We start from the raw sequence: 98205 nt of genomic DNA on the forward strand, positions 1-98205 counted from the left end.
ACGCCCTGCGCCTGATGGCCAAGGATCAGTTCAACAAGTCGAGCCTGCTGCGGGAAGTGGACGAGATCTATTTCATTCCGGAAGGGACGCCCCTCAACGTGCAGCTGGCCAAGTTCCAGCGCAACAAGGAGCGGATCGGCCTCATCGTCGATGAATATGGCGATATCCAGGGTCTGATCACCCTGGACGACATCCTGGAAGAGATTGTGGGTGACTTCACCACCTCCATGACCCCGGCCCCCAGCGACGAGATCCACCCCCAGCCGGATGGCACCTTCCTGGTGGAGGGCTCGGCCAACGTGCGCGAGCTGAACAAGGAGATGAACTGGCAGCTGCCCATTGACGGTCCGCGGACCCTCAACGGCCTGATCCTCGAATACCTGGAGGAGATCCCTCAGCCCAACATCGGCATCCGGCTGGCGGGCTATCCCATCGAGATCCTGGAAGTGGAGAACAACATGGTGAAGATGGCGCGGATCATGCCGGCATCCTATCGTCCGGATACCCACGACGAAGATTGAAAAAGGGCTGCCTCTGGCAGCCCTTTTTAGTGCTTATTCACCCTCTTCCTCGGGCTCCAGCACCAGGGTCGGGATCAGCTCCCCGAACACCTTCTGCAACTCGTCACGGTTGGCCAGCAGATCCAGCAGCGTGTAGCTGTCCATCACCGCCAGGAAGGCATCCATCGCCTCCTTCAGGGCACTCTTCAACAGGCAGACCGATACGATGTGGCAGGCTGGCGAGTTGCAGTCGATACCGTCGAGATTTCCCTCCAGCGCCCGGATCACCTGGCCAATGTTGACGGTCGCAGGATCACAGGCCATGCGAATGCCACCGTTCTTGCCGCGCTGGGATTGCAGATACCCCAGCTTCACCAGCTGGTTGACCACCTTCACCATGTGGTTGCGTGACACGCCGTACAAGGCCGATACCTTGGCAACACTTGAGAGCTCTCCCTCCGGCAGGGTGGCCAGATAAAGCAGGGCTCTCAATCCAAAATCTGTATAACTGGTTAGTCTCATAAAGCCTGATTAGCGCAATGCGAAAAGTGAAGTGTTGATCCAAATCAAATAAACATCTAGGATGCCATTTATTAAATGATATTTTATATGTTCAATTAGAAAGAGGTTCCCTATGCTAGACCAAACGACCGTTGCCGTCATCAAAAGCACCATCCCTTTGCTCGAATCGGCAGGTCCGGCGCTGACTCAACACTTCTATCAGCGCATGTTCAGTCATAACCCGGAATTGAAAGATATCTTCAATCTGGCCCATCAGCGCAGTGGCGGCCAACCGCTGGCACTGTTCAATGCCGTGGCCGCGTATGCGAAGAATATCGACAATCTGGGTGCCCTGGCCGGTGCGGTCGAGCGCATCGCTCATAAGCACACTGGGTTCCTGATCCAGCCCGAACAATATCACATTGTGGGTAGTCATCTCTTGGCCACGCTCAAAGAATTGGGCGGAAGTGCGATCACTGACGAGGTTCTGGATGCCTGGGGCAAGGCCTACGGGGTACTGGCCGACATCTTCATCGGCCGGGAGCGGGAGATCTATCAGGAGAAGGCGGCCCAGGCCGGTGGCTGGCAGGGAACCCGCCCCTTCATTATCAAGGAGAAGCGGGCCGAGAGCGCGCTCATCACCTCCTTCGTGCTGGCTCCGGCGGATGGTCAACCCGTGCTGAACTTCAAACCGGGGCAATACCTCAGCATCAAGCTGGCTCACCCCCAGCTCGAGTATCAGGAGATCCGCCAGTACTCCCTCTCCGATGCCTCCAACGGCCGGGAGTACCGCATCAGCGTCAAGCGCGAGCCCGAGGGGCAAGTCTCCAACCTGCTGCACGACCATCTGCACGTCGGTGACAGTATCGACGTCATGCCACCGGCCGGCGACTTCTTCCTGCAGGCTGACAAGGCGACCCCGGTGGTGCTGATCTCCGGCGGAGTGGGCCTCACTCCCATGCTGAGCATGCTCAACCATCTGCTGGCCAGAGACCATGGCGCCAGCATCAGCTGGCTGCACGCCTGCGAACGAGGGGATCTGCACGCCTTCAGGGAAGATATCCGGCACAAGTGCGCGCAGCATGACAGGCTGCAGAGCCGGGTCTGGTACCGGGAGCCGATGGCTCAGGATCAGCAGGGGAAAGATTATGACTTCCGGGGAACCATGGATCTGGCTCAGGTGGCAGAGCTGCTCGCGCCCGATGCCCACTACTACTTCTGCGGGCCGCTTGGCTTCATGCAATCCATCAAGGATCAGCTGCTCGCGGCGGGCATTCCTGCCGGGCAGCTGCACTACGAAGTGTTTGGTCCCCATCAGGAACTGTAAGGCGGGTTAAACACTTTTCTCCTGACGAGGAGCCAGCCAATCCGGCACGATACAACGGCCGACACCTCTCGACCCACGGATGCAGATCCGTGGGTCATTTTTTCAGTGCATGGCCTTGGCCCGAGCCACCACGTTGGCGGGCATACGGTTGCCAAGCTGCTTCAGCAGGCTCGCCGCCTTCTGGTGCAATGCCTTGTCACCTATCACGGAGCCGTGCAACCAACGGTAGGCATCCTCGTAGTCAAGCGGACTGCCCATTCCCTGCAGCAGCATCTCGACCCACTCGATCCTGGCCCGCAGAAAACCCTGGCTGGCCGCCTCGCGCATCAGGGTTTCGGCACGCACCAGATCCTTTTGCACCAGCGTCCCCTTCCAGTAGTAGCGACCCAACTGTTCCAGCGCAGGCGCCAGTCCCTGATTGGCTGCCTCCCACATATATTGCACCCCGAGCTCGGCATTGGACTTGGTGCAAACTCCCCAGGCCAGCATATCGCCCCACAGGAACTGATAGGCCGGGATCTTCATCACCGAGGCCCGCGCCTCGATATCCTGGGTCAACTGACAGCGGTCCTGTTTGACCTGTTTGAGATGGCGCCCCTGTTCAATCCAGTTGAGCAGCTCGTCCTGGCGATAGAGGGGCACCGCTTGCAACTCGCCGACCGACAGCGGCGTCACGACAGGAGCCGGTGTTGCCTGTGGCAAGGGGGCGGCCGCTGAAGTAGGTGCAGCACTGCTTGTTGGCGCAGGCGACAGGGGTTCTGCCGGCAACAACACGGGAGCACTCGGGGTCGCGGCAGAGGGGACAGGCGCAGCTGCACTCGCAGCAGGGGCCACGACAGCAACAGCGGGCGTCTCGCTTGGCGCAGCAGCTGACACCGCCTCGGCGCCGTACAAGGGCGAGGTAAATAGAATGCTCAGAACAAGAAGCGTAAGGGGTTTCATCATAGGGATCTCCTGCTGCTCTCTGTTATCGGCCAAAATCCCGCTCCCCTTAGCCTGTCACCTTGCCCAATAAAACAAAAGGGAGCCGAAGCTCCCTTTGCGCGAGGATGAACCCCTTATTTGACGAAGTCGACACCCAGCTGGATATCGGCTTTCAGAGTAGCCAGCATGCCTTCCATCGCTTCCTGCTCGAAGGCACTCAGCTTGCCGTAGTCCAGCACAGTCTCGACACCGTTCTTGCCGAGCAGCACCGGCTGGGCGAAGAAGGTAGCGTGCTCGCCATTGCCTTCCACATAGGCGCACTCGATGACGTTGGCTTCGCCCTTCAGACCCTTGATGAGCGACAGACCGAAACGGCAGGCAGCCTGACCCATGGAGAGGGTTGCGGAGCCGCCACCCGCCTTGGCTTCTACCACTTCGGTACCGGCATTCTGGATACGCTTGGTCATGGCAGCCACTTCCTCGGCAGTGAAGGAGGCCCCTTCAACCTGGGAGAGCAGCGGCAGAATGGTCACACCACTGTGGCCACCGATCACGTTGACACGCACGTTGTCGACATTCAGGTCCTTGGCGGCGGCCACGAAGGTCTCGGCACGGATCACGTCCAGAGTGGTGACACCGAACAGGCGACGCTTGTCATAGACACCGGCTTTTTTCAGCACTTCGGCGGCGATGGCGACGGTAGTGTTGACCGGGTTAGTGATGATGCCGATCAGGGCTTTCGGGCAGGTCGCCGCACACTTCTCTACCAGGTTCTTGACGATACCGGCGTTGATGTTGAACAGATCGGAGCGATCCATCCCCGGCTTGCGCGCCACACCGGCAGAGATCAGCACCACGTCGGCACCGGCCAGGGCGGGAGTCGGGTCTTCACCGCAGAAGCCCTTGATGGCCACGTCGGTGGGGATGTGGCTCAGATCAACGGCAACACCCGGGGTCACGGGAGCAATGTCATACAGGCTCAGTTCGGAACCGGCAGGCAGACGATTTTTCAACAGCAGAGCGAGGGCTTGACCGATGCCACCAGCGGCACCCAGAACGGCAACTTTCATGATCAACTCCATGTTTAAGCGTAGGTTTAAGGTTGTTTGTTGTTGTGCGCCCAACCTTAATGGATCCCCCCATAAAAAACAATCTGATAACAGTTGCAATAACGGGTTATGTGAACCAGAAGACAGGCGGCGAATAAAAATGGGGAAAAATGCGAAAAATTGGAGGGGAAGCACAGATTTCCTGCATCACCCCTCACCACAAAGAGGTAGATTGACTGGTTTCAGCTCTGGAAGGCGAGGGCTCGCCGTTCACACCAGCGAAAACCAATTGTTAACAATCCGTTCATGGTCAGGTAGAGGGCACCCGCGACGCCGAACACCGCCAGGGTGTCATAGGTCTGGGCGTTGAGACGCTGGGCCAGCCCCATGATGTCCATGATGGTGATGGTACTGGCCAGCGAACTGCCCTTGAGCACCAGGATCACCTCGTTGGAGTAGGCGGGCACCAGTCGCCGCGCCGCATGACGCACCTTCATCCACAGGGTCTGCCCCGCCGAAAACCCCAGCGCGCGGCACGCCTCCACCTCACCAGACGGAATGGCGTCGAGCGCCCCCTTGAACAAACGGGTCGAATAGGCAGCCGTGTTCAGGCCGAGTGCCAGCACGGCACAAAACCAGGGCTGCTTGAGCAGTGGCCAGAGCGGGCTCTGTTTAAGCCACTCGAACTGGCCGGGCCCGTAGTAGATGAGGAAGATCTGGATGAGCAGCGGCGTGCCGGTGAAGATCAGCACCCACAGCTGCACCAGCTGGGTCGCCAGCGGGATGCGCCGCTCCAGCACCCAGGTCATCAGCAGCGCCAGCGTGATACCGAGCAACAGACTGAACAGGGTCAGCTCTAGGGTGGTCAGCAGACCCCCCAGCAGGGTGACGAGATACTCTTGCATCGATTAGCCTCCGTAGCGGCGGGTGTAACGGGCCGCGAGGCCAAGGCCGTATTCGCTCACCAGGCTGATGGCCAGGTAGATGAGCGCGGCGGCAGCATACCAGGTGAAGGGTTGATAGGTGCTGGCCGACGCCATCTGGGCTTGGCGCATCATCTCGTTCACCCCGATGAGGGAAACCAAGGCCGTGTCTTTCAGCAGCACCAGCCACTGGTTGCCCAGCCCCGGCAGGGCGTGGCGCCAGGCCTGGGGCAGCACGATGCAAAAGAAGATGTGGCCCTTGCCAAGGCCCAGCGCCAGCGCCGCCAGCCGCTGCCCGGCGGGCACCGCATTGAGTGCCGCCCGCAGGGTCTGGGTGGCGTAGCTGGCGAACAGCAGAGAGAGCGCCAGCACGCCACAGGCGAACGGGCTGAACTCCACATACTCACCTGTGATGAGAAACAGCACCTGGGTCGAGCCAAAGTAGATAAACAGCACTACCAGCAGCTCGGGCAGACCGCGTATCAGGGTGGTGAGCGTGGCCACCGGCCACACCAGCCAACGGCGCTTGCTGAGCTCGGCGGCGCTAAACGCCAGCGCCAGCACCATACCCCCGACCAGTGATGCCAAGGCCAGCCCGAGGGTCATCCAGGCTGCGTCCAACAACAGGCTCAACATGGCTTACTGGGCAAAGTACTTGTCGAAGATCTTCTGATAGGTGCCGTTGGCCTTGATCTCGGCCAGCCCCTTGTTCAGCTTGGTCAGCAACTCCTGGTTGCCCTTGGCCACCGCGATGCCAAAGCCGGTACCGAAGTACTTGGCATCGGTCACAGGCTCACCGACCACGCCGTACTCCTTGTGCTGCTTGAGCCAGTCGGCAGCGACTGCGGTATCGGCAAAGACCCCGTCGGTGCGGCCATTCATCATGTCGAGGAAGGCACTCTGATAGCTGGCGTAAGGCACGGTGAGCAACCCCTTGCCGACCCAGTTGTCCACCAGATAAGACTGGTGGGAGGTGCCGTTCTGCACGCCGATCGTCTTGTCCACCATCTCTTCCGGCTGCTTGAAGGCATCCTTCTTGGCCACGAATACCGCCGAGTTCTCGTAATAGATGTCGGAGAAGTCGACCTGAGCGGCCCGCTCCGGGGTCACGTCCATGGCGGCGATGGCGGCGTCGTAGCGGCGGAACTTGAGGCTGGGGATCAGGCTGTCGAAGGCCTGGTTGTGGAAGCTGCACTCCAGCTTGGCCTGGGCACAGATGGCGCGGGCCAGATCGATGTCAAACCCCTGGAACTCGTTCTTCTCATCCAGATATTCGAACGGCGCATAGGTCGCCTCGGTGGCGAACTTGATCTCTTTCGCCAGCACCTGGGTGCTCAGCAGCCCCATGGCGGCAACCAGCAACAGACTCTTTTTCATGACAGCTTCCTTATCGACTCAATATCAATGCATCAAGAATTCGGCAAACCGGCTGGTTTGCGGAGATTGGAAAATGGCAGCGCTACCTGATTCTATGATGCGCCCCTTCTCCAGATAGATCACCTGGCTGGCCACCTTGCGGGCAAATTCCACCTCGTGGGTCACCACCACCTGGGTAATGCCGGTCTGGCTCAGGTTGCGAATGATCTCGGCCACCTCCTTGGTGATCTCGGGATCGAGCGCCGCCGTCGGTTCGTCAAACAGCAAGACTTCCGGATCCATCATCAGGGTGCGGGCTATGGCCACCCGCTGCTGCTGACCGCCAGAGAGACGGGCTGGCCAGGCATCGCGCTTGTCGGCCAGTTGCAGCTGGGCCAGCAGATAGGCTCCCTTCTCGATGGCCGCCGCCTTGCTCATGCCGAGCACCTTGACCGGCGCCTCAATGAGATTCTCCATGACCGTGAGGTGGGGCCACAGATTGTACTGCTGGAATACCATGCCCACCTTGCGCCGCAGCAGTTGTGACTGGCGATTGAAGTCGGCGGCAGACAGAGTGCTCGGGAAAGAAAATTCACTCTCGCCAATGCGCAGCACACCGGCATCCGGCGTATCCAGCAGATTCATCATACGCAACAGGGAACTCTTGCCCGCGCCGCTCGGCCCCAGTAATACCAAGGTCTCGCCGGGTGCGGTCCGGAAACTGACCTGCTGCAGCACCGGCACCTTGTGCCAGGATTTTTCGATACCGACTAATTCAATACCCATACAACCAAATTGAATAAATTTGCAAAATTTCGTCCTGATTCTACCCCTTATCAAGGCTCACGCAAGCCATTTTTGAATCAATATGCAGAACAAGCGCCGCTTCCTTGCAAAAATCGGCATATGAATGCAAAATGGCCGCGCTGTTCGTATCTGCCGCCTGCCCTCTCGCTGGCCGCTACACCTCCTCATTCGTGAGACCAAGATGAAACACAACGACAAGCAAGAAAAACTGGCCAAGGCCTTTAAAGCCTTGCTGAAAGAAGAGCGATTCGGCTCCCAGGCAGAAATCGTTACCGCCCTGCAAGAGCTGGGCTTCGAGAACATCAACCAGTCCAAGGTATCGCGCATGCTGAGCCGCTTCGGCGCCGTTCGCACCCGCAATGCCAAGATGGAGATGGTCTACTGCCTGCCGGTGGAACTGGGCGTGCCCACCACCTCCAGCCCGCTCAAGAACCTGGTGCTGGACGTCGACCACAACGGCGCTCTGGTGGTGATCCACACAAGTCCGGGTGCGGCCCAGCTGATCGCTCGTCTGCTCGACTCCCTCGGCAAGGCGGAAGGGATCCTCGGCACCATCGCCGGTGATGACACCATCTTCATCACCCCCACCAGCGATACCGACATCGAAGAGCTCTATCTCTCCGCCCTTGAGCTGTTCGAACAAACCCCTTAATCAGGCCTGACGACCCGACCTGAACGAAAAATCCCGGCCTTGGCCGGGATTTTTGTTATCTGCACTCTCTGCTGATTCGGGCTTGTTGCCAGTTCGGACTTAACGGCCCCGGGCCAGCAAAAAGTCGACCGATGGCGCGAAGAAGGCCGCCCCTGTCACCGCCCTGGTGAAGCGCAGCAGATGGTCGAAGTGGCTGCCCTCCCCCTTGTACATGCTGGCCAGCATGGCGTTGAAGTGCAGCGGTGTGCGGCAACAGGAGATGAAGTAGAGCCCCTGCTCGGTCATGGTGCCCCAAGGCATGCTCTGGCGCAGGATCTCCATGGACTCCCCCTTCGGAGTCTTGAGGTTGACCCGCTTGATGTGGGAGGTCAGCGGCTTGTCGGCCGACTCGTATTCGATGTTGTCGGCCTTGGTGCGACCGATGATGTCTTCCTGATCCTTCAGGGCCAGCTTCTCCCAGTCGCTCATGGCGTGTACCCAGCGCTGGACGTGAACGTAGGAGCCACCGGCAAATTCGCCACCGTCGATCAGCGCCACTTCGGCCCTGTGGTCATCCTGCGGGTTCTCGGTGCCGTCGACGAAACCGGTCAGATCGCGACAATCCAGGTTACGGAAACCGCGCACCTCTTCGGCAAGCTCCACCAACCCGGCCAGCAGCGCCATCACACGCTGACCGGCGTGATGCAGCACATCGACCCGATCGGCACGCAGCTGGACGAACAAGTCAAACGGGGTATTGGGCGCCTCCTGACCATTGGCGGACTGGGCCATGAAGCCGCGGAACTGGGGAGGACGGGCAGCGGGATAGAGGTCATCCCAGGCATCGGCGCCGACGGCGACCAGACCGCTGAAACCGGCATCGGAAAAATCGGCGGCGACGGCCTCCCACAGGGCAGGCATCCTGGCCAGACGGGCAACCAGCTCGGCTGCATCACCGGTACGATTGAACATCAGATAGAGGGCATGCAGATTCGGCTCTGCACAGATCCCGGCTTGGGCTTTCATGTATCTCTCCCCTGTATGGGCAATGGGCATGGCGCGATTATAAACCGCTATCGGGTCAGTTCCTTGATTTCACAACGATATCAGGTCTGTCACGGCAATGGATCAAACAGCACCAGCGCATGGGGGGCAACGTTGACCCGCGCCCGCTCACCGGCGAGGGGTTCGCCTATGCTCGCCTCCAGCCGCTGCCCCTGGATGTCCAATATCACCCGGCAGTGGTGGCCGAGGAATTGCTGTTCCAGCACTTTCAGCTCGCCACCGACCGCAGCCTCCAGCGACAGTTGCTGGGGCCTGAGCATCAGCTGCACCCGCTCGCCCACCGCCCGACCGTGGGGTTCGGTGCCGCACACCACGCCGAGTGCAGTCTGCACGCAGTGGCTGTCCACCACTTCGGCGGCCAGATAGTTGACCCCACCGAGAAACTCCGCCACGAAGCGGTTCTGCGGGCGGCGGTAGAGCTGCTCCGGCTGGCCCACCTGCTCGATATGACCGGCCCGGAACAGCGCCAGTCGATCGGCGAAGGCGAACGCCTCCTCCTTGCTGTGACTGACGAAGATGGCGCCGATCCCCTGCTGCTTGAGCAGGGCGCGGATCTCGAGGATCAGCTTCATCCTCACCTGGGTGTCGATGTTGGAGAAGGGTTCATCCAGCAGCATCAGCCTGGGTTTGCACACCAGGGCGCGGGCGATGGCGACCCGCTGCTGTTGGCCACCGGAGAGCTGGTGCGGATAGCGATCCCCCAGCCCCTGCAGGTTGACCAGCGCCAGCGCCTCTTCCACCTGCTGCTGGCGAGCCGAACGATCGAGCCGGGTCAGCCCGAAGCCGACGTTGTCCGCCACCGTCAGATGGGGGAAGAGGGCGTAATCCTGGAAGATCATGCCGATGTTGCGCGCCTCGGGCGGCACACTCGCATCCGGCCCGTCCAGCAGGGTGTCGCCCAGGCGGATCGCCCCCTCGGCCAGTGGCATCAGACCGGCGATGGCCTTGAGCAAGGTGGTCTTGCCGCAACCGCTCGCCCCCAACAGGCAGACGATCTCGTTGTCGGCCACCGTCAGGGACAGCTGTTCCAGCACATTGCGACCGTTGTAACGGCAGCTGACATTCTCAACCTGCAGGCAAGACACGACTTACATCCTCATATGCTTTTGATTCAAACCGGCCGTGGCCGGTCGACCATCCGCGCCAGTGCGGGGTGGCGCTGTTTATAACATGTTTTCGGGGTCAGTGGCCCGGGCCATCCAGGCTGCGGTTGACCCAGATGAGCGGCAACAGGCCCACCAGCACGATGACGATGGCGCCAAGCGCCCCCCGTTCCAGCATCTCGTCCGACACGAACTGGTAGACATGGGTCGCCAGGGTATCGAAGTTGAACGGCCGCAGCAGCAGGGCGGCGGGCAGCTCCTTCATGGATTCGATGAACACCAGCATGGCACCGGCAAACAGGCCGCGGCGCACCAGCGGCAGATGCACCCGCCGCAGCATGCCGCCATCCCCCTGTCCCAGGGAGCGGGCCGCCATGTCGAGGCTGGGGGAGATCTTGCCCATGCTGCTCTCCACCGAGCCGATGGCGATGGCCACGAAGCGCACCAGATAACCGAACACGATGGCGGTGAGGGTACCCGTCAGCAGCAGGCCCGGGCCCTGACGGCCGAGCCACTCGGCCAGATCGTTGATACCAAAATCGAGGGCCGTCAGCGGCACCAGCACCCCGATGGCGAGCACTGTGCCCGGCATGGCGTAGCCCATGGCCGCGATGCGAAGGGGCAGCAGGCTTTTGACTCCACCGTCGAGGCGGCGGAAGAAGCCGAGCAACAGGGCGATCCCCATGGCAAGCAGGGCAGTCAGCGCCGAGATAAGCAGGCTGTTGCCGGCGAAGCGGACAAACTCCGGCGTCCACGACAACTCGAAATAACGCACCCCATAATCCAGCAGGATGACGAATGGCAGGCCGAAGCCGGCCAGCACCAGCCCCCAGCACCAGATCGCAGCCAGCCAGCGCCGCATCCCCTTGAGCGGGTAGCGCAACGGCTGTTCGTGACCCATCGACTTCTGGAACACCTGCTGGCGCTGGCGGGAGCGACGCTCCATCGCGATCAGCAGCACTACCGCCAGCAGCATCAGGCAGGAGAGCTTGGCGGCGGTGGCCAAACTGCCGTAGCCGAGCCAGGTGTCGTAGACCGCCGTGGTCAGGGTGTTGATGGCAAAGAAGTGGACTGTGGCAAAATCGGCCAGGGTCTCCATCGCCACCAGCGATACGGCCACCATGATGGCCGGGCGCGCCAGCGGCAGGCTGAGGCGGCGAAAACTCTGCCAGGGGGTGCAGCCCAGCAGACGGCTGGAGTGAATGAGGCTGACTGACTGCTCCAGAAAGGAGGCGCGGGTCAGTAGATAAACGTAGGGAAACAGCACCAGCGCCAGCACCCAGGCGGCGCCGCCGAGGGAGCGGATGGCCGGAAACCAGTAATCGGCGGGGGATTGCCAGTCAAACAGGGTGCGCAGCCCCGCCTGCAACGGGCCCGAGTAGTCGAGCAGATCCGTGTAGACATAAGCCACTATGTAGGAGGGCATGGCCATGGGCAGCATCAAGGCCCACTGCAGGGCACGGCGCCCCGGCACCTGACACATGGCCACCAGCCAGGCGGTGGGCACGCCGAATAGCAGACTGAGCAGCACCACCCCGATAACCAGCCCCAGGGTATTGCCAAGATAAGCGGGAAGCACCGTATCGGCGAGATGGCGAAACAGATCTCCGTCAGCCGAGAAGGCGGAGAAGACGAGGGCAAGCACCGGCAAAGCCAGCAGCAGGGCGGTGGCCCAGCTGCCGGTAATCCATCCAAAATTTTTCATGTGTCCACAGATGTTGATGGGGCCGTTGGCCCCATCTGATTACAAGTCGAATTTCACTTCATCCAGCAGTTGCAAGGCGTCCTTGCGGTGCTTGGCGTAATCGCTGACCGGCATAGGGTCAGACTTGAAACTACCCCAGGACTTGACCATGGCGGAAGGCTCGACCCCGGCCTTGACCGGATACTCGGCATTCACGTCAGCATACATGTGCTGGGCGGTATCGCTGGCCAGGAACTCCATCAGCTTCTGGGCAGCCTCTTTGTTCTTGGCATACTTGGTCATGGCCACGCCGCTCACGTTGACGTGGGCACCACGATCCCCCTGGTTAGGGAAGTTGATATAGACGGCATCGGCCCAGGACTTCTGCGCCGGATCCTTCAGCATGGCGCCCAGGTAGTAGCTGTTGCCCAGGGAGACATCACAGATGCCATCCTTGATCGCCTTGACCTGATCCCGGTCGTTGCCCTGCGGCTTGCGAGCCAGGTTGCCCTTGACCCCTTCCAGCCAGGTTTTTGCATCCGCCATGCCGTGATGGGCGATCATGGAGGAGACCAGGGCCACATTGTACTCATGCTTGCCGCTGCGAGTACAAATTTTCCCTTTGAATTCAGGTTTTGCCAGATCTTCGTAGCTGATGGTGTCCAGCTTGCCGAGGCGCTCCTTGCTGGAATAGATGGCGCGCACGCGAGTGGTGAGGGCGAACCAGCGGTTCTCCGGATCACGATAGATGGAGGGGATGTTCTCCTGCAGGATCTTGCTGTCTACCGGCTGCACCAGGCCCTTGTCCACCAGATCGGTCAGCCGGCTGATGTCGACGGTCAGCATCAGATCCGCCGGGGAGAGCTTGCCTTCCCGCTCCAGACGCTCGTTCAGACCCTCTTTGGCGAACACCACATTGACCTTGATGCCCGACTCTTTCTCGAATTGCTGGATGATGGGCTTGATCAGCTCATCCTGGCGGTTGGAGTAGACATTCACTTCCCCTGCTGCAAAAGCCGATTGAGCCGCCAACGCAGAAAAAGCCAGTGCCAACATCTTCATTTTCATCATCCATTCCTTGAGGTAGTTAGAGTGAGAACTATTGCCGTTTGCATTCTGCATATTACCCACCCTGGAATCAAGGCCGACCAGATGTGTGGAGTCACATATTTAAATCAGGATGAATAATGCGGACGAAGCACTCTGCGGCGAACAAGCCTCCGTCCACAGGAGGCTTTCCAGCAACAAATCAGGAGAGAGGAAGAGGCGGCACACTCGCGCCCCCAGTGCCGCAACCTGGTGGTCGCGGTTGGGATGCGGGGGTCGATGCCCCCCTTGAGGCTCAATGGCCGTTGACCTCTATGGTTACATGCACCAGCTCTTCGTGGATGGCGAGCCGCTCACGGATCTGTCCAGCTGGCAGAGGCGCCGCCATCAGCAGGGAGAGTACACAGGCATACTGCGCCTGCCCCACCCGCCACACGTGGAGATCGCGGATCTCGGTATCGGGCAGCTCTGCGATCACTTCGCGGATCTCCGCCACCACGGGGTCGTCCATCTCGGCGTCCAGCAGCACCCGCCCGGTCTGGCGCAGCAGCCCGACCGCCCAACCCCCCACCAGACCGGCCCCGACTATGCCCATCACGGGATCCAGCCAGTCGGCTCCCCACAACATGCCCCCCACCAGGGCCAGAATGGCCAGCACCGAGGTGGCGGCGTCCGCCAGCACGTGGATATAGGCGGCGCGCAGGTTCAGATCACTATGACCGTGATGCTCATGGTGATCGTGGTCATGATGGGCGTGACCGTGGTGATCATGGCCGTGATGGTGATGGCCGTGGTCGTCCTTGAGCAGCCAGGCGCAGGCCAGGTTGACCAGCAGGCCCAGCAGGGCGATGGCGATCGCTTGCTGGTAGTGGATCTCGCTCGGGTGGAGCAGCCGCTCCCCCGACTCCACCAACATCAGCAGGGCCACCCCCACCAGCATCAGGGCGCTGGTGAAGCCCCCCAGCACCTCAATTTTCCAGGTGCCGAAGCAGAAGCGGTGATCCCGCGCGAAGTGACGCGCCGCCCGATAGGCCAACACCGACAGCCCCAGTGCCAGGGCATGGGAGCTCATGTGCCAGCCGTCGGCCAGCAGTGCCATGGAGTTGTAGAACCAGCCGCCCCCGATTTCGGCCACCATCATGATGACAGTGAGCAGCACGGCCCAACGGGTCTTGCGTTCGGCGAGCGGATTCCCCTCGTGAATGACGGGTTGATGGCAGTGAGACGAGGCGAGGGATGACATGGATTTCTCCTGATGCGGGACATGTCATATACTATACCCCAGTATAGTTTTATTGATCGAGAGGATCCTGATGTCACACACCATTCACGGCAAGAAGAAGCTGCTGACGCGGGTTCGCCGCATCAAGGGCCAGGCCAGCGCACTGGAGCATGCCCTGGAGCAGGAGAGCGACTGCGCCGCCATCCTGCAGCAGATCGCGGCCATTCGCGGCGCCGTCAACGGCCTGATGCTGGAGGTGCTGGAGGGTCATATGCGCGAGCATCTTGGCGCCGCAGAAGCCACTCCGGCCGAGCGCATGGAAGATCTCGACCAGGTGGTCAGCGTCCTGCGATCCTACCTGAAATAATCGGGAAGCCCCCGGCCCGCAAATGATCGCCTGAAGCCGCCATCCCCACGTGCGCCGGGCTTGAGCCCTCGCCCGCTTTACGCCATGATGACCGCCGATCATTGATCGCCATCATCTGGATTTTATTTCGCAAGGACCCCCCATGTTTGAACACGTCGACGCCTACGCTGGCGACCCCATCCTGACCCTGGTCGAGACCTTTCACAAAGACCCCCGTGAGCAGAAGGTGAACCTCGGGATCGGTCTCTATTACGACGAGCAGGGTCGTATCCCGCTGCTGCCGTCGGTGCAGCAGGCCGAGGCCCAGCGCGCCGCTGCACCGGCGCCGCGTCCCTACCAGCCGATGGAGGGTGCCGCCAACTACCGCACCGCGGTGCAGCACCTGCTGTTTGGCGCCGACCACGAGGCGGTCAAGGCCAGCCGCATCGCCACCATCCAGACCATTGGTGGCTCCGGTGCTCTCAAGATCGGCGCCGATCTGCTCAAGCGCTACTTCCCGACCTCCGAGGTGTGGGTGAGCGATCCCACCTGGGACAACCACAAGGCAATGTTCGAGGGGGCCGGCATCAAGGTGCACGACTACCCCTACTATGATGCGGCCACCGGCGGCGTCCGTTTCGACGCCATGATCGACTGTCTGAACCAGCTGCAGCCGCAAAGCATCGTGCTGCTGCACCCCTGCTGCCACAACCCGACCGGGGTGGATCTCTCCCGCGCCCAGTGGGATCGGGTCATCACCCTGGTGGTCGAGAAGAAGCTGATTCCCTTTATGGATATCGCCTATCAGGGCTTCGGCGACGGCCTGGAGGAGGACGCCTACGCCATTCGCGCCATGGTGGCCGCCGGCGTCAGCTTCTTCGTCAGCAACTCGTTTTCCAAGAACCTCTCCTTCTACGGCGAGCGCTGCGGCGGCCTGTCGGTCATCTGCCAGAGCGCCGAAGAGGCAAGCCGGGTGCTGGGCCAGATGAAGGCTACCGTGCGCCGCAACTACTCCAGCCCCCCCACCCACGGCGGCCAAATCACCGCGGCCGTGATGAGCCAGAACGAGCTGCACGCCATGTGGGTGGATGAGGTGACCGAGATGCGCACCCGCATCAAGGGGATGCGCCAGAAGCTCTACGAAGTGCTGAGCGCCAAGGTGCCAGGCCGCGATTTCAGCTATTTCATCAACCAGCGCGGCATGTTCAGCTACACCGGCTTCACGCCGGAGCAGGTCGACCACCTGCGCGAGGAGTTCGCCGTCTACCTGGTGCGCTCCGGTCGCATGTGCGTGGCCGGCCTCAACAGCCGCAACGTCGACTACGTGGCCGATGCCATGGCCGCCGTGCTCAAGGGCTAATCCCGTCAGCCCCGCTTTGGCGGGGCTTTTTCTTGTCCCCTGCCCGCTTTATGCAACTTCAGAAGTCATCAGATACCTGATTGCACTCTCCCGCCCAAACATGAGTACGCCATCCAGTCACCCCGAATTGACTTCCCAACCTTGGCGCTCGCCAGTACCGTAGGCAGCTGGTCGATTCTTTTCGCTTTCATCCTCTTTCAGGAGCCTTTATGGATCTGATTGCCCTGTCCCGATTGGGAGGACGCCATCTGGTCACCCTGCACCTGCTGCTCGACTGCCAGAGCGTCACCCGCTGCGCCGAGCGACTCTGCACCACCCCTTCCACCGTCAGCAAGACCCTCAACCAGTTGCGGGAACTGCTCGGTGACCAGCTGCTCTACCGCCAGGGCAACCAGTTGCTGCTCACCCCCTTCGCCGAACGGCTGGCGCCTACCCTGCACCGGCTACTGAGCGAGCTGAGTGGCCTGACCCAGCAAAACGCCTTCGACCCTCTGCAGTGGCAGGGTACCCTGCGCCTGGGGATGCGGGAGAGCATGATGACCTGGCCGGTCGGCCCCATTCTGGGCCAGCTGATGCAGGAGGTGCCCGGGCTGGTTCCCGAGATCTGGAACAAGGATGAACAGGGGCTGGAGGCGCTGGTCGCGGGCAAGCTCGATTTTGTGATCCTGCCCCATGATCAGAGCCAGCCTCCGCCCCGCCAATCCGGGCTGGTATGGGAAACCCTGCGGGAAGAGAAACTCGTCTGCCTGCTGCGCCGAAATCACCCGGCCCTGGCGCGACACTGGGATCTCGACGCCTACCTGAGCTGGCGCCATATCGCCATTCGCGACAGCGAACTGGCCAATCCCTTCTTTGAGCAGAGCCTGGCCCAGCAGCAGGTAAGGCGCCAAATTGGCGCCACCATGCCGGATTTTTCCAGCGCGGCAGCCCTGCTGCCCGGGACGGATCTGATCCTCACCGCCGTCGGCGGCTGGGCCGCCCACATGGCAAAGCAGGCGGATCTGGCGCTGCGTCCCGCCCCGTTCGATTACGGCAAGGTGAGCCACAGCCTGGTGTGGTATGGCCCGACCGGAGAGAGTTCGGCACGCAACTGGTTCCGGCAACGGATCCTGGCGCTGGGGCGGGACCTCTCGCCGCCCTGAGCGGGCGGCAAGTCATATTCAGGCTCGGCGAAACATGACCCCGATATCAGGGACGCTTGGTATAAATGGGGCCGGGGAAGGGAGAGACGTTGTTGCCAAGCTCGGTGATGCGGGCAGCCCCCTGTTTTTGCACCTCATCGATGCGCAGCACCTGGTGCATGGGGATCAGGGTGTGGCGCACATCGGCAAATTCGCTCTTGAGCTTCTCGTGGCTGGGGTCGACGATGAGAGCCGAGTGGGTGTCCCAGACAAAATCCGCAATGTCGATAAAGCCGAACAGCTGCCCCTGATTGACCTCGCGCACATACACCTCATAGCGCTCGCTGTGGCAAATGAACTGAACCCGATATAACGCCTTGCTTTCACTCATGATTATCTGTCATTGAGGGAGAATGGCCGATATTCTAGCCGCCGTCCGGCTCCCCGACCAATAGACAGAAATCACAGTTGCAGCCTTTATCCTGCCCGGCAGAACCGGATAACTACTCACTCATCAGGGCTGGCAACGAGACTGGCCCCAAACCGATCCCGGTTAGCCGATTGGCCAGCAAGACCAGTTCGCTGCGGGATGCCTGCGGCCAGTTTCGTGCCTCGCCGCGCACCCCGTGGTGACGAAAACCGTTGAGGCGGATGGGCACAGATCCCAATCGCCGCAAGAAGGCGATCAGGTCAGGCGCCAGCTCCCCCTGCCCATCGAGAAAATCGCTGCGCCCCGGCACATGGAGCAGGCGCAGCTCGGCCAGCTTGCCCTCCTCCGCCAGCAGTTGCAGCGAGGCCAGCACCCGCTCGCGGCCATAGCCGGTCAAGGAGAGATGTACCGACTCTCGCCACCCCTTCAGATCGATCATGGCGCCATCGAGCACGGGCAACAGCCGCCGCCAGCCGGTTTCCGCCAGAGATCCATTGCTGTCTAGCAGGCAGGTTAGGTGCGCCAGATCCTGCGCCTGCTTGATGGCGGTGAACAGGGCGATCACGAAGGGGAGCTGGGTCGTCGCCTCGCCGCCGGAGACGGTAATGCCGGTAAGCAATGGGCCGTAGCGGCGCAGCAGGGACAGCACCTCGGCCACCGTCATGATGCTGGTCTTGGGGCTGGCGCTGCGGGGGCAGATATCCAGACAGGCATCGCAGTCGGTGCAAAGCGCCGCCTGCCAGCTCACCCTGCCCTCATCCATGGTCAGGGCCCCGCTTGGGCAACCTGGCACGCAGTCACCGCAGTGATCGCACAAGCCTATGGTGTGGGGGTTGTGGCAACTTGGGCAGTTGAAATTGCACCCCTGCAGAAACAGCACCAGGCGGTTGCCCGGCCCGTCGACACAGGAGAAGGGCAACATCCGGCTGACCCGGGCGCTGCACTGCCTGGCGCTATCTTTCATGTCGCCGCCATTCACAGTTCGCTGACGAGCGCCTCATGGGCGATGACCCGCGGCGCCCGCTGGCGGATGGCGGTCACCTCGCTCGCCTCGGCACCGAGACAGGTGGTCTGCAGCCGCGAGCCCTCTTCGGCAAAACGGGCCACATCGCTTTTGCGGATCATGTAGCCGGTCACCCGCACCAGATCGCTGTCCGCCACGTTGGCGGTGAACTCCCGCATACCGATGGCGAGTGCCCCCTTGCACAGCTGCAGCAACGCCTGCGGATTCTGGCGAATGGTGGGCTCCAGGGTGAGGATCTCGCTGATCCCCGAGTGGTAGAAGCCGTGATGGGGCGCCAGGGCCAGCACATGGCTGGCGGGATCCGGCTCCTGACCATAGGGAATGCGCACTCCCGGGGTCACGCCCACATCCACGCTGAGACCGCCCTGGGAGTGAAGCAGCGCATGACCCCGCCAGGCGTGGGGCTGAGGCGCCTCCTGCACGTAACGGGCGAGCTGGGCAGAGATGCGATAGCCGAGCTGGTTCGCCTCCTCCTCACGGCCGTAGCGATCCGGCAGATTCTCCTTGTCCATCAGGATATTGACCGCCTCCGCCATGCCATAGATGCCAAACATGGGGACGAAGCGCGCCTCTTCCAGCAGTCCCTCCTTGATCAGGAAGCTGTCGAAGAAGCCGGACTCACGGTGCAGAAACGCGGCGCGCGCCGTGATCAACTGGGAGGCTAGGCGACAGTAGTGGGGTAGCAGGCAACCGAGAAAATCGTCGATCCCCTGCGCCTGTTCGGCCACCCGCTTGAGGGAAATGCGCACCAGGGTGTTGGCGCCACCGGCCAGCGGCAGGGCGTTGTAGCAACTGACGATGCCAAAGCCGCGCTCGTCAAAGGTCGCGCTGTGGATCGGGTAGTTGGCGATGTGGGGCTTGCTGCAACTGGCGATATTCTTCACCCCCTGCAACAGCAGCGCATCCGGCGTCACGGCAGGATCGTGGAACAGGGTCAGATTCGGCGCCACCTGCTTGAGCTCGCCGTCGATGCGCAGGATCAGGCGGCAGAGACGGTTGCCATCAGGGCCAATGTTGACGTGCATGAAGGCATCCGGCAGCACCCGATCCAGGTAGATCCAGAATGCTTTCAGCTTGCGATAGAGCGCATCGTCATCCAGCCCGCCGACGAAAGGCAGCAGCAGGTGATCGAGCCGCCCCAGCCAGACCGGCATGCCGGTGACGGAGGGGACATGGTGATAAAGGATGCGCAGGGCATCAAGCGCCTCGTCGAAATCCTGCGGCGGTGCCAGTTCCAGCCAGGCGGAGCCCTGAAGGAGGAAACGTTCATAGTCGGGCAGCACATAGCGCGGTTTGTAGGGAGCATGCCCTTCGAACATGTCGCAGATAAACCCCTGCGCCATCGCCTCGCTTACCGCCTCGGGCAGGTCGGGATAGGGCAGGGCATTTTCGGCGGCCAGCGCCAGGGCGTGGCTCTTCTGGGCCGGTGACAGCAGGGGATCACGGACGATACGCTGGCAGGCTTGGGTGAAAGACATGGGGCGCTCCTATACAGATGACACCATATCCTTACCCTTTAAAGGCCTTTTTTGAAGTGACATTGGCAACATGGCGGATGTCAATAAATGACATCCGCCATGCGAGATCACGCCCCTTTCGCCATCAGGACAACAGCACTGCCACGCCCCCCAGCCAGCGCAGCAGGAAGAAGCCCCCCATGCCGACCACGACCACCACCAGGGTCGGCAGCCGCAACAGGGTCAGTACCGTCACCAGCAGGGTGGCGGCCAGATAGTCGGGATCCCAGGAGATCCCCTGCCCCGGCTCGTAGCTGAAGACGATGGGCAACCAGATGGCGGTCAGCACCGACTGGGCCGAGAAGCTGAGGAAGGCCCCCATCTCGGCACCGGGCTGATAGCGGGTCAGACGCGAGAAGAAGGCGAAGCGGTTGAAGAAGGTGATCAGGGCCAGCAGGCCTATCATCAGCCAGGTCATGCTTATCTCCTCATCCGGTGCAGCACGTATCCCACCACCATGCCGGAGAGAGCCGAAACGATGATGTACACCTCCGCCAACAGCGGCTTGGTGAGCAGCGTCATGGATCCGCTCACCAGGGTCGCCGCCACCATGGGCAGGTTCTTCATGGCGGGGATGGTCATGGCGATAAAGGTGGCCGCGATGGCGAAATCCAGTCCCATCTGCTCCAGCCCGTCGATGTACTGGCCGGCGGCGATGCCGAGCAGGGTCGCCAGATTCCAGAACAGATAGAAGACGAAGCCCGCGATCAGGGCATAGGCGGGGTCGAAGCGCCCGTTGTGCTCCCTATCCTTGAGCGCCACAGCAAACATCTCGTCGGTCAGAAAGAAGGCGAGACTCGCGCGCCAGCGCAGGGAGAGCGGCAGCACGTCGCGGCGAAAGGTAAAGCCGTACAGCAGATGCTGGGAGGTGATGACAACCGTCGACCCCATGATGGGCAGCAGCGGCGTGCCCGCCCCGAACAAAGTGGTGGCCGAAAGCTGGGCTGCGCCGGCATAGACCAGCAGCGACATGCATTGGGCCTGCAGCGGGCTCAACCCCACCTGCAGCGCCAGGGCGCCGCACAATATCCCCCAGGGGATGACCGAGATGGAGAGGGGCAAAATATCGAGTGTCGCCTGCCACCAGCGCACTTGGGACAGGCGAGAAGCACCGCCAGACAGCGCTGCAGGATTGACGTCCATATCTGTTTTCCACAACCGAACAAAACCAGCAAGCTACCATAGCCGCGCAGAAACGCTAACTTCTGTCGCAAGTGATGACTCTGTCAGTGCCAGCACGTCGTGCTTGCCCGGCGCCCCCCTGCCCATAACCGGTATGATTTCTGTCATGGAGGATGCAAAAAATATTTTCCACGCCCTTCAAGACGCGCCGCAGAAATAGATACTGATAACTCAGCTAACAACCATAAATGAGCAAAGCTTTATTCTGAAAAATATAAATAACACCACTTATTAAACTTTCTAATTAATCATCAGGCTCTATATTCAAATAATGACTAGCGTATATAAAAGGGGGATATTTGATATTCATCAAAATGTGAGACACACCAAAGCAGCCATGTAATGCATTGATACACAATGTCATTTAATTGCCTTGTTTTTATAAATAGTTAGCTGGTTAAGCTTGGGGACAGCTAGTGAATTCAAAAATGCCCCGCTGAAAATAACACCCTATGAGATAAATCCGACTTCACTTTCACCGTGAGAGCCCGCTATGCAATACGATACCAACCCGGAACTGGAACGCCGCTTGTTTAACAAGTTGCTGGATGTACTTATCAAGGCGGGACTGATCCTGGCCCTGGTTATCATCTGCTACGGGATCTTCTCTCCCTTCCTGACCCTGATGCTGTGGGCCCTGATCCTGGCCGTGACCCTCTATCCCGCTCACCAGCGTTTGGCGGCACGACTGGGCAATCGCCAGGGCCGGGCGGCGACCCTGCTGGTGCTGGGAGGCATAGCCCTGATCGTGGTGCCCACGGCGATATTGACCAGCTCGCTGGCCGACACCATCACAGGCCTCATCCACGACATGAGGAACAACACCCTGCAACTTCCCCTGCCCAAGGAGTCGGTGGCGGGCTGGCCTGTCATAGGTGACAAGCTCTATGCCGCCTGGCACATGGCGGCGACCGATCTGCCCGCCTTTATCCAGAGCATGCAGCCCAAGATTGGCAACATCGCCAAGACGGCGCTCGGCATGGTGGCCAGCATGGGGACCGGCATACTGCAGTTCATCCTCTCCTTCGCCATCGCCGGCATCATCATGGCTTACGGCATGCCGGGCCATCAGAGCGCCAAGGCCATCTCCACCCGCGTCATGGGCGATGCCCGGGGTGACGAATTCGCCACCCTCTGTACCGCGACCATCCGCGCCGTGGCCATGGGGGTGATCGGGGTCGCCTTCATCCAGGCCATCCTGCTGGGTCTCTCGGTCGCCATCGCCGGCATCCCGGCACCCGGCCTCATCGCCCTGGTTGCCCTGATCCTCGGTATCGCCCAGATCCCGGCCGCGGTGATCTTCATCCCCGCCGTCATCTACATCTGGAGCAGCGGCGACTACGCCACCGTGCCGGCCATCATCTACACCGTAATGCTGGTGGCTTCCGGCCTGGCTGACAACGTGCTCAAGCCCATCCTGCTGGGACGCGGTGTCGACGCCCCCATGCCGATCATTTTGCTGGGCGCCCTGGGCGGCATGGTATCGAGCGGCATCCTCGGCATGTTTGTCGGTGCCACCCTGCTCGCCATCGGCTATCAGGTCTTCATGTCCTGGGTGGCCGGACACCATCTCGCCCCCCAGGGCGGCGACAACCCAGCCGCAGAGCCGCAAGATGCCCCCTAAGCCAAGTCGTCACCTTCATCACAGGGCCCCCCTCGGGGTCGCCCTGTTCGGCAGCCTGCTGCTGAGCGCCTGTACCACCCTGGGGCCGGACTATGTCAAACCCAGGGGAGGCGCCGCCGACACCTGGCAGGGGGGCTCCCTCGGCCAGGTCAAGGGAAACTCGTTTACCGACACTAACGACCAGTGGTGGACCCAGTTCCAGGATCCCGTGCTCGACGCCCTGGTGCAGGAAGCGCTCAGCAAGAACCACAGCGTACGCGCCACCGGCCTGCGCATCCTGGAGGCCAGGGCCCAGCTCGGCATCGCCGATGCCAGCCGCTATCCCCAGCTACAGCAGGTCAGCGGCAGCGCCATGCCGGTCGGCCAGGTGCGGGATGGCCCCAACACCGATTTCGTGAGCTATAGCCTTGGGGCCAACCTCGGCTGGGAGATCGATTTCTGGGGCAAATTCCAGCGCAGCATTGAAGCGGCCGATGCCAGCTACTTTGCGACCCTGGCCCAGTACGACGACATCCAGGTCCTGATGGCCGCCCAGGTCGCCACTCTCTACGTCAACATCCGCACCCTGGAGGCGCGGCTGCAGATCTCCCGGGAGAACGCCCGCCTGCAACAGCGCAGTCTGGAGATCACCCAGAAGCAGTTTCGCAGCGGCAACAGCGACGAGCTGGACGTGCAGCAGGCCAAGACCCAGTACCTGAGCACCCTCTCCGGGATCCCGGCGCTGGAAGCCAGTCTGCGGCAGAGCCAGAATGCCCTGAGCACCCTGCTGGCTCGCGCCCCCGGCCCCCTGCCCGAGATGAGCGACAACACTGGCAAAATCCCGCACGCCAGCCTGCAGCTGGCCAGCGAGCTGCCGGCAGATCTGATCCGCCGTCGCCCCGATGTGCGCAGTGCCGAGCGACTGATGGCGGCCCAGTCGGCCCTGATCGGCGTCAGCGAAGCCGAGCTCTACCCCTCCCTGACCTTGCTGGGATCCCTCGGCCTCTCGGCCACCTCACTCTCCGGCAGCAGCAGCATCCTGGATTGGGGAATAGGACCAAGCTTCAAATGGAACGTGTTTGACCATGGCCTGCTCAGCAATGCCGTGCTGGTGCAGGATGCGCGCTTCCAGCAGCTCAAGGAGAGCTACCAGAACACCCTGCTGACCGCAGCCCGCGAGATCGACGACGCCGCCATCGGCTTTGCCAAAAACGAAGAGCAGATAGTACTGCTGGAGCAGACGGAGCAGGCCGCCCGCCGCTCCCTCGAGATAGCCAATATTCGCTACCGCGAGGGCATGGCCGACTTCCAGCGGGTGCTCGATTCCCAGCGCGCCCTGTTCAGTCAGCAGGAGCGACTGGTCAGCAGCCGCGGCAACGTGATGCTCAGCCTGATCTCCCTCTACAAGGCGATGGGAGGCGGTTGGCAGCAGGGACGCACTCGTCCCCTGCTCGACGAGCAGAGCCGCCAGGAGATGCAATCGCGCAGCGACTGGGGCCCCATGCTGACCGATCCCCTGCCCGCCGCCCGTGCCCCCTAATGTGATGACGAGAAGACCATGAGCCAAGATCCCCAGCCTTCCCAACCCACTCCGTCTGCTCCCCCAGCCCCTGCGGGCAAGGGGAGCCGCGTCGCGACCCAGCTGCTGCTCGCCCTCATCGGCCTGAGCCTGCTCTGGTATTTTGCCGCCGATCGCCTGACTCCCTACAGCTCACAGGCCAGAGTGCAAGCCTTCGTGGTCCCCATCGCCGCCCAGGTCTCCGGCCAGGTGCAGCAGGTGCTGGTGAAGAACAATGACGACGTGGCCCAGGGCCAGCCCCTGTTCGAGATTGATCCGAGCCAGTACCAGATTGCGCTGCAACGGGCCAGATCCGATTACGACTCGGTGCTGCGTTCGGTCAACGCCGCCTCGGCCGGTGTCACTGCCGCCGAAGCCTCGCTCCAGGCCGCCAAGGCCAACCGCCTCAAGGCCGAGCAGGATGCCAATCGCCAGGAGCGGCTCTATGCCGAGGATCCGGGCGCCATCTCGGTGCGCCGCCTCGAAGTGGCCCGCGCCACAAGGGTTCAGGCCCAGAGCCAGGTCAAGGCGGCCGAGGCCAGCCTGATCCAGGCCAAGGAGGCCGCCGGCAACAGCGGTGACAATAACTCCCAGCTGATGAGTGCCCGCTCCGCCATCGAAAAGGCCGAGCTGGATCTCGCCCACACCAAAGTACTCGCCCCCTCTCGCGGGCTGGTGACGGATCTGCGCACCGACGTCGGCCAGTTTGTCTCGGCGGGGGCTCCCGCCATGACGCTGATCGCCATCCACGACGTCTGGATCAGCGCTGACATGACGGAGAACAACCTGGGCAATCTGGCGCCGGGCGACGAGGTCGCCATCGTGCTGGATGTGATGCCGGGTCAGGTATTCAAGGGGCGGATCCGCAGCCTGGGCAACGGGGTCAGTGCCGGCAACCAGACGGCGGCGGGCAGCCTGCCCACAGTGCAGAACAACCGCGACTGGCTGCGCCAGGCCCAGCGCTTCCCGGTGGCCATCGAGTTCGACAAGGAAGAGCTGTCACGGTTGCAGGGGATCCGGGTCGGCGGCCAGGCCGAAGTACTGGTCTACAGTGGCGACAACTGGCTGATGAACGGCCTGGGAGCCCTCTTCATCAGGCTGATGAGCCTGCTCTCCTATCTCTATTGAGCGTGCCCGTCATGAACCAGCGAGGAAGAGGCTGATGCACAGGGCCGACAAGGCAATCCTCAGGCTGACCCTGGGCATGGGGCTGTGCATCCTCATCACCTATGGCCTGGCGCTGCCCCTGCCCCACCTCAGCAGCCTGGTGGTGATCATGCTGCTGTGCAAGCCGGGCCCGCCACTCTCCACCATGAAGGGGTTGATGATAGGGGGCGCACTCATGGTGCTGATGGGCACCGGCGTGCTGATGGTGCCCCTGCTCCAGCACTATGGCACCAGCGCCATGCTGCTGATCGCCCTGCTGCTGTTCGGCCTCTTCTATCTGGGGCTGAAAAACGGCAACCCGCTGCTGTTGCTGCTCGTAGCCACCCTCACCCTGATCCCGGTGGCAGGCACGGCAAGCCAGGCCCTCGCCTTCGTGGTGATCCAGGCGCTGGCGATCGGCATCATACTGGGCGCCTTCATCAGCTCGGTCTCCCACAACCTGTTTCCGGATGAGGGGGCCCCCCTCCCCAAACCCGAACACCTCAGTCCGGACAATGCTGGCTGGGTGGCGCTGCGCGCCGTCATCATAGTGCTGCCCGTGCTGGTGATGGCGCTGCAGGATCCGGCCCACTATCTGGCCGCCATCATGAAGACGGTGGCGCTGAGCCAGCAGGCCTGCACCACCCAGGCGCGCAACGCCGGCAAGGAGCTAGTGGGCTCGACCCTGATGGGCGCCCTGATCGCGGCTCTCGCCTGGTTCGGCCTGGCCCTGCTGCCCAGCCTCTGGATGCTGATGCTATGGGTCATGCTGATCTGCCTCTGGCTCGGCCGTCGATTGTTCAGGATAGTGCCGAGCCGTCTGCCCGCCTCCTTCTGGAGCAACGCCCTGATGACGGTGATCATCCTGCTGGGGCCGGCGATCCAGGACAGCGCCAACGGCAAGGACGTGATGCAGGCCTCCCTGTTCCGGCTCGCCCTGTTCATCCTGGTCTCCTGTTACGCCTGGGGCGCCATCTGGGTGCTGGAGCGCTGGCGGGCGGGGCGCAGAAACGGGATCGCGATGATCCCCGGGGGGCGTCACCCATGACGATGATGTCACTACTGGCGGGCCCGATACCCGGGACCGCCATCCCGTTTGATCCAACCAACCATGAGGGCCACCCATGATGCTGATGAACCTGCTGGTGGGATTGCCTACCATGCTGATCTGCCTTGTCCTGCAAGCCAGCCTGACCTTTCGGGCGGTGCGTTTTTATATCAACCAGGTCCACAACAACCCCACCCCGGGCTGGCTGGGCCGTGGCGTCGGCCCCCTGCTGGTGGTGATGGTCCTGCTGATGCTGGGGAATTTCATCCAGATCATGATCTGGGGCCTGCTGTTTCTCGGCCTCGGCCAGTTCGAGCAGATCTATGAGGCCGTCTACCACTCAGGGGTCAACTTCACCTCACTCGGCTATGGCGACATAGTGATGCAGCAACAGTGGAAGATGCTGGGACCGCTGGAGGCGGCCAATGGCGTGCTGATGTTCGGCATGACGGGGGCGGCCCTGATGGCCGTGCTGCAAGCGCTGATCAAGACCCAGCTCAACAACGGCAACCGGTTGAAGTAAGGCTGTTTTTCAATAAAAAATGGCAATAAAAAACGGCAGGCCCAGAGTCTGCCGTTTTTGTATTTTTATCTGTCTCTACCCGAATCAGGGCTCGATGACGATGGGGGTACCGGGTTCGATGGCATCCCAGATCTCATCCAGATCGTGGTTCAGCATGGCGATGCAGCCGTTGGTCCAGTTGGAGGGCTGTACTCTAACGTTGCCCACGTTGTTGCGCTGACCGTGGATCATGATCATGCCACCAGGATTGACCCCCAGCTCATTGGCACGCTGGATGTCCTGCAGGTTCGGGTAGTTGATATGAATGGCCTTGTAGAAGCCGGAGTTGGTCTTCTTGTAGTCCAGGGTGTAGCGCCCTTCCGGTGTGCGCTGATCCCCTTCCCGCTGCTTGTGTCCCATGGGAGCCGGCCCCAGGGCAATCCAGTAGCGTTTCACCTCCTTGCCATCCTTCATCAGGGTCAGGCTATAGGTGGATTTCTTCACCACCACCATGTCGGCAGACAGGGTGGCAAAACTCAATGCGGGCCAAAGCCCCAACAGACACAGCAATACGGCTCTCATTCCATCCCTCGGCAAGCCTCTGGTGCGGGCTTTTGCGTTTGATCTCATCATCTGAATCTCGCCAGCCAACTGGCAAGCGAGCGCCATGATATTGGATCGCCATCAATACTCAATATGTCAGATAAACATATCTTGCGTCCCCGCTGTGCCTTTCCTTGAGCTGCCTGTTTATTTTTTATTAATTAACAATTAAAACAACAAGATACGAGTGCAATTCCAGCTAGCCCCCATGCCGGTGATCGGCGAAGATAAGGATTCGACTCTTCGACAGGAACCTGCCATGCGCTCTTCGTGCCGTTTCATCCCCCTGCTGCTCTCTCCCCTGCTGTTCTGGCTGCCCGCCAGCTTCGCCGCCGAGGCACTCTGGCTACGCGAGCCCGCCCTCTCCCCCGATGGCAAACAACTCGCCTTCACCTGGCAGGGGCGCATCTTCGTCGGCAGCGCCGACGGGGGGCCTGCCACTGCGCTGACCGGCAGTGACTACCTGAGCCAGCGACCGATCTGGTCGCCGGATGGCAAGCTGATCGCCTTTGCCGCCAACCTCTACGGCAACGAAGACGTCTTTGTGGTGCCTGCCAGCGGCGGGGAGATGGTGCGCCTCACCCGTGACTCGCGCGCCGATCTGCCCCAGGCTTTCAGCCCGGATGGCAAGCGCCTGCTGCTGAGCAGCCAGCGCCCCTGGGATCCCAAGGCCGACCACTTCGTGGCCGAAGGGATGCAGGGCAGCGCCCTCTACTGGACGCAGGTGACTGGCGGCAAGCTGCAGGCCGATCTGCCGCTGCCGGCCACCCTGGCCCGCCCCAACGGGGAGCGACTGGCCTACCAGATGCCGACCATGGATCAGCCCTTTCGCAAGCACCAGCAATCCTTCGCCGTCTCCCGCCTCTGGCTGTTTGACGGCAAGCAACACCGGCAGCTAACCGAAGACAGGATCGCCGCCAGCGATCCTGTCTGGCGCGACGACGGGAACGCCCTTTTCTATCTCAGCGAGCGCAGCGGGGACTTCAACGTCTGGCAACGGGATCTCGTCAGCGGCAAGGAGCAGCAGCTCACCCACTACCAGGGCCATCCGGTGCGGGGGCTCAGCGCCTCCCGCAGTGGCGATCTGGTCTGGTCCTGGTTGGGAGAGCTCTACCGGCTCGACGCCGGCAGCACCCAGCCGCGCAAGCTGGCCATCGCGCCTCAGGTGGCGACGGCGCCGGATGAACAGAGCCAGTCCCTGACCCATGCCGACGAGGCGCTGGTCAACGAGGAGGGCAAGGAGCTGATCCTGGTGAGCGAAGGCAACCTGTTTGCCGTCGATCCGGAGCGGGAGCGGGTACGCCGGCTGACCCGGGATCCCGGCGAACAGTCGAGCCCCCTCTACGCCGAGAAGGAGCGCTCGCTTATCTATCTCTCCGAACAGCAGGGGCCCGCCGCCCTCTATCGTCTGCGCAAGGCGGATCCGGAACGCCTCTTCAGCGATCCGGGCAGCCTGCAAGAGAGCCTGCTGCTGGCCATTCCCGGCAAGGGGATCAGCCGGCCCGTACTCTCTCCCGATGGCAAGCAGCTCGCCTTCGTGGTGGACGGCCAGGCCATCCACCTGCTGGATCTGGCGAGCAACAAGCAGCGCGAACTGGTGCCCGCCAGCTTCAACCCCGCCCGCCACGAGGTGGATCTCGCCTTCGCCCCCGACTCCCGCCATCTGGCGCTCACCCTGCGCCCGGACTCGGCCCAGCAGGAGATCGCCGTCATCGACACCGGCAACGCCAAGGCCAAGCCGGTCAATGTGAGCCTGAGCGGCTATCAGGAGAGTGCCCCCGCCTGGAGCGAGGATGGCGGCATCCTCTACTGGCAATCGACCAAGTACGGCGCCCTGGGGGCCGATGGCGAGCCTCTTGGCAACAACCTGCTCGGCATCTACAGCAGTCGCGCCGCCAAGGCCGACTTCCTGGCCGAACAGGCACCGCCCAAGGAGGGCTATGGCTTCGAGACCGATCGCCTGGCCCATCGGGAGGCGCTGCAACTGCTGCCCGCCGGCACTTTGCTCGCCAGCCGTCTGGTCAATGATCAGCTGACCTATCTGGTGGAAGAGCCGGGTACCGGCGAACAGAGCGAGATCAAGGGCTACACCCTGGATCTGCGCAAGGGAGAGACTCGCCAGCTGTTTGCCGAACAGCCCGGTCCCACCCTGGCCAGCCTCAACAAGGAGGCCACCCTCGCCACCCTGGTACGGGAGGGAGAGGTCACCCAGGTAGCGCTCGAATCTGGCGAAGCCATCAGCGCCCCCTTTGCCCTGCCATCTGACAGCGGCTGGCAGGCCCGCATGAATGCCGCCTTCGACCAGATCACCCGGCTCACCCGGGAGGAGTTCTATCGCGACGACATGAACGGGGTGGACTGGGACGGCTATGTCGCCAGCTACCGTGCCCTGCTGCCCGGCATCAGCAATGGCCGCGACTTCGGCAATCTGCTGGCCGAGCTGGCCGGCGAGCTGAACGTCTCCCACACCTGGGGCTATGGCCCGGCCCCCTTCCCGCGTCTGGCGGATGACACCGCCAGCCTGGGGGGCTACTGGCAGGAGAGCAAACAGGGGGTGATGCTGACCAGCCTGCTGGCCGGCGGCCCGCTGGATCAGGAGAGCGATATCCGGGCCGGCGCGCACCTGCTCGCCATCAACGACACCCCCATCCCGGATCTGGCCGCCCTCGATCAGGCGCTCAACCATCAGGCCGGGACCCGGCTTGCCCTCACCTTCCAGCAGGCGGGCCAGAAGGAGCCTGACGAGGTGGAGGTGACCGCCATCGATCTGCAGCAGGAGTATGCCCTGCAACTCGATGCCTGGGTCGCCAAGCGGCGCGATCGGGTGGCGACCCTGAGCAAGGGGCGCGTCGGCTACGTCTATCTGCCGGAGATGAGCAACGCCGTCTACGAGGAGCTGGTGGCACAGGCGCTCGGGCGGCTACGCGGCAGCGAGGCCCTGATCGTCGACGTGCGTTTCAACAAGGGGGGTTATCTTGCCAATACCCTGGTGGAGTTTCTCACCGGCAACGGCCGCGCCAAGGGGATGGCGGTCAACTGGCCACGCCTTGGCAAGGGGGCGACGGATGCCGCCACCCGCCAGTGGACCAAACCCTCGGTGGTGCTGGCCAATGCCGGCAGCTACTCGGAAGGTTCCGCCTTTCCCGAGTATTACCGCGCCCTCAAGATTGGCCCCATCATAGGTGAGCCGGTTCCCGGCACCGGCACCACCGTCTATGCCCATGAATCCCGCCTGATCCCGGGGCTCGGTTACGGCATCCCGAGCCTGGGGCTGCGCAAACCCGACGGCAGTTTCTACGAAAATCAGGAGCTGATCCCGGATCGCCAGGTTCCCCTCACCCCGACCGACATGCTGGCGGGGCGCGACCCCCAGCTGGAGGCCGCGGTACAGGCTGCCCTCGAGCAGTTGTCAGCGAAAGCGAAATAGCTCGCGGTGCAGACGCCCGTCCGGCAGCAGCCGGGTCAGGGCGTCTGCCATCCCCTCGGGGCCGCAGAACCAGACCTGGCCGGGCGCCCCTTCGGCAACCCGCGCCAGATCCAGCCGTCCCGCCTCCTTGTCCAGATGCAGCTGATAACACACCCCGGTGCGCTGGCACAGCTCGGCGAGCCGCGCCCGATAGACGGCGCCGGCCTTGTCGGGTGCACACTGGATCAGGGTGATCCCCTCGCCGCGCTCACCGCGGGCCGCCATCGCCTCCAGCCAGGCGACGAAGGGGGTGATGCCGATCCCGGCTCCCAACCAGAGTGACCGGCCGCGGCCAAGAGGGGCGACGAAGGCGCCGTAAGGGCCGGTCACCCGTACCGGATCCCCGACCCGGGCCGCCGCCACCAGCTCGCGGGTATGATCCCCGAGCGCCCGCACCGCGATCACCAGTTCGCGCCGATCCGGCGAGACCCGCACCAGGGTGAAGGGATGCGGCCCCTCTTTGGCATCGAATTCGAAGAAGGCGAACTGGCCGGGGCGATAGTGGGCGAGTGGCGTCTCAAGGGCCATGGTCAGCTCGCTGGTCTGATCCGCCAGCTCCCGCACGGCCACCAAGCGGCCGGCATGTCGATCGCTGGCCCCCACCCGTCCCAGCAGGGAGTAAAACGCCCCCAGGGCCGCCACCCCGCCGGGCAGCCAGATGGCGATGCCGAGCGGGCTCAACCAGCCAATGTTGGGCAGCAGACAGAGCCCGTGGATCCAGCCCGCCAGATAGATGAGGGGCGCCAGCCGATGGATCAGGCGAAAGCGCCCGTAGCTCACCAGCGCCAGCAGGCTCACCACCACCAGGGCGATCAGCAGATAAAAACCCCACTCTCCCAGGTCATTGCCCAGCGCATGGAGGGAGGCCCCCCCACCGTTGCCACCACCCGCGCCACGGCGGGCTGGGCGCGTCAACCAGCCGACCGAGACTGCCCACTTGGGGGCCTCCACCAGCAACCAGTGGCCGGTCAGGGTCAGGGCCGCCGCAATGGCGCTGTGACGATGCAGTCGCAGCATCCGATCCAGCCCGCCACACCAGGCTTCCAGCTGCGACAGGCGCAGCGCCAGCACCAGCGAGATCGCCATGTATCCCATCCCCAGCAGGCCGGTCAGCAGCAACATCTCATGGCGCCAAGGCCAGAAATTGCCGGCATCCCCCCCATAACCAAGCCACCAGATGGCCACCGCCAGCAGTGGCCATCCCCACAGCATCTGTTTGCCCGTCATCACATGCTCCTTGGTTTGCATACCACAGGGCCTCGTCTCCCTGTCCATGGTTTCATTACAGACCTATCAGGTCACAAGACTTTGCCAGCAGGGGGAAAGTTTGTGGCAATGTGTGACAAGCGCAGACAACGAAGGGGCCCGCAGGCCCCTTCCCCCAGAGATCGAACTGCCCACGGGGCGGTTCGGTCTCCCGGTGTCAATCACCATGCCCGGGCCGGCAAGCCCGGGTAGGCCTTGTCAGGCTGGCAGCACCTCGGCCGGCTGGCGCAGCAGCGCCAACTGGTATCTGTGCTCGGCCAGCTCCACCTCGCGGCGGGCTTCCTCCACCTTGCCATCGGCACTCTTCACCGCCGCAATCAGCTGGTTGTAACGATCCCAACTGCCGTTGTACTCCTTCACCTCGTCGTTATAGCGCTGGCTGATCCCGTTGTACTGGCGGATCAGCTCGTTGCTCTCGCTGCGCAGCTGGTTGATCTGCGCCAGCAGGTCGTTCTGGATGGCGCGGATCTTCTGGTACTCGGCGAGGCTGTAACGGCCGTTGTAGCTGTTGTACTGCTGCACCAGCCGGTTGCTCTCCTTGATCGCCTTGTTGCTGCGCTGGTTGAGAGCCGCCTGCTCGCGCTGGTAACGCTCGAAGTTGGCCAGCAGCGTTTCCTGCCGCTCCTTCAGGGCGGTCTGGGCCGCCAACTGCTCACTGTAGTGAGTCCGTGCCGTCTCCAGTTCCTGGCGACGCTGCTCGAGGGTGCGCTCCAGCTCGCCCAGATCCGGCACCTCCTCCGTCACCATGGTGGGATAGAAGGCGGCGATCTGCGGCGTAGTGACCTTCAGGGCTCGCACCGCGTCGGCACCGTTGGCCGCATCGAGGTGATCCACGCCACAGGGCTGGCCCTTGCAGACCAGGTCGGGGCTGGAGAACTTGTACTCGTGGCTGAAGACCCCGAAGCTGGAGGGATAGGCCATCACGGTGACGAACGATCCTTTTACCCCGTGGCCCAGCGCATAGTGATAGGTGCCGCCCGTGCCATCCTGCAGACGGGAGTGGTTGAGCCCCATGTTGTGGCCCAGCTCGTGAGCCAGCACCACATCCCCGCAACCGGTGGCGGTGACATGGCTGAACATCTTGCCCGCTTCCTTGGAGAGATCCCCGTCGGCGTAGGCCTTGCGACCGTCGGCATAGGTCGCCGAACCGCCGACCCAGGCCAGACCGCAACTGCCGTGATTGCCGGTGTTGGGACGCAACAGCGCCACCATGTCGGCGCCATAGCGGGTGCGCAGGGTCGGCACCTCCTTGAACGCCTTGTGGGTCTGTTTGGTCACGGCATTGAGCGCCGCGTTGTCGGTGCCACCATCCGGATAGTCCACTTCGACGCTATGCACGGCGCGCACAGTCAGATCCAGGCCGCTGGCGGCGTAGATCTGGTTGGTGACGTTCACCATGTGCTGGATCCGGGTCTGGGCATCCCCCTGATAGCGGGCGGCCAGCCCGGGGGTGTGCAGCACCATCAGATCGATGGTATTGGCCACTGCCGGTGTAGCACCCAACAAGCCTGCGACCACGATTCCCAATGTGGTTCTTTGCATGTGATTTTCCTTTTTCTGTTGTTATTGATGTGTCGGGATCAGGCCGTCATTGTCACCATGACCCCGATCCAGTGGCGGGTTCTTGTAAACCCACCCTTTGCCCCCCAGGGTCTCGACGGAATAACTGCCTTGCGGCGTGCCGATAAACCCGAAGGTGGCCTGCTTGCCGACGGTGAAATTGACCGGATAGCCGCCACCGTCGATCTGCACTTCGCCCTGCCAGTTGCGCTCACCGCCCCGTTGCAACTGCACCTTGGTTACCCTGGCTTTCAGGGTGCTGCCATCGGGCAGCGGCAGAGTCACGCTGTCACCGATCTGGGCCCGTCCCAGCTCGTCACCCTGCAGGGCGATGGGTTGAAGCAGCTCAACCCCCTCGCCCGGCTCCGCCAACGGGAAGTCGGCATCTACCTCGGCGGCCTGCCAGGGCTCATCCAGTTCATAGCCCCCCTGCGCGCCGAGCCGACCGGGCTTCTCTGCCACCGGCATGGGTTTGATCTCCGGTACCGGCAAGGCAGCCGAAGCCACGGGTTCGGCCAATACCAGAGGCTCCATGGCGGTTTCTGCCTCCACACCGATGGCAACAGCGTCGTTTGTCTCTTTGGATTGCGGTCCCCTGACCCACCAGGCCAACCCCGCCAACAGAGCACACACAACCAGCACGCCAACCCATCTCTTTCGGTTTACACTGATATCCATGTCAAAAACAACCTTATAAAACAATGACTTAAAAAATTTAGAGCTGGAATACTAAACATGAACCACAAGGGATGGCAATAGTCTTTTGAAACCCTGCCTAGATGGAGTGTCGCCACAACACTGAGCGAGATGACAAAGAAACAGGGGCCAAGAGGAGCTTTTTAAAGGAAGGAGATCCCCTCGCGGCACTGACCAGGACAGGAGAGTAAGCGGGTTGCAATCGGGTGCCGGGAACATCCATCAGCGCCTCGCTCGCGACAATCTGCGTCGGCAGATCAGGCAAAGACGCTATCAGCCTCTGATGGCCCTCAGGTTTATCAAAGTGAATGCGTCGGGCGACAGACTGGCATTTTCTCTGGTCACACCCACGGGAGATCCCGGCACCGGCAACTTTTATGGATGGCTCTGTGCGGCCACCAGAAACGGCGGAGGGGCCCATGGCCCCTCTGTCACTTCTTCTTGCGCGCCTTGCGCTTTCTTACCAGCCTATACAAATACTTGTTGTACCTGGCCCAGGAGTGGATCAGCAGGAAGATACCTATCAACAGAGCCAGAAACAGCTGCCCTGCTTCCACCATATCGAGCGAACCGATGAAGTCTCCCCTTCCCCCCGTCTCCAGATAGTTGAACCAGGGCTGCAACACCAGAAACAGCCATCCTCCCCAGGTCACCAGCAGGATCAGCAGGTCACGCAGCCGATACTGCCAGCTGCGCCGCGAACCATTTTCGATGATCATCTTCTTGGCAAGCTTAGGTTCTGTCACGGAATGACTCTCCTCTGTCGGGGCTTTCCCAGACCGCCAGTCGACCACGGCGGCGCAGGATGGCCTTGGGGACGGCGACGACCACTGTCACCAGATTGAGCAGCCAGTAGATCAGGGGATACCAGACACACCATAGAAAGCTGCGGATCATGGTCTTGTCGTAGTGGCTGTCGATGAAGATGCTGACGGAGAATTGCAGCAGGCACATGACCGTCATCACCACGCCGGTCCACTCGAACAGGTGCCCGTTGGTCAGGCCGCTCAGATCCGGTTCAATAACCCAGATGAGCGACAGAAACAGCATGCTGTAGCACCAGAAGACACTGAACAGATAGTCCAGCAGCAGCACCCAGAAGCGATGATTGCGCCAGTGCAGTGCCTGCAGACCATAGCGCAGGAAGACCTCGACCCCGCCCTGGGCCCAGCGTAGCCGCTGTTTGTAGAGCCCGCCCAGGGTTTCGGGCATCAGCACCCAGCACAGCGCCTGGGGCTGGTAGTGGATGCGCCAGCCCGCCAGCTGCAACCGCCAGCTGATGTCGATATCCTCGGTCACCATGTCGGTGCTCCAGCCACCCACCTCCTCCACCGCTGATTTGCGAAACGCTGACACCACGCCGGAAACGGTAAAAACCCGACCGTAGATGCGCTGGGCCCGCTTGATGAGGCCTATGATGGCGCTGAATTCCCCGGTCTGGATCTTGCCAATGATGGTGGAGCGGGTGCGTACCCTGGGATTGCCCGTCACGGCGCCCACCCGGGGACTCTCGATAAAGTTTTTCACCATCCAGGCCACGGCGTCATAGTCGAGCACCGCATCGCCATCGATCCCCACCAGGATCTCCCCCTTGGCCAGCGCCAATCCGTTGTTGAGGGCCATGGCCTTGCCCTGGTTGGGCTGGTGCAGCACTGTGATCCTGCGGTCCTGCGCCGCCAGCCGATCCAGCCGCTCGCCGGTGTCATCCTTGCTGCCGTCATTGATGGCCAGCACCTCAAAATCGGGATAACGCTGACGAAGCAGGTGACTGATGGTCTCCTCCACGTTGTCCCCCTCGTTGTAACAGGGCACCATCAGGGTCACCTTGGGATAACGGGGCAGCACCAGACCAGCTTTGGCCTGCGCTATGTCCCGCCGCTCCCACTGGACGTAGTAGTAGAGGCCGCCGCAGATCCACACCATGGCCATCACGCTCGGATAGGCCAGGGTGAACATGGCGATGCCGTGAAGTAGTTCATTCATCCTTCACCTCCCGTCGATTGCCTGATACCGCAGGCTGGCCGGCGCTCTCTATGGACGCATCAGCGCCCCCCTTCGCCGCGGCAGATAACTGCGGCAAGAGCATTGGCCGGGGTCGGGTCTGCACCGAAAAGACCGGTCTGAGCACCGCCGGATCCGGCTGGTTGTTGTGAAAATCATCCGGGTAGTAGCCGAAATTGTTCACCCCCTTGCTTTGGATGATTTGCATCCAGCGCGCCAGTTCGGCGTCGGGTATGGGCTGCTCGGTGCGCCAGTTGCGGCTCTGCAGCTCAAATACCAGGCGCTCGGCCGGCACCCGGGCCAATGAATCCTCCGCCAGTCTGGCCAGCCACTCGTCCGGATTTTTCGCCTGCTCCATGTAGGGCATGGCCATCACGGCGGTGTAGTCGTAGGCCTTGGCAAACGCGGCCATGCTCTGGGCAAACCACTGCTGGGACTCAGGCTCGGTCACCAGGGTCGCGTAGATGTTGCGGGCGGTCTTGAGGCCATCCGCGCCCCCCTGACGGTAACGGGCGGCGGCATCACGCAGCTCCATGGTGAAATCGATCAGCAGGTCGGTCTTGCGCTCTCCCTGTGCCTGCAGTGCCTCTGGGGTGCGCTCCAGGGGGAAGGGGCCTTCGTAGTCGCTGAGGAAGGCGTCATCGTGGAACAGCAGGCCGTCGAACTTGGTGTAGAAACCGAGATCCTCGTAGATATCCAGCAGGATCCGGCGGCTGGCCGGATCCCAGGGTGAAAGGCGCAGATATTGCCCCTTGGCCGGCGCCCCGGTCCGACTGTCGGTCACATAGGCGTGGTTCGGCCCCATGTCGTAGGCCATCACTGGCATCCAGGCATACACCCTGACTCCGGTCCGGGTCTTGAGCTGCCAGGCCACCCGGTTGAACAGATCAGCCCTGACCGGCATATGGCGGTTGGGGAAGTAGAGCGCCTCCGCCACCCCATCCCCGTTGTCATCGGCATAGGCCTGCAGATAGACGGTAGTGATGCCGTAGCCCTTGATCCTGTCCAACAGCAAATCGATGTTGCTGCTCATCTGCCGGGGATCCGGGTCATAGACATAATCGAGATCCACGTGCACCAGCCGCTCAACCGGTGACTCCCAAGTATTGCCTCCCAGGATCTCGTCCAGGGTCTCGAGGCTGGTGTCCTCATCCAGCAGATAGCGGCGCACTGTATTGCCCGACTCATCCAGCCGGTTGATCCCCTCCGTCAGGGTAAAAGCAAAGGGCATCCCCGCCTCCCGGGCCAGCGCCAGCGCCGTTTCGTTGAAGGCGCCATAGGGCCAGACCATGATGCGCGGCGCCTGCCCCGTCTGCTGCTTCAACTGGCGAGCCGATGCGTCGAAGTCGGCCTTCACCCGCGCCCGGTAAGCGGCCATGGACTCGTAACCTGCCTGGCTCCAGCCCGTCGTGGCCAGGGCCGGTTGTACGTTGCCCTGGGGGTTGGCCAGCAAGCCGTAGTGCGAGGCAAAAGAGTGGGAGGCGATCTCCACCAGCCCGGAAGCCTGCATCTCGCGGATCTGCGGCCAGTTGACGAAATAGCTGCGGGGCAGTTTGTCGTTGCCGTAGGAGACCATCTCTCCCTCGTTCACCTCCAGCCAGCTGCCCACCAGCGCCAGCACGGCCGGATAGCGGTAGAGCTTGAGCAGGGGATAAACCAGCCGGTAGAAACTCTCGTAGCCATCATCGAAGCTGAGCAGGATCGCCTTGTCCGGCAGCGGCGCCTTGCCCGCCCTGGCGTCCAGCACCTGCTGGAAGCTGACCGGCTGATAGCCATGCAGCCGGATCCAGTTGAAGTGGCGGATCAGGGTGTCGCGCCGGATCGTCTGGGGGTAAAGCTTGAGGTTGGGGGTCAGTTTGAGGTCGACGATATCGTGATAGCAGAGCACCACGTAGTCGTCGGGTTGGCGAGCGGCACCTGCAAACGGCGACACCAGCCAGCAGAAGATAAGGATAAGGTGAGCAAGCTTGTGTCTCATCACATGAAGCTCCATTGCAGATGGGCGAAGACGAAATTGCCCGACTCGGGATGCCCGTCGTAAATGGCCATGCGCCGCCCCAGACCATAGCCAAGGCTCAGCGCAGGACTGAGCACCCAGTCATGGCGATAGCTGAGCTGCCAGCCCTGATCGCTGCCATAGCCCTCCTGCCAGTAGTGATTGCCGCTTATAGTCAGGCTTTGCAGCAGGGAGCGACGACCATCCAGCGGCAAGCGGTAGCGCACCGCCAGTTCCAGCTCCAGATTGCGATCGCTCAAGGGGTTGAAGTAGTCCGCGTCCACCTCCTCGTTGCGGGAGGTGGCGGCCCGCAGGGTGCCGTCAAACCACCAGCGATCCCGGCGCCAGAGATCCTGGCGCAGCCAGCCGGAGGCAGTGAGCCGCCGGTTGCCATCATCGATGTCCATGCGCTCGAGACGCAGGCCGCCCTCACGGGTTTCGTCCTGGCGCCAGCCAAGATCCAGCAGATATTGATCGGCATAGTGGCCCCGTGCCAGGGCCCGCAGCGGGGTGTCGGCGCTGTTGAGATTGACGGCGGCCCCCAGTTGCCACTGATCGTCCAGCCGCCAGTCGAGACGGCTCCACAGGTAGCCTTTGTGGTTAAGCTCGCTGCCCGTGCCCCCTTCCAGGGTCAGCAGCAGCGGATAGAAGGAGAGTTCGGCCCCGATCCCGCTGTAGGCGGCTCTCTCCCCTTGCTCCTCATAGTCGCCAAAACTGCCCTGATGGTGTGCAAACAAGCGATGACCTGCATCGCTGCGCCCGCTGTATACCCTGGCCTCGTAATACCACTCCCGGCTCGCCTGTACCGAGCCTCCTTCGTTACGACCGTGGGTCAGTTCGGTCGTGAGCATGGGGGCCTGCTCCAGAGCCAGCCGTTGTTGCAGCTCCCGGCGATCCCGGGTCAGGTTGCCAAGGGCTCGCACCGCTTGTGGCGTCTGCTGCCACTCCCCCCGGTCGAGCCGGGCATGGAGGCGTCCCGGCGCGGCCTGAACCTGCTGCGTCGGCGGCAACCAGCGTATAGCCTCCCTGTAGGCCTGCTCGGCTCCGTCAGGATGACCGCGCCAGCGCCTGATATCCCCCATCTGCAACCAGAGCCAGGGGTTGGCCGGCGCCGTAGCCAACAAGCGTGCCAGCCGCGCCTCCGCCTCTTCGGCCTGACCCCGCCAGGCCTGCAGTAGGGTTTGCAGTTGCAGCAACTTCTCGTAGTCATCGTTGGCCATGCGCTGGTTACCGGTGAAATCCCAGCGGGTCAGAGGCTCCTGCCAGCCGTCCAGCAACGCCTGGGCGGCATCGTAGTGCTCTGCATCCGTGTAGGTGTAGAAACGCTTCTCCAGCAACTCTCTGTCTTTCTCCCGCGCGGGAGTGGCAAGACGTTCATAGAGAGCCGAAGCCTCAGCCGTTCTCCCCAGCCCGGCCAGGGCATCGGCGCGCGCCTCCTGCACATAGTCGGGAAGCGGCCCTTCACCTTGCAGGATGGCGGACTCCCGCTCTGCCCGTTCAAACTCGCCGAGTGCAACCAGGGTCACCACCCGATCCCGCCGGGCGCTGATGTGGAGCACATGATCAGGGGGGGCGCGGACAACCAGCCCCTCCTGTAGTCGCAGGGCTTGCGTGAGGGATCGGCGGATCTGGGCAGGCTCCCCTCCCTGGGTTGAATGTCGCAGCAGGTTGGTTGCCTGGTAATAGTCGAGCCAGAGCCTGTCCACCGGCTTGAACAGGGCGGGATGACGCTCCATCAGATCGACCGCAGCCGGACCGGCGCCCAGACTGACCGCCACCCGATAGAGCGCCAGCACCTGATCGGGATTGCCGGGCTCCAGCTCGAGCCACTGCTGACGGGCCAGCAACTCTCCCATGGCGTCGTCCTGCTGGCGGGCCGCATAGATGCGGGCGTCGAGAATGGCGCGATCGCGACCAAAACGGGCTTCATATTGATCGGCCACCTGACGAGCCAACTCGTGATTGCCCTGATCGCTGGCGGTCAGAAGCAGCCCGAGCCAGCCGTCGGGATTGGCGGGATCGCGCCTTTGCAGGATGCTGTAGTAGCTGATGGCTTCAAAATGGCGCCCCTCGTCCCGGGCGGCGCGGGCCACCCCTTCCAGAGTGCTGTTGGCGATGGGCTTGAAATCACAGGGGGCACAGGCAGCCAGCGCCCCCTTGCGATCCCCGCGCCAGAGCTGCACGGCGATCAGATCATCGAGCACCTTGCGATCACCGGATTGGCGGTAGAGGGCATCGAGTCCCTTTGCTGCAGACTCGAGATTCCCAGCCCGGGCCTGGAGTACCCAGGCCTCCCGCTGGCGATCCACTTCATTGGCACAGGCCAGCAGAGGGCACAGGGCCAACAACCAGAAATAACTATTCATTCGACACACTCCCCCATGACAAACGAGGGCAGCATCGCTCTTGAGCGTTCAAGCAGATAGACAGATGTGACCGATACTGCCTGGTGAGCAGAGTGACTGACTCACCTCTGTAGTAACTTCGAGGGTAATCAGGGTGGCCATGACGCCGACACCTTTCCTTGTGCGGCCCAGCTATCTCGCAAACGGAGATCTGTGGCTTTCCGAACCCGACTCACATCGGGAGTGGCTATGAAATTCATTGTGCCAAAGCACAATTATTAATCAACAATAATGATAAATGTATCAACAAGCTATCTTTTGCCCTTACAGACATAATAAAAGACCACTAATTCTCGGCTATGCCGCACTTTATCTTGAGTGATTAATTCGAGTGATAATAAGCAGCGAAATGGGGCATGAAGAGGAAACAGCGTCGTCCCATTGCAAGGCGATATCTCGCCAATACCCCAAGGACGTTTTTAACCGGCAGTGGTTGCGGCCAGGCAACACAGGTCAGCAGCAAGGCGACAACAATAATTCAGTGAAAAGGCCTTGAACCCGCCATAGATGAATATCAAAAATGGCGGAGGGGCCCATGGCCCCTCTCGCTTACTTGTCCTGCTGTGCCGCCCGCTTTCGCATCAGGCGGTACAACAACTTGTTGTATTTGGCCCAGGAGTGGATCAGCAGGAAGATGCCGAACAGCAGCGCCAGAAACAGCTGCCCCACCTCCACCATATCGAGCGAGCCGATGAAGTTTCCCTCCGCCCCCGTTTCCAGGTAGCTGAACCAAGGCTGCAGCACCAGAAACAGCCAGCCACTCCAGGTCACCAGCAGGATCAACATATCCCGCATACGGTAACGCCAGCTACGCCGGGTGCCATTGCGGATGATCATCTCCTGCGCCAGCTTATGCTTTGTCACGGAACGACTCTCCTCTGTCGGGACTTTCCCAGACCGCCAACTGACCACGGCGGCGCAAAATGGCCTTGGGCACGGCGACGATCACAGTCACCAGATTGAGCAGCCAGTAGATCAGGGGATACCAGACACACCAGATGAAGCTGCGGGCCATGCTCTTGTCGTAGTGGCTGTCGATGAAGATGCTGACGGAGAACTGCAGCAGGCAGATGCCGGTCATCATCACACCTGTCCACTGGAACAGGTGTCCCCTTGCCAACCCCTCCAGCTCGGGGTTGAGCAGCCAGCTCACCGCCAGCATCAGCATGCTGTAACACCAGGCGACGCTGGAGAGATACTCCAGCAACAGCAGCCAGAAACGGCGATTGCGCCAACGCAGCGCCTGCAGGCCATAACGCAGAAACACCTCGGCTCCGCCCTGGGCCCAGCGCAACCGCTGCTTGTAGAGACCCCGCACCGTTTCGGGCATCAGCACCCAGCACAGCGCCTGGGGCTGGTAGTGGATGAGCCAGCCCGCGAGCTGCAGCTTCCAGCTGATGTCGATATCCTCGGTCACCATGTCGGTGCTCCAGCCGCCGACTGCCTCCACCGCCGACTTGCGAAACGCCACCACCACGCCGGAGACGGTGAAGACGGTGCCATAGATGCGCTGGGCCCGCTTGATGAGGCCTATGATGGAGCTGAACTCCCCGGTCTGGATCTTGCCGATGATGGTGGAGCGGGTACGTACCCTGGGGTTGCCGGTGACGGCGCCGACCTTGGGACTGTCGAGAAAATGCTTCACCATCCAGCGAGCGGCTTCATGGTCGAGTACCGCATCGCCATCGATGCCGATCAGTATTTCCCCTTTGGCCAGCGCCAATCCGTTGTTGAGGGCCATGGCCTTGCCCTGGTTGGGCTGATGCAGCACAGTGAGGCGATCATCTTGCCTGGCCAGCCGATCCAGCCGTTCGCCGGTGTCATCCTTGCTGCCGTCATTGATGGCCAGCACCTCGAAGTCGGGATAACGCTGGCGCAGCAGGTGACCTATGGTCTCCTCCACATTGGCCCCCTCGTTGTAGCAGGGCACCATCAGGGTCACCTTGGGATAACGGGGCAACTCGAGCCCCTCCCTGGCCAGGGCGATATCCCGCCGCTCCCACTGGAAGTAGTAGTAGAGACCGCCACAGATCCACACCAGCGCCATCACGCTCGGATAGGCCAGGGTGAACATGGCGATGCCCGTCAGCAGATCACTCACCGTGTCACCTCCGTGGTCGCTGCCCCCTGGCGGATTGAGCCGCCTTGTGCGCCCCCCTGCAATTCAGGTTGTGGCTGTGTCTGTACCGAAAAGACGGGCCTTAGCACGGCGGGATCCGGCTGGTTGTTGTGAAAATCATCCGGGTAGTAACCGAAGTTGTTCACTCCCTTGCTTTGGATGATCTGCATCCAGCGCGCCAGTTCGGCGTCGGGTATGGGCTGTTCGGTGCGCCAGTTGCGACTCTGCAGCTCGAATACCAGGCGCTCGGCCGGCACCTGGGCCAATGAATCCTCCGCCAGTCTGGCCAGCCACTCGTCCGGATTTTTCGCCTGCTCCATGTAGGGCATGGCCATCACGGCGGTATAGTCGTAGGCCTTGGCAAACGCGGCCATGCTCTGGGCAAACCACTGCTGGGACTCGGGCTCGGTCACCAGGGTCGCGTAGATGTTGCGGGCAGTCTTGAGGCCATCCGCGCCCCCCTGACGGTAACGGGCGGCGGCATCACGCAGCTCCATGGTGAAATCGATCAGCAGGTCGGTCTTGCGCTCTCCCTGTGCCTGCAGTGCCTCTGGGGTGCGCTCTAGGGGGAAGGGGCCTTCGTAGTCGCTGAGGAAGGCGTCATCGTGGAACAGCAGGCCATCGAACTTGGTGTAGAAACCGAGATCCTCGTAGATATCCAGCAGGATCCGACGGCTGGCCGGATCCCAGGGAGAGAGGCGCAGATACTGCCCCTGGGCGGGTTTACCGGTGCGGCTGTCGGCCACATAGGTATGGTTCGGCCCCATGTCGTAGGCCATCACCGGCATCCAGGCATACACCTTGACCCCGGCCCGGGTCTTGAGCTGCCAGGCCACCCGGTTGAACAGATCCGCCTTGACCGGCATATGGCGATTGGGGAAGTAGAGCGCCTCCGCCACCCCATCACCGTTGTCATCGGCATAGGCCTGCAGATAGACGGTGGTGATGCCGTAGCCCTTGATCCTGTCCAGCAACATGTCGATGTTCTTGTTCATCTGGCGGGGATCCGGGTCATAGACATAATCCAGATCCACGTGTACCAGCCGCTCCACCTGCCGCTCCCAGGTGTTGCCTCCCATGATCTCGTCCAGGGTCTCGAGGCTGGTGTCCTCATCCAGCAGATAGCGACGCACGGTGCTGCCCGTGTCGTTCACCTTGTTGAGTCCTTCGGCCAGGGTGAAGGTGTAGGGCATGCCCGCCTCCCGGGCCAGATCCAGCGTCGTCTCGTTGAAGGCGCCATAGGGCCAGACCATGATGCGCGGCGCCTGCCCCGTCTGCTGCTTCAACTGGCGAGCCGATGCGTCGAAGTCGGCCTTCACCCGCGCTCGGTAATCGGCCATGGACTCGTAACCGGCCTGGCTCCAGCCCGCAGTGGTCACCGCCGGTTGCACGTTGCCTTGCGGGTTGGCCAGCAGCCCGTAATGGGAAGCGAAGGTGTGGGAGGCGATCTCCACCAGCCCGGAGGCCTGCATCTCGCGGATCTGCGGCCAGTTGACGAAATAGCTGCGGGGCAGTTTGTCATTGCCATAAGAGACCATCTGGTCATCCGCCACCTCCAGCCAGCTGCCCACCAGCGCAAAAACGGCCGGATAGTTGTAAAGCTTGAGCAGGGGGTAAACCAGCCGGTAGAAGCTCTCATAGCCATCGTCGAAGCTGAGCAGGATCGCCTTGTCCGGCAGCGGCGCCTTGCCCGCCCTGGCATCCAGCACCTGCTGGAAGCTGACCGGATGGTAGCCCTGCTGCTTGATCCAGTTGAAGTGACGGATCAGGGTGTCGCGCCGGATCGTCTGGGGGTAGAGCTTGAGGTTGGGGGTCAGCTTGAGATCGACGATATCGTGATAGCAGAGCACCACGTAATCATCCGGTTTGCGGGCCGCCTGGGTGAGACCGGGCAGCAGGGTCAACAACAGAAAAAAAGGAGCAAGCCAGCGTCTCATCACATGAAACTCCATTGCAGATTGGCGAAGACAAAATTTCCATACTCGCGGTTGCCGTCGTAGACGGCCTGACGACGGCCCAGACCATAGCCAAGGCTCAGCGCAGGACTGAGCACCCAATCATGGCGATAGCTGAGCTGCCAGCCCTGATCGCTGCCATAGCGCTCCTGCCAGTAGTGATTGCCGCTCATGGTGAGGCTTTGCAGCAGGGAGCGACGACCATCCAGCGGCAAGCGGTAGCGCGCCGCCAGTTCCAGCTCCAGATTGCGATCGCTCAAGGGGTTGAAGTAGTCAGCGTCCACCTCCTCGTTGCGGGAGGTAGCAGCTCGCAGGGTGCCGTCAAACCACCAGCGATCCCGGCGCCAGAGATCCTGGCGCAGCCAGCCGGAGGCAGTGAGCCGCCGGTTGCCATCGTCGATGTCCATGCGTTCGAGACGCAGGCCGCCCTCACGGGTCTCGTCCTGGCGCCAGCCAAGATCCAGCAGGTATTGATCGGCGTAGTGGCCCCGCGCCAGGGCCCGCAGCGGGGTGTCGGCGCTGTTGAAATTGACGGCGGCACCCAGTTGCCACTGATCGTCCAGCCGCCAGTCGAGACGGCTCCACAGGTAGCCCTTGTGGTTAAGCTCACTGCCCGTGCCCCCTTCCAGGGTCAGCAGCAGCGGATAGAAGGAGAGTTCGGCCCCGATCCCGCTGTAGGCGGCTCTCTCCCCTTGCCCCTCATAGTCACCAAAACTGCCCTGACGACGAACAAACAGACGATCACCACCATCACTGCGGCCACTATAGAGACGGCTGTCATAACGCCAGTCGCGGCTGGCCTGCACCGAGCCTCCTTCGTTGCGGCCGTGGGTCAGCTCGGTCGTGAGCATGGGAGCCTGCTCCAGAGCCAGCCGTTGTTGCAGCTCCTGACGATCCCGGGTCAGGTTGCCAAGGGCTCGCACCGCTTGTGGCGTCTGCTGCCACTCCCCCCGATCGAGCCGAGCATTGAGGCGACCCGGCTCGGCCTGCACCGTGCGTCCGGCGGGCAACCAGCGCATCGCCTCCCTGTAGGCCTGTTCGGCCCCGTCAGGATGACCGCGCCAGCGCCGGATATCCCCCAGTTGCAGCCAGAGCCAGGGATTGGCCGGTGCGGTTTTCAGCCAGGATTCCAGTTGCGCCTCCGCCTCCCCAGCCTGACCACGCCAGGCCTGCAGCAGGGTTCGCAGTTGCAGCAGCTTCTCGTAGTCGTCGTTGGCCATGCGCTGGTTGCCGGTAAAATCCCAGCGGGTCGCCGGTTCCTGCCAACCGGCCAGCAGCGCCTGGGCGGTCTCGTAACGTTCCGCATCCGAATAGGCGTAGAAACGCTTCTCCAGCAATGTCTTGTCTCTGGCCCGTTCGGGAGTGGCCAGCCGGTCATAGAGCGCAGATGCCTCCGTCGCCCGCCCCAGCCCAGCCAGGGCATCGGCGCGCGCTTCGAGCAGATAATCCGGCAATGGCCCTTCTGCCTGCAAAGTGGCGGACGCCTTTTCTGCTTGGGCAAACTCGCCGAGGGCAACCAGGGTCACCACCCGATCCCGCCGGGTGCTGAGGTAGAGCACATGATCGCGGGGAGCGCGCGCCAGGATCTTGTCTTGCAGCGCCAGGACCTGGGTCAGAGAGGTACGAACCTGGGCGGGATCCTCGATCTTGGACGACATCCGCAGCAGATTGACGGCCTGATAGTAATCGAGCCAGAGCCTGTCCACCGGCTTGAACAGCGAGGGATAACGGGCCATCAATTCGCCGGCCGCAGGCCCGGCCCCCAGCCCGACCGCCACCCGATAGAGCGCCAGCACCTGCTCGGCATTATCCGGCTCGAGTTCAAGCCACTGCTGATGCACCAACAGTTCGCCCATGGCATCTTTCGCCTGGCGGGCGGCGTAGAGACGGGCATCAAGGATGGCGCGATCACGGCCGAAACGCTGTTCGTACTCGCTGGCCGCCTGACGGGCCAACCTCTGGTTGCCCTGATCGCTGGCGGTGAGAAACAGCCCGAGCCAGCCGTTGGGGTTGGCGGGAGCGCGCCCCTGCAGGACGCGGTAGTAGCTGATTGCTTCCGGATAACGCTTCTCGTCCCGGGCGGCGCGAGCCACCTCTTCCAGCGTCTTGTTCGAAATGGGACTGAACTCGCAAGGTGTGCAGGCAGCCAGCGCCCCCTTGCGATCGCCATGCCAAAGCCGCACCGCGATCAGATCGTCGAGCACCTTGTCATCACCTGTCTGTCGATAAAGGGCATCCAGCCCCGCTATGGCAGCCTCAAGCTCCCCCACCCTGGCCTTGATGACCCAGGCTTCGCGGGCGTTGTCCACCCCACCGGCCCATGCCAACGACGGCAGCAGCACCAGTAACCAAAAGATGCGATTCATTCGCAACATACCACCCATAACAAACGCGGGTCGTATCGTCCTTGAACTCCCACACGGATATACACACGCGTCCGCTCCTGCCCGATGGGCAAGATGGCTTCCTGACCTGTGTGCTGATTTGAGGGTGAAAGGTGGGCAGCAAGACCGGCACCTTTCCTATGTGCGGCCCAGCCATCTCCGGGAGGAGACCTGTAACTTTCCGAACCCGATTCACATCGGGAGTGGCGAGGACGACAATTTTGATTCTGTAGAGAATTTAGTCAATCCGGGGGTGTAACGAATTTATGCTCATCGACGAGTCGTGGAGACATGCAAAACCACAAAATTCAGGAGGGAAAATAGAATTGGATGAGGCAATTGATGTGCCAATTATAAGGGTTTTGGGGCTCATTCCCCTTTTATCATCACACTCACCAAATCGATCGTTTTCTCCGATGGCAGAAAGCGGGTCAAAATCAACACTGCGACACACTCTGTCGCAACTGACAATGCGCGTAATAATTATCCCTTGCCTCACTGGCCAACCTTCCATTTTCACCAGCAATATTGGCTGCCAAACAGGGCAGTAAACGCAGACACAAGCATCGTATGGTCGCCATGCCCCCCCCAGGTTCAAGAGATGAAATAACCTCTCCCGGCCATCGCTCATCTTTCCATGTGTCAGTGCCGCCGGGCGGCGCCCGCACCTCGCAGGCCGTCAGAGCCCAACCTGACAGACAGAGGCAGCGTCAACCACACGGCTTCTGTCTGTCAAAACGGCTCTCACCTCATCGCATATCGGACAGACCGGGCAGATAGCGCAGCGAGAAAAACCAGCGCAGGCTGCCACACCGGACGGGGGCAGCCCAGAGGGCTCTTTGTTGGGCCTCGTCAAGGGGCTCGGCACGGAAGGTGGCGCCGCCGGCTTGCTGCACGAACAGTTCATGGATCAGGCCAGACACCCGACCTGCACAAGGGGCCAGGGCGCTCAGATACAGTTCCCGTTCGGGCTGGCTCAAGACACCAGTGCCACTCCCATCCTGTACCACGAGGCTCACTCCCGCCCCTGCCAGACGGCTCAGGAACGCCTGATAGGCTTGAGGACTCATCTTGCCAGTGAAGAAGGTACTGGCATAGACGGGGACGGGGGCCAGTTCGCGCAAGGAGTTGACCGAACTGGCCAGATGGCTGGCCAGCAGCGCTTGCCGCTGCGGTTCACGCCAGTTGAGATCGTCCAGCTCGGCCGGCAGATACCAGCCTGCAATACTTCCCTCACCCAGGCGCTTGCGCCACTCTTTCGCCAGACGTAGGTTATGACGCTCCTGCTGGTCGAGATAGCGAGCGAGAGAACCGGCGCTTTGATCCTGACGTTGAAAAAACGCAGGATCGGCGTAGAGCCCCATAACTAGCCTCAGGCCAGCCGCCCGGGCTCGCTGGAGCCGGGCCGCCAGCCAATCGCTCTCCTCCGGTTTTGCAAAGACATCACCGTAGCGGGTCCACTGCACGACGAGCGTATCGAATCCCTCCCGTTTCACCTGTGCCACTATCTCGTCCCAGCGCGCTTCGCCGAGGGCGGCATCCCGCAACTGGGGCTGATAGAAGATCCCCTGACTAACCTGCCCCACCTGACCCCCATGGGCAGGCAGCACAATCCCCAACAGAATGAGGGCCAACCCCTTGATCCAATGTCTCATTACCATCTCACTCCCATGGTCATCATCAGGGTGCCCTTGTCGCCTTCCCGGTCGGGATCAATCTTCAACAGGCGCTGATATTCGACCCCCAGACTCAGTTTGTGGGGCCAGGCGTCGTAGCGGGTTTCGCCGAACCAGTGGTTCCAGCGTATCCCTACTCCTCCCATCAGCAGGCTGTAATCGTCGGAGCCGGCGTTGAAACCCACCACATTGCCTTCATCGTTGTAGTAATCACGGTCCGGACTCTTGTCGTTCCAGTACTGACGCCCCTGCACATGGGCATAGGGCTCCAGCGTGTCGCCCCGCCGGATCTTGTGGTGGTAGCTGAGCCGGTAATCCGTGACTAGGCTGGTCTGTTGTGAACGCAGGTAACGGGCCGCATCCAGATAGAGGTTCTGGGCCCACCAGCCACTCTCGCCGACCTGCCACTCATCGCTGTACTTGCCATCGTTCAGGAAGGAGGCGCTGGCCCGGATCAGGGTATCGTGCTCACCGCCCTGACTGCTGTTGAGTGGAAGCAGCTCTTCGGCTGCAAAGAAGATCGTCTGGCTTCTGAATGGTTTCCAGCGCAGCCCTACCCCCAGGGTGGGATCCCGAAAATCCAGAGGATTGCCATTGCTGTCAACTTCATAGGTGCCGTCTTCGGACAATCCTTCATCGGGGTGATAAATCCGCTTGCCCTGGCTGCTGCCATAGAGACGGCCATAGAGGGAGAGGGTCTTGCCATCGCGGATGGGCTCTTCTCCCAAACGGTACTCCACCTCGGCCTGGGCATAGCTCTGGGCAACCGAGTTGCCCCCGATGCCACTCACCGTGCCCTGGCCCGTCCCTGTCCAAGCATCGAAACTGTAGGTCCAGCGCCGCCCCAGATCTTCATGTAACCGTCGCAGGTCGTAACGCAACTGTGCCGGTTGCTCACCATCGATAGCCTTGGTGGCGTACTCACGCGCCTTCTGGTTGTGTACCAGAGACTGATTGATATAAACCAGCTGCTCGGCCAGCTCGGTATCCCCTGTCCGATAGATGGATTCCAGCCAGTCGCTGGCCGCCTGCTTCTCGCCATTGTTCAGCAGGGCATAACCGTAGGCGAGCTGGTATTCCCGATTATCCGGCTCAAGGCGGTTTGCTCTGTACAGGGCCTTGCTCGCCTGTGCCGTCTGTCCGAGCGCCTGATGATGCTGCGCCAACTGTGCATAGTCGGCTGCCTGCGGCGCCAGGGCAATGGCCCGCTCCAGGCTGGCAATGGCGGGTCCATCCTGCTGGGTTCTGGCCAGAGCACGCCAATATTCAGCATCCTGAGGCAACCCGGATTGTAGGTATTGCTCCAGCCACCGCCGAGCCTGAACCAGGTCTCCTGCATCCAGGGCAGAGCGTATCGCCGCCATCTGCTCTTGCTGCTCAGGGGCCAGCGTGACCTGCTGCCAGGCCTTGAGCGCCGCATCATAATGGCGGTTCTCATACGCCTGATAGGCAAACTGGCGCACATCGCCGGGCAGCCCGAAACTGGCGGCGCGGGAGAAGGCATATTCGGCCAGACCCGGCTTGTGCTGACGATAGCAGCTGCCAAGCGCCCGCCAGCTGTCGGCATCATAACGAGCCGAGAGATCCCCCAGCACGCGTATCACTCCCTCACACTGCCCCGACTGTGCCAGCAGATTGGCCTGCAGACTGCGCAGCCCAGATTCGGGGAGCGGCTCGGACAGGCGCTCGGGCAAGGCGCCTGCTCCGGTTTCCCCTTGCAGCAGGGTCAGACGCCGGATCAGAGTCTCGCGACCCGCCAGGCTTGCCCCCTGATAGGGCCAGTAATCGATGAGCAGATCACGACTCGCCGCTCGCAAGCCGGTCTGTTGCAGCCGGTAACTGACCAGTTCCAGCTGCACCATGGGCTGCCGGGAGCCTTGGATCAACCGGCGACCATCTCTGGCCAGCTTGTCCCATTGACGCTGATGCAGGGCAGATTCGAATGCCAGCTCGGCGTTGTTGTACGCGGGAGTGCTGGCCAACAGACGATCCAGCTGCGCCCAGCGCCCCTCCCGGCGCAACACGGGCACCATCAAGCCGGCATAGAAGCCCTGGTTTTCGGCAAATTGCAGTGCCTCGTCGCCCTTCAGGGTGCCGTTACTGGCTGCCAGTTGCAGCCACTCTCGTTCTTGGGCTGCCTTGGCAAAATGCGGGGCATGCGCCTGCTGATAACGCTTCAACGCCGCTCCCCCTTGCTCCTTGCCCAGCGCCAGTGCGATGGCCAGATCCAGCTCGCCATCCTGGCTCGGCAGACGGCGGCGCAGCGCAACCGCTTGTGCCACATCGCCTTGTGCCAGCGACATGTTCAGCCACTGCTTCAACTCCCCCCGGCTCAATTTGCCAGCCTTATCGAACCAGGCAAACTGCCCGGCCGCCAGCGTCCAGTTACGTTCACCCAGCGATCGTTGCAGCAAGTCATGACGCAGGCTCAATCCCTGGGGAGTAGCCGCCAGCTCGGGATCGTCCAGCGCGGTGGCCAACCCCTGCAGGTCCACATCCAGCAGATCACGCTCGGCCCGGGCAACCTTGCATTCAAGCAGGTTGCAGGCTGGATCCAGCGGATCCTTGCGCTGCAGCCCCTCGGAGAAAGCAAGCAGCCCGACATCAGCGGGCGTGATGGCCAACTGCTGGTTGACCAGCGCCGCAGCCTGCTTGTCCTGACCAAAATGTTCATAGGCACGCGCCAGATAGAGCGCGATGACGGGGTTTTCAGGTTGCAGCTTGCGGGCCTGCTCGAACTCGGCGATGGCACGATCACGATGCCCCCGTTCCATGGCCGAAAATCCCTTCTGCAGATGGGGATAGAGCACGAAGCGTTGGTAGCTGCTCACTCCGGGCCCCAATTCATAGTCGTGCTGGGCCGCCATGACTCCCTGACCGAATAGCAAACCGGACAGGAGCAATAATTCGGGACGCATCAGATCGCCTCCTCCTGCTGCCGTGCCAACCAGGTTCCATTCGCCCCGGCCTCCCGCAGCAAGTCATGCAGATTCAATTGATAAGTGCCTTGCAGCACCAGAGCCTGGGCCAGTACCTGTTCACTGATCACTTCCTGCTCAACCAGAAAGCTGGCGAGCGTCTTTTCACTTCGCTCGTGCCGCAACAGCAGGGAACGCAGGGCGGCTTCGTCTATGTGACCAAGGGTGACCAAGAGTTCGGGCAGCATCACCTGGCTGGCCAGATATTTGTTCCAGATAGAAGTAGATTGCGCTTCAGCAATCTGGCCATCGGTCAGTGCGCGTTGCAGCAATGCCCGGGGATCGCCCTCCTGGCCACGGGCGTACCAGTGGCGAAGCCCCACTGAGACCTCTCCCTTGCAGGCAATCACATAGGTGACGGGCGAACGGAGTTTGCGAGAAAGGGCGCCAAGAGAAACGGGGTCAAGGTAAGTTTCACATGCCAGCACCAACACTCCGTCTTCGATGCGCAGCGGCAGCACGCCATAATGCATGGCGACGTTGGGCGGCACTCTGTGCAGCGTCTCCCGCTCCAGGCCATAGGCATCGATATGCTCCCAGCTCACCCCGCTCTGCTCGGCCACGCCGGCAGCCAGCTGCTCCCTGGTGATCAGCCCCTGCTGTACCAGGTTGCTGCCCAGGCGCAGACCGGGCTGTCTGTCCAGCAACACCTGATCCAGCTGCTCTCTGGTCAACACCCCCTGATCTATCAATATCTGGCCAAGCGGTCGCCGGGCCCGGTTTTCTTCTCCCAGACTGGGAAAATCATGGGTCGTCTTGTCCCAGGCAACCCGGCGCGGATCCCCCTGGGCAATGATCTGCGAGAGCGCCCGCCAGTTGGCCATGAAGTTGATGATGTTGCCCCAGAACAGGCGCGGAATGGACATCAGCCCCTGCACCATGCCGTAGTAGCGGGTCACGAAGATCAGCCGTTGCAACATGCGATTAATCATCAGGAACAAATTGATCCAGAGCAGGGTGACCAGCCAGGCATCCCCCTCGAAGATGGAGAGAAAGTAATAGGGATCCGGAGCCAGCCACTGGTAGAGCACGAGTGCCAGCAGTTGCAGCAGAATTAGGCTGGCGGTGAAGCTGAGGAAGTTGGTCAGGGCCCCCTTGCGATCCCGCCACAGGAAGTAGTTCAGCTTCCAGTTGCTACTCCATTTGTGTGTCTTGAAGCCTTGATAGACGATGCCGATGATCCAGCGCGACTTCTGGCGAACCGCCGTCTGGAAGGTATCGGGAAAATACTCCCGCACGCAGATGACATTGGTATCCCGCTCATACATGCCAAACCGCCAACGTTGATTCGGAGTACTTCTGGCTTCACGGATAACGGGGAAGCGAACGAAGATCTCTTCCATTCCCTTCTCCTTGAGCCGGAAACCTATGTCGTAGTCTTCCGTCAGACTCTGCACATCGAAAGCGATACCGTCCCCGTCTTCCAGGAGCGCGATGACGGCGCGACGGCTGAAACAGGTGCCGACTCCGGCGCTCGGCACCTGGCCGGACACCGCCTCGCGCACCGGTACATCCTTGCTGTGCAGTTCGGCAAATTCGTCCAGATAGTGCAGGCTGGTGAAGTTGTACCAGCTGCGCTCGAAGGGATAGACGGGGATCTGGATCAGATCCTTGCGACCCACCAGATAGTTGAACAGCCTCAGCTCCATGTCCGAGATGACATCTTCGGCATCATGCAGGATGAAACCGGCAAAGGAGAGATTGGCCTTGCGCTCGAACTGGAAGATGGCATCCAGCACATTGTTGAGGCAATCCGCCTTGCTGGTCGGCCCGGGACGGGCACACACCACCTTGTGCACATTGGGAAAGCGGGCACAGACCTCGTCCACATCCTTCTGGGTATCGGGATCATTGGGATAGGTGCCGACGAAGATCTGATAGTTCTCATAATCGAAACGGGTCGCCGCCAGCTCGGCCATCTGGCCGATGACGCCCGTTTCGTGCCAGGCTGGCACCATGATGGCAAGAGGCTGCTCTTCCCGCTCGTACAATGCCTGATAATTCAGGCGATCATGCTGGCGATAAACGGTCAGGCGCCGCCAGGCATTTCGCAGCCAGTAGACGATATCGATGAAGAGATCATCGATCCCGCTCACCAGCATGGCGATCGCCACCACGATGGCGATCAGCTTCAGACCATAGAGATAGGTGGCAAAGCCATCCACCAACCAATATTCCGGCATCGTGATTACCTCAGCAAGGCATCAGCCATGATGGCGACGATGCGGGCACAGGCCTGACCATCCCCGAACGGATTGGCCATTACCCGCGGGGCGAAATCACCCACTTGCCACAACTCGCTGACCCGTTGGACGATGCGTTCCTCATCCGTCCCCATCAATTGGGCGTAACCGGACTCCACCGCCTCGGGCCGTTCTGTCTCCTCGCGCAGCACCAGCAGGGGAACACCATAGGTGGGTGCCTCTTCCTGCAGACCTCCCGAATCCGTCATCACCAGCCAGGCATCGGCGATGGCCTGCTGCATGGCCAGATAGTCGAGGGGCTCGGTCAGGGTGACATTGGGCAGGTGCCCAAGCAGCGGGTAGACAGCCTGCTTGATGACGGGGTTGAGATGCACCGGGAAAAGCACTCGCATATCGGGATTGGCCGTGGCAAGACGCGCGATGGCACGACAGATCCCCGCGACTTCATCACCCCAGTTTTCCCGCCTGTGCACCGTCACCAGCAGATGCCCCGGCTGCGCATCGCTGCGCTTGATGCCATGGTGCTCTCCAACCCACAGTTGGGCGTCGATAACGGTATTGCCAGTGACATGTACTTGCTCTGCCGGTACCTGCTCGGCCAGCAGACAGTCACGCGCACGCGCCGTCGGCGCCAGGTGCAATTGGGCGATGCGTCCAATCATCTGGCGCAGCCCCTCTTCCGGGAAAGGGCGATCGAGACGATAGGTTCGCAGTCCCGCCTCTACATGGGCAACAGGCACCTGATGATAGAAGCCGGTCAGCGCACCGAGGAAAGCACTCTCAGTATCACCCTGCACGACCACCATGTCCCAGGACTCTTGCTCCATCAGCCCTTCCAGCTGGGCCCGGCAGCCCTGGCTGAATTCAAAGAGGCTCGCTCCCTGACGTACCAAAGACCAGTCTGGCCGGATACTGAAACAGTCGAGCAACTGGGTCGCCATGCTGTCATGCTGCCCGGTATGCACCCACTTCACATCCGCCCAGGCTGAATGCCGCAGGGCATGATAGAGAGGGGCCAGTTTGATTATTTCCGGCCGGGTACCCGATACCATCATGATCTTCTTCATCACAACATGCTCCATTCAGGGAATCGATCTCCTAGCAAACGTTTTACGAGCCAACATAAAGAGGCGTACGCATGCTGCAGGAAAAATGCAATAGATAACAAATCACTGGAGAGAATAAGAAAGCAGAAGAAAGAACATCTCCTGCAGATCATCGCCGGCGAATATCCAGAGGCAACGACACATCCTGATGCGTATGCTGACTGCATCATCCGTGTTTGCGCGGCCCGGGATTAGATGCGTACCATCATGAACAGATGGTGAACATTCTCAGATATGGGACGATATGTCTGACCCTCGTCGCAGGCAATCCAGCCATCTCGCCAGGGAGATCTGTGATTTTCCGAGCCCGGCTCACACCGAGGGTGGCTTGTTCATAATCTGCCTGTTAGCCCAACTCGTCCACAATTAAAATGTAACAATTCAATAAAAAGTGTAAATTTCATTCGAATCCCGACCAGCTCCCCAATGACGGCCTGATGAGACGCTTCCCAATCTGCCTAGCTGTCCCCTTTTGAGGCTTCCTAAATATGCTGACAGCAGACACCTAACCACACCTTCCGGTGACGGATTGCATACCCAGGCCCATAAAAAGAGCCCCTTTCGGGGCTCGTGGCACTCGTTATGTCAGGTGACAACACCGGCTACACCAGCGATGGCTGACGCCCGGTTGCCAAACGGTGGATCCAGGCCTCGAAATCGGCCAGCATGCGGGCCTCTGACTCGCTGTTGTCGGCGATGAGCTCGGCGCCGTGTACCACCCGGATGTGAGCGTCTAGCGGCATTCCTTCCCCCGCCGGCGGACGTTGCTGTGCCGCATCCATACACTCCTGCGCCTGCTGCCACGCCTCGGCCACGCTCCGGTTGCACGCCTCGGCCAGCGGCGCCGCGCTAAAGCCCTCGCCGGTGAGGCTGCGCAGCGTCTCATCATGGCTCTTGCCGTTGCCCGGCCCCCAGTAGTGGGCAGCCAGATCCGGTCCGATGCGCGGGTTGTCGGTGAGGTAGCCGTCGCGCTTGAGGAAGTAGGCGCGGGTCTGCTCCACCGCCATCAGCGCCAGCAGGTAGCCGTGATAGGCACAAGCCGACTCCTGGTTCAGCAGGTGCGGAATGGCCAAGAGCGGGCGCGGGCTCTCGACCCCCAGGATCTGGCGCTCCCAGCGACGGGCCAGCGCCAGCACGGCGGCCGGGGTGCGTTCGCTCTCTGCCATGGCGTAGAGATCCCGCTCGAAGTAGGCCACCAGCGCGATCTGGCGCTCGTTGAAGGCGCGAAATGGCTGGCGCGCGGCGATCATGGCCTCGATGAGCGCATCGGGGATCGCCTCCCCCGCCGCATTTCTGGCATAGCGCTTGAGCCAGTCCGCGTCATCCAGCAGGCTGTCGCAGAACATGGACTGGGTCTCGGCATAGGCCATGGAGGTGGGCGGGAACTCCTGGGAGAAGCAGGGGGCATTGCCGGTGACATTGGCAAAGTGCGCCGCGTGGCCGCCCTCGTGGAACAGGGTGTTGAGCCCGCTCCAGCCGCTGCCCACCTGGGCCGGGTTGGCCAGGCTGGTGAAGTTCACCACCGCCGGTACCCACTCCCCATCCTGCCAGAAGCTCGGCACCGGGCCGTGGCAGAAGCCGTTCTCGTATTTCCCCTCCCGGGTCAGCAGATCCAGGGTCAGGGTGGCGCCGCGATACTGGATGCCGAGGCGGCGGAAGCTCTCCACCCAATCCTTCAGCGCCCGGGAGAAGGGTACATAGGGGTCGAGCTGGCGGGTCACGTCACCGCTCACGCTATAGCGCAGGTTGTGGGGCAGCAGGGCCTCCTCCCCCTTGGCCGCCTTCAGCTCGGCCAGGCTCTGGTGCAGCCGTTGTTCGGTGCGGGCGATAAAATCATCGAGGATGGCGAAGAGCTGCTCCGGGCTCATCTGTTCGTTCTTGTGCACCTTGTAGTCGAAGTAGTCGCGATACCCCATGGCGCAGGCGAAGCGGTTGCGCAGCGCGACTATCTCCAGATAGCCATTGTCGACCACCCAGTTTTCCAGGGTGTGGAACATGGCGAGCGCACTCTGGCGTACCGCGTCATCGGCACTGGCGGCCAGCGCCGTGCTGGCAGCGGGCAGGCTGCCTGCCACCTGGCGGCCCTGTTCGTCCAGCAAGGTCAGCTTCAACCCCTTGCGGCGGGCAAACAACGCGGCCTCGGCAGCCACCAGCTCATCCATCAGGGCCGCAGCCTGAGGATCTTCGATGACGTTGCACTCGAAAAAGGCGAGCCAGCCCTTGAGCCCCCGCTTGAGATCTTCTTCTTGTGCCAGTGCGAGCATCTCGCGCAACTCGGGCAACCGTGCCGGATTGGCACAAAAGCCCTTGTAAGCCTGCTCGGCGGCGGTGAAGCCGGCCTGATCGTCGCTGGTGCCCATGTAGGTGGACCAGAAGAGATCCTCCTTGCGCCTGTGCACCTGCAGGTAGTCGGCGTTGAGCTGGTTGAAGTAATTCCTGGCAATGGAACTCATAAACTCCCTCTTTTTAATGGGGTCACCCGCACGGGGCCCACTCCTTATTGGTGAAATGCCATCTCATTCATATGTGTTGGCAAATAATGCGCCGGGATGCGCATAAACAAGCTACCAAAAAGTGGGGAGAGCTGTCTGCTGACTATACTGTTGTTGAAATACTCAATTAGCTCTCGCTAGCGGCAAGCTTTTGAAAGTTAATTAAATGTTAACTGCAAAATAATCTGGAGCACGGGAGTGGCTGGACACAGCCAGACCCATAAGGAAATCAGGGAGATACCATGTTCAAGCTCGGTGATATCGCCGTGAGCCGCAAATTGATGCTGCTGCTCACCTTGGCGCTGGCCGGTTTTATCGCACTGCTGCTGATCTCGGCCAGTGCCCTGCATCGCAACCTGATGAGTGAACGGGAGGCGCGGCTGCAGGCGGTGCTGGATCTCGCCATGAGCCGGATCCAGGCCCTCGCCACCAGCCTGCCTGCCGACCAGGCACAAGCCGAGGCCAGGGCCATGCTCAACAGCATGCGTTTCGATGGCGACAACTACCTGTTCGTGATCGATGAGACCCGCCACATCATCGTCCACCCTGCCAAGCCGGAACTGGTCGGCCAGCAGATGGGGGAACAGCGCGCAGCACATACGGAGGACCACTGGCAGCGCATGGTGGATCTCGGCAAGGGGGGGCATCAGGGTCGGCTGGAATATCTCTGGGCATCCCCTTCCGGCGAGTCCGCCCGCAAGATGTCGCTGGTCGCCGGCTACCAGCCCTGGGGCTGGATCCTAGGCTCCGGCATCCTGTTGCAAGACATAGAAGCGACCATCTGGTCCCAGTATGAGTTGATGGGGGGCGCGACCCTGCTGGCTACCCTGCTGATGGGCCTGCTGGGATTTGCCATCAGCCGCTCCATCGTCAATCCCCTCACCCGGATCAATCACGCCATGCAGCGGGTCGCCAAGGGGGATCTGGTGGTCAGCATCCCGGTTGAGGGCAAGGATGAGCTGGGGATGGTAGCACACTGTACCAACCAGGGTCTGGATGCCATCCGCCACGCCCTGCTCGAGGCGAGCCTGGGGGCCCGCAACGTGGCGGATGCCGCCCTGCGCATCGCGGCCTCCGCCGAGCAGACCAACCAGGCAGTGACCAGCCAGCGGGATCAACTGGCCCAGCTTGCCACTGCCATGAACGAAATGAGCGCCACCATCTCGGATGTGGCGGGTCACGCCGAAAATACCGCCCGCGATACCCAGGATGCCACCAGCGAAGCCGGCCTCGGCAATCAGGACGTACACGCCAGCGTGCACGGCATCCAGGCGCTGGCGACCGAGGTGGAGCAGGCCACCCTGCAGGTCAATCAGCTCAAGGAGGGGGTGATGCAGATAGGCGAGGTGACCGCCGTCATCAGCGCCATCTCGGAGCAGACCAATCTGCTGGCCCTCAACGCCGCCATCGAGGCTGCCCGGGCCGGCGAACAGGGGCGCGGGTTTGCCGTGGTCGCCGACGAGGTGCGCCAGCTGGCGAGCCGTACCCGCCAGTCCACCGAAGAGATCCAGAGCACCATTGCCCAGTTGCAACAGCGGGCGGTGAGTGCGGCCGACGCCATGGACACCAGCCGCAAGCTGGCAGAGAGCAGCGTCAACCAGTCCGAGAAGGCAGGCCAGGATCTCTCCCTCATCGTCAACCACATCCAGCACGTGAGCGACATGGCGACCCAGATCGCCACCGCCGCCGAACAGCAGAGCATGGTGGCCGAAGACATGAACCGCAACGTCAGCGGCATCAACGACTCGGCGCTGGAGATGTCGCAGTCTGCCTCCCAGCTGGCTCAGGAGAGCGAGCTGCTGGCCGGTCTCTCCCGCAGCCTGGACGAACGACTCGCCGTATTCAAACTCGGCCACACCAGCGAACAGAGTCCGTTGCCCATGCAGATGCCGTCACCGCGCCAGAACGAATCCCCCCGGGTTCGCCACTGATCCGTCTTGCACTGTCGCACCTCATCCCCTGACCACGAAGGTGGCAGGGGATTTTTTTATTGATGAAAAATGCCAAATTTTCGCATCTTATCGACAGGATTGGCGATCTTAAGAAGACCAGGATGATTATTTATACATTTAAAAACATATAGTTGAGTGAAAAACCAACACCAGAAAGGTCAAGCTGTAAAGATTTACACTTAATAATTTAATCAAAATTAGTCATGATAATTTTGTCGCCAAACGCGACACCATGACCCTTTCTGTAGTCATTTGGCAAACTGGCTGAAAAGTCAGGACGCAAAACTTCCGGTCTAAAGACGTTCGTCCAGGATAGCGGGGTTGCCACACCCAGGTGTGCCCGGGGATTCCCCTGCCAACGTGACTGCCCACATCGACCGATCAGAGGAATGTATGGCAGCAACCATCCGATTCAACCACCTCGCCGCCGCCCTGACGCTGCTCGCCAGCGGCAGCGTGCTGGCCCACGGCTACATCAGCCAGCCGGAATCGCGCAACGCCCTGTGCAAGACCGGCGGCAACAGCCAGTGCGGCGCCGTGCAGTGGGAACCACAGAGCCTGGAGGCCTCCTCCGGCTTCCCGGACGGCGGCCCGGCAGATGGGCAGATTGCTGCCGCCGGCCATCCGCAGTTTGGCGAACTCAACGCCCAGACCAGCGATCGCTGGACCCGCCGCGACGTACAGGCCGGCCCCTTCGCCATCAGCTGGACCTTCACCGCCAACCATGTGACCCGCAACTGGCGTTACTACCTGACCAAACAGGAGTGGAACCCGAACCAACCGCTGACTCGCGACGCCTTCGAGCTCACCCCCTTCTGCGTCATCGACGGCAACATGGTGCAACCGCCCAAGCAGGTCACCCACCAGTGCATCCTGCCGGAGCGCACCGGTTACCAGATCATTCTCGGGGTGTGGGAAGTGGGTGATACCGCCAACAGCTTCTACAACCTGATCGATGCCAACTTCAAGGGCGGTACCCAGCCACCGCTGGCGTGGAACCAGGGCGGCACCATCTACCCCTCCATCGATCTGGCGGCCGGCGACAAGGCCAGAACCCGGGTGTTCGATGCCAACGGCGAGCGCACCGATCTGCAGACCGAGCTGACCATCGCCAGCGCGGAACAAGGCCAGAAGAACAATTGGGCCCACGCCCTGGCCGGCAAGATCAACGCCGAGCAGAGCCTGATCCGTGCCGGCCAGCAGGGCTCTGACGGCCAATTCAACCCTGTCTACGGCCAGAACCCCGTCTACCTCAAGGCGGGCGGCGCTCTGGAGCGGGTCGAGATCCAGCTCGAGCAGTTGCAGCCGCCGGTTGGCAACGACATCAGCGTCAGCGGTCTGGCGAGCGAATACCAGCTCGACAACGGCAAGGCGATCCTCGACTTCACTATCACCGCCCAGGGCGATCTGACCGTCACCAATACCCTGTATGACCATGGTGGCGTCGCCAAAGGCCAGTCCAGCGCCGACATCAAAGACAGCAGCCAGGGTTTCACCATGACTCTGGAAGGGCTGAGTGCCGGTCACCACCAACTGGTGATCAAGGGTACCCCGAAAAATGGCGGTACCCCGCTCCAGCAGACTCTGGATCTGATGTTCAAGGATCCCGCTGCCGGCGGCGCTCATGACTTCACCTTTCCGGAGGGGCTCAAGTCCTACACCGACGGCACCAGGGTGCTGCAACCCAAGAACGGCAAGGTCTACCAGTGCAAACCCTTCCCCTACAGTGGCTGGTGTAGCCAGTGGGCTGCCAACGCGACCCAGTATGAGCCGGGCACCGGTTCCCACTGGCAGGATGCCTGGATTGAGTTGAACTAATCGTTTCACTACGACATGAAAACGGGGAGCCAGTGGCTCCCCGTTTGGTCTGGTGACAGGCTCAGATCTGGTAATCGATCTGGGGCTCGCCGCCCATGGCACGGGCCTGGATGTCGGCCAGCGCCAGCTCGGGGTTGCAGAGCTGGATGAATTGCCAGGCGAAATTGTGCTGGAACTGCCCCTGCTTGAGGCCAATCCAGGCGGTGTGCGGCGCAAACAGATGGCTGCCGTCGAGTTGCGCCAAGGTGTGATCGCGCTGGGCATCGAACGCCATGTCCGCCAATATGCCGACCCCCATCTCCAACTCGACATAAGTCTTGATGACATCCGAATCCTGGGCGGTCAGCAGGATCTGTGGCGTGATCCCCGCCTCGGCGAACGCTTCGTCCACTCGCACCCGCCCGGTCAGCCCCGCCTGATAGGTGATGATGGGCCAGTCGGCCAGCGCCGCCAGGGTCAGTTCGGACTCTTGCGAGAGGGGATGGCGCTCCGGCACCACTATGTTGTGATGCCAGCGATAGTAGGGAAAGGCCACCACCCCTTCGCTCCTGTCGAGCTGCTCGCTGCTGATGCCGATGTCCACCTCGCCGGTCTGCACCAGGCGCACTATCTCTTCCGGCCCTCCCTGACGCAGCTCCAGCTGTACCAGCGGAAACTGTTCGCGAAACGCCTTCACCACCCGGGGCAGGGCGTAACGGGCCTGGGTATGGGTGGTCGCCACCAGCAGGCGTCCGGAATCGCGGTTGGCAAAGGTACTGGCCAGTTTGCGGATGTTCTCGGCATCCCCGAGGATGCGCTCGGCGATCACCAGCAGCTCCTTGCCCGGCTCCGTCATGCCGAGCAGCCGCTTGCCGTAGCGGATAAAGAGTTCCACCCCCAGCTCCTCCTCCAGCTCGCGAATATGGCGGCTGACTCCGGACTGGGAGGTGAACAGGGCATTGGCCACTTCGGTCAGGTTGTAATCCCGCCGGGCCGCCTCTCGGATAATGCGTAACTGCTGAAAGTTCACTCATCGCCTCCTGCGTCGAGTCGCGGCGGTGTTCACCGCCATGCGTTGTGGGTGATGCGGACAGGCCGATGACTCGCACCCAGCCTGGATAGCCCCTCAAATCTGGTAATCGGGGTAGAAGTGCGCCTGTCTGGCTACCAGCCGTACCTCCTGGCCCGGCGTAAAATGGCTGGCCGCCTCCTTGCCAAGTTCTACCTCGTAGTGGACGCCCCGACTCTCTCCCTCGCCACGCAGCTCCACCCGGATGCGCGGCCCCATAGGCAGCAGCCGGGTGATGGTGGCGCTGATACCGCCGCTGGCCTGTGCCGGCAGAATCTCCAGCTCGTGGGGACGCACATAGGCGATGGCGGCACTGCCCGGTGCCAGATGGGCGGTCGAGGGGCCGCCGAGCAACTGCTCGCCGATGCCGAACCCCTGTTCGGCCACCCGACCGCGGAACTGGTTCACGCTGCCGAGAAAGCTGTGGACGAAGGCGCTGGCGGGATGGTCATAGACCTCGGCCGGGGTGCCGATCTGCTCGACCCGGCCGGCGTTCATCAGCACCACCCGATCCGCCACCTCCAGCGCCTCCTCCTGATCGTGGGTGACGAACAGGCTGGTGACGTGCAACTCGTCGTGCAACTCCCGCAACCAGCGGCGCAGCTCCTTGCGCACCTGGGCGTCGAGGGCGCCGAAGGGCTCATCCAGCAACAGCACCCTGGGCTGCACCGCCAGGGCACGGGCCAGGGCGACCCGCTGACGCTGGCCGCCGGAAAGCTGGGTCGGGTAGCGCTCGGCCACGTGGCCAAGCTGAACCAGATCCAGCAGCTCCCTGACCCGGGCACGGATGGCCACCTCGCCCGGGCGTTCGTTGCGCGGCCTGACCCGCAGGCCGAATGCCACGTTCTCGAACACCGTCATGTGGCGAAACAGGGCGTAGTGCTGGAACACGAAGCCGACGTTGCGCTCGCGCACATTCAGCGCCGAGGCATCCTCGCCACGGATAATGATCCGGCCAGCGTCGGCCTGCTCCAGCCCGGCGATGATCCGCAGCAAGGTGGTTTTGCCGCAGCCGGAGGGGCCCAGCAGGGCCACCAGCTCACCATCGTGAAAATCGAGGTTGATGTCGGCCAGTGCCGCGTGCTGGCTGAAATGCTTGTTGAGTCCTTGCACCTGAATGCTCATGGCTGCCTCCTTGAAACTGTGATCAGTGAGAGTGGGTGGGTTGGCCACGCAGCCGGGCCAGCAGGGTTTCCCCCAGCAGGGTGAAGATCCCGAACAGCGCCAGCAGGCTTGCCACCGCCAAGGCGGCGCCGGTCTGGTACTCGTTGTAGAGGATCTCGATATGCAGCGGCAGGGTGTTGGTCTGGCCGCGAATATGGCCGGAGACCACGGAGACGGCACCAAACTCCCCCACTGCCCGGGCGGTACAGAGCAGCACACCGTACATCAGGCTCCAGCGAATCCCGGGCAGGGTGACCCGCCAGAACATCTGCAATCCGTTCGCTCCCAGCATGATGGCGGCCTCCTCCTCTTCCGGGCCGCGCGTCTCCATCTGGGGCAGCAGCTCGCGCACCACGAAGGGCACAGTGATGAAGGTGGTGGCCAGAATGATGCCCGGGGTGGCGAAGATGATCTTGATGTCGTGCTCACTGAGCCAGTCGCCAAACCAGCCGTGGCTGCCAAACAGCAGCACCAGCATCAGACCCGCAATCACCGGCGAGACCGAAAACGGTAGATCGATGAGGGTGACGAGCAGCTGCCGGCCCGGGAAACGGAAACGGGCGATGGCCCAGGCAGCCGCGAGGCCGAACAGCAGGTTGAGCGGCACGGCGAACAGGGTCACCAGGGCAGTCAGCCCAAGGGCGCTCAGGGCATCCGGCTCGCTGATGGCCCGCCAGAAAAATGCCAGACCAGGGCTCAGCGCCTGGATAAAAACGGTCACCAGCGGCAGCAGCAACAGGGCGGCAAACCAGCCCAACCCCAGGGTGATGAGCAGCAACTTGACCCACTGCGGCTCGCGGATCACCGGCGGCGCCTTGCGCTGGGCTTCTGCCACCACGGGGGCGATATCCATGGCGATGGTCGATGCATTCATATCCGGCTCCCTCCGATGCGGGCCCAGCTCAAGGCCTGCAACTTGTTGATAAGCAGCAATAAAACAAAAGAGATCAGCAGCATGACCACGGCGATGGCGGAGGCGCCGGCGTAGTCGTACTCCTCCAGGTGGCTCATGATCATCAGGGGCGCGATTTCAGAGACCATGGGCAGGTTGCCGGCGATAAAGATGACGGAGCCGTACTCCCCCACGCCACGGGCAAACGCCAGCGCAAAGCCGGTGAGCAGGGCCGGCACCAGGGTCGGCCACAGCACATGCAGGAAGGTCTGCCAGCGATCGGCCCCCAGGCTGGCGGCCGCCTCTTCCTGTTCTGCTTCGGCCTCCCGCAGCACGGGTTGCAGGGTGCGCACCACGAACGGCAGACCGATAAAGGTGAGGGCGATGACCACCCCGATGGGGTTGTAGGCAAGCTCAATGCCGAGCGGGGCAACCCACTGACCGATCCAGCCATTGGGGGCGAAGATGGCGCACAGGGCGATGCCGGATACCGCGGTGGGCATGGCGAATGGCAGGTCGATCAGCGCATCCACCAGACGGCGGCCGGGGAAGGTGTAACGCACCAGCACCCAGGCCAGGATCAGGCCGAACAGGCTGTTGAGCAGCGCCGCGACAAACGCCGCCCCGAAACTCAGGCGAAAGGAGGCCAGCACCCGGGGCGACCCTATCACCTGCCAGAACTCGGCAGCGGTCAAGTTATTCAGCGCAAACAGCACCAGTGCCGAGAGGGGCAGCAGTACCAGCAACCCCAGATAGAGCAGACTGAAGCCGAGGGTCTGGCCAAAGCCAGGCAGAACAGAATAAGAACCAAATCGCATAACAAATCCATGTGTTATAAATTAATTTCGACATAGTGATTCTGCTGGCTCTCATTTCCCGTCACAAACACCAATAACACCTTTGCTAATCACTTTTTTGTCTAACAGCGTGAAAACAGGGAGTTGCGGGCAACCCAGATAAAAAAGGTCTTTCATATCAACAAAAGACCTGAAAAATGGAGCCTTGTGCAATTGAACCAGTGAACAAAATCAGACAGTTATCATCTCGATCTCCATCCCTCCCCGTTGTCATCCAACCATCAGCGAAACCCCAGTGCCGGACACCCTTTCCACGCCACCGGAGCCGGTTCGATCACCATCTCGGCCCGACGGTGGAGGTTGCCGAGCAGATGTAGTCCCTGATGCCACTCCCCGTGGCCGGACTGGGCATTGATATGACCCGCCTCACCGGCATCAAACAGCGGCACCTGCCACTGCTGGCTCCAGTGTTCGGCCCGCTCGAAACTCATCCAGGGATCGTTGCGGCTGGCCACCATCTGGGCCGACACCAGCAGGGGGCCGGCCAGTCGCTCGTCTGCAATGCCGAAACGGGTCGGATCGGCCGGCGCCACCAGCAGGATGGAGGCGATCTTGTGGGGTTGCAGCCGGGCGGCGGCAATGGCGGTCAGGGCGCCGAAGGAGTGGGCCACCAGGTGCACCCGGCCGCGACGGCTTTTGAGCTTGCTCGCCAGCTTGGCGCTCCAGACCGTCAGGTTCGGCTTGTCCCACGGCAACCCCCTCATGCGCTGCCAGTGGGGAAAGTGCAGGTGCCAGCGGCTTTGCCAGTGATCCGGCCCGCTATCGTGCAAACCGGGAACCAGGAGGATCTTGTCCATCTTGTTACTCCTATCCGTTGGCGCTTGCCAGTGAGTGATGGGGAACGTGCCGCTCAGCGGCCCGGCTGGTAAATCTGGTCGAACAGGCCCCCCTGGGCGAAGTGCTTCTGCTGGGCCTTGTTCCAATCCCCTTCCAGCTCCTTGACGGTAAACAGGGTCAGTTTCGGGAACTGGGCGACCGTCTCCTTGAGGATCGCCGGATTGCTGGGGCGATAGTGATACTTGGCGATGATCCGCTGCCCCTCGTCGGAGTAGAGGTGCTTCAGGTAGCCCTTGGCCACCGCCTCCGTGCCGTGCTTGCTGGCCACCTTGTCCACCACCGCCACCGGCGGCTCGGCCAGGATGGAGACCGACGGCACCACCAGCTCGAACTTGTCGCGGTTGCCGGCCTGGCCAAGCACCAGCAGGGCTTCGTTCTCCCACGCCAGCAACACGTCGCCAAGGCCCCGCTCGATAAAGCTGGTGGTAGCGCCACGGGCGCCGGAGTCCAGCACCTTCACATTTTTGAAGAGATTGCCGACGAACTGCCTGGCCCCCTCTTCACTGCCGCTCTGCTTCAGGGCATAGCCCCAGGCGGCCAGATAGTTCCAGCGCGCCCCGCCGGAAGTCTTGGGATTGGGGGTGACGATGGCCACATCCTTGCGCACCAGATCCCCCCAATCCTTGATCTGCTTGGGATTGCCCTTGCGCACCAGGAAGACGATGGTGGAGGTGTAGGGGGCGGCGTTGTTGGCCAGGCGGCTCTGCCAGTCAGCGGCGATCAGCCCCGTCTTGGCAATGGCATCGACGTCATAGGCCAGTGCCAGCGAGACGACGTCCGCTTCCAGTCCGTCCACCACGGCGCGGGCCTGCTTGCCGGAACCACCGTGGGACTGGCTCACCACCAGGTCGTCACCGGTTTTCGCCTTCCACTCTTTGGCGAAGGCGGCGTTGTACTCCTGAAACAGTTCGCGGGTCGGATCGTAGGAGACGTTGAGCAGGCGGATCTCGGCGGCCCCCGCCTGGAAGGCCAGCAGAGAGAAGATTGTCAGGGCGGTCGTTCGCAGTGTCATGGTGATGCTCCTTATCGTTGGGTTAAGGACAGCATGCCGCGAAGCAGTTATGCCAAGAAGAAAGAAATAACGCTTTGCTTATCTCTTTTACTCATATAAATCCCCCAAAGGGCGTCATTCGTACACTCTGTGAGCCAGACCCCTCTGCCCGTCAGCCGGCTGTGCCATCATGGGAGCAAGGCAGACACAGGGCGAAAAGGAGGTCGTTATGTGGATCAACGCAGAACCGGTCAATGGCGCCCTGGTGTCGCTGGCCATCGGTCTTATCATCGGGCTGGAGCGCGGCTGGCAGGTGCGCCAGCTGGGGGACAACCAGCGCATCGCAGGGATGCGGACCTACGGCCTCATCGGCCTGCTCGGCGGGGTCTGTGCCCTGCTGCTGCCGACCCTTGGCCCCTGGCTGCCGCTGCTTGGCCTGCTGGCGGTAGTGATTGGCTGCGGTCTCTCGGTCTGGCTGGCCCAGCGCTGGCAGGGGGAGTTCGGCCTCACCAGCTCGGCAGCCATGCTGCTCACCTATCTGCTGGGCCTGATGTCGGTGCTGCTGAGCCCGAGCGAGGCGGTGGCCTGCGCCGTACTGGCGGCCCTGCTGATGGGGCTCAAGGGCAAGATCCAGCAGGGCATGCTGTTTTTGAGCGAGACCGAATTTCACGCCACCCTGCGCTTTTTGCTCATCTCCCTGGTACTGCTGCCGGTGCTGCCCAACGAGGAGATAGGGCCCCTCGATGCCTTCAACCCCTTCAAGATCTGGCTGATGGTGGTGATCATCGCGGGCATCTCGTTTTGCGGCCACTTCGCGGTGCGCCTGCTCGGTACCCGAGCCGGGCTGGTGCTCACCAGCATGCTGGCAGGGCTCGCCTCCTCCACCGCCCTCACCCTGCAGTTTGCCCGCCTCAACAAGGAGCAGGGCGGGCTGGAGCGGCTGCTGGCTACCGGCATACTGCTGGCGGGGGCCACCATGTGGCTGCGGTTGCTGGTGCTGGTGCTGCTGATCCACAACGAGCTGGCGCTGCGCCTCGCCGCCCCTCTGCTGCTGCTGGCGGTCACCGTCTACGGCTTCGCGTTCTGGTTCTGGCGCCAGCGCGAGGAGCTGACCGACGGCCCGGTGCAGCCACAGACCAGCAACCCGCTGGATCTCGCCACCGCCATCAAGTTCGGCCTGCTGCTGGCGCTCATCGGCTTCATGGCTACTTTCCTGCAAAGCAAGGTGGGCAACTCCGGGGTCTATCTGCTGGCACTGGTCTCGGGGATCACCGACGTGGACGCCATCACCCTCTCCCTCTCCCAGCTCTCCCACAAGGAGCTGGCGCTGGAGGTGGCAGCCCGCGGCATCCTGCTCGCCGGGCTGGTCAACTCGCTGGTGAAGGGGCTGTTGGCACTTGGCATCGGCGGTCGCAGGCTGGGGCTGCGGGTGCTGCTCCCCTACTTCATCTCGGCCCTGCTGATCCTGCCGCTCATCTGGCCCGGCACCTGATCTTGCAGCAAGTGACAGCCTGACGCCCCAGCGCCGGTCACGTATACTGGCCTCTCTTGCATATTGTGGAGGTAAACATGGCAAGCGACTGGGACAAGGTTCTGGCGGGGGGCGCCCTCGACAGCCAGAGCCAGGAGATAGCGAACGACCGGATCCGTGGTCAGGCGCTGCTGGCCGAGCTCAACGCCTCTTCGGCCGGCGACGAGGCCCTGCGACAGCGATTGTGCCGCGAGCTGTTCGGTCACTGCCCCGACTCCTGCTGGATCAGCACTCCCTTCACCTGTGAATTCGGCCGCAATATCCACATCGGCGAGAAGACCTTCTTCAACTTCAACGTCACCATACTCGACGTGGGTGAAGTGCATATCGGCAGCCATGTGCTGCTGGCCCCCAACGTGCAGATCTACACCGCCACCCACACCATGAACTACCTGGAGCGGCGCAACTGGGCCGCCTACAACAAACCGGTACACATTGGCGATGACTGCTGGATCGGTGGCGGTGCCATCATCTGCCCCGGCGTCACCATAGGACCCCGCTCCATCATAGGGGCCGGCGCCGTGGTGACCCGCGACATTCCGGCCGACTCGGTGGCCGTGGGCAATCCGGCCCGGGTGATCCGCACCCTCGAGCAGGACGAAGAGCGCTGCTGGGAGCTGGCCCAATGATGGCGCTGGCCCTGCTGCCGCTCGGCTCGGCCCTGTGGCTCGGTCTCGACGGCCAACAGTGGTGGCCGCTGGCGGTGCTGCTGGTAATGAGTATGCTGACCGTGGCCGCCTACGCCTGGGACAAGCGCCAGGCGGTGCGCGGCGAGTGGCGCATTCCCGAATCCCGCCTCCACCTGCTGGAGCTGTGCGGTGGCTGGCCCGGTGCCCTGGTGGCCCGCCAGTGGCTGCGTCACAAGACCCAAAAGCGCAGCTACCGGCTGGTGTTCTGGTTTATCGTGCTGCTGCACATCACCCTGTGGGGGCTCTGGATCGGCAGGCCACTCTGGCAATAAGGCATCTATTGCTACCGCCATCACAAAGGGAGTCTGCGCCCCGTTGCGACGGACTGGTGACTGTGAGAAAACGGGGTGATCCCATTCAGTGATCGCCGTTAATGACGACAAGGAGTCGTGACATGACCATGTGGACAGGCATAGTCCTGATCGTGTTTATCAGCGTGCTGTTTGGCTATCTCGGCAAGCGGGCCCGCTACCAGATGGGGGATGCCCGCATCACGGATCGCCTCGGCAAGCAGGATCAGGTCATCAGGGAGCTGCAGGAGCGGGTGGCCAACCTGGAGGCCATCGTCATCGAAGATGAGAAGCGCCGCCCGTTCAAGGAGCTGTGAAACACTCTCCCCATCCGTCTCCCAAACACAGAGGGCTGCACCATGCAGCCCTCTGTCGTGTTAGTCCGTTCAGACTGCCAGCGGCAACAGCTCGGCGTAATCCCGGATCGCCGGGAAAGCGGTGATCTGCTGTTCGGGCTGGCGGCTGTCCGGATTCTGGATGGCGAGCTGAAAACCGATACCGTAGTCGGCGGCGGCGCGCAGGATCCGCTCGCTGTCATCGACAAACAAGGTGCGGGCCGGATCGAACGCCAGCCGCTGCGCCAGCGCCTGCCAGCAGTGCTGACTCTCCTTCGACCAGCCCAGCTCATGGGTGCTCACCAGTTGATCCAGATGTTCCCCCAATCCGAGCCGCGCATCCTTGACCGACAGGCTGGCCGGATGGGCGTTGGTAAACAGCACCAGTTTTTTGCCTGCCGCCCGCAGCTCGGCCAGAAAGGGGATGGAGTGGGGCCGCCACTGGATCTTCTCCAGGATCTCCTGCTTGAGGGCGCGAATATCCAGCCCCAGGGTCTGGCTCCAGTAATCGACACAGTACCAATTGAGAGTGCCGTTGACGGCGTGGTAGTGCGCGTCTATCCGCTCCCTGGCCTCGGCCAGCGGCAAGCCGTGCTGCTCGGCGTAGCGCTCGGGGACCAGCTGCTGCCACAGGTGGTTGTCGAAATGCAGATCGATCAGGGTACCATCCATATCGAGCAGAACGGTATCTATCTGGTGCCAGGGCAGTCGGGTCGGCATGGGGTCTCCTGAAGCAAGCGTCATGAAAAAAACCGGGGGGCAGTATAACGATTTTTCCATCCCCTTTCGCGCCCTTGTCCCGTGGTGTTCGGGGTGGGAGTCGTTTACTCTTGAAGCACGATTTTTTAACGAGCAGCCCGCGGTCGATGAGCAACCACCACAAGAACAAACCCGAACACATCCGTGTCGAGATCCTGGACCACGACAAACCCAAGCCGGAGATCCTCAAGGCCGAGCTGGTGGCCGAGAGTCGCCTGTTCAAAGTGGAGTCCCTGCACCTGAAATTCACCAATGGCGAGGAGCGGGTCTACGAGCGGATGCGCGGCGGCAACCGGGGTGCCGTCATGGTGGTGCCCTTGTTCGATGCCCACACCCTGCTGCTGGTGCGCGAATACGCGGCGGGCACTCACTCTTACGAGCTCGGCTTTCCCAAGGGGTTGATCGACCCGGGCGAAGACGCCCTGGAGGCGGGCAACCGCGAATTGATGGAGGAGGCTGGCTTTGGTGCCCGCACCCTGATCCCCCTCAAACAGGTGTCGCTGGCACCGGGCTACTTCTCCAGCCGGATGGAGATACTGCTGGCCCGGGATCTCTTCCCCGAGCAGAGGATCGGTGATGAGCCCGAGCCTCTCGAGGTGATCCCCTGGCCGCTGAACCGGATCGACGATTTGCTGGCGCGCCCCGACTTTACCGAGTCGCGCAGCATCTGCGCCCTGCTGCTGGCCCGCAAGTGGCTGGCAGAGCAGGAAAACTAGCCCGCTCGCGGGCATCGGCAATAAAGACAGAGGATAACGAAATGCAGGAGTTGTTGGCCTGGGTGCCAGGGGTCAAGGAGATCGCCCGCGAAGCGGGGCGGATCCTTCACGAAATCTATCACGGCGGTCAGTTCGAGCGTCAGCTGAAGGAGGATGCGACCCCGGTCACCAGTGCCGACCTTGCTGCCGATGCCTACCTCAAACAGGCGCTGTCGGCGCTCACTCCCCATGTGCCTGTGCTGACCGAGGAGGCCGCCGACATCCCCTTCAGCCTGAGATCAAACTGGCGGCAATACTGGCTGGTGGATCCCCTCGACGGCACCGGCGAGTTCATCGCCGGTAGCGGCGACTTCGCCACCCTGATCGCCCTGGTACGGGATAATGTGCCCGTGCTCGGCGTCATCTATGCCCCCGAGTCCGACGTGCTCTACTGGGCGATACGCGGCCATGGCGCCTTCAAGGAGGTTAATGGCGAGGTGTACCCCATCAGCGCCATGCACCACGAGCACGATCAGCCCGACTCGCTGGTGGTGGCCATCAGCCGTCGCCAGAAACTGGAAAACCTGACCCGTCGCCTCAACCCGGCCATCAACTACGAGTTGATCCCGCTCGGCTCCAGCTCCCTCAAATCCTGCCTGGTGGCGGAGGGGGCGGCCGATTGCTACGTGCGGCTCGGACCCACCGGCGAGTGGGATACTGCTGCTGCCCAGTGCATCGTCGAGGCGGCCGGTGGCCGCATCCTCAGCCTGACGCTGCAACCGCTCAGTTACAACGAGACGGAGTCGCTGGAGAACCCTGACTTCATCGTGATGGGGGATCCGGATCTCGCCTGGAACAAGATCCTGGTTCAGCAGCCTGGTTGATATGTCATCGGATAGCGCAAAGAGGCGGCCACCAAGCCGCCTCTTTGCTTGGTGTGATCCGCTGGCTATATCGACAATGGGTAGGGATATCCTCTGGCAAACGGCGAGAATGATAGTGAATCATCACAACCGAATCCGGAGTAGTGGCATGATTTTCATGTAATTCTGAAAACACTCAGTTAGCCGAGACAAAAAATTAATTATGAATGAGAATTCGGATTTATATACCGATATTTTTTACATTTCCAGTTTTACTCAATTTCGCGAACCCGATTCTATTCCCAATTTCACTGGCTTTCGCCCATTATGGTAGTGATATGTTTCACCCCTGCTTTTTGAGAATTAAATCCCAATAAACCACAATAAGCTCAGATTAAAACACTAACAAAAAGTGAATTATCAATGAGTTTATCTGCAGAGGCATCCCGGGAGCTCTCCGGTTCCCACTCAACTCCTGTCACCGTCGGCAGCTGGCGCCGCCACGATACCCACTGGGTCATCAGCCTGTTTGGTACCGCCGTCGGTGCCGGCATCCTGTTTCTGCCCATCAACCTGGGTCTGGGCGGGATCTGGCCCCTGATCATAGTCGCCGTGCTGGCCGGTCCCATGACCTTCCTGGCCCACCGCGGGCTGGCGCGCTTCGTGCTGTCCTCTTCCCGCCCCCACGCCGATTTCACCGATGTGGCCGAGGAGCACTTCGGCAAGATGGCCGGCCGCCTCATCTCGACGCTCTATTTCCTCTCCATCTTCCCGATCCTGCTCATTTACGGCGTGGGACTGACCAACACGGTGGAGAGCTTTATGGTCAACCAACTCGGCATGGCTTCCCCGGATCGGGTGATGCTCTCCGGCATGCTGGTGTTTGCCATGATCGCCGTGATGCTGGCGGGGGAGAAGGCGATGCTGCGGGCCTTTGCCTTCATGGTCTATCCGCTGGCGGCCATACTGGCGGCCCTCTCCTGCTACCTGATCCCCCAGTGGCAGTGGCCACAGATGAGCGCATTTGAGGGCGGCAACTTCCTCAACACCGTCTGGCTGGCGCTGCCGGTGACCGTGTTCGCCTTCAGCCACGCCGCCGCCATCTCGGGCTTTGCCAATGTGCAGCGTCGGGAATATGGCGAGCAGGCCGAGGCCAAGAGCGGTCAGATCCTGCGCAACACCACCGTCATGCTGGTGGGCTTCGTACTCTTCTTCGTCTTCTCCTGCGTGCTGAGCCTCACCCCGGCCCAGCTGGCGCAGGCCAAGGCCCAGAATGTCTCCGTGCTCTCCTATCTCGCCAACATCACCGACAACCCGGTGATCGTGACCCTGGGGCCGCTCATCGCCTTCATCGCCATCAGCTCCTCCTTCCTCGGCCACTTCCTGGGAGCGCGAGAGAGCCTCAAGACCCTGATCGCCAAGCCCACCGGCCTGTCGCTGGCCAGGGCCGACAAGCTGGGCATCGCCCTGATGTTCTTCTCCATCTGGGGTGCGGCCGTGGTCAACCCGGGTATCCTCGGCCTGATGGAGACCCTCTCCGGCCCCGTCATCGCCATGATCCTGTTCATCATGCCGGTAGTGGCCATCTACAAGGTGAAGTCGCTGGCGCGCTTCCGTCACCCTTGGACCAACGGCTTCATCCTGCTGACCGGTTCCCTTGCGGTTTCTGCACTGCTCTTCAGCCTGCTGAAGTAACAGGATGCAGAGAGAAAGAGGCGACCCTGTGGTCGCCTCTTTTGTCTCTGTGTCGCACCGGTTTACCCCAGCCTGGCACCGTTTTCCACCGCCTGCTCCGGGATGGCCATCACCACGGCGCCATCCGCCCGGTAGAAACCGGTCAGCAGAAATTCGGACTGGAAGGGGCCAATCTGTTTGGTCGGGAAGTTCACCACGGCGATGATCTGACGGCCAACCAGCTCCTCTGGCTGGTAGAGATCCGTTATCTGGGCACTGCTCTTGCGCACGCCGAGCTCGGGACCAAAATCCGCCCACACCTTGTAGGCGGGCTTGCGCGCCTCGGGAAAGGGTTCGACCCGCACCAGGGTGCCCACCCGCAACTCCACCATCTCGAAATCCTGCCAGCTTATGGTCTGCATTCCGACTCCTCGTCCCGCCAATGTCTCATGAGACTCAGCATGCCCCGAAACACCAGCCCTTGTCTTCGGCAAACGGCCGCTTCGTGACGGCTGTCGGTCACCGGGCAACACAAGAGAGGAGAGCGCCGGTCAGGCGACAACAAGAGTGGCGGCGAGAGCCAATGTGCGCTGGTAGCGGCGAAGGCGGCAATGGGGGATGGCAGATAGCAATGGCGCGGCCATCAGCCGCGTCATTGAAAGGAGTTATTCCTTGTCGAAATCTTCGATTTCCTTGCCCAGCGCCTCCATGATGGCACGCGCTTCGGCAGGCACGCTGTCCGGATGATCCTTGCGAAGATCGTCGTCGCAGGGCAGCGGCTGACCGGTGAAGGCATGCAGGAAAGCTTCACAGAGCAGCTCGCTGTTGGTCGCATGACGCAGGTTGTTCACCTGACGGCGGGTGCGTTCATCGGTCAGTACTTTCAGCACCTTGAGCGGGATCGAGACGGTAATCTTCTTGACCTGTTCGCTCTTCTTACCGTGTTCCGCGTAGGGGCTGACGTAGTCGCCGTTCCACTCTGTTCCCATGACTCACCTGTTCTCATTTGGCCGTGAGGGCGGATTTTAACCCTTAAGGAAATCAATGGCAATCCAACGGCAAAGCCATTTAGACGTCTAGAGCTATTGACGGCTTTTTCTTGCTCGCGTAGTGTGAATCACCATAGGCCAGCAATGGCGGGATAACGCGTGACAGCAAGATGCCTGCGTTCGAAGAGACATCAAGGAGAGTGACATGACCCACAAGGCCACCCTGGCGGTACGCACCGGGATTGAGACAGACCAGCAGCACGGTGCCGTGGTGCCACCCATCTACCTCTCCAGCAACTACACCTTTGCCGACTTCGGCGAGCCTCGTCAATACGATTATGCCCGCTCCGGCAACCCGACCCGCACCAATCTGGCGGATGCGCTGGCGGCGCTGGAAGGGGGCGCCGGCGCCGTGGTCACCGGCACCGGCATGGGTGCCGTCCACCTGGTCACCACAGCCCTGCTCAAGGCAGGAGATCTGCTGATCGCCCCCCACGATTGTTACGGCGGTACCTGGCGCCTGTTCGAGTACCTGGCGGCCAAGGGTCACTACAAGGTGCTGTTCGTCGACCAGGGGGACGAGACGGCGCTGACCGAGGCTCTTTCGCAAAAACCGGCGCTGGTATGGATAGAGACCCCCTCCAACCCGCTGTTGCGGGTAGTGGACATCGCCGCCATCGCCAAGGCTTCCCACGAAGCGGGCGCCAAGGTAGTGGTGGACAACACCTTCCTCTCCCCCCTGCTGCAACAGCCGCTGGCGCTGGGAGCGGATCTGGTAGTCCACTCCACCACCAAATACATCAACGGCCACTCGGACGTGGTGGGCGGCGTGGCGATTGCCAAGGAACAGGCCGTTGCCGAGTCGCTGGTGTGGTGGGCCAACTGTCTGGGTCTCACCTCAGGGGCGTTCGATTCCTACCTCACCCTGCGCGGCTTGCGCACCCTGGCTCCTCGCCTGCGCACCCACCAGGAGAACACGGATCGCATCCTCGCCTTCCTGCAGCAGCAACCCCTGGTCAAACGCATCTACCACCCCAGCCTGCCGAGCCATCCGGGCCACGAGATTGCGCGCCGTCAACAGTCGGGCTTTGGCGCCATGCTAAGTTTTGAACTCGATTGCAACGAGGCGGGCATTCGCGCCTTCCTCGCGGCCCTCACCCTCTTCTCGGTGGCGGAGTCACTCGGCGGGGTGGAGAGTCTGGTGGCCCATCCGGCCAGCATGACCCACAGGGCCATGACCCCGGCGGCGCAGCAAGCGGCAGGCATCAGCGCCCAACTGCTGCGCCTGTCGGTCGGTATTGAACACGGTGAAGACCTGGTGGCCGATCTGGCCCAGGCATTTGCACAGGCAGAACAGGCGGCGAAGTAATGGAACAGCAACAACAGCAAGGAGAGATCGCGGTGGCAACAGAAGCAGGATTGAAGCGGCGCCATGTGCACAAGTTTGGTGGCAGCAGCCTGGCAGATCCGGTCTGTTATCGCCGGGTCGCCAGCATTCTCGAACAACAAGCCGAGCAGCAGGGGGGCGGGAGAGAGCTCGTCGTGGTCTCCGCCGCCGGCAAGACCACCAACCGGCTGATCCAGCTGGTGGAGCTGGCCGAGGCAGGCGACGAAGCCGCCGGTGAAGCCATCTCCGCCCTGCAGGCCTACCAACAGAGCCTGATCGATGGCCTGCTGGAGGGGGAACTGCAGCTCGAGCTGAGCAAACAGTTGGCCGACGATATGCAGCTGATCGCCAAGACCCTGGAAGGGCAGTTTGACCGCTTCGAGCGCAACGGCCTGCTCGCCTTTGGCGAGGTGTGGTCGGCGCGCCTGCTGGCTGCCCTGCTCACCAGCCGCGGCGACAAGGCCATCTGGCTCGATGCCCGCAGCTTCCTGCGTGCCGAGGATGGCGCCCTGGTCAAGGTGGATGCCTTGCTCTCCAGCGAACTGCTCAAGGCGCGGCTGGCCGAGCACACCGGCCGCATCGTGGTGACCGGCTTTATCGCCGCCGACCTGGAGGGGCGTTCCCTGCTGCTCGGCCGCAACGGCTCCGATTACAGCGCGAGCCTGCTGGCCCAGCTGGCAGATGGTGAATCCACCACCATCTGGAGCGACGTGGCCGGGGTCTACAGCGCCGATCCGCGCCGGGTGAAGGAGGCGCGCCTGCTGGAGCGTCTGAGCCTGGCCGAGGCGAACGAGCTGGCCCGCCTCGGCTCCTCAGTGCTGCACTCGCGCACCCTGCAACCGGTGGCCGACAGCCGTCAGCGCCTCACCCTGCGCTGCAGCTACAACCCGGACGAGGGCTGCACCCATATCCTGCGCCGCGCCCCGCGCTCCGGTGGCGCCCGCATCGTCTCCTCGGTGGATCAGATCGCCCTCATCGAGCTCAAGGTGATGCCGCAGACCGACTTTGATCAGACAGTGGCAACCATCGAAGCCTACCTGGCCCGTCATCGCCTCAACCCGCTCACCCTGCAGCGCCAGCCGGATCGCCGGATCCTGCGTCTCGCCTACACCCTGGAGGTGGCGCAAGGGGCCTTCGAGCTGCTGCGCGACTTCCAGCTGCAAGGCAGCTTCACCGGTCTTATCCAGAAAGAGGGTTACAGCCTGGTGGCCTTGGTGGGCGCCGGTGTCACCGACAACGCCGAACAGTGTCACCGCTTCTACCAGCTGCTGGCGGATCAACCGCTGGAGTTCGTGCAGGTGGCCAGGGACGGTCTGAGCCTGGTGGCTGTGCTGCGCCAGGTGGTGCTGGAGCCGCTGCTCATCGCCCTGCACAGCGCCCTGTTCAGCCGCCCGACCCGGGTCGGACTGGTGGTGTTCGGCAAGGGCAATATCGGCGGGCACTGGCTTGGCCTCTACGCCCGCGAGAAAGCGCGTCTCGAACACGAGCTCAACCTGGCGCTGACCCTCTATGGAGTATTCGATTCCAAGGGAGGCCTGCTGGATGATGAGGGCCTGGATCCGCTCAAGGTACAGGACAAGTTCGACCCCAAACCGCTGATCTGGCCCGAGCTGCTCGGCCAGCTGGAGCAGCACGGCTTCGATGCCCTGATCGCGCTGGATATGACCGCCAGCGAGACGGTGAGCCGCTACTACCCGGACTTCGCCCAGCTCGGCATCCACATCATCGCCGCCAACAAGTTCGCCGGCGCGGCCGAGAGCGAGTTCTACCAGCGCATCAAGCAGACCTGCCGCGACCATCAAGTGCAGTGGCGCTACAACGCTACCGTGGGCGCCGGCCTGCCGATCCAGTCCAGCATCCAGATGCTGCGCCAAAGCGGCGATCGCATCCAGGGGGTCTCCGGTATCTTCTCCGGCACCCTCTCCTGGCTGTTCCAGCAGTATGATGGCAGCCGCCCCTTCTCCGAGCTGGTGGACGAGGCATGGCAGCACGGTCTGACCGAGCCGGATCCCCGCGAGGATCTCTCCGGTCAGGATGTGCGCAGAAAGCTTTTAATCCTGGCGCGGGAGGCGGGTTTCGAGCTCGACTCCGCCGACATCGAGCTGGAGAACCTGGTACCCGTCGCCCTGCGCAAGGTCGATACGGATCAGTTCATGGACCGGCTCACGGAGCTGGACGGCCCGATCCAGACCGCCTTCGAGGGAGCCAAGCGCCTTGGCAAGGTGCTGCGCTACGTGGCCCGCTTCGAGCATGACGGCAAGGCGCGAGTTGGCCTCGAGAGCCTCGAACCCCATCATCCGTTTGCCAACCTGTTGCCCTGCGACAACGTGTTCGCCATCGAGAGCGACAGTTACCGCACCAACCCGCTGGTGATCCAGGGGCCGGGGGCTGGGCGTGAAGTGACGGCCGCCGCCATCCAGTACGATCTGTGGCAGATCTGCGCGGCGCTCTGAACCGCTAGATGCAAGCCAGCCATGGCGCAATAAAAAAGCCCGAGTCGATGACTCGGGCTTTTTGCTGGCAGTCTCCTCTCTTAAGAGAAGAAGGCCTGCAGCACGTAGAAGATGGCGATGGCCAGGATGGCACCTGCCGGCAGGGTGATGACCCATGAGACCACGATGTTGCGCAGTACGCCCAGGTTCAGCGCCGCGATACCGCGCGCCAGACCCACACCCATGACGGCACCCACCAGAGTCTGGGTGGTAGAGATGGGCAGACCGGTACCGGAGGCGATTACCACGGTCGCGGCGGTCGCCAGCTGGGCGGCGAAACCACGGCTCGGGGTCAGGTGAGTGATGCCGGTACCGACAGTCGCCATCACCTTCTCGCCCATGGTCGCCAGACCGATCACGATACCGATGCCACCCAGTGGCAGGATCCACCAGGCGATGGAAGCCTGGCTGGCGATCTCGCCACCGGAAGCTACGATGGAAGCCACCGCAGACAAGGGACCGATGGCGTTGGCCACGTCGTTGGAGCCGTGGGCAAAGGCCATGGCACAGGCGGTGATCACCATCAGGATGCCGAATACCTTCTCCACGTTGGCGAAGTGCATCTTGCTGTCATCCTGCGGGTTGTATTTCTGGCCACGAATGTAGACCCAGCCCGCGATCGCTACCGCAATGGAGATGACCACTGAGAGCAGGACACCTTCCCCATTGGTCAGGTGCAGACCGACGTGGGTCAAGCCCTTCTTGATGGTCACCAGGCAGATCACCAGGGAGGTCAGGAACATGTAAAACGGCACATAGCGCTTGGCGTTGTTCAGGGGATCATCGGTGTTGAAGATAAGCTTCTGCACGCTGATGAACATGAAGTAGGCGATGACGCCGGAAAGGGCCGGGGTCACGACCCAGGAGCCGACAATGCCACCAAACTTGCTCCACTGTACCGCCTCCGGGCCAATGCTCACCACGGCGAAGCCGACGATGGCACCGATGATGGAGTGGGTGGTGGAGACGGGCCAGCCGAAGTAGGAGGCCAGGATCAGCCAGGCGCCTGCCGCCAGCAGGGAGGCGATCATGCCAAGCACCAGCAGATCCGGGCTATCGGCAAAGGCATTGCTGTCAATGATGCCGTTACGGATGGTGGCGGTCACTTCACCACCAGCCAGATAGGCACCGGCAAATTCGAAGATCATGGCGATGATAATCGCCTGACGAATGGTCAGGGATTTGGTACCAACCGATGTCCCCATGGCATTGGCCACGTCGTTCGCACCAATACCCCAGGCCATCAAGAAGCCGAACAAGGCCGCCACGAGCACCAGAGTGGTGCCGTAATTCGCGATAATGTCCATTAGTTGTGTTTACTCAGTCAGTGGATTACGAACGAGCCAGCATCAATTCCAGACGGGCGCCTACACGCTCGGCCTGATCTGCCAGGTCACCTACCCATTCGAGGATCTTGTAAAGGAACATCACATCGATCGGATTGTAGTTCTGCTCAACCGCTTGCAGCTGTTGGCGCAGACCGATCTGCATGGTGTCGGTGTCGTCCTCGATCAGATCCAGCTGATGGATCATCTCGGCAACCATTTCAACTTCCCGTCCCTTGAAGCCGGTCTCGAGCAGCTCGTCGAGCTCCCCGATCGCTTTCTCGGCCTGAGCGGTCGCATCAATACAACGTTTGAGATAGGCCATGAAATCCGTCCGCATTTCGGCCGGGAATTCCATGCGACGACCAAGCATGCGGCCGGAGATGTCCTTGGCACGGTTGGCAATCTTGTCTTGCTGAGTCAACAGTTCCAGCAGGTCGGTACGTGCAACCGGCAGGAACAGGCCGCGCGGCAGTTTCAGACGGATTTCACGCTTGAGGATATCCGCCTCTTTTTCCAGCTGGGAGATCTGCTGCCGGATCTTCTCGGCATCTTCCCAACGGTCTTCGGCTACGGCGTCAAAGAAGGGAATGAGCTGCTCGCAGCACACGTGAACCTTGACGATATGCTTCTGCAGCGGCTTGATGGGGGACTTGGCAAAAAGCCCCAAAATAGTATTTACTGGCATGGCCAAACCTGTGTCGGTGAAAAAACACTCGATACGATTTTATGAGGCGCGCATGTTAACCGAACTGCGCCCTCAATAAAACCGCGAATTAATCTAGTTGTCTCGCGGGCATTATATCCTCGCGACCCGATTCCTGCCCCCCAAAGTTGCCTCCCAGCCTGGAATGACTATGCAAACTGAGATCGAGATAAAGTTTTTCGTCGCCAATGACGTCGCGACAACCTTATCCAACCTTATGAATTCATTGGATATTAAAGAGGCATCACAGCAGCGCCTTGGCAACGTCTATTTCGATACCCCCGATCTGGCCCTGCGCCGCCTCGAGATGGGATTGCGGATCCGCCGCTGCGATGAATTTGCCGAACAAACCATCAAGTGCCGCGGTCAGGTCGTGGGCGGACTGCACGCCAGACCCGAATACAACGCTCCCATCGACGGCGATCTGCCCACCCTCAGCGCCTTTCCCGACGACATCTGGCCCACCCTGGCCGAGCGTGACCGTATCCAGCAGCAGCTGATTGCCCAATTCCGTACCGATTTCCTGCGCCGCCACTGGCTGATCACCTTCGACGGGGCCGAGATCGAGCTGGCCTGGGATCAGGGGGAAATCGTCGGCAGCCAGGGTAGCAGCCGGATCGACGAGCTGGAGCTGGAATTGAAATCCGGCGACACGGCCGCGCTGTTTGCCCTGGCCGGGCGCCTTGCTCGACTTGGCGGCGTGCGCCTTGGCGCCCAGTCCAAGGCGCAGCGTGGCTATCAGCTGGCGGGACTTGGCAAGCCGCTGGCACAGCAAACTCTGGTATACGACAAAGCCATGAGTGACACTGCCGCCATCGGCGAAGGGCTGCGCCACTGGCAACATCACGAGCAGCTCTGGCTGGAAAACCGGGAAGATGACGCTGTGCAGCGGCAAGCCTTCACCGCCTTGTGTGAAGGCGTGGCCCTCATTGACCGCCACGCCACCGGCATGACGGCATCATGGCAACCCCAACTCATAAGCCTTCAGGCACACCTTGCCAGAGGCGATCAGCAAAACGACCACTGGCCCGCCGACTTGTCAGCCCTCTTCCTTCATCCGGATTATGTGGCGCTGCAACTGGCCATTGCGGCCTGGTTGCACCAGGCGGCCAGCTGACTCTCTCTTGAGGCCCTGTAAACAAAACAGACGGGTGAGCCAAGGCTCACCCGTTTTGTTCTGACTGTTTGCGATAACTTACAGCAGGTTCAGCTGCTGCATGGCACTGCGAATGCGCTCACGAGTGGCCTCAGAGAGCGGCATCACCGGCAGGCGGCACTCTTCGCTGCAAAAACCGAGCAGGGAAGCGGCGTACTTGGCACCGGCGGGGCTAGGCTCGGCGAACATGGCCTGATGAAGCGGGATCAGCCTGTCCTGCAGCTCGCGCGCCTCCTGCCACTTGCCGGCCAGCGCCAGATTCTGCACCTCGGCCACCAGCTTGGGCGCCACGTTGGCAGTTACCGAGATACAGCCCTGACCGCCACCTATGTTGTAGGCCACCGCGGTAGCATCTTCACCGGAGAGCCAGGCAAAGGGCTTTTTGATCAGCTGACGCTCGACCCAGGGGCGGGCCAGATCGCCGGTGGCATCCTTCACCCCGGCGATGCGCGGCAGTTCGGCCAGGCGAGCCAGAGTCGCCGGTTGCACATCGACGATGGCGCGGGGCGGGATGTTATAGACGATGATGGGCTTGGCGGTGGCATCATGCACTGCCTTGAAGTGATGGTAGAGTCCCTCCTGATTGGGACGGTTGTAATAGCCGGCCACATGCAGGGTCGCATCGGCCCCGACCCGCTCGGCATGGAGGGTATATTCGATCGCTTCGACCGGGTTGTTGGAGCCGGCTCCGGCGATCACCGGAATGCGCCCCGCCACCTGCTTGACCACCAGCTCCACTACCCGGCAGTGCTCGTCGTGAGTCAGGGTCGGACTCTCGCCTGTGGTACCGACCGGCACTATGCCATGGGTCCCCTGCTCGACATGCCACTCCACCAGACGCAGCAGCGCCTCTTCATCCAGCTTGCCCTGTCGAAACGGGGTAATCAGGGCAACGATTGAACCTTGAAACATGGGATCTCCTTCTCCTAAATGGCACGCATATGGCAATAAAAAACCCCGGTACGATGTGCGCAACCGGGGTTTGAATATTCTCAGGGATGAGAGGTTACGCGCGAACGTCGGCAGGCCCGGATTTCAGGCTTTTTTTAAGCTTTCGTTTCAACTCGTTGAACCGCATTTCATCATCTCTGGTCAAAAAATAGTGTCTGGGCATATTTCGGGAACACGGCAAAAATGTCAAGGCGAAACCGGCTATGTATAATGGCTGCCCAAAATTGCGTGGAGAGAACCGATGAGCAGCCCTGCTGGAGCCATCAGCCATAAAAATAGTGCCGTCAGCCAGATGCTGGAACGAAACCAAGCCCTCTTTGTCGGCAAGCGGCTGCTGGTGTGCGGCGCCCTGGAGGATGACTATCCCCGCCAGCTGGCCACTCTGGCCGACTCCCTGACCGTCTTCACCACGGATTACTGCTACTACCGCAGCCAGCAAAGCGCGCTCAAGGATGCCATCCTGTTCGACCACCAGCTGGGCGGAGCTCTCCGCTTCGATGCCCTGCTGCTGCTGATGCCCAAGGCCAAGGCCGAGGCCCAGTATCTGCTGGCCATGATGACACCGCTATTGGAAGCCGGTGCCGACCTGTTTCTCGCCGGCGAGAACCGCGGCGGCATCAATGGGGCCGACAAACTGCTGGCCCCCTATGGCGAGAAGCCGATCAAGCGCGATTCGGCCCGTCGCTGTTCCCTCTATCACGGAGAGCTCAGCAAGCCGGTTGCCCCGTTCGAGCTGGATGCCTGGTTCAGCCGCTATGAGTGCAAGGCGGGTGACACCGAATTGACTGTGATGGCGCTGCCGGGTGTGTTCAGTGCGGACGGACTGGATCTGGGCAGCCAGATGCTGCTGGCGGCCCTGCCCCCCATGGGCGGCGAGCTGCTCGATTTTGGCTGCGGTGCCGGGGTGATAGGCTCGGTGCTGGCCAAGCGCAATCCCGGCCTTGAGGTCACCATGGTTGACATCAATGCCCTGGCACTGGAATCAAGCCGCCGTACCCTGGCCATCAACGGCCTGCAGGGCAAGGTGCATGCTTCCGATGTCTACTCCGACATCAGCGGCAAGTTTGACCGGATCGTCTCAAACCCCCCGTTTCATGCCGGGCTCAAGACCTTCTACGCCGCTACCGAGACGTTTCTCGCCAAGGCGCCGGAATATCTGCGACCCCATGGCAGCCTGACCATAGTGGCCAACGCCTTCCTGCGATACCAGCCTATACTGGATACGCACTTCAAGCAGACCGAAACGGTGCGTAGCGATGCCAAATTCAAGGTCTATCTGAGCAAAGTGTAAATAAGTGTAAGTCTTGTCCCGAAAGCGCTAGAGAGCGTCACACGGGATCTGATAAGGTACTTGAATGGAAACAAAAAACACCCCTTAAGGGGTGTTTTTTTGAAACGAATTGAAAACCTTTTCATCTTGTTTATTCAGGGAGAGACATACGATGGCCGGCATTTTGACCATGATCCTGGCTGGTGGCGAAGGAACCCGCCTGCAGCCCCTCACCACCACCCGCAGCAAGCCCGCAGTGCCGTTTGGCGGGAGTTACCGGCTGATCGACTTTGTCCTCAACAACTTCGTCAATGCCGATTTCCTGCGCATCTACGTCCTGACCCAGTTCAAGTCACAATCCCTCTACTTGCACATGAAGAAAGGCTGGAACATCGTCGGTATCACCGACCGTTTCATCGACCCCATTCCAGCCCAGATGCGCATGGGCAAACGCTGGTACGACGGTACCGCCGATGCCATCTACCAGAACCTGGGTTTCATCGAGCGCGCCGAACCGGACCACGTCTGCATCTTCGGGTCCGATCACATCTACAAGATGGATGTGAGCCAGATGGTCGCTTTCCACAAGCAAAAAGCCGCCGCCATGACGGTCGCCGCCCTGCGTATGCCCATTGAGGAGGCCAGCGCCTTCGGGGTGATCGAGGTGGATACCGAGGGACGCATGATAGGTTTTCAGGAAAAGCCCAAGCATCCCAAACCCATTCCTGGCGACCCCACCCAGGCGCTGGTCTCCATGGGCAACTATATCTTCGAGACCGAGACCCTCTGCCGTGAGCTCAAACGGGATGCCACTGAAGAGAACTCCAGCCATGATTTTGGCAAGGATGTGATCCCCAGTCTTTACCCGCGCGCCCCCGTCTATGTCTACGACTACAGCACCAATCTCATCCCGGGCGAGAAGCCGGATGTCTACTGGCGCGACGTAGGAACTCTCGACTCCTACTGGCAGGCACACATGGACTTGGTGGCTGACAATCCCCCCTTCTCCCTCTATAACCGCAAGTGGCCGCTGCATACCCACTATCCGGCCCTGCCGCCCGCCACCTTCATCGACAGCGAAGAGTGCAAGGTCAAGATCGCCAACTCACTGATCTCCGCTGGCTGCTTCATTCAGGGCAGCCAGATCCAGCGCTCCATCCTGGGATTTCGTTGCAACATAGGCCCCTGCAGCCATATCAGTGAATCCGTCCTGCTGGGGGATGTGAAGATAGGGGAAGGTTGCTCCATCCGGCGCGCCATCATCGACAAAAACGTTGAAATTGCACCCGGCACCGTTATCGGTGAAAATCTCGACCACGACAGAGAGCGATTCACCGTATCCGAAGGCGGTATCGTCGTGGTACCTAAGGGAGCAAGAGTTGGCTATTAACCCACTGAAAATCCTGTTTGTTGCCTCGGAAGTTGAGGGGCTGGTCAAGACCGGGGGCCTGGCCGATGTTGCCAGAGCCCTGCCCATGTACCTGGCCCAGAAGGGGCATGATGTCCGGATCATGCTGCCCTTCTACAAGACCATAAAACGGCGGGATGAGGCCAGACTGCTGGCCTCCCGCTGGCTGCCAACCCATCCGGGTCTGCCGGATATCGGCTATCGCATCTACCAGATGGATCTGGACGGTGTCTGTGTCTATCTGCTCGACTGCCCGCAGTACTTCGATCGCCCCCAGCTCTACGCCGAAAACAATCAGGCCTATGGCGACAATGGCGAACGCTTTGCTTTTTTGTCTGCGGCCGCCCTGCATGCCTGTGAACAAATCGGTTTTGCCCCCGATATCGCCCACTGTAACGACTGGCACACAGGTTTGCTGCCGCTGCTGCTGAAGACCCGGCATGCCCACAACCCCTTCTTCCAGCATACCCGCAGCGTGATCAGCATTCACAATGCAGCGTTTCAGGGAGGCTTTGGCCGCGAGCAGTTCTGGGCTATTCCCGAGATTGCCGATTACGAACGCCGCATCAACTACGACTATGGCCACGTCAACCTGCTCAAATGCGGGGTGCTCTACGCTGACAAGATCAATGCGGTCAGCCCCAACTATGCCCAGGAGCTGCTCACCCACCTCGGTGCCCACGGCATGGCCCACATCTTCCAGCAACGGGCGGCCGATCTGTGCGGCATCCTCAACGGCTGTGATTACAAGGATTGGGATCCCGAATTTGACGAGCTGTTGCCTGCTACATACAGCATCGACAATCTCGCCGGCAAAGGGATCTGCAAGCAGCGCCTGCAACAGGAGGTGGGCCTGCCCGTCTCGGACTTGCCCATCTATGGCATGGTGTGTCGCCTGACCGAACAAAAGGGCGTCCCTCTGCTGATCCCGGCGCTGGAGAAGTTCCTCCACCATCAGGTACAGGTGGTAATCGTGGGTTCCGGCGATCCCGTGCTCGCAGCCCAGTTGCAGACCATGGCCCAACAGCATGCGGACAAGCTGGCCTTCATCAACGCCTATGACGACAGGCTGGCCCATCTGGTGGAAGCGGGTGCCGACTTCTTCCTGATGCCCTCCCTGTTCGAACCCTGCGGCCTCAACCAGATGTACAGCCTGGCCTATGGCACCCTGCCGCTGGTACGTGCCGTGGGTGGCCTGAAAGATACTGTGGTGGACTGGGATGCCAATCCCGAGCATGCCACCGGCTTTTGTTTCAACGATCCGACGGCAGCCATCCTGCTCGATACCATGCGCCGCAGCCTGCTCTACTTCCTGCAGGACAAGGCACGTTTCGCCAAAGTGCAGCGCAACGCCATGAGCACTCGCTTCAACTGGGCCGACTCGGTGACCCAGTATGAACAGATGTACCAGAGTGCCCTTGGACGCCACTGAGCCATCGGCGTCGGCGAATTGCTGAAGTTTTGTCCCTTTGGCATGGCTTTGAGCGTCAACAGTGAAAAAAGTCCCCTCTGGCTGTTGACGCTCCCCCAAAACTCTATAGAATCCCCCTCCGCAGTGATGCGAAGGTGGCGGAATTGGTAGACGCGCTAGCTTCAGGTGTTAGTGTCCCACGGATGTGAGGGTTCGAGTCCCTCTCTTCGCACCATACTGCAACATGCTCTTATCAGACGGCATGTAAATTCAGACTGATAACCCGATGTGCGAAGGTGGCGGAATTGGTAGACGCGCTAGCTTCAGGTGTTAGTGCCCCCCGGGTGTGAGGGTTCGAGTCCCTCTCTTCGCACCATGCTTTTATCAGACAGCATGTAAATCCAGACTGATAACCCGACGTGCGAAGGTGGCGGAATTGGTAGACGCGCTAGCTTCAGGTGTTAGTGCCCCCCGGGTGTGAGGGTTCGAGTCCCTCTCTTCGCACCATGACTCTGACATGTAAAAACAGAACGATGCGCTCCATCCGCATGTAAAAAACAGCTGGAAAAAATCAGTGTGCGAAGGTGGCGGAATTGGTAGACGCGCTAGCTTCAGGTGTTAGTGTCCCACGGATGTGAGGGTTCGAGTCCCTCTCTTCGCACCATTCATTACGCAAAAGGCCCATCACGAAAGTGACGGGCCTTTTGTTTTTACCCCTTGTTATGACTATGCTTTTGACGATTCCCCGCCTATCGCCATGCCAAGGAACCGTTATGATACTGGATACCGATATTCACAATTTCTACGAACACCTGATGCTCAAGGAGATTGAGAAGCAGGGACTGCAACAGACCCTGAGCAGCGATCAGATGGCCGATCTCTGCTGCCTCACCCTCAACCAGCTGCCTGCCCACTACATTCGCCACGATGTCGATATGATCTACTTCCTGACTGACGCCAAGCGGGCCGAGATGGAGAAACAGGTCATCGAGTCCCTCAAGCTGGCCCAGCAGACCATCAAGCAAGCCCCCACCAAGCAATCATAGCCATGGCTGCTGCCAGAGCAGGGTGACGGCCCCCACCGCCCCAGCCACTGGCAGCAAGATCAACGCAGGCTTCAACCTGGGTTCGAGCATCACCCAGGCCGCCAGCACAAAACCGAGACTCCAGAAGCCATACTCCTTCCCGTGCCCCCAATAAAGCACGGCCAACGCGGCCAGTAACAGGACCCCTCTCAACCCCCAGCGCATCTCTTCTCTCCTTGCCTCACAATTGAGAACAATTATCATCTTCATCTATTGGTGGTGCAAGCCATTTCAAACGAGCTTCGAATGTTGCTCACCTTGCCAACATGGCGCTCAAAAATGGGTTATGAGATCAACTAAATTGTGATTTTTTCAATCAATCTTGTGTTTTTGCCAATTCAGTTGGGATTTTATCCCCCCGGATTGTGATAGATTGCGGCCTCTTTTTGGGTTGGCCCCTCGGGATACAGATATCCACAGGACGAGAGGGACCGACCTTGGCGAGCAAGAGTTTAGGAAGTATCTATGCAAAACCAACACAACCAAATCCGACTGCCGAGCATGCTGCAGGTATTTGCCTGCCTGGCCATTTTCCTGGCCCTGGCCTTCTCCTTTACCAGCGTGCTCGACCTGCCGATCCAGCTGGCCCTGTTCATCGCCTGGTTCGTCATCATGGGGCTGGGCATCAAGCTCGGCCATGATTACAAATCCCTGGAACAGGCTGCCGTCGACGGCGTCTCCAAGGGGATGGGAGCCATTCTGATCCTGGTTTCCGTCGGTGCCCTGGTCGGCACCTGGATCGCAGGCGGCATAGTGCCCAGCATCATCTACTTCGGCCTCAAGGTGATACACCCCTCCATCTTCCTGCTGGCGACCCTGATCATCTGCTCCCTCACCTCGCTGGCCACCGGCACTTCCTGGGGCTCCGCCGCCACCGCCGGTATTGCCATGATGGGCATAGGCCATAGCCTGGGAGTTCCGGCACCTCTGGTGGCCGGTGCCGTGCTCTCCGGCGTCTACTTCGGTGACAAGCTCTCCCCGCTCTCCGACTCCGTGGTACTGGCCTCCACCATGTCCAACGTCGACGTGATGGAACACATCAAGGGGATGCTGCCCATCAGCCTGTTCTCCTACATCATCACCGCCGCCTTGTTTACCGTGGTCGGCATGCAGTACTCGGGCAATGTGAGCCTGGAGCAGGTCAACCTGGTGATGGAAGCGCTCGACAAGCAGTTCAACATCACCCCGCTGGCCATCATTCCGGTGGTGCTGGTGCTGGGCCTCCTGGCCAACCGCAAGCCCGCCTTCCCGGTGATCAGCTTCGGCGCCCTGCTGGGCCTGGTGTGGGCCATCGTTTTCCAGGACATGGATCCGGTCAAGGCGATGCACTCCGCCTACAGCCCGTTTGCCATCACATCCGGTGTCGATTTCATCGACAACATCCTGGGCCGTGGCGGTATGGAATCCATGCTGGGCTCGGTGGCCGTCATCATCTTCGGTCTGGGTTTCGGTGGCCTGCTGGAGAAGGTCGGCATTCTGGAAGTGATCGCCAGCGCCTTTGAAAAGCGCATCAACGGAGCCGGCAGCCTGACTACCCACACCATAGGCACCGCCTTCCTGGCCAACGTGTTCGGCTCCGCCATGTATGTGTCGCTGATCCTGACCCCCAAGATCATGGCCAAGAACTACGACCGGCTGGGACTGGCGCGCAAGAACCTCTCCCGCAACGCCGAGTTTGGCGGCACCCTCACCTGCGGCATGGTGCCCTGGAGCGACAACGGCATCTTCATGGCCGGGGTACTGGGGGTGGCTACCCTCGATTACCTGCCCTACATGTGGCTCAGCTTCACCTGCATCATAGTGACTATCACCCTCGCCTATCTGGGCAAGGCTGTGAATCGGGTACCGCTGGTCGAGGCGGCCAGCTCCCGCTAACCCAGCACTTTGAACAGGATAAAGGCGCCCTTGCGGCGCCTTTATCGTTATTACCACTCAACCAACAAAAACGGCCCTCGTTGCCGAGAGCCGTTGCATCGAACCGGATTCGTGGTCAGATGGAGAAGCTGGAACCACAGCCACAGGTCGTCGTGGCGTTGGGGTTGGTCACGGTGAAACGCGAACCTTCCAGACCCTCGGTGTAATCCACACTACCGCCCACCAGATATTGCAGGCTCATGGGATCGATCACCATGGTAACGCCGTTCTTCTCGACCACGGTGTCGCCATCGTTGATCTTCTCATCAAAGGTAAAACCATACTGGAAACCAGAGCAGCCCCCACCCGTGATGTATACCCGCAGCTTGAGCTCCGGATTTTCTTCTTCGGTGATCAGGGTCTTCACCTTGTTGGCTGCCGCATCCGTCATCTGGATTGGCAACGGGGCTTCTGCTACTGCACTCATCACTGACCTCACAACCATTAGATCCACAAACATGGGAACCGCGAAATTATCCAATACCCGACCATTCAGTTCAAGTATTCACCACTACTCTTGTCCGGTGGCGGGCACGGGAGCCGGTGGCGCCGCGACCAGCGGTTTGATCACTTCGCCCCACTCCACCAGCAACTCCTGCGCCGGCTGCCGGCCATCCTTGTTGATGGTGACCCGGATCCGGTCCGGCACGAACCCTTCGGGCAACTGCCAATTCCCCTCAAGCAGCTGGAAATAACGCAGGGCATAGCGCCATTCGCTCACCTTCATCCCCAGATCACGTCCGGTCAGCACTCTGGGCTTGTCACCCTGGCTGCCTTCGACCCGGATCTGCACCTGACCGCGAAACAGCTCGCGCTTCTTGGCAGGCTGCGTCAGGGCCAGACGATAGTGATAACGACCGGGAATGCTGGTCTCCTGCAGGGTGAGGTTATCGATCACCACCCCGACCTGTTCACCGGTGGGGCGCATGATCCGCTCGAAGAACGCCAACTGGCGCTTGAGCTCCTGTACTTGAGCCTCCTGGCTCTTCAGGGTGGTCTGCAACTGCTCGAAGGCTGCCTTCTGGGTCGCCAGCTGGGTATCCTTCACGCCTAGCTCGGTCTTGAGCTGACCGATGGCCTTGCCTTGGCGATCCAGCGTCTCCTGCTGCACCACCAGCAGACTGCTCTGTGCCAACTCTTGTCGGCTACCGACAAAGTATCCGATGAGCGCCCCCACGATCAGCACCGCCAACAACTTCAATATCTGGGACATAGGGCCTCTTCTGTTACCACGCCATACGGCAGCCACCTTCCCTTCACTATACGCGACCCAAGCTGAACCGCGATGATATACAAGGAGTTAACTGGTGGTGGTGCCGCTCTCTCCCCGCTTTTGACGCGCGGCGAGCCGTAAAGTTCGCTCCAGGATCTGGGAATAGATGGGGCGACCACCCAATCCCTGCGCCACCAGGGTCGCGCCGACGGTCGTGATCATCATGGGCAGGATCAGCTGATAGTTGTCGGTCATCTCCGTCACCAGCACTATGCCGGTGATGGGCGCACGCACTGTGGCGGCAAACAACGCCCCCATACCCGCGATGGCGAAAGCGCCGGGCTCGATGCCAAGATCCGGAAACGCGGAGTGAAAAAGATGGCCGAACACCACGCCAAACAGGGTGCCGAGGGCCAGGGTAGGGGCAAATACCCCACCAGGGGCGCCGGAGCAGAAGCAGATAAGAGTCGCCACCAGTCGCACCGAGAAGATGAGGAACAGGGTGGCCATCGCATATTCCCCCCCCATCAGGTGGGGGATCAGTTCGGTACCGCCCCCCGTGACAGCCGGAGCAAACAGCGACAAGACGCCAAAGGTGCCAGCCACCAGCATGCCGATGGCGACAAAGCGATGACGTTTGTTCTGGTGCAGCGCCAGATAGCCATCCTGACAGGCCAGCACCAGCTTATTGAAGACAAAGCCGAGCACCCCGAACATACCCCCCATGAAGAGGAACAGCCAGAGTGCCTTCAGTGCCGGGGCATCATAGTGCGGTAGACTGATGACGGGGGCTTGCCCCTTCATGTTTTGCAGCATCAGGGTGGCCATGATGGCAGAGATCCCCACCGCCTTGATGGCCAGGAAGGAGTAGCGAAACTGCGGCCGCATCTCCTCCATCACGAACAGGATCCCAGCCAGCGGCGCATTGAAGGCGGCGGCAAGGCCGCCAGCCGCCCCGGCGGCCAGCAGAGCATGGCCATGCTCCTTGGGCAGCCGGAAGATATCCGCCACCATCTTGCCAAGGTTGCCGCCAATCTGGACCGACGGCCCCTCACGTCCCAGCACCATGCCGGAGCTCAGGGTACAGATGCCGCCGAAGAACTTGACCGGCAACACCCGCCACCAGCGCACCGGGCGCAGATCGTCCATCGCCCCTTCGATTTCGGGAATGCCGGAGCCGCCCGCCTCGGGGGCAAAGGCATGGGTAAGAAAGTAACCGACCAGCCCCAGCAGGGCGCTGAACCCGAATCCAAGCAGCCCCAGTTGCCACCATGGGCGATCGGCTAGCAGATCCAGGCGTTGCCCGACCAGCCAATGCACCCCAGATTCAAAAAGGCCGCATACCAGCCCCGCCAGGGTACCGACCAAAGCTGCGAGCAGCAGTACCAGCAAGGGGATCTTGTCTTGCCGGATGATTCGAGAGACGGCTCCCCGAGGAGCTGCATCCGGTTCAGAAGAGGAGAGAGCTTGTTGCGCCATCTTGTTATACCAACTTGAAAAACGACATCGTCAGCGAGCTGAGATCAGGATCACCCGGCGCATTGCTCGGCTGCCCAGGGCTGGGGCTTTCTGCTATAGTCGGCCCGTTAATTTTGTCACGGGTGCAGACCGAGAGTCCGGGTGGCGAGAGCGCAAAGCATACTCCTCATGCCACAACCTGCCGAGTCTCAATCGGCTGCTTTCCCCTGTGTGACGACCAAAATCCCATTAAGGATGATCCATGTCAAAATCAGATCAGCTGTTTGAACAGGCCCGCCAGACCATTCCGGGCGGCGTCAACTCACCGGTCCGCGCCTTCAATGGGGTCGGCGGCACACCCCGCTTCATCGACCACGCCGATGGCGCCTACCTCTATGACGTCGACGGTCAGGCCTATGTAGACTATATCGGCTCCTGGGGCCCCATGCTGCTCGGTCACAATCATCCGGTCATCAAGGCTGCCGTCATCAAGGCGGTGGAAAAGGGTCTGAGTTACGGTGCTCCCACCGAGATCGAAGTGCTGATGGCCGAGAAGGTACGCCAGATCGTCCCCTCCATGGAGCAGGTGCGGATGGTCAACTCCGGCACCGAGGCAACCATGAGCGCCATCCGGCTGGCCCGCGGCTACACAGGTCGCGACAAGATCGTCAAATTCGAAGGCTGCTACCACGGCCACGCTGACTCCCTGCTGGTCAAGGCCGGCTCCGGCGCCCTGACCCTCGGCCAGCCCAACAGCCCTGGCGTGCCGGCCGACTTCGCCAAGCACACTCTCACCTGTGTCTATAACGATCTGGACTCGGTGCGCGAGGCCTTCACCCAGTACGGCAGCGAGATCGCCTGCATCATCGTCGAGCCGGTGGCCGGCAACATGAATTGCATTCCGCCGGTGCCCGGTTTCCTGGAAGGGCTGCGCGCCATTTGTGACGAGTTCGGCGCCTTGCTGATCCTAGACGAGGTGATGACCGGTTTTCGCGTCTCCCTGCGCGGCGCCCAGGGGCACTACAATATCGATCCGGATCTGACCACCCTCGGCAAGATCATCGGGGCCGGCATGCCGGTGGGGGCCTTCGGCGGCAAGAAGAAGGTGATGCAGCACATCGCCCCGACCGGCCCCGTCTATCAGGCGGGCACCCTCTCCGGCAACCCGGTGGCCATGGCCGCCGGCCTGGCCATGCTGGATCTGCTGCTGGAGCCGGGCCTCTATGAACAGCTGAGTGCCAAGACAGCCCGGGTTGCAGAAGGGCTGAAAGCCGCAGCTGCCAAACACGGCATCCCGCTCGCCATCAACTATGTCGGCGGCATGTTCGGCTTCTTCTTCACCGACGAGCCCGAGATCACCCGCTACGAGCAGGTAACCCGCTGCGACATGGAGCGCTTCAAGCGCTTCTATCACCTGATGCTGGAGGAGGGCGTCTATCTGGCGCCGAGCGCCTACGAGGCTGGCTTCCTGTCGATGGCTCACGGCGACAAGGAGATAGCACACACCCTGGCAGCCGCCGATCGCTGCTTCGCCAAGCTGGCCGGTTAATCCCCTGCCGATACAGAAAGGGCCCACGAGGGCCCTTTTTTATTCTTCACCTTTGCGGTGCAATCCTTCCTGACCCGCCCCTCTCCTGCCGCCTTCTGGTGCAATTCCCTCTCCTATCCCTGTCATAAAGCAGGCCCACAATTTGCACATCCAGCTCAGGTCACATGCAAACGAGGTTCCCATGGCAGAGATGAGCCCCATCGACGTGTTGCGACGCTATCAGGAGTTTGGCGACGAACTGCATCCTCTGTTGCAGGGATTGCTCGAAGCCCCGCTTGCCTCGCTCAAGCGCTACCCCTTCATCGTCAGCATCGAACAATGGCAAGGGGCAGCCGGGATCCTGCCACCCTCTCCTGCCGAATCCGACCGGCTGCATCTGGTTATCCGTGGTCAAGAACGGGCAGTCACCGTCTGCCTGCACCAGCTGATCGCCTGGTTGATGGGCGATGGTGGGCGGCGGCGCGCCATTCCCTGGTTCAAAGGGGTCTACGTGATATTGAGTGCGGCTCTGTTCCTGATCGTCGCCACCCTCATCTGGCACGGATTGGAGCAGCTTTACCTGCTGTTGTGCGGCACCCGTCAGAACCGGCTTGGCGCCTTCAGCGCCATCATCTTCCTGACCCTGGCGCTGGCGGTGTTCGATCTCGGCAAAACCATTCTGGAAGAGGAGGTGCTGCTGCATAAGGACATCTTTCGCCACAGCGCCATTCGCCGCACCATTACCCGCTTCATCGCCGCCATCCTGATCGCGGTCTCCATCGAAGGGCTGCTGTTGCTGTTCAAGGGCTCACTGGGCCAGAGCGAGCTGCTCTGGCCTGCGGTCGGCGTGATGGGGTGTGCCGTGGGCCTGTTGCTGGCTCTCGGGCTCTATGTCTTTCTCGGGGCCAGAGCCGAGGCTGCCCTGGTGCAGGCTAACTTGCGTCCGCAACCAGTTGTGGGGAGGATTGACGACCCGCCCGCCAGGAGGCGTACATGGTCCAGGAGGTATAGATGACGATGAAGGCGACCAGCCACTTCAGCATCTCCACATCCATCGACTTGACCAGCATGGCCGCCAGCACCACCCCGATGGGGCCAAAGATGGCAACCGCCAGCACGGCCTTGGCATCAAAGGCCCCCTTGCGGATAAAGGTACCCGCCGAGAAGACGCTCAGTACGGCGGTAGAGCCCATCATGATGGGAAACGCTGCCAGCGGGTTCATGCCAAGCAGGTAGACGAGAGTCATGCAGGGTGCAAACAGACCGATACCGACATTCATCAGTACCCCGAAGAGGAAATTGCCGAGCAGGGCGATCACCAGCTTGTAGCCGTTCAACCCCATCGCCTCCCCCCCCACGGGGAAAAGGCCCAGGAGACCGGCGAAGATGAATCCGGCGACCACCAGAAGAGAGATAGCCATCACCAGCCTCACGGTTTGCCGATCAAACGAGGCAACCCGCCGTGCGCCCCAGGCGGCGCCTGCCGCAGCGGCGACCATCATGCTGAGCAAGGTCAGGGGGTCGACGGCCACTGCGCCGATGAAGATGAGTGATTGGGTCACCGCAGGCAACACACACTGACTGTTGAGGGTGCCGGGCAACAGACGATCGTCGATCAGCTTGAACTGCTTGTAGCAAGCCGTCTTCACCGCGAAGCTGCCAATCCCCAAAGTATCGAGGAAATTGGCAATCCCCCCGATCGCCGCCACAGGCCAGAAGGGGGTGGGCTCGATCGTCCCGTTACGCTTCATTCGCCAACATGCCTGCACCAGCATGATGACGTATGCCAGACCGCCGACTATAAAAATTAACCGTAAAATTTCAACTAACATATGGGTTTCTCCTGCCACGGGCGGCGATTCTAAGGCAGGCAGCAGGAAAAATCTTGACTGGAATTAAGCAATCCCCCAAATACGCGGCAGTGGGAGCAAATATTCCCGGATAGACGTCGAACGACTCTGCTAATACTTGTTACTGGGGCGAGAGGCCCATCCCGTCGGACGCTGTTATGGTCCTTTCGCGACGACCACCTGTTCCGATGGGCATAATAAAAAGAGGACCGGTAGCAATACCGGCCCTCTTTTTCTATTTCTATCACGGCTGAAGGTGCAAACAGAGCTTACTGAATGCTCTTGCCTTCACGCACATCTTTGATGAAGCCTTTCAGACTCGCGAGATCCCGCGGTGCGCCACGCAGGATCTGATCACCGATAATAAAGGCAGGGGTGCCCGAAATGGCAAGCGCTTCCGCCAGTGCCCGGTTGGTACCCAGATTCTGATCGATGCTGCCATCCTTGAGCTTGGCCTCAACCTTGCTCCAGTTCACGCCTGCCGCCTCAGCAACCTGTTTGACCTGTGACTCATCGGTCAACGGACCCTTGTGCGCATAGAGCTTCTCATGGAAGGCCTGGTACTTGTCTGGCTGTCCCAACTGGACTGCCAGTGCAGCGCGTGCGGCAAAGTAGGAGGTTTCGCTCAGGATCGGGAACTGCTTGTAGATGTAACGGATATCCTTGTCTTCCGCCATCAGCTGTTTGACCAGCGGGTGGGCGCGCTTGCAGTAGCCACAGTTATAGTCGAAGAACTCGACCACTGTCAGCGAGCCTTTCGGATTACCCATCTCGGGGTCATTGTTACCATAGAGCTGCTTGGCATGAGCCTTGATAAGCGCCTTGTCACTTTCGGCTTGCTGCTGCTCCTGCTTGGCGCGCAGGGCATTGGACATCTCAACCAGTATTTCCGGATTCTTGACCAGATAGTCACGCACGATTTGCTCGACATCGGTCTTGGTCAACTCGCTTGCCTGGGCCGGAGCCGCCAGCAGGGTTACGCCCGCCAAGGCGCAAAACAGGGCATTTTTAATAGTCATAACATTATCTTGCAGAGGATATGATGGTGGCCACTATAGTGGTTGAGTCTGTATTCAAGTCAAGTTATCTGGCTAAAAATGCGATAACCCTACCCTTTTCATCCCTTTTGTCGTGATTTCGTGCAATTAACCAGCGATCAGGCAAGCCAGGGATTTACAAGCAGAAACAGCATGGTAATATTCGCCGCACTGCTGCGGAGGGGTGGCAGAGCGGCTGAATGCACCGGTCTTGAAAACCGGCGATGGGCGACCATCCGTGGGTTCAAATCCCACCTCCTCCGCCATCAATTCGAAGCCCATGCAACTTTGGTTGTGTGGGCTTTTTTGTATATGCTGATACGCTCCCTCTCTCATCTATTTCCCCTTGCCTCAGCAACACCAAACGCAGCAGGCTGCATATCCCATCATTGATGCCCACCACATATCCTCTTCCGAATAATCCATTACCGTTACCCAGATACACTGCGACATTGACGTAGATAAAGCACTGAGAAGAAGCTTTGTTCACCTACCCCTGCAAGAGAGGAGGCTACTCACGAGCGTGACGGTTCCAGGCTGGAGAAAATAGATCCGCAACGGGAGAAGATAAATTGATAGGGGAAAAACTGCCCAAGGCAATGCTGAATATGACCCTAAGGGCCAGAAGCGAAAAAGGCCTTCCCGTCAGGGAAGGCCTTAAAAACAAAAAAAAGCCCAGTCTCTCGACTGGGCTTCTTAAGTAGTGGCGGAGCGGACGGGACTCGAACCCGCGACCCCCGGCGTGAC

The 98205-nt window shown here is 61.3% G+C and carries 83 protein-coding genes, 5 tRNA genes and 2 riboswitches (1 of these 90 cut by a window edge); of the genes, 36 read left to right on the forward strand and 52 right to left on the reverse strand.

Translation table 11 applies throughout. The features are described 5' to 3' along the window. Positions 1–521 carry the 3' portion of a CNNM domain-containing protein gene (locus ACB028_RS14305; protein WP_342010908.1) on the forward strand. It extends 760 nt beyond the left edge of the window, so the window shows 521 of its 1281 coding nt (coding positions 761–1281); its start codon lies off the left edge, out of view; its stop codon occupies positions 519–521. Between the two features lie 33 nt (positions 522–554). Here the strand turns inward: ACB028_RS14305 and ACB028_RS14310 are convergent, their stop codons facing one another. Next, positions 555–1022, reverse strand: coding sequence for an Rrf2 family transcriptional regulator (locus ACB028_RS14310; protein WP_042026674.1), 468 nt, complete (start codon positions 1020–1022; stop codon positions 555–557). A 112-nt stretch (positions 1023–1134) separates the two neighbouring features. On the opposite strand from ACB028_RS14310, the gene hmpA reads away from it, so the two are divergent. Continuing rightward, entirely contained in the window at positions 1135–2328 is a 1194-nt protein-coding gene (gene hmpA, locus ACB028_RS14315) for an NO-inducible flavohemoprotein (protein ID WP_371144559.1), read from the forward strand. A 102-nt stretch (positions 2329–2430) separates the two neighbouring features. Here the strand turns inward: hmpA and ACB028_RS14320 are convergent, their stop codons facing one another. The 6 genes from ACB028_RS14320 to ACB028_RS14345 form a co-directional block, all read right to left on the reverse strand. Next, positions 2431–3030, reverse strand: a complete 600-nt coding sequence (locus tag ACB028_RS14320) for a tetratricopeptide repeat protein (RefSeq protein WP_224211572.1) — start codon at positions 3028–3030, stop codon at positions 2431–2433. A 356-nt stretch (positions 3031–3386) separates the two neighbouring features. Beyond that, positions 3387–4322, reverse strand: coding sequence for a malate dehydrogenase (mdh, locus tag ACB028_RS14325; RefSeq protein ID WP_342017806.1), 936 nt, complete (start codon positions 4320–4322; stop codon positions 3387–3389). Between the two features lie 221 nt (positions 4323–4543). Beyond that, the gene (gene artM, locus ACB028_RS14330) at positions 4544–5206 is read right to left on the reverse strand and encodes an arginine ABC transporter permease ArtM (RefSeq protein WP_342017807.1); all 663 of its coding nucleotides are present in this window, start codon (positions 5204–5206) and stop codon (positions 4544–4546) included. Between the two features lie 3 nt (positions 5207–5209). Then, the gene (gene artQ, locus ACB028_RS14335) at positions 5210–5860 is read right to left on the reverse strand and encodes an arginine ABC transporter permease ArtQ (RefSeq protein ID WP_371144560.1); all 651 of its coding nucleotides are present in this window, start codon (positions 5858–5860) and stop codon (positions 5210–5212) included. A gap of 3 nt (positions 5861–5863) precedes the next feature. Beyond that, positions 5864–6601, reverse strand: coding sequence for a transporter substrate-binding domain-containing protein (locus ACB028_RS14340; RefSeq protein WP_342010910.1), 738 nt, complete (start codon positions 6599–6601; stop codon positions 5864–5866). 24 nt (positions 6602–6625) lie between these two features. Beyond that, positions 6626–7366, reverse strand: coding sequence for an ATP-binding cassette domain-containing protein (locus ACB028_RS14345; protein ID WP_042070463.1), 741 nt, complete (start codon positions 7364–7366; stop codon positions 6626–6628). A 202-nt stretch (positions 7367–7568) separates the two neighbouring features. Here ACB028_RS14345 and argR point away from each other — a divergent pair, with 202 nt between their 5' ends. After that, positions 7569–8039 carry a transcriptional regulator ArgR gene (gene argR, locus ACB028_RS14350; RefSeq protein ID WP_005340378.1) on the forward strand — a complete coding sequence of 157 codons (471 nt, stop codon included), beginning with the start codon at positions 7569–7571 and terminating at the stop codon, positions 8037–8039. Positions 8040–8138: 99 nt separating this feature from the next. Here the strand turns inward: argR and ACB028_RS14355 are convergent, their stop codons facing one another. The 5 genes from ACB028_RS14355 to dmeF all read right to left on the reverse strand — a co-directional run bounded on the left by ACB028_RS14355 (position 8139) and on the right by dmeF (position 14160). Beyond that, entirely contained in the window at positions 8139–9044 is a 906-nt protein-coding gene (locus ACB028_RS14355) for a Dyp-type peroxidase (protein WP_371144561.1), read from the reverse strand. 89 nt (positions 9045–9133) lie between these two features. Continuing rightward, positions 9134–10168, reverse strand: a complete 1035-nt coding sequence (locus ACB028_RS14360; protein WP_201980970.1) for an ABC transporter ATP-binding protein — start codon at positions 10166–10168, stop codon at positions 9134–9136. 97 nt (positions 10169–10265) lie between these two features. Then, positions 10266–11891, reverse strand: coding sequence for an iron ABC transporter permease (locus ACB028_RS14365; protein WP_201980967.1), 1626 nt, complete (start codon positions 11889–11891; stop codon positions 10266–10268). Between the two features lie 39 nt (positions 11892–11930). Then, entirely contained in the window at positions 11931–12938 is a 1008-nt protein-coding gene (locus tag ACB028_RS14370) for a Fe(3+) ABC transporter substrate-binding protein (RefSeq protein WP_371144562.1), read from the reverse strand. Positions 12939–13212: 274 nt separating this feature from the next. After that, a complete protein-coding gene (dmeF, locus tag ACB028_RS14375) occupies positions 13213–14160 on the reverse strand; it encodes a CDF family Co(II)/Ni(II) efflux transporter DmeF (protein ID WP_371144563.1) in 948 nt (315 codons plus the stop codon). 70 nt (positions 14161–14230) lie between these two features. Between dmeF and ACB028_RS14380 the strand changes: the two genes are divergently transcribed. From ACB028_RS14380 to ACB028_RS14390, 3 genes are all read left to right on the forward strand, one after another. Then, entirely contained in the window at positions 14231–14506 is a 276-nt protein-coding gene (locus ACB028_RS14380; RefSeq protein ID WP_026456226.1) for a metal/formaldehyde-sensitive transcriptional repressor, read from the forward strand. 142 nt (positions 14507–14648) lie between these two features. Further along, a complete protein-coding gene (locus tag ACB028_RS14385; protein WP_371144564.1) occupies positions 14649–15845 on the forward strand; it encodes an aromatic amino acid transaminase in 1197 nt (398 codons plus the stop codon). Positions 15846–16054: 209 nt separating this feature from the next. Beyond that, positions 16055–16987, forward strand: a complete 933-nt coding sequence (locus ACB028_RS14390) for a LysR family transcriptional regulator (RefSeq protein ID WP_042070472.1) — start codon at positions 16055–16057, stop codon at positions 16985–16987. 46 nt (positions 16988–17033) lie between these two features. Here the strand turns inward: ACB028_RS14390 and ACB028_RS14395 are convergent, their stop codons facing one another. From ACB028_RS14395 to ACB028_RS14415, 5 genes are all read right to left on the reverse strand, one after another. Further along, positions 17034–17357, reverse strand: coding sequence for a DUF1820 family protein (locus ACB028_RS14395; RefSeq protein ID WP_026456223.1), 324 nt, complete (start codon positions 17355–17357; stop codon positions 17034–17036). A 112-nt stretch (positions 17358–17469) separates the two neighbouring features. Next, complete coding sequence (locus ACB028_RS14400) at positions 17470–18360, reverse strand: YjjW family glycine radical enzyme activase (protein WP_371144565.1); 891 nt, start codon at positions 18358–18360, stop codon at positions 17470–17472. Between the two features lie 11 nt (positions 18361–18371). After that, the gene (locus ACB028_RS14405; RefSeq protein WP_371144566.1) at positions 18372–19898 is read right to left on the reverse strand and encodes a YjjI family glycine radical enzyme; all 1527 of its coding nucleotides are present in this window, start codon (positions 19896–19898) and stop codon (positions 18372–18374) included. A 124-nt stretch (positions 19899–20022) separates the two neighbouring features. Next, on the reverse strand, positions 20023–20355 hold the full coding sequence (locus ACB028_RS14410) for an AzlD domain-containing protein (RefSeq protein WP_342010918.1): 333 nt from the start codon (positions 20353–20355) through the stop codon (positions 20023–20025). A 2-nt stretch (positions 20356–20357) separates the two neighbouring features. Further along, complete coding sequence (locus ACB028_RS14415) at positions 20358–21080, reverse strand: AzlC family ABC transporter permease (protein WP_371144567.1); 723 nt, start codon at positions 21078–21080, stop codon at positions 20358–20360. A 532-nt stretch (positions 21081–21612) separates the two neighbouring features. Between ACB028_RS14415 and ACB028_RS14420 the strand changes: the two genes are divergently transcribed. From ACB028_RS14420 to ACB028_RS14440, 5 genes are all read left to right on the forward strand, one after another. After that, entirely contained in the window at positions 21613–22743 is a 1131-nt protein-coding gene (locus tag ACB028_RS14420) for an AI-2E family transporter (protein WP_371144568.1), read from the forward strand. Then, positions 22733–24262: an efflux transporter outer membrane subunit gene (locus ACB028_RS14425; RefSeq protein ID WP_371144569.1), complete on the forward strand. Its 1530-nt coding sequence runs from the start codon at positions 22733–22735 to the stop codon at positions 24260–24262. Before ACB028_RS14420 ends, ACB028_RS14425 begins: the two co-directional genes overlap by 11 nt. 18 nt (positions 24263–24280) lie before the next feature. Further along, positions 24281–25408, forward strand: a complete 1128-nt coding sequence (locus ACB028_RS14430; protein WP_371144570.1) for an HlyD family secretion protein — start codon at positions 24281–24283, stop codon at positions 25406–25408. Positions 25409–25442: 34 nt separating this feature from the next. Further along, a complete protein-coding gene (locus tag ACB028_RS14435; protein WP_201980922.1) occupies positions 25443–26474 on the forward strand; it encodes a DUF2955 domain-containing protein in 1032 nt (343 codons plus the stop codon). A 76-nt stretch (positions 26475–26550) separates the two neighbouring features. Further along, positions 26551–26997 (forward strand): ion channel, encoded by a 447-nt coding sequence (locus tag ACB028_RS14440; RefSeq protein WP_224210955.1) that lies wholly within the window; start codon positions 26551–26553, stop codon positions 26995–26997. Between the two features lie 84 nt (positions 26998–27081). Here ACB028_RS14440 and ACB028_RS14445 read toward each other — a convergent pair whose 3' ends face one another. After that, positions 27082–27558 carry a murein L,D-transpeptidase family protein gene (locus ACB028_RS14445; RefSeq protein ID WP_026457107.1) on the reverse strand — a complete coding sequence of 159 codons (477 nt, stop codon included), beginning with the start codon at positions 27556–27558 and terminating at the stop codon, positions 27082–27084. Positions 27559–27838: 280 nt separating this feature from the next. On the opposite strand from ACB028_RS14445, the gene ACB028_RS14450 reads away from it, so the two are divergent. After that, on the forward strand, positions 27839–31006 hold the full coding sequence (locus ACB028_RS14450) for a S41 family peptidase (RefSeq protein WP_371144571.1): 3168 nt from the start codon (positions 27839–27841) through the stop codon (positions 31004–31006). On the opposite strand, the gene ACB028_RS14455 is transcribed toward ACB028_RS14450, so the two are convergent. The 16 genes from ACB028_RS14455 to ACB028_RS14530 form a co-directional block, all read right to left on the reverse strand. Beyond that, complete coding sequence (locus tag ACB028_RS14455; protein ID WP_371144572.1) at positions 30989–32272, reverse strand: ferric reductase-like transmembrane domain-containing protein; 1284 nt, start codon at positions 32270–32272, stop codon at positions 30989–30991. The two genes, ACB028_RS14450 and ACB028_RS14455, sit on opposite strands and share 18 nt — an antisense overlap. Positions 32273–32509: 237 nt before the next feature. After that, complete coding sequence (locus tag ACB028_RS14460) at positions 32510–33853, reverse strand: M12 family metallo-peptidase (protein ID WP_371144573.1); 1344 nt, start codon at positions 33851–33853, stop codon at positions 32510–32512. 21 nt (positions 33854–33874) lie between these two features. Next, positions 33875–34549: a hypothetical protein gene (locus ACB028_RS14465; RefSeq protein WP_371144574.1), complete on the reverse strand. Its 675-nt coding sequence runs from the start codon at positions 34547–34549 to the stop codon at positions 33875–33877. Between the two features lie 449 nt (positions 34550–34998). Then, a complete protein-coding gene (locus ACB028_RS14470; RefSeq protein ID WP_042070490.1) occupies positions 34999–35313 on the reverse strand; it encodes a hypothetical protein in 315 nt (104 codons plus the stop codon). Next, complete coding sequence (gene pgaC / locus ACB028_RS14475) at positions 35300–36550, reverse strand: poly-beta-1,6-N-acetyl-D-glucosamine synthase (RefSeq protein ID WP_371144575.1); 1251 nt, start codon at positions 36548–36550, stop codon at positions 35300–35302. The genes ACB028_RS14470 and pgaC (ACB028_RS14475) overlap by 14 nt, the downstream gene beginning before the upstream one ends. Next, complete coding sequence (gene pgaB / locus ACB028_RS14480) at positions 36543–38546, reverse strand: poly-beta-1,6-N-acetyl-D-glucosamine N-deacetylase PgaB (protein ID WP_371144576.1); 2004 nt, start codon at positions 38544–38546, stop codon at positions 36543–36545. The genes pgaC (ACB028_RS14475) and pgaB (ACB028_RS14480) overlap by 8 nt, the downstream gene beginning before the upstream one ends. After that, positions 38546–40930 carry a poly-beta-1,6 N-acetyl-D-glucosamine export porin PgaA gene (gene pgaA / locus ACB028_RS14485; protein WP_371144577.1) on the reverse strand — a complete coding sequence of 795 codons (2385 nt, stop codon included), beginning with the start codon at positions 40928–40930 and terminating at the stop codon, positions 38546–38548. Before pgaA (ACB028_RS14485) ends, pgaB (ACB028_RS14480) begins: the two co-directional genes overlap by 1 nt. A 158-nt stretch (positions 40931–41088) precedes the next feature. Continuing rightward, a riboswitch (cyclic di-GMP riboswitch) is annotated at positions 41089–41167 on the reverse strand. Between the two features lie 351 nt (positions 41168–41518). Further along, entirely contained in the window at positions 41519–41833 is a 315-nt protein-coding gene (locus ACB028_RS14490) for a hypothetical protein (protein WP_042070494.1), read from the reverse strand. Next, positions 41820–43070 carry a poly-beta-1,6-N-acetyl-D-glucosamine synthase gene (gene pgaC / locus ACB028_RS14495; protein WP_371144578.1) on the reverse strand — a complete coding sequence of 417 codons (1251 nt, stop codon included), beginning with the start codon at positions 43068–43070 and terminating at the stop codon, positions 41820–41822. Before pgaC (ACB028_RS14495) ends, ACB028_RS14490 begins: the two co-directional genes overlap by 14 nt. Continuing rightward, positions 43067–45025, reverse strand: a complete 1959-nt coding sequence (pgaB, locus tag ACB028_RS14500) for a poly-beta-1,6-N-acetyl-D-glucosamine N-deacetylase PgaB (protein WP_254203534.1) — start codon at positions 45023–45025, stop codon at positions 43067–43069. The genes pgaC (ACB028_RS14495) and pgaB (ACB028_RS14500) overlap by 4 nt, the downstream gene beginning before the upstream one ends. Beyond that, positions 45025–47409 carry a poly-beta-1,6 N-acetyl-D-glucosamine export porin PgaA gene (gene pgaA / locus ACB028_RS14505; protein WP_371144579.1) on the reverse strand — a complete coding sequence of 795 codons (2385 nt, stop codon included), beginning with the start codon at positions 47407–47409 and terminating at the stop codon, positions 45025–45027. Before pgaA (ACB028_RS14505) ends, pgaB (ACB028_RS14500) begins: the two co-directional genes overlap by 1 nt. Positions 47410–48176: 767 nt before the next feature. Further along, entirely contained in the window at positions 48177–49082 is a 906-nt protein-coding gene (locus ACB028_RS14510) for a DUF4434 domain-containing protein (RefSeq protein ID WP_371144580.1), read from the reverse strand. Continuing rightward, a complete protein-coding gene (locus ACB028_RS14515) occupies positions 49082–52021 on the reverse strand; it encodes a tetratricopeptide repeat protein (RefSeq protein ID WP_371144581.1) in 2940 nt (979 codons plus the stop codon). Before ACB028_RS14515 ends, ACB028_RS14510 begins: the two co-directional genes overlap by 1 nt. After that, a complete protein-coding gene (gene nrfB / locus ACB028_RS14520) occupies positions 52021–54264 on the reverse strand; it encodes a cyclic di-3',5'-guanylate-activated glycosyltransferase NrfB (RefSeq protein ID WP_371144582.1) in 2244 nt (747 codons plus the stop codon). Before nrfB ends, ACB028_RS14515 begins: the two co-directional genes overlap by 1 nt. A gap of 5 nt (positions 54265–54269) precedes the next feature. Continuing rightward, positions 54270–55352 (reverse strand): non-hydrolyzing UDP-N-acetylglucosamine 2-epimerase, encoded by a 1083-nt coding sequence (gene wecB / locus ACB028_RS14525; protein ID WP_061476496.1) that lies wholly within the window; start codon positions 55350–55352, stop codon positions 54270–54272. A 641-nt stretch (positions 55353–55993) separates the two neighbouring features. Next, complete coding sequence (locus tag ACB028_RS14530; RefSeq protein ID WP_371144583.1) at positions 55994–57844, reverse strand: M3 family metallopeptidase; 1851 nt, start codon at positions 57842–57844, stop codon at positions 55994–55996. A 281-nt stretch (positions 57845–58125) separates the two neighbouring features. Here ACB028_RS14530 and ACB028_RS14535 point away from each other — a divergent pair, with 281 nt between their 5' ends. Then, on the forward strand, positions 58126–59814 hold the full coding sequence (locus tag ACB028_RS14535) for a methyl-accepting chemotaxis protein (RefSeq protein WP_371144584.1): 1689 nt from the start codon (positions 58126–58128) through the stop codon (positions 59812–59814). A 265-nt stretch (positions 59815–60079) separates the two neighbouring features. Further along, a riboswitch (cyclic di-GMP riboswitch) is annotated at positions 60080–60164 on the forward strand. Between the two features lie 64 nt (positions 60165–60228). Further along, the gene (gene gbpA / locus ACB028_RS14540) at positions 60229–61653 is read left to right on the forward strand and encodes an N-acetylglucosamine-binding protein GbpA (RefSeq protein WP_371144585.1); all 1425 of its coding nucleotides are present in this window, start codon (positions 60229–60231) and stop codon (positions 61651–61653) included. A gap of 61 nt (positions 61654–61714) precedes the next feature. Here gbpA and cbl read toward each other — a convergent pair whose 3' ends face one another. From cbl to ACB028_RS14570, 6 genes are all read right to left on the reverse strand, one after another. Continuing rightward, positions 61715–62662: an HTH-type transcriptional regulator Cbl gene (gene cbl / locus ACB028_RS14545; protein ID WP_371144586.1), complete on the reverse strand. Its 948-nt coding sequence runs from the start codon at positions 62660–62662 to the stop codon at positions 61715–61717. Between the two features lie 96 nt (positions 62663–62758). Next, positions 62759–63826 carry a sulfate/molybdate ABC transporter ATP-binding protein gene (locus ACB028_RS14550; protein WP_371144587.1) on the reverse strand — a complete coding sequence of 356 codons (1068 nt, stop codon included), beginning with the start codon at positions 63824–63826 and terminating at the stop codon, positions 62759–62761. Between the two features lie 22 nt (positions 63827–63848). Beyond that, on the reverse strand, positions 63849–64739 hold the full coding sequence (gene cysW / locus ACB028_RS14555; RefSeq protein WP_216993130.1) for a sulfate ABC transporter permease subunit CysW: 891 nt from the start codon (positions 64737–64739) through the stop codon (positions 63849–63851). After that, positions 64736–65575 carry a sulfate ABC transporter permease subunit CysT gene (gene cysT / locus ACB028_RS14560; protein ID WP_216993131.1) on the reverse strand — a complete coding sequence of 280 codons (840 nt, stop codon included), beginning with the start codon at positions 65573–65575 and terminating at the stop codon, positions 64736–64738. The genes cysW and cysT overlap by 4 nt, the downstream gene beginning before the upstream one ends. 260 nt (positions 65576–65835) lie before the next feature. Continuing rightward, a complete protein-coding gene (locus ACB028_RS14565) occupies positions 65836–66411 on the reverse strand; it encodes an alpha/beta hydrolase (RefSeq protein WP_216993132.1) in 576 nt (191 codons plus the stop codon). A 53-nt stretch (positions 66412–66464) separates the two neighbouring features. Next, positions 66465–67463 carry a sulfate ABC transporter substrate-binding protein gene (locus ACB028_RS14570; protein ID WP_371144588.1) on the reverse strand — a complete coding sequence of 333 codons (999 nt, stop codon included), beginning with the start codon at positions 67461–67463 and terminating at the stop codon, positions 66465–66467. A 208-nt stretch (positions 67464–67671) separates the two neighbouring features. Between ACB028_RS14570 and ACB028_RS14575 the strand changes: the two genes are divergently transcribed. The 4 genes from ACB028_RS14575 (at position 67672) to ACB028_RS14590 (ending at position 70269) form a co-directional block, all read left to right on the forward strand. Beyond that, positions 67672–68934: an MgtC/SapB family protein gene (locus ACB028_RS14575; protein ID WP_342018336.1), complete on the forward strand. Its 1263-nt coding sequence runs from the start codon at positions 67672–67674 to the stop codon at positions 68932–68934. A gap of 77 nt (positions 68935–69011) precedes the next feature. Continuing rightward, positions 69012–69602 carry a sugar O-acetyltransferase gene (locus tag ACB028_RS14580; protein ID WP_371144589.1) on the forward strand — a complete coding sequence of 197 codons (591 nt, stop codon included), beginning with the start codon at positions 69012–69014 and terminating at the stop codon, positions 69600–69602. Beyond that, on the forward strand, positions 69599–69934 hold the full coding sequence (locus ACB028_RS14585; RefSeq protein ID WP_026458094.1) for a DUF1294 domain-containing protein: 336 nt from the start codon (positions 69599–69601) through the stop codon (positions 69932–69934). Before ACB028_RS14580 ends, ACB028_RS14585 begins: the two co-directional genes overlap by 4 nt. Before the next feature lie 122 nt (positions 69935–70056). Next, positions 70057–70269 carry a hypothetical protein gene (locus ACB028_RS14590; RefSeq protein WP_268855666.1) on the forward strand — a complete coding sequence of 71 codons (213 nt, stop codon included), beginning with the start codon at positions 70057–70059 and terminating at the stop codon, positions 70267–70269. A gap of 69 nt (positions 70270–70338) precedes the next feature. Here ACB028_RS14590 and yrfG read toward each other — a convergent pair whose 3' ends face one another. After that, on the reverse strand, positions 70339–71007 hold the full coding sequence (yrfG, locus tag ACB028_RS14595) for a GMP/IMP nucleotidase (RefSeq protein ID WP_371144590.1): 669 nt from the start codon (positions 71005–71007) through the stop codon (positions 70339–70341). A gap of 146 nt (positions 71008–71153) precedes the next feature. Between yrfG and nudE the strand changes: the two genes are divergently transcribed. From nudE to ACB028_RS14610, 3 genes are all read left to right on the forward strand, one after another. Next, entirely contained in the window at positions 71154–71762 is a 609-nt protein-coding gene (nudE, locus tag ACB028_RS14600; protein WP_216993136.1) for an ADP compounds hydrolase NudE, read from the forward strand. A 41-nt stretch (positions 71763–71803) separates the two neighbouring features. Then, a complete protein-coding gene (gene cysQ / locus ACB028_RS14605) occupies positions 71804–72625 on the forward strand; it encodes a 3'(2'),5'-bisphosphate nucleotidase CysQ (protein ID WP_371144591.1) in 822 nt (273 codons plus the stop codon). A gap of 402 nt (positions 72626–73027) precedes the next feature. Then, entirely contained in the window at positions 73028–74299 is a 1272-nt protein-coding gene (locus ACB028_RS14610) for an aromatic amino acid transport family protein (protein WP_371144592.1), read from the forward strand. Positions 74300–74361: 62 nt separating this feature from the next. Here the strand turns inward: ACB028_RS14610 and ACB028_RS14615 are convergent, their stop codons facing one another. After that, entirely contained in the window at positions 74362–74700 is a 339-nt protein-coding gene (locus ACB028_RS14615) for a tRNA-binding protein (protein WP_026457224.1), read from the reverse strand. Positions 74701–74943: 243 nt separating this feature from the next. Beyond that, positions 74944–75267, reverse strand: coding sequence for a met regulon transcriptional regulator MetJ (gene metJ / locus ACB028_RS14620; RefSeq protein ID WP_026457225.1), 324 nt, complete (start codon positions 75265–75267; stop codon positions 74944–74946). A 205-nt stretch (positions 75268–75472) separates the two neighbouring features. Between metJ and metB the strand changes: the two genes are divergently transcribed. Both metB and ACB028_RS14630 read left to right on the forward strand, forming a co-directional pair. Next, positions 75473–76636: a cystathionine gamma-synthase gene (gene metB, locus ACB028_RS14625; protein WP_371144593.1), complete on the forward strand. Its 1164-nt coding sequence runs from the start codon at positions 75473–75475 to the stop codon at positions 76634–76636. After that, complete coding sequence (locus tag ACB028_RS14630; RefSeq protein WP_371144594.1) at positions 76636–79107, forward strand: bifunctional aspartate kinase/homoserine dehydrogenase II; 2472 nt, start codon at positions 76636–76638, stop codon at positions 79105–79107. The genes metB and ACB028_RS14630 overlap by 1 nt, the downstream gene beginning before the upstream one ends. 80 nt (positions 79108–79187) lie before the next feature. Here the strand turns inward: ACB028_RS14630 and ACB028_RS14635 are convergent, their stop codons facing one another. Further along, positions 79188–80453, reverse strand: a complete 1266-nt coding sequence (locus ACB028_RS14635; protein ID WP_042026730.1) for an inorganic phosphate transporter — start codon at positions 80451–80453, stop codon at positions 79188–79190. 25 nt (positions 80454–80478) lie between these two features. Continuing rightward, positions 80479–81159, reverse strand: coding sequence for a TIGR00153 family protein (locus ACB028_RS14640; RefSeq protein WP_026458279.1), 681 nt, complete (start codon positions 81157–81159; stop codon positions 80479–80481). A 169-nt stretch (positions 81160–81328) separates the two neighbouring features. Between ACB028_RS14640 and ACB028_RS14645 the strand changes: the two genes are divergently transcribed. Beyond that, positions 81329–82294 carry an inorganic triphosphatase gene (locus ACB028_RS14645; RefSeq protein WP_371144595.1) on the forward strand — a complete coding sequence of 322 codons (966 nt, stop codon included), beginning with the start codon at positions 81329–81331 and terminating at the stop codon, positions 82292–82294. A 78-nt stretch (positions 82295–82372) separates the two neighbouring features. Here the strand turns inward: ACB028_RS14645 and dapA are convergent, their stop codons facing one another. Continuing rightward, complete coding sequence (dapA, locus tag ACB028_RS14650; protein ID WP_042026733.1) at positions 82373–83245, reverse strand: 4-hydroxy-tetrahydrodipicolinate synthase; 873 nt, start codon at positions 83243–83245, stop codon at positions 82373–82375. Positions 83246–83546: 301 nt separating this feature from the next. Here dapA and rsmC point away from each other — a divergent pair, with 301 nt between their 5' ends. The 8 genes from rsmC to ACB028_RS14690 all read left to right on the forward strand — a co-directional run bounded on the left by rsmC (position 83547) and on the right by ACB028_RS14690 (position 88419). After that, the gene (gene rsmC / locus ACB028_RS14655) at positions 83547–84575 is read left to right on the forward strand and encodes a 16S rRNA (guanine(1207)-N(2))-methyltransferase RsmC (RefSeq protein ID WP_371144605.1); all 1029 of its coding nucleotides are present in this window, start codon (positions 83547–83549) and stop codon (positions 84573–84575) included. A gap of 151 nt (positions 84576–84726) precedes the next feature. After that, on the forward strand, positions 84727–85944 hold the full coding sequence (glgC, locus tag ACB028_RS14660; protein WP_026457173.1) for a glucose-1-phosphate adenylyltransferase: 1218 nt from the start codon (positions 84727–84729) through the stop codon (positions 85942–85944). Then, positions 85934–87394, forward strand: a complete 1461-nt coding sequence (glgA, locus tag ACB028_RS14665) for a glycogen synthase GlgA (RefSeq protein ID WP_201980799.1) — start codon at positions 85934–85936, stop codon at positions 87392–87394. Before glgC ends, glgA begins: the two co-directional genes overlap by 11 nt. A gap of 128 nt (positions 87395–87522) precedes the next feature. Then, positions 87523–87608: transfer RNA gene (locus tag ACB028_RS14670), tRNA-Leu, on the forward strand. A 55-nt stretch (positions 87609–87663) separates the two neighbouring features. Continuing rightward, positions 87664–87749: transfer RNA gene (locus ACB028_RS14675), tRNA-Leu, on the forward strand. A 45-nt stretch (positions 87750–87794) separates the two neighbouring features. Further along, positions 87795–87880, forward strand: a tRNA-Leu gene (locus ACB028_RS14680). A gap of 71 nt (positions 87881–87951) precedes the next feature. Beyond that, positions 87952–88037 (forward strand) — tRNA-Leu (locus tag ACB028_RS14685). A 109-nt stretch (positions 88038–88146) separates the two neighbouring features. Continuing rightward, positions 88147–88419, forward strand: coding sequence for a late competence development ComFB family protein (locus tag ACB028_RS14690; RefSeq protein ID WP_354688880.1), 273 nt, complete (start codon positions 88147–88149; stop codon positions 88417–88419). On the opposite strand, the gene ACB028_RS14695 is transcribed toward ACB028_RS14690, so the two are convergent. Then, a complete protein-coding gene (locus ACB028_RS14695; protein ID WP_371144596.1) occupies positions 88414–88623 on the reverse strand; it encodes a hypothetical protein in 210 nt (69 codons plus the stop codon). The two genes, ACB028_RS14690 and ACB028_RS14695, sit on opposite strands and share 6 nt — an antisense overlap. Before the next feature lie 300 nt (positions 88624–88923). Here ACB028_RS14695 and nhaC point away from each other — a divergent pair, with 300 nt between their 5' ends. Then, positions 88924–90333 (forward strand): Na+/H+ antiporter NhaC, encoded by a 1410-nt coding sequence (gene nhaC / locus ACB028_RS14700; RefSeq protein WP_026456435.1) that lies wholly within the window; start codon positions 88924–88926, stop codon positions 90331–90333. Between the two features lie 115 nt (positions 90334–90448). Here the strand turns inward: nhaC and erpA are convergent, their stop codons facing one another. The 3 genes from erpA to clcA all read right to left on the reverse strand — a co-directional run bounded on the left by erpA (position 90449) and on the right by clcA (position 93064). Beyond that, positions 90449–90799 carry an iron-sulfur cluster insertion protein ErpA gene (gene erpA, locus ACB028_RS14705; RefSeq protein ID WP_026456436.1) on the reverse strand — a complete coding sequence of 117 codons (351 nt, stop codon included), beginning with the start codon at positions 90797–90799 and terminating at the stop codon, positions 90449–90451. Between the two features lie 84 nt (positions 90800–90883). Further along, positions 90884–91585, reverse strand: coding sequence for a DUF6776 family protein (locus tag ACB028_RS14710; RefSeq protein WP_371144597.1), 702 nt, complete (start codon positions 91583–91585; stop codon positions 90884–90886). Positions 91586–91672: 87 nt separating this feature from the next. After that, the gene (gene clcA / locus ACB028_RS14715) at positions 91673–93064 is read right to left on the reverse strand and encodes a H(+)/Cl(-) exchange transporter ClcA (protein ID WP_223379812.1); all 1392 of its coding nucleotides are present in this window, start codon (positions 93062–93064) and stop codon (positions 91673–91675) included. Between the two features lie 241 nt (positions 93065–93305). On the opposite strand from clcA, the gene hemL reads away from it, so the two are divergent. Together hemL and ACB028_RS14725 are read left to right on the forward strand one after the other, a co-directional pair. Next, positions 93306–94592: a glutamate-1-semialdehyde 2,1-aminomutase gene (hemL, locus tag ACB028_RS14720; protein WP_371144598.1), complete on the forward strand. Its 1287-nt coding sequence runs from the start codon at positions 93306–93308 to the stop codon at positions 94590–94592. 181 nt (positions 94593–94773) lie between these two features. Further along, complete coding sequence (locus ACB028_RS14725; RefSeq protein ID WP_371144599.1) at positions 94774–95586, forward strand: hypothetical protein; 813 nt, start codon at positions 94774–94776, stop codon at positions 95584–95586. On the opposite strand, the gene ACB028_RS14730 is transcribed toward ACB028_RS14725, so the two are convergent. Together ACB028_RS14730 and ACB028_RS14735 are read right to left on the reverse strand one after the other, a co-directional pair. Then, on the reverse strand, positions 95504–96403 hold the full coding sequence (locus ACB028_RS14730; protein ID WP_371144600.1) for a TSUP family transporter: 900 nt from the start codon (positions 96401–96403) through the stop codon (positions 95504–95506). The genes ACB028_RS14725 and ACB028_RS14730 overlap by 83 nt on opposite strands. 287 nt (positions 96404–96690) lie before the next feature. Beyond that, positions 96691–97440, reverse strand: a complete 750-nt coding sequence (locus ACB028_RS14735) for a DsbA family protein (RefSeq protein ID WP_042070538.1) — start codon at positions 97438–97440, stop codon at positions 96691–96693. Positions 97441–97636: 196 nt separating this feature from the next. Here ACB028_RS14735 and ACB028_RS14740 point away from each other — a divergent pair. Continuing rightward, positions 97637–97724, forward strand: a tRNA-Ser gene (locus ACB028_RS14740). Positions 97725–98205: the final 481 nt, after the last annotated feature.

It is taken from the genome of Aeromonas sp. S9(2024), assembly GCF_041403185.1.
GTDB lineage: Bacteria > Pseudomonadota > Gammaproteobacteria > Enterobacterales > Aeromonadaceae > Aeromonas > Aeromonas enteropelogenes.

What these genes read in the sequence shown, in the direction of transcription:
- ACB028_RS14575 (WP_342018336.1), top strand. Translation starts at nt 67,672, where the DNA reads ATGTGGATCAACGCAGAACCGGTCAATGGCGCCCTGGTGTCGCTGGCC.
- pgaA (WP_371144579.1), bottom strand. Translation starts at nt 47,409, where the DNA reads ATGAATCGCATCTTTTGGTTACTGGTGCTGCTGCCGTCGTTGGCATGG.
- pgaA (WP_371144577.1), bottom strand. Translation starts at nt 40,930, where the DNA reads ATGAATAGTTATTTCTGGTTGTTGGCCCTGTGCCCTCTGCTGGCCTGT.
- ACB028_RS14630 (WP_371144594.1), top strand. Translation starts at nt 76,636, where the DNA reads ATGGAACAGCAACAACAGCAAGGAGAGATCGCGGTGGCAACAGAAGCA.
- ACB028_RS14365 (WP_201980967.1), bottom strand. Translation starts at nt 11,891, where the DNA reads ATGAAAAATTTTGGATGGATTACCGGCAGCTGGGCCACCGCCCTGCTG.
- ACB028_RS14570 (WP_371144588.1), bottom strand. Translation starts at nt 67,463, where the DNA reads ATGACACTGCGAACGACCGCCCTGACAATCTTCTCTCTGCTGGCCTTC.
- nrfB (WP_371144582.1), bottom strand. Translation starts at nt 54,264, where the DNA reads ATGCCGGAATATTGGTTGGTGGATGGCTTTGCCACCTATCTCTATGGT.
- ACB028_RS14455 (WP_371144572.1), bottom strand. Translation starts at nt 32,272, where the DNA reads ATGACGGGCAAACAGATGCTGTGGGGATGGCCACTGCTGGCGGTGGCC.
- pgaB (WP_371144576.1), bottom strand. Translation starts at nt 38,546, where the DNA reads ATGAGACACAAGCTTGCTCACCTTATCCTTATCTTCTGCTGGCTGGTG.
- ACB028_RS14710 (WP_371144597.1), bottom strand. Translation starts at nt 91,585, where the DNA reads ATGTCCCAGATATTGAAGTTGTTGGCGGTGCTGATCGTGGGGGCGCTC.
- hmpA (WP_371144559.1), top strand. Translation starts at nt 1,135, where the DNA reads ATGCTAGACCAAACGACCGTTGCCGTCATCAAAAGCACCATCCCTTTG.
- pgaC (WP_371144575.1), bottom strand. Translation starts at nt 36,550, where the DNA reads ATGAATGAACTACTTCACGGCATCGCCATGTTCACCCTGGCCTATCCG.
- clcA (WP_223379812.1), bottom strand. Translation starts at nt 93,064, where the DNA reads ATGGCGCAACAAGCTCTCTCCTCTTCTGAACCGGATGCAGCTCCTCGG.
- ACB028_RS14465 (WP_371144574.1), bottom strand. Translation starts at nt 34,549, where the DNA reads ATGGATATCAGTGTAAACCGAAAGAGATGGGTTGGCGTGCTGGTTGTG.
- mdh (WP_342017806.1), bottom strand. Translation starts at nt 4,322, where the DNA reads ATGAAAGTTGCCGTTCTGGGTGCCGCTGGTGGCATCGGTCAAGCCCTC.
- ACB028_RS14410 (WP_342010918.1), bottom strand. Translation starts at nt 20,355, where the DNA reads ATGACCTGGCTGATGATAGGCCTGCTGGCCCTGATCACCTTCTTCAAC.
- ACB028_RS14550 (WP_371144587.1), bottom strand. Translation starts at nt 63,826, where the DNA reads ATGAGCATTCAGGTGCAAGGACTCAACAAGCATTTCAGCCAGCACGCG.
- erpA (WP_026456436.1), bottom strand. Translation starts at nt 90,799, where the DNA reads ATGAGTGCAGTAGCAGAAGCCCCGTTGCCAATCCAGATGACGGATGCG.
- ACB028_RS14380 (WP_026456226.1), top strand. Translation starts at nt 14,231, where the DNA reads ATGTCACACACCATTCACGGCAAGAAGAAGCTGCTGACGCGGGTTCGC.
- ACB028_RS14405 (WP_371144566.1), bottom strand. Translation starts at nt 19,898, where the DNA reads ATGTCTTTCACCCAAGCCTGCCAGCGTATCGTCCGTGATCCCCTGCTG.
- ACB028_RS14580 (WP_371144589.1), top strand. Translation starts at nt 69,012, where the DNA reads ATGGCAAGCGACTGGGACAAGGTTCTGGCGGGGGGCGCCCTCGACAGC.
- ACB028_RS14695 (WP_371144596.1), bottom strand. Translation starts at nt 88,623, where the DNA reads ATGCGCTGGGGGTTGAGAGGGGTCCTGTTACTGGCCGCGTTGGCCGTG.
- ACB028_RS14435 (WP_201980922.1), top strand. Translation starts at nt 25,443, where the DNA reads ATGCACAGGGCCGACAAGGCAATCCTCAGGCTGACCCTGGGCATGGGG.
- ACB028_RS14610 (WP_371144592.1), top strand. Translation starts at nt 73,028, where the DNA reads ATGAGTTTATCTGCAGAGGCATCCCGGGAGCTCTCCGGTTCCCACTCA.
- ACB028_RS14415 (WP_371144567.1), bottom strand. Translation starts at nt 21,080, where the DNA reads ATGGACGTCAATCCTGCAGCGCTGTCTGGCGGTGCTTCTCGCCTGTCC.
- ACB028_RS14355 (WP_371144561.1), bottom strand. Translation starts at nt 9,044, where the DNA reads ATGAAAGCCCAAGCCGGGATCTGTGCAGAGCCGAATCTGCATGCCCTC.
- ACB028_RS14370 (WP_371144562.1), bottom strand. Translation starts at nt 12,938, where the DNA reads ATGAAAATGAAGATGTTGGCACTGGCTTTTTCTGCGTTGGCGGCTCAA.
- ACB028_RS14590 (WP_268855666.1), top strand. Translation starts at nt 70,057, where the DNA reads ATGACCATGTGGACAGGCATAGTCCTGATCGTGTTTATCAGCGTGCTG.
- ACB028_RS14565 (WP_216993132.1), bottom strand. Translation starts at nt 66,411, where the DNA reads ATGGACAAGATCCTCCTGGTTCCCGGTTTGCACGATAGCGGGCCGGAT.
- ACB028_RS14735 (WP_042070538.1), bottom strand. Translation starts at nt 97,440, where the DNA reads ATGACTATTAAAAATGCCCTGTTTTGCGCCTTGGCGGGCGTAACCCTG.
- ACB028_RS14450 (WP_371144571.1), top strand. Translation starts at nt 27,839, where the DNA reads ATGCGCTCTTCGTGCCGTTTCATCCCCCTGCTGCTCTCTCCCCTGCTG.
- ACB028_RS14400 (WP_371144565.1), bottom strand. Translation starts at nt 18,360, where the DNA reads ATGAAAGATAGCGCCAGGCAGTGCAGCGCCCGGGTCAGCCGGATGTTG.
- gbpA (WP_371144585.1), top strand. Translation starts at nt 60,229, where the DNA reads ATGGCAGCAACCATCCGATTCAACCACCTCGCCGCCGCCCTGACGCTG.
- dapA (WP_042026733.1), bottom strand. Translation starts at nt 83,245, where the DNA reads ATGTTTCAAGGTTCAATCGTTGCCCTGATTACCCCGTTTCGACAGGGC.
- argR (WP_005340378.1), top strand. Translation starts at nt 7,569, where the DNA reads ATGAAACACAACGACAAGCAAGAAAAACTGGCCAAGGCCTTTAAAGCC.
- cysT (WP_216993131.1), bottom strand. Translation starts at nt 65,575, where the DNA reads ATGCGATTTGGTTCTTATTCTGTTCTGCCTGGCTTTGGCCAGACCCTC.
- ACB028_RS14345 (WP_042070463.1), bottom strand. Translation starts at nt 7,366, where the DNA reads ATGGGTATTGAATTAGTCGGTATCGAAAAATCCTGGCACAAGGTGCCG.
- pgaB (WP_254203534.1), bottom strand. Translation starts at nt 45,025, where the DNA reads ATGAGACGCTGGCTTGCTCCTTTTTTTCTGTTGTTGACCCTGCTGCCC.
- ACB028_RS14390 (WP_042070472.1), top strand. Translation starts at nt 16,055, where the DNA reads ATGGATCTGATTGCCCTGTCCCGATTGGGAGGACGCCATCTGGTCACC.
- ACB028_RS14385 (WP_371144564.1), top strand. Translation starts at nt 14,649, where the DNA reads ATGTTTGAACACGTCGACGCCTACGCTGGCGACCCCATCCTGACCCTG.
- nhaC (WP_026456435.1), top strand. Translation starts at nt 88,924, where the DNA reads ATGCAAAACCAACACAACCAAATCCGACTGCCGAGCATGCTGCAGGTA.
- artM (WP_342017807.1), bottom strand. Translation starts at nt 5,206, where the DNA reads ATGCAAGAGTATCTCGTCACCCTGCTGGGGGGTCTGCTGACCACCCTA.
- metB (WP_371144593.1), top strand. Translation starts at nt 75,473, where the DNA reads ATGACCCACAAGGCCACCCTGGCGGTACGCACCGGGATTGAGACAGAC.
- artQ (WP_371144560.1), bottom strand. Translation starts at nt 5,860, where the DNA reads ATGTTGAGCCTGTTGTTGGACGCAGCCTGGATGACCCTCGGGCTGGCC.
- ACB028_RS14340 (WP_342010910.1), bottom strand. Translation starts at nt 6,601, where the DNA reads ATGAAAAAGAGTCTGTTGCTGGTTGCCGCCATGGGGCTGCTGAGCACC.
- ACB028_RS14310 (WP_042026674.1), bottom strand. Translation starts at nt 1,022, where the DNA reads ATGAGACTAACCAGTTATACAGATTTTGGATTGAGAGCCCTGCTTTAT.
- ACB028_RS14635 (WP_042026730.1), bottom strand. Translation starts at nt 80,453, where the DNA reads ATGGACATTATCGCGAATTACGGCACCACTCTGGTGCTCGTGGCGGCC.
- ACB028_RS14430 (WP_371144570.1), top strand. Translation starts at nt 24,281, where the DNA reads ATGAGCCAAGATCCCCAGCCTTCCCAACCCACTCCGTCTGCTCCCCCA.
- cysW (WP_216993130.1), bottom strand. Translation starts at nt 64,739, where the DNA reads ATGAATGCATCGACCATCGCCATGGATATCGCCCCCGTGGTGGCAGAA.
- ACB028_RS14585 (WP_026458094.1), top strand. Translation starts at nt 69,599, where the DNA reads ATGATGGCGCTGGCCCTGCTGCCGCTCGGCTCGGCCCTGTGGCTCGGT.
- ACB028_RS14420 (WP_371144568.1), top strand. Translation starts at nt 21,613, where the DNA reads ATGCAATACGATACCAACCCGGAACTGGAACGCCGCTTGTTTAACAAG.
- ACB028_RS14730 (WP_371144600.1), bottom strand. Translation starts at nt 96,403, where the DNA reads ATGTTAGTTGAAATTTTACGGTTAATTTTTATAGTCGGCGGTCTGGCA.
- ACB028_RS14535 (WP_371144584.1), top strand. Translation starts at nt 58,126, where the DNA reads ATGTTCAAGCTCGGTGATATCGCCGTGAGCCGCAAATTGATGCTGCTG.
- ACB028_RS14395 (WP_026456223.1), bottom strand. Translation starts at nt 17,357, where the DNA reads ATGAGTGAAAGCAAGGCGTTATATCGGGTTCAGTTCATTTGCCACAGC.
- ACB028_RS14530 (WP_371144583.1), bottom strand. Translation starts at nt 57,844, where the DNA reads ATGAGTTCCATTGCCAGGAATTACTTCAACCAGCTCAACGCCGACTAC.
- ACB028_RS14510 (WP_371144580.1), bottom strand. Translation starts at nt 49,082, where the DNA reads ATGAGACATTGGATCAAGGGGTTGGCCCTCATTCTGTTGGGGATTGTG.
- ACB028_RS14645 (WP_371144595.1), top strand. Translation starts at nt 81,329, where the DNA reads ATGCAAACTGAGATCGAGATAAAGTTTTTCGTCGCCAATGACGTCGCG.
- hemL (WP_371144598.1), top strand. Translation starts at nt 93,306, where the DNA reads ATGTCAAAATCAGATCAGCTGTTTGAACAGGCCCGCCAGACCATTCCG.
- yrfG (WP_371144590.1), bottom strand. Translation starts at nt 71,007, where the DNA reads ATGCCGACCCGACTGCCCTGGCACCAGATAGATACCGTTCTGCTCGAT.
- metJ (WP_026457225.1), bottom strand. Translation starts at nt 75,267, where the DNA reads ATGGGAACAGAGTGGAACGGCGACTACGTCAGCCCCTACGCGGAACAC.
- dmeF (WP_371144563.1), bottom strand. Translation starts at nt 14,160, where the DNA reads ATGTCATCCCTCGCCTCGTCTCACTGCCATCAACCCGTCATTCACGAG.
- ACB028_RS14445 (WP_026457107.1), bottom strand. Translation starts at nt 27,558, where the DNA reads ATGAGAGCCGTATTGCTGTGTCTGTTGGGGCTTTGGCCCGCATTGAGT.
- ACB028_RS14690 (WP_354688880.1), top strand. Translation starts at nt 88,147, where the DNA reads ATGATACTGGATACCGATATTCACAATTTCTACGAACACCTGATGCTC.
- ACB028_RS14425 (WP_371144569.1), top strand. Translation starts at nt 22,733, where the DNA reads ATGCCCCCTAAGCCAAGTCGTCACCTTCATCACAGGGCCCCCCTCGGG.
- ACB028_RS14615 (WP_026457224.1), bottom strand. Translation starts at nt 74,700, where the DNA reads ATGCAGACCATAAGCTGGCAGGATTTCGAGATGGTGGAGTTGCGGGTG.
- ACB028_RS14440 (WP_224210955.1), top strand. Translation starts at nt 26,551, where the DNA reads ATGATGCTGATGAACCTGCTGGTGGGATTGCCTACCATGCTGATCTGC.
- glgC (WP_026457173.1), top strand. Translation starts at nt 84,727, where the DNA reads ATGGCCGGCATTTTGACCATGATCCTGGCTGGTGGCGAAGGAACCCGC.
- ACB028_RS14640 (WP_026458279.1), bottom strand. Translation starts at nt 81,159, where the DNA reads ATGCCAGTAAATACTATTTTGGGGCTTTTTGCCAAGTCCCCCATCAAG.
- nudE (WP_216993136.1), top strand. Translation starts at nt 71,154, where the DNA reads ATGAGCAACCACCACAAGAACAAACCCGAACACATCCGTGTCGAGATC.
- ACB028_RS14725 (WP_371144599.1), top strand. Translation starts at nt 94,774, where the DNA reads ATGGCAGAGATGAGCCCCATCGACGTGTTGCGACGCTATCAGGAGTTT.
- cysQ (WP_371144591.1), top strand. Translation starts at nt 71,804, where the DNA reads ATGCAGGAGTTGTTGGCCTGGGTGCCAGGGGTCAAGGAGATCGCCCGC.
- ACB028_RS14515 (WP_371144581.1), bottom strand. Translation starts at nt 52,021, where the DNA reads ATGCGTCCCGAATTATTGCTCCTGTCCGGTTTGCTATTCGGTCAGGGA.
- ACB028_RS14460 (WP_371144573.1), bottom strand. Translation starts at nt 33,853, where the DNA reads ATGCAAAGAACCACATTGGGAATCGTGGTCGCAGGCTTGTTGGGTGCT.
- wecB (WP_061476496.1), bottom strand. Translation starts at nt 55,352, where the DNA reads ATGAAGAAGATCATGATGGTATCGGGTACCCGGCCGGAAATAATCAAA.